The following is a 115,343-nucleotide window of genomic DNA, read 5'->3' on the forward strand; positions in this document are numbered from 1 at the left end:
CCATAAATTCCGGGACGAACTGGTGGCGCACGAGCTTAAGCAGAGCATGAGTCGAAAAGGCCAATGCTGGGATAACGCCCCGATGGAGCGTTTTTTTGGCAGTTTGAAGTCCGAGTGGGTGCCTGAAGAGGGATACAACTCGGAACACGAAGCCCGAGTTGATATAAACCGCTATGTGACGCGCTACAACAATGTCAGGCGCCACAGTTACAACGGTTACCACTCACCTGTAGCAGCGGAAAAGCTGGCTGCGTGAGAACCGAAAAAAATGTCCAAAATTACTGGACCAGTTCAGCTTGCTCGCGATAGCGATTGATCAGTCGCCGTAGATATCCGATTTGAAGTACTTGGACTGGATCTCCTGGTACTTCCCATTCGCCCGAATCCCATCGATGGCCTTGTTCAAGTCCGCCACCAGTTGGGTATTGCCTTTGCGCACCGCGATACCAGCACCCTCACCCACATATTTCGGGTCCTTGAGTTCCGGCCCGACAAACGCATAGCCTTTGCCACGCGGCATCGACAGGAAGTCCTCCAGCGGGATGGTGTCGGCGAAAATCGCGTCCAGGCGACCGGACGCCAGGTCCATGTAGATTTCTTCGTTGTTGCTGTAGCGCTTGACCGTCACACCTTTCGGCTCGAAGACTTCCGTGGCGAAACGATCCGTGGTGGTGGCCCGCTGCACGCCCACGGTCTTGCCCTTGAGGCTGGCGTACTGGTCATCGACCACCGCCCCTTCCTTCATGACCAGGCGCGATGAGGTGAAGTAGTACTTGTGGGTGAAATCCACCGACTTCTTGCGTTCTTCGGTGATGGTCATGGACGACAGCGCCAAGTCGATCTTCTTCACCTTGAGCGAAGGGATCAGCCCGTCGAACTCACCCTCGATCCACTCGCACTTGACCTCCATCTGCGCGCACAGGGCATTGCCGATGTCGTAGTCGAACCCCTCGATCTTCCCTTCCGAGGTCTTGGAAGCAAACGGCGGATACGCCGCCTCGATGCCGATGCGCAAGGTTTTCTCAGCGGCGAACAGGCTGCTGGAGGCCAACAGGCTCAAGGCCAGGCCGGTGATGAGGGGGAGTTTGCTCATGATGTTCTCTCGCGGGTTGTTGTTGGTTTGGCAGAGAAAGGTGGGCACGGCTATTTTGTACTTATAAATCCATACTGGACTTTAATGTACATCCCGTCAATTGGGGAAACAGGCGAAAGTGATGGGGGGGCTGGTGGCCTCATCGCGAGCAAGCTCGCTCCCACGGGGAATCCGTGTCGTACACACATTTGTGTTCTACGCAGATCAAATGTGGGAGCGAGCCTGCTCCGGGCGGCGATCCGACGATAGCGGACTATCAGGCTGCCTACTGCTTCCAGCGATCCGCCGCCGCATGATCACTGTCCCGCCCTTCAACCCAGCGCGGGCCGTCAACGGTGTTTTCTTTTTTCCAGAACGGCGCGCGGGTCTTGAGGTAGTCCATGACAAAGGCGCAGGCGTCGAACGCCGCCTGGCGATGGGCACTGGCGGCACCGACAAAAACGATGGGTTCACCCGGCTCCAGCGCCCCGATACGGTGCAACACTTCCAGCTTGAGCAGCGGCCAGCGCTGCTCGGCCTCGGTGGCAATCTTGCCCAGGGCTTTTTCGGTCATGCCCGGGTAATGCTCCAGGAACATCCCGGACACATCGAGACCGTCATTGAAGTCGCGCACGTAGCCGACAAAACTCACCACCGCCCCCACGCCGACATTGGCCGCGTGCATGGCGTTGACTTCGACGCCCGGGTCAAACGGTTCGACCTGTACACGAATGGCCATGGCTCAGCCTCCGGTTACAGTGGGGAAAAACGCGACTTCGTCACCTTCCTCCAACGGTTCATCGAGCTGGCACAGCTCTTCGTTACGTGCACACATCAGGTTTTGCTCCTTCAGCACCTGGGCACCGTCCCGTTGGGCGAGCAACGCGCGCACATCGTCGACCGTGGCGAAATCGCCTTGCACCTTGAGCGAATCCACGCCAAGCGCTTCACGGTAACGGGCAAAGAATTTCACGGTGATGTTCATGGCGCATCCGCCTGGAAATGGCCGCTCTTGCCGCCGAGTTTTTCCAACACCCGCACGCCTTCGATGGTCATGCCACGGTCGACGGCCTTGCACATGTCGTAAATGGTCAGCGCGGCGACACTGGCGGCGGTGAGGGCCTCCATTTCCACGCCGGTCTGCCCCGACAGTTTGCAGCGGGCGACAATGCGCACCCGATCCTCGCCTTCGGCGTTGAGCTCGACCTTGACGCTGGTGAGCATCAATGGATGGCAGAGCGGAATCAGGTCACTGGTTTTCTTGGCCGCCTGGATGCCGGCAATGCGCGCAACAGCGAACACATCGCCCTTGGGGTGACCGCCGCTGACGATCATCTGCAGCGTGTCGGGCAGCATGCGCACAAAAGCTTCGGCCGTGGCCTCACGGAAGGTCACGGCTTTGTCGGTAACGTCGACCATATTGGCGCGACCTTGGGAATCGAGATGAGTCAGCACAGGGTTACTCCTGATCAGGAGCGTCGATTGTAAACCCGTGGGTCAGATTCCGGCAGGGCTGATTGTCGCACCTAAGAATTTACAAACACTGCAGATCCTTTGTGGGAGCGAGCCTGCTCGCGAAAGCGGTGCTTCAGATAAAAATATTTGGATGACACACCGCATTCGCGAGCAGGCTCGCTCCCACAGGATTATGTGGTGCATAGAAGAACCGGGCGACCTGGTGGTCGCCCGGCTTGGCTGGGGTTACAGATGGGATTCGGCGTATTCGGCCAGGATCGAGCGCGGTACGCCCTGCAGGGTGATGTGGACCCCGTTGGGGAAATCCTTGAAGCGTTCGGTCAGGTAGGTCAGCCCGGAGCTGGTCGCGGACAGGTAAGGGGTGTCGATCTGCGCCAGGTTACCCAGGCACACCACTTTGGAACCGGCACCGGCACGGGTGATGATGGTTTTCATCTGGTGCGGGGTCAGGTTCTGGCATTCGTCGATCAGGATCAGGCTCTGCTGGAAGCTGCGCCCGCGTATGTAGTTGAGGGATTTGAACTGCAACGGCACTTTGCTGAGGATGTAGTCGACGCTGCCATGGGTGCTTTCGTCATCCATGTGCAAGGCTTCGAGGTTATCGGTGATCGCCCCCAGCCACGGCTCCATTTTCTCCGCCTCGGTGCCGGGCAGGAAGCCGATCTCCTGGTCCAGGCCCTGCACGCTGCGGGTGGCGATGATGCGCCGGTAGCGCTTGCTGACCATGGTCTGCTCGATGGCAGCGGCCAGGGCCAGGATGGTCTTGCCGGAACCGGCGGCGCCGGACAGGTTGACCAGGTGGATATCCGGATCGAGCAAGGCGAACAGCGCGAGGCTCTGGTAGATGTCACGAGGCTTGAGGCCCCAGGCTTCCTGATGCAGCAAGGGTTCCTGGTGCAGGTCGAGGATCAGCAGTTTGTCGACGTGGATTTCCTTGATCCAGCCGACGAAGCCTTGTTCGTCGATGATGAATTCGTTGATGTGCACGGCCGGCAGGTTGTCGATCAGTTGCACCTGGTGCCAGGTGCGACCGTGGTCCTGGCGGGTCTCGACCTTGCTCACCCGGTCCCAGAAGGAGCCGGTCATGGTGTGGTAGCCGTTGGGCAACAGCGAAACGTCGTCGACCAGTTGGTCGGTGCTGTAGTCCTCTGCCGCAATCCCGCAGGCACGGGCCTTGAGGCGCATGTTGATGTCTTTGGTCACCAGCACCACGGCCTGGTCCTTGTTGCGCGCGTGCAGGTCGATCAACTGGTTGATGATGATGTTGTCGTTCAGGTGTTCAGGCAGCACCAGGTTGGGTTCGGTGCGCTTGCTCATCAGGATCGAGAGCAGCCCCTTGGGACCGCTCTTGCCGCGCTGGATCGGCACGCCCAGCTCAACGTCTTCCGGGGAAGCATCGCCCAGGGTCTTGTCGATCAGGCGGATCGCCTGCCGGCATTCGGCCGCAACGCTGTGGTGTCCGCCCTTGAGCTTGTCCAGCTCTTCAAGCACGGTCATCGGGATGGCGACGTGGTGTTCTTCGAAGTTCAGGAGCGCGTTTGGATCGTGGATCAATACGTTGGTATCGAGTACATAGAGGATTGGCTGGTTGGAGGAAGGGCTACGTCCGTGGTCATCCATACTCGGTCACCTATGTGGGGGCCATTCGACGCAATACCGTGACAGTGCTGCGCCTCGAGGTAGCCACCGAATTCACCCGCGAGGATTCAGGTGAACTGCACACAATCTGGGTCTTGGAAGACGCCACCTGTGTTGCAGGTTTCGGCGGTCTGGCTTCTTGATACTCCAAAAACCATGACAGGAAAAAGCACTTTGACGCTTTTTTGAAGTTTATTTTTCAGAGTGACGAATAACCCTTGGCGTACCGCCATTGCGCCGTTAAAGTCGGAAGTCCGGTTGTCATGAATGTGCCCCGGATTTTCCTCTTCCCCCAATGTTTCCTGGCATTTCCCGGTTTCAGCGAAACGCTTCCTGACAGTCCGCCCAACCGATCCCACTCTGCGCCGTCTGCGCCATGAGCCAAGGCATCGCCGTTTTCACTCCATCCTGCTTGGCGTTGAAATTGATCACCCCGTGACGCCACAGCAGCATCAGGGTCAGCACGCGCTGGGCGCTTTGCTCAGGCTTGAGCCGATTGCCGCTGTCCTGGGGATCGATGTCCCACAGCGCCACCTGCAGGCCCTGCTGGCGAAAAAACCCTTCGGCATCGCTTCGACGCTGGCCGTGGGGCGGGCGGAACAGCGGCACGAAATTCTCGGGCAGCTTGCCCTTGACCTGTTCGACACTGCGCCGGACCGAGTCTTGCCAGTCCTGCCAATGGCTGTGGGAGCGGAACTCCCAACCTTGCACACCCACACACTGTCCCGCGTACAACATCTGAAGACTGTTGACCGAGCCTTCTTCCAACCGCGCCTGGATATCCTTGCCCAGCACGAAAAAAGTGCCGTTCATGTTCGCCTTGCGCAAGTAATCGGTCAGCCACGGGGTGTTGTCCGGCACGACGTTGGCGGCGCTGTCGAAGGTCAGCAGGAACAACCGGTCGTTCATGTCCTCGCCGTTGCGCTCGTAATCGCCGAAACGGGCGACTTCACTGCTGGTTTGCGGGAAAAGCGCGGCTTTGCGCAGCAGTTCATCGCGGTACTGGGTATGAAATATCTGGCTCGGCGCGGCCCATTTGATGTAGTAGGAGTTGTCATCCAGATGGAACCTGCGGGCCTCTTCGCGCAGGGTCGCCATGTCCTCGACCAGGTAACAGAAGGAAGCATCCTGGTCGCAACTGCGCTGGGCAAAGTTGTAGTTGGTCAGCAGCCGCTGCCACAACCGGGCGCGCAGCGCGTCGACCGAGGCCATATTGACCGTGCGCAGCCCCAGGTACTGCTTGAGCGCGATTTCGTCCATGGCATCGACGTCCAGCAGACCCCGGGCGAACATCAGGATCTCGGCCCGCGAGGCCACGTCGAACAGCGTCGGGCTGGTGAGTTGTTCCGGCCAGGTGCTGCGGTCCAGGGTGGCGACGTCGTTGGGCGCGGCACTGGCGCCCAGGCTCAACAACCAGGCCGATAACAGAAGGGCGATACGCAAAAAGGATGTCTCCATAACGAAACCCGCGCGGCATCATAGCCGATCCTGACGCGTCCCCCTTGCGCAAACTTGGCGGACAAGCCCTTGTGGCGAGGGAGCTTGCTCCCGCTCGGTTGCGTAGCGACCGCAAAAATCCTGGGGCCGCTTCGCAGCCCAGCGGGAGCAAGCTCCCTCGCCACAAAAGCGCCTGACCAGTCAGGAAAGCATCATTCTCCAAACTCGCCCATCCATCACCTATCACCCCAATAGCTGGAGTCCACCCGGACAACCCCCTAGAATCGCCGCACCTTCAAGGAGACGATTGCATGCTGATGGTGATTTCCCCCGCCAAGACCCTCGACTATGAAACACCGCCGGCCACCGCGCGCTTTACCCAGCCGCAGTACCTGGATCATTCCCAGGAGCTGATCGAACAACTGCGCGAGTTCTCGCCGGCACAGATCAGCGAGCTGATGCACGTCTCCGACAAGATCGGCGGTCTCAATGCCGCGCGATTCGGCAGCTGGACACCGGCGTTCACCCCGGCCAACGCCAAGCAGGCGCTGCTGGCCTTCAAGGGTGACGTGTATACCGGCCTCGATGCGCAAAGCCTTGGCGAAGCCGATTTCGACTATGCGCAGCAGCACTTGCGCATGCTCTCCGGCCTCTACGGCCTGCTGCGGCCACTGGACCTGATGCAACCCTATCGCCTGGAGATGGGCACGAAACTGGCCAATGCCCGCGGCAAGGACCTGTATGCCTTCTGGGGCACGCGCATCAGTGAATGGCTGAACGAAGCCCTGGCCGACCAGGGCGATGACGTACTGCTGAACCTGGCTTCCAACGAATACTTCTCGGCGGTCAAGCGCAGCGCACTGAAAGCGCGCGTCATCGATACCGAATTCCGCGACCTGAAGAACGGCCAGTACAAAATCATCAGCTTCTATGCCAAGAAAGCCCGGGGCCTGATGAGTCGTTTCGTGATCGAGGAACGGATCAACGACCCTGCGGCACTCAGCCAATTCGATGTACAAGGCTATCGTTTCAACCCAGAACAATCGAGCCGGGACAAATTGGTGTTCCTGCGCGATCACGCCCCCGAATAAGGCATCACCTTATATCGCTCTCTGATCGGGGGCTTCGATCAAGTCCCGATCTGTCATCTTAGTTCCTCGCGTATTTCGCCGGTTTCATGGCGTCAATAAATCGCCCCACTCCCCCACTAACTTTTCTTTCACTCGACACTCGTCAGTTTTTTGCGTAGTGGCACCGATTTTTTTCATCGGTAGTGGCACAAAAATATCTCAGCTTGTTAACTCCCCATTTATAAAGGCCAAAATGGCAAGTGCCATCATCTTGAGAGCAGTGCCATCTTCGATAATATTTCGAAAAATTTCGAAAATCACGATGAGCGGATCGGAACTATGTGAAATTGCACGGCTCATACCACCCGTAACGATTCTTCGCAGAACTGTAGGAGATAACTTACACAGGACGTCGAACGGATTAACCAAGTTGTCACGACAACTTAGCGAAACGGTCGTCTATTTGGATCCACCCTTAAAGGATGGGAGATAACGCACCATTACTATCCCCTACAAGGCCAAGGCTGCGCCCCTATAACGTGCTCACCCGAGCACACAAGCTTCTGATTTTGTGGGCTTTTTGCCAGGGATCGGAAGTGAAGGACCTTTGCACGAGCGTTCCCGATAACGAGGACTGGCTGCATAACAGGGCAGGTCATAACAACTAGGCCGCTTTGCGCACAACTTGAGTGCAATTATTTAGACACTCGGAACTTAGTATGCCTGCACACGGCACTGTGGCGCCTGCATTCCACACTTCCGAGTGCACGATGACCGCTGAACACTATTAACTCCGGCCATTTAATGGCGTGAAAAACAGAGGTAAATGCGATGCGCATTAGCATATTTGGTTTGGGTTACGTCGGTGCAGTATGTGCCGGTTGCCTGTCTGCACGGGGCCATGATGTAGTTGGCGTAGATGTCGCCAAAGACAAAATCGACATGATCAACGCCGGTAAATCGCCGATCGTTGAACCTGGTCTTGGTGAGCTGTTGGCGCAAGGCATTCAAACGGGCCGACTGCGCGGTACAACCAACTTCGCCGAAGCCATTCGCGATACTGACTTGTCGATGATTTGCGTCGGTACACCGAGCAAAAAGAACGGCGACCTGGAACTGAACTACATCGAGGCCGTGTGCCGCGAGATCGGTTTTGTCCTGCGTGACAAGACCACCCGCCACACCATCGTCGTGCGCAGCACCGTCCTGCCAGGCACCGTGGCAAACGTTGTCATCCCGATCCTGGAAGACTGCTCCGGCAAGAAAGCCGGCGTCGATTTCGGTGTCGCGGTCAACCCTGAGTTCCTGCGCGAAAGCACTGCGATCAAAGACTACGACCAGCCACCAATGACCGTTATCGGTGAGTTCGACACCGCCTCCGGTGACGTTCTGCAGTCGCTGTACGAAGAGCTCGACGCGCCGATCATCCGCAAGGACATCGCCGTCGCCGAGATGATCAAGTACACCTGCAACGTATGGCACGCCACCAAAGTGACCTTCGCCAACGAGATCGGCAACATCGCCAAGGCCGTCGGCGTCGATGGTCGTGAAGTGATGGACGTCGTCTGCCAGGACAAGACCCTGAACCTGTCCCAGTACTACATGCGCCCTGGCTTCGCCTTCGGCGGCTCCTGCCTGCCCAAGGACGTTCGCGCCCTGACCTACCGCGCCGGCGCCCTGGACGTGGAAGCACCGCTGCTCAACTCGCTGATGCGCAGCAACGAATCCCAGGTGCAGAACGCCTTCGATATCGTTTCCAGCCACGACAAGCGCAAAGTCGCCCTGCTGGGCCTGAGCTTCAAGGCCGGCACCGACGACCTGCGTGAAAGCCCGTTGGTAGAACTGGCGGAAATGCTGATCGGCAAGGGCTTCGACCTGAAGATCTACGACAGCAACGTCGAATATGCCCGCGTCCACGGTGCGAACAAGGATTACATCGAGTCGAAGATTCCTCACGTCTCGTCCTTGCTCAACGCCGATTTCGACTCGGTGATCGACAGCTCCGACATCATCATCCTGGGCAACCGCGACGAGAAGTTCCGCGCGCTGACCGAGAACGTACCGGAAGGCAAGCAGGTCATCGACCTGGTCGGCTTCATGTCCAAGGCCACCAACCCGAGTGGCCGGACCGAAGGCATCTGCTGGTAAGTCTGTTTGCCGGCCGGGGCATGCCTCGGCCGGCCTTTCGCCTGCCTTAACCCATCGGGCCGCCCACAAGGCCCGCCCGAGATAGAGACGGATGCAGATTATGCACAGGCTAAAGCACGGCCTGCTTCAGGCCGCCGGTTGGCTGTTTTACTTGAGTTTATTGATGGGCATCGCCATGGCGCTGCCCACGTCCACGTTCGACTCCGAATCCAAGGATTTCATCTTCCTGATCGGCGCCGTGGGCATCTGGCGTTACTCCATGGGAGCGACGCATTTCGTGCGCGGCATGATCTTCCTGTACATCGTCTACCCACACCTGCGCCGCAAGGTCCGCAAGCTGGGCGCGGCGGCGGATCCGTCCCACGTGTACCTGATGGTCACCAGCTTCCGGATCGACGCGCTGACCACTGCACAAGTGTATGGCTCGGTGATTCGCGAAGCCATCGACTGCGGTCTGCCCACCACCGTGGTCTGCTCCATTGTGGAAATGTCCGACGAACTGCTGGTCAAGAGCCTCTGGGCCCGCATGAACCCGCCTGCGCGGGTCAAGCTGGACTTCGTGCGCATCCCGGGTACCGGCAAGCGTGACGGCCTGGCCTACGGCTTCCGCGCCATCTCCCGGCACCTGCCGGACGATCGTGCCGTGGTAGCGGTGATCGACGGCGACACCGTGCTTGCCGAAGGCGTCGTGCGCAAGACCGTGCCGTGGTTCCAGCTGTTCGGCAACGTCGGCGGCCTGACCACCAACGAGTTCTGCGAAGTGCGCGGCGGCTACATCATGAGCGAGTGGCACAAACTGCGCTTCGCCCAGCGGCACATCAACATGTGCTCCATGGCCTTGTCCAAGCGCGTGCTGACCATGACCGGCCGCATGTCGGTGTTCCGCGCCACCGTGGTCACCAACCCGGACTTCATCGCGGACGTGGAAAGCGACTCGCTGCAACACTGGCGCCTGGGCCGCTTCAAGTTCCTGACCGGCGATGACAAGTCGAGCTGGTTCAGCCTGATGCGGCTGGGCTACGACACCTTCTACGTGCCCGATGCGGCGATCAACACTGTCGAGCATCCGCCGGAGAAGAGCTTCATCAAGGCCAGCCGCAAGCTGATGTTCCGCTGGTACGGCAACAACCTGCGGCAGAACTCCCGGGCACTGGGCCTGGGTCTGCGCCGTCTGGGCCTGTTCACCTCGGTGGTGCTGTTCGACCAGCGAGTGTCGATGTGGACCTCGCTGCTGGGCCTGACCGTGGCCTTGATCGCCAGCTTCAAGTATGGCACCGCGTTCATCCTGGTGTATTTGCTCTGGATCGGCATCACCCGGTTCCTGCTGACCCTGCTGCTGTCGTGCTCCGGGCACCGGATCGGCCCTGCCTACCCGGCGATTCTCTATTACAACCAGATCGTCGGCGCCATGGTGAAGATCTACGTGTTCTTCCGCCTCGACCAGCAGTCCTGGACTCGCCAGCCCACCCACCTGACCCGTGATCTCGCCAGCTTTCAACGTTGGTTCAACACTTGGTCGTCTCGGACCATGACCTTCTCCGCCGGCAGCATTTTTGTCGCCGTGCTGCTGACGATGGTCTGACCGGACTTGAATGAATTAACTAGGAAATCGCCCCTATGAACACCGCCGTGAATGTCAACGTAGTGCATGAATCCGAAGCCCAGCGCCAACACGCCAGGGTCAAAATCCCGGCCAAGCTGCGCTTCTTCGGCCCCGACCGTACGCCCATGGAAGTCAAGGTCGTGGACCTGTCTGCCGGTGGGCTGTGCTTCAACGCCGGCCAACTGCCGCTCAAGGTTGGCGAGACCTACAAGGCTCGCCTGCAGTTCGTGATCGACAACCTCGGCCTGGCCATGGACGTGGAATTGCAGATCCGTTCCTACGACCGCCAGACCGGCCGCACCGGTTGCCAGTTCCAGAACCTGGAGCCACGGGACATCTCGACGCTGCGTCACATCATCACCTCGCACCTGGCCGGCGACATCGTCGGTGTCGGCGACGTGCTGGCGACCCTGCAGCGCGACAATTTCACCAAGGCTCGCAAACAGAAAGACGAAAACGGCGGCATGAGCGCCTTCGGTCGCCTGCGCGCCGTGACCTTCAGCCTCGGCATTTTCATCGTTGGCCTGGCGGCGTTCGGTTTCATCTTCAAGTCGGTGTACGGCATGTACTTCGTCAGCCACGCCCAGGCAGGCCTGGTGAACGTACCGGGCATGGCCATCACCATGCCGCGTGACGGCACCGTACAGAGCCTGGTCAAGGCCGACGGCGTGGCCGCCAAAGGCGCCCCGCTGGCGACCTTCAGCACCAGCATGCTCGACGTGCTCAAGGGTCACCTGGACGACAACCAGTTGCAGCCATCCAAGGTCGAGGAGCTGTTCGGCAAGCAAATGACCGGCACCCTGACCTCCCCCTGCGATTGCATCGTGGCCCAGCAACTGGTCGCCAACGGCCAATACGCCAGCAAGGGCGACGTGATCTTCCAACTGGTCCCTCGGGGTACCGAAGCCAACGTTGAAGCGCGCTTCTCCTACCGCCAGTTCGGCGATGTGCGCCCAGGCACGCCGGTCAGCTTCCAGGTCGCCGGTGAAGACACCACCCGTACCGGCAAGATCGTCAGCAGCACCAGCCTGAAAAGTGCCGACCTGTCCTCCGATATCCGAGTGCTGATCCAGCCTGACGAACCCCTGGACAGCTCGCTGGCCGGCCGTCCGGTAGAAGTCACCAGCTCCCGTGGCCCGAACCTGAACTGGCTGATCGACAAAGCCATGGCCGTTGGTATTTAAGTCGAGGATATGCCCGTGATCACTCCACAAAACAACAATGCGCCGCGTTCCCTGTGGGAGCGAGCCTGCTCGCGATGGGATCGACGCGGACTGTCTGGTACTCCGAGCGGCCTGCATCGCGAGCAAGCTCGCTCCCACACAGGCTATGCGGTGTGTGCCCTGGCACTGGCCGTCAGCCTGGCCGGTTGCGCCGGCCTGCCCGATCAACGCCTGGCCAACGAGGCCCTCAAGCGCGGCGACACGGCGCTGGCGCAGCAGAACTATCAGCAACTCGCCGACCTGGGCTACAGCGAAGCCCAGGTGGGCCTGGCCGATATCCAGGTGGACAGCCGCGACCCCGAGCAGATGAAAAAAGCCGAGGCGACTTACCGCGCCGCGGCCGATATCTCGCCACGGGCCCAGGCTCGCCTGGGTCGCCTGCTGGTGGCCAAGCCCGGCTCCACCGAAGCGGAAAAACACGAAGCCGAAGGCCTGTTGAAGAAAGCCTTCGCCAACGGTGAAGGCAACACCCTGATCCCGCTGGCGATGCTGTACCTGCAGTACCCCCACAGCTTCCCGAACGTCAACGCCCAGCAGCAGATCAGCCAATGGCGCAGCGCCGGCTACCCGGAAGCGGGCCTGGCGCAGATTCTGCTCTACCGCACCCAGGGCACCTACGACCAGCACCTGGACGAAGTCGAGAAGGTCTGCAAGGCCGCGCTGGCGACCACGGACATCTGCTACGTCGAACTGGCCACGGTCTATCAGAAACGCGGCCAGCCGGAACAGCAGGCCGCGTTGCTCAAGCAGATGCAGGACGGCCACGCCCGTGGCGTCGTGTCCGCCCAGCGTGTGGACAGCGTCGCCCGCGTCCTGGCCGATGCCAGCCTGGGCAAGACCGACGAAAAGACCGCCCAGTCGTTGCTTGAAGGCATCGCCCCTGGCTACCCCGCTGCCTGGGTCAGCCTGGCGCAACTGCTCTACGACTTCCCGGAACTGGGTGACGTCGACAAGATGATGCAATACCTGGAAAACGGCCGCGCCGCCGACCAGCCTCGCGCCGAACTGTTGCTGGGCAAGCTGTATTACGAAGGCAAGTGGGTCCCGGCCGATGCCAAGGTCGCCGAGGCGCATTTCCAGAAAGCCGTGGGCCGCGAAGTGGCCGCCGACTACTACCTCGGCCAGATCTATCGCCGTGGCTACCTGGGTCAGGTGTACTCGCAAAAAGCCTTGGACCACCTGCTCAAGGCCGCCCGCAACGGCCAGAACAGCGCCGACTACGCCATTGCCCAGCTGTTCTCCCAGGGCAAGGGCACCAAGCCCAACCCGGTCAACGCCTACGTGTTCAGCCAGTTGGCCAAGGCCCAGAACACCCCGCAAGCCACCGAGCTTGCCCAAACCCTCGAAGCACAATTACCGCCGGAACAACTTGCACAAGCGCAACGCCTGCTACAACAAGAGCAGGCCATTCGCGGCTCGATGAGCCCCGATACGCTGGAACTGCAAGCCCTAAAAGAAGATGACGGCGAGGAACCTCTATGAAGCTTTTGAAGCTCAACCCTTTTGTGCAGGCTGGTATTGGCCTGTCGTTTGCCCTGTTGTGGTCCAGCCCGAGCCTGGCGGCCCTGACTGATACCAAGAACTTTGGCCTGGAAGTGAAGATCACCGGCCAGTCCGAAGACGACCGTGACCTCGGCACCCAGAGCGGTGGCGACGTCAACGGTGTCGGCCTGGACCTGCGGCCGTGGGTCTACGGTGAAAGCGAAAGCGGCACCTGGAGCGCCTACGCCATGGCCCAGGCCGTGACGTCCAGCGACATCATCGAGACCGACACCCTGCAGCAGTCCGATGGCAGCACCCAGCAAACCGACAGCGGCGATCGCGAAGCCAAGAAAAGCTACCTGGCCATGCGCGAGTTCTGGATCGGCTACCGTGGTCTGACCCCCTACCCGGGCGAGCAGTTGAAGTTCGGTCGCCAGCGCCTGCGCAACGACGACGGCCAATGGCGCGACACCAACATCGAAGCCCTGAACTGGACCTTCGACACCACCTTGCTGCGGGCCAACCTCGGCGTGGCCGAACGCTTCAGCGAATACCGCACCGACCTCAAGGAACTGTCCCCCAAGGACAAGGACCGCCTGCACGTCTACGGCGACGTGGGCTACCAGTGGATGCCAGGCCAGTGGGCCGGGATCCGTGCCCACCACTCCCATGACAACGGCAGCCTCGATTACCCGACCCCGGGCGAAGCTACCGACACCCTGGACAAGACCGAAAACGGTGACTTGACCTGGCTGGGCCTGGAAGCCAACAGCGACGCCTACAACTGGCGCAACACCAACACCGTCAACTACTGGGCCAGCCTCACCGGCATGACCGGCGACCGTGACACCGTCAACCCGCTCAACGCCGACGGCACACGCCCAACAGAAGCCAAGCACAGCGACGACGTGGATGGCTGGGCCACCGACCTGGGTATCCGCCTGCGTCTGGACCCGCAATGGCAAGTCGGTGCGGCCTATGCCCGCGCCAGCGAGGACTACGAACAGAACGGCCTGCAAAGCAACCGCTCGAACTTCACCGGCACCCGCTCGCGCGTGCACCGTTTCGGCGAAGCGTTCCGCGGCGAAATGGCCAACACCCAGAGCGCCAGCCTGTTCGGTTCCTGGCAGTTGCGTGACGAATACGACGCCAGCCTTGTGTACCACAAGTTCTGGCGCGTGGACGGCAACAAGCCGGTGGGCAGCAACGGCATCAACGCCGTGGAAAACAACACCGACGACGTGACCGGCGCCATCCTCTCCACCTCGACCCTGCCGCTGCGTGATGGCGACAAGGACCTGGGCCAGGAAGTCGACCTCGTCGTCACCAAGTACTTCAAGCAAGGCCTGCTGCCGGCCGCGCTGAGTCAGTCCATTGATGAGCCGTCGGCGCTGGTGCGCTTTCGTGGCGGCGTGTTCAAACCAGGTGACGCCTATGGCAAAGAGGTCGATTCGTACATGCATCGCGCCTTTGTCGACGTGATCTGGCGCTTCTGATGCGAATGGCCATGGGAGTGCCCGATATGAACCGCTACCTCAGGAACAGCCAGGCGATGAAAGGTTCGATCAGCCTGTTGGTCGCAGCGATGCTGCTGGCCGGCTCGCCGGCGTTCGCCAACGTTGAACCGGTGGTCAAGCCGGGCAACGTGGCCAAGGAACTGCAACAAGCCAAGACCTATACCGTCAGCAGCGCGCCGACCGCACCGCTGGAGCTGGCCACGCCGACCCTGCCCGACCTCAAAGGCTATACGGCCGAAGCGGTCGCGGCCAAGATCGTGCGCAGCAAGCCCGGCAAGGTCAGCGTGCGTCGGATGATGCAGGAAAACGCCTTGAAGGACTTCATCGGCGGCGACAACAAGATGGCCGAGTGGGTCGTGCGTCAGCACGGTATCCCACAGGCCATTTTCGTCGACGATGGCTACATGAACTTCAAGGAACTGGCCAAGAAACAACCCAAGTACATCATCGAAACCTCGCCAGGTGTCTACCTGGCGAAGATTCCGATCGTGGTCGGCCAGAAAGGCATCTTGGAAATCGACAAACAGACCCAGGAATTGCGCCTGTCCCAGGAGGGCGGCGCGTTCTTGATCAACGATGGCCGGATGTTCATCCGCGACACCAAGGTCACCGGCTGGCGCGAAAAGGAAAACGGCCCTGCCACGTTCCGTTCGCCCAAGGAATTCCGTCCGTTCCTGCTGGCCTGGGGCGGCACCGAGACCTACATCGTCAACACCAAGATGGCGAGTTTCGGCTACGCCAACAGTAAGTCGTACGGGGTGAGTATTTCCCAGTACACGCCGAACATGGCCAAGGTCCTCAAGCGCCCGGAACCGACCGGCTGGATCATCGGTTCCGAGTTCTCGGACATGTGGTACGGCTTCTACTGCTACGAAACCAACGATTTCGTGGTCAAGGGCAATACCTACAAGGACAACATCGTCTACGGCATCGACCCCCACGACCGTTCCCATCGGCTGATCATTGCCGACAACACCGTCTACGGGACCAAGAAGAAGCACGGGATCATTATTTCCCGTGAGGTCAACGACAGCTTCATTTTCAACAACCGCAGCTATGACAACAAACTCTCGGGCCTGGTGATCGACCGTAACAGCGTGAACAACCTGATCGCCTACAACGAGATCTACAAGAACCACACCGACGGCATCACGCTGTACGAGAGTGGTGACAACCTGCTGTGGGGCAACAAAGTGATCAGCAACCGCCGCCACGGCATCCGGATTCGTAACAGCGTGAACATCCGCCTCTACGAAAACGTGTCCATGGCCAACGGCCTGACCGGTCTCTACGGCCACATCAAGGACCTGTCCGACACCGACCGGGACATCAAGCTCGACCCGTTCGATACCGAAGTGTCGCTGATCGTGGTCGGTGGCGAATTGGCCGCCAATGGCAGCGGCCCGTTGTCCATCGACTCGCCCCTGAGCGTCGAGCTGTACCGCGTGTCCATGCTCGCGCCGACCAAATCCAGCGGCATCAGCTTCACGGGAATCCTTGGCGAGCGCCAGGATGAAATTCTCGACCTGCTGGTGCGCCAGCAGAAAGCCGTGCTGATCGACCCTGTCGAACGCCAGACCGAAATGCGGGACTGAGGATGACCTTTATGAACCCACAGATGATCAAACTTTTGGGCCTGTCCGCCCTGACTGCCGGCATTCTCGCCGCTGCAAGCGGCGCCCGCGCCGATGACATCAAGGCACCGAGCTTCACCGCCGAACCGTGCTGCAACCTGTGCCCGGCGGCCCATGACGCGAAGAACTACACCACGCGCTACCAGCAGAACTTCACCACGCTGGTACAAGCCCAGGGCGACTGGCTGTTCCGGACCCAGGAAGACCTGCGTACTGAATTCAACACCACCCCGGCCGGCTACAAGCGCTTGCAACAGTTGCACGATGCGTTCAAGGCAAAAGGCGTCGAACTGGTGCTCGTCTACCAGCCGACCCGGGGCCTGGTGAATCGCAACAAGCTCAACCCACAGGAAAAAGCCGCTTTCGACTATGAGAAAGCCCTGACCAACTACAAATCCATGCTCGGCCGTTTCGCCCAGATGGGTTATGTGGTGCCGGACCTGTCGCCGCTGACCAACGAAAACCTGCCCGAAACCCTGCCGGCCCACGATTTCTATTTCCGTGGCGACCAGCACTGGACCCCGTACGGCGCCCAGCGCACCGCCAAGGTCGTCGCCGAGAAGGTCAAGCAGATCCCGGCCTTCGCCGACATCCCCAAGCGTGAGTTCGAGACCAAGAAGTCCGGCCGCATGGGCAAGACCGGCACCCTGCACAACATGGCCGGGCAGCTATGCGGCACCAGCTATGCGATCCAGTACATGGACCAGTTCACCACCGAGCCTAAGGGCGAAGCGGGTGACGGCGACCTGTTCAGCGATTCCGGCAACCCGCAGATCACCCTCGTGGGCACCAGTCACAGCGGCAAGAACTACAACTTTGCCGGCTTCCTGGAAGAGGCCATCGGCGCCGACATCCTCAACGTCGCCTTCCCTGGCGGCGGCTTCGAGGGCGCGATGATCCAGTACCTGGGCAGCGAAGAGTTCCAGAAGAACCCACCGAAGATTCTCATCTGGGAATTCTCGCCGCTGTATCGCCTGGACCAGGAAACCATTTACCGCCAGATGATGGCGCTGCTGGACAACAACGGTTGCGAAGGCAAGCCGGCACTGATGAGCAGCAAGACCGCGCTCAAGCCGGGCAAGAACGAATTGATGGTCAACAGCAAGAACATGGATCTGCGTAACGGCAGCCACCAGGTCGACATCCGCTTCGCCGACACGTCGGTGAAAACCTTGCAAGCCACCCTCTGGTACATGAATGGGCGCCACGAGGATATCAAGATCGAAAAACCGGATACCTCCGACACCGACGGGCGTTTCGCCTTCCAATTGCGCACCGACGAGGACTGGGCTTCGCAGAACCTGCTAGCCGTCGAAGTCCAGGGCCCTGAAGCCGGTAAAGAGCCACTGCAAATCGAAGCGAAAGTCTGCAAACGCAACGCATCTCCGCAAGCCGGGCAACAAACGGCTCAAATCGGACAATGAGGTTTCGTCTCATGACCAGTACCACGCGCACCCGAACGTTGAAAACGCTGCTGGCGCCCTCCCTGCTGACCCTGGCGATGTTCGCCGGGGCCACGCAGGCGGCGGCCCCGCTGCGCCCGCCACAGGGTTACTTCGCACCGATCGAGAAGGTCAAGGCCGGCGAAGCAGCCAAAGGTTGCGATGCCACGCCGACGCCCTACACCGGTTCCCTGCAATTTCGCAGCAAGTACGAGGGCTCCGACAAGGCCCGCGCGACGTTGAACGTGCAATCGGAAAAAGCCTTCCGCGACAGCACCGCCGACATCACCAAGATCGAGCGAGGCGTCAGCAAGCAAGTGATGCAGTTCATGCGTGACGGCCGCCCCGAACAACTGGAGTGCACGCTGAACTGGCTGACCGCCTGGGCCCAGGCCGATGCCTTGATGTCCAAGGACTTCAACCACACCGGCAAGTCCATGCGCAAATGGGCGCTGGGCAGCATGGCTTCGGCCTACGTACGCCTGAAGTTCTCCGAGTCCCGGCCATTGGCCAATCACCCGGAGCAGGCACAATTGATCGAAGGCTGGTTCAGCCGGATGGCCGACCAAGTGGTCAGCGACTGGGACAACCTGCCGCTGGACAAGACCAACAACCATTCCTACTGGGCCGCCTGGTCGGTGATGGCCACGTCCGTGGCCACCAACCGCCGCGACCTGTTCGACTGGGCCGTCAAGGAATACAAGGTCGGCGTCAACCAGGTCGATGCGGACGGTTTCCTGCCCAACGAACTCAAGCGCAAGCAACGCGCCCTGTCCTATCACAACTACGCCCTGCCGCCCTTGGCGATGATCGCCAGTTTCGCCCAGGTCAACGGTGTCGACCTGCGCCAGGAAAACAACGGTGCGCTCAAGCGTCTGGGTGACCGGGTGCTGGCCGGAGTGAAAGATCCGGACATCTTCGAAGAGAAAAACGGCGAAGAACAGGACATGAAAGACCTGAAGGTCGATTCGAAATTCGCCTGGCTCGAACCGTTTTGCAGCCTCTACACCTGCTCCGAGGACGTGCTGGAACGCAAGCACGAAATGCAACCGTTCAAGACCTTCCGCCTCGGCGGGGACTTGACCCGGGTGTATGACCCTTCGCGGGAGAAAGGCGAGAAAGGTAGTTAAGACTCAACACATTTCCTGTGGCGAGGGAGCTTGCTCCCGCTGGGGTGCGTAGCGCCCCCAAGCCTGACGATGCGACTGCTTCGCAGCCGAGCGGGAGCAAGCTCCCTCGCCACAGGTAAGCAAGTGTTCGAAATGCAATAACCCCCCGGTTTTGATGGGGGGGTTTGGGGGGGCTCTGGCCCTTGACTGTTGATTCAACATGGAGAGATCGGGATGGTATTTTCATCCAACGTGTTCCTGTTCCTGTTCCTGCCGATCTTTCTCGGCTTGTACTACTTGAGCGGGCAACGCTATCGCAACCTGCTGCTGCTGATCGCCAGCTACGTGTTCTATGCCTGGTGGCGGGTGGACTTCCTCGCGCTGTTCGCCGGCGTGACCCTGTGGAACTACTGGATCGGCCTGAAAGTCGGCGCCGCCGGTGTGCGCACCAAACCGGCCCAGCGCTGGTTGTTGCTCGGCGTGGGCGTGGACTTGGCCATCCTGGGCTATTTCAAATACGCCAACTTCGGCGTGGACAGCCTCAACGCCATCATCACCGGCTTCGGTCTCAACCCGTTCATCCTGACCCACGTGCTGTTGCCGATCGGGATCTCGTTCTACATCTTCGAGTCCATCAGCTACATCATCGACGTCTATCGCGGTGACACGCCGGCAACCCGTAACCTGATCGACTTCGCAGCGTTCGTGGCGATTTTCCCGCACCTGATCGCCGGCCCGGTACTGCGTTTCCGCGACCTGGCCGACCAGTTCAACAACCGCACCCACACGCTGGACAAGTTCTCCGAAGGCTGCACGCGCTTCATGCAGGGCTTCATCAAGAAAGTGTTCATCGCTGACACCCTGGCGGTGGTGGCCGACCATTGCTTCGCCTTGCAGAACCCGACCACGGGCGATGCCTGGCTCGGCGCACTGGCGTATACCGCGCAGTTGTACTTCGACTTTTCCGGCTACAGCGACATGGCCATCGGCCTGGGCCTGATGATGGGTTTCCGCTTCATGGAAAACTTCAAGCAGCCCTACATCAGCCAGTCGATCACCGAGTTCTGGCGCCGCTGGCACATCAGCCTGTCGACCTGGCTGCGCGACTACCTCTACATCACCCTGGGCGGTAACCGCAAAGGCACGCTGATGACCTATCGCAACCTGTTCCTGACCATGCTGCTCGGTGGTCTGTGGCACGGCGCGAACATCACCTACGTGATCTGGGGTGCCTGGCACGGCATGTGGCTGGCCATCGAAAAAGCGGTGGGCATCAACACCACGCCACGCAGCATCAACCCGATCCGCTGGGCGCTGACCTTCCTGCTGGTGGTGATGGGCTGGGTGATCTTCCGTGCCGAGAACCTGCACGTGGCCGGTCGCATGTACAGCGCCATGTTCAGCTTTGGCGACTGGTCGCTGTCGGAACTGACCCGCGCCAACCTCACCGGCCTGCAGATCGCCACGATGGTGGTGGCCTACGTCACCCTCGCCTTCTTCGGCCTGCGGGACTTCTACACCAACCGTCCGCCGATCAAGACCAAGCCTGAGGTCAATACCGAGGCCAACGGCCCGGCCACCGCGCAACCGGGGATGATCAAGGCCGTGCCGGGTGACAACCCAGCGACGATCCACGAACCGGGCTACACCGTCGGCGTCGAGGCCCAGGTGCAACCGGCCTACTGGACCGTGGACTGGTCACGCTACGTGATGCGCGCCCTGGTGCTGCTGTTGTTCATTGCTTCGATTCTCAAACTCTCGGCGCAAAGCTTCTCGCCGTTCCTTTACTTCCAGTTCTGAGGGATCTGAACATGACCCGCTCATTACGCATCTTTTACATCACGCTGTTCATGCTGATTCTCACAGCGCTGGGCCTGTGGTCGATGCGCAGCTTCTTCGGCTTCAGTACCAACCCCGACGCGACCGTGCTCAACGGGCGCTGGGCCAAAGCCGTGGAAACGCACTACGACGAAGAGTTTCCGATCAAGCGCCTGGGCACCAATATCTGGGCCGCGCTGGACTACAAGCTGTTCAACGAAGGCCGCAAAGGCGTGGTCCTGGGCCGTGACCAGTGGCTGTACAGCGACGAAGAGTTCAACCCGATCGTCAACGAAGAGCTGAACCTGCAAGGCAACTACGCATTGATCGAAGGCGTGCGCCAAAAGCTCAAGGAGCAAGGCATCACCCTGGTCATGGCGATCGTGCCGGCCAAGGCGCGGCTGTACCCCGAGCACCTGGGTGAAGTGAAGCCTTCGAGCATTCACGCCAACCTGTACCAGGACTTCCATGCCCGTGTGGCAGCGGACAAGATCGTCGCCCCTGACCTGCTCGCCCCGTTGCAACAGGCCAAGCAAAGCGGCCAGCAAGTGTTCCTGCGCACCGACACCCACTGGACGCCGGAAGGTGCGCAAATTGCTGCGGAACATCTGGCCAAGGCCATTGCCGAACGCACACCACTCAATGGCGAACCACAGCGTTTCGTCACCGAGGCTGCGGAAAAAATCATTCACAAGGGCGACCTGCGTCAGTTCCTGCCGCTGGATCCGCTGTTCGAAAACCTGATGCCGGCCCAGGAGCCGCTGGTCAAGCGCAACACCCGCGAAGCCGACGACCAGCCGGCCGGCGACGACGCGCTGTTCGCCGATGCCCAGGTGCCCGTGGCCCTGATCGGCACCAGCTACAGCGCCAACCCCAACTGGAACTTCGTCGGTGCACTCAAGCAAGCCCTGCACAGCGACGTCGTCAACTACGCCGAAGACGGCCATGGCCCGATTCTGCCGATGCTCAGCTACCTCAAGAGCGATGCCTTCAAGAACAGCCCGCCACAGGTGCTGATCTGGGAGTTCCCTGAACGTTATCTGCCCGTGAACAACGAGATCGGCGACGCCGATCCACAGTGGGTCGCCGAACTCAAGCAGGCCGGGGCCCGCCAACAGAACGTAGCTGCTAACACACAATCCGAGACGCCCGACCGGGCGCAAAACTGAAAGAGAGGTCCACCATGACTTTCAACACTACTCCTCGCCGTCTCGCTGCTCGCTCCTTCAAGGCCGTTGCCCTCGTCGCCAGCATGAGCGCCCTGTCCCTGTCCGCCTTTGCCGGTGACTCGGCCCTGTATGGCCCAACCGCGCCAAAAGGCTCGAGCTTCGTGCGGGTGTACAACGCCAGCAACGCCGAAGTCAGCGCCACCGTCGGCAGCACCAACATCAGCGACGTAGCCCCCCTGGCCAGCAGCGACTTCAGCTTCATGCCCGGTGGCGACTACAGCGCCAAGGTCGGCAGCCAGACCGTGCCGGTGAAACTGGCCTCCGATCACTATTACACCCTGGTCAACAACGCCACCGGCCAGCCGCAACTGATCGAAGAACCACCGTTCAAGAACAAGCAGAAGTCCCTGGTCCGCGTACAGAACCTCAGCGACAAGGCACTGACCCTCAAGACCGCCGACGGCAAGACCGAAGTGGTGCCGAACGTGGCCGCCAAGGGCCGTGGCGAACGTGAGATCAACCCGGTGAAAGTGTCCCTGGCCCTGTTCGAAGGCGACAAGAAAGTCGGCGACCTCAAGCCTGTGGCCCTGGAGCGCGGCGAAGCGGCCGTGCTGTACGTGACCGGCTCGGGCAGCAGCCTGTCGCCAGTCTGGGTGAAACGCCCAGTGTCGACCCGCTGATGAATTCACCTGAGGGCTGAACGCCTATTTGTGTAGGAGCTGCCGCAGGCTGCGATCTTTTGATCTTGATCTTTCACTTGGGATTCAAGTGTTAGGGGAAAGATCGCAGCCTCGCTTCACTCGTCAGCTCCTACAGCAAAGGTCAGCCATTCGGGTACGGAACAACAACAAGAGAGTGAAACGACAGAACGCAGTAGCTCTAACAACCATTTCGCTTCAAGGAGTAACAAACATGATTCCGGTGATCTTGTCAGGTGGTAGTGGCTCACGTCTTTGGCCGCTTTCGCGCAAGCAATTCCCTAAACAGTTCCTGGCCCTGACCGGTGAACACACCCTGTTCCAGCAGACCCTCGAGCGCCTGGTGTTCGAAGGCATGGACACGCCGATCGTGGTCTGCAACAAAGACCACCGTTTCATCGTCAACGAGCAACTGAGCGCCCGTAAGCTCGAAACCCAACGTATCCTGATGGAACCGTTCGGGCGCAACACCGCACCGGCCGTGGCGCTGACCGCGATGATGCTGGTCAATGAAGGCCGCGACGAGTTGATGCTGGTGCTGCCGGCCGACCACGTGATCGACGACCAGAAAGCCCTGCAACGCGCCCTGGCCCTGGCCACCGTGGCCGCCGAGCGTGGCGAAATGGTGCTGTTCGGCGTCCCGGCCACCAAGCCGGAAACCGGCTACGGCTACATCAAGTCGACCAACGATGCGCTGCTGCCCGAGGGCGTGAGCCGCGTCTCGCACTTCGTCGAAAAACCCGACGTCAAGCGGGCCACCGAGTTCGTCGAGGCCGGCGGTTATTTCTGGAACAGCGGCATGTTCCTGTTCCGCGCCAGCCGCTTCCTCGAGGAGCTGAAAAAGCACGATCCGGACATCTACGACACCTGCCTGCTGACCCTGGAGCGCAGTGAGCAGACGGCCGACACCATCACCTTCGACGAAGCCACCTTCGCCTGCTGCCCGGACAACTCCATCGACTACGCCGTGATGGAAAAGACCCAGCGTGCCTGCGTCGTACCGCTGTCGGCCGGCTGGAGTGATGTCGGCTGCTGGGCGTCGCTGTGGGAAGTCAACGAAAAAGACAGCAACGGCAACGTCACCAAGGGCGATGTAGTCGTCCAGGACAGCCGCAACTGCATGATCCACGGCAACGGCAAACTGGTGTCGGTGATCGGCCTGGAAAACATCGTGGTGGTCGAAACCAAGGACGCCATGATGATCGCCCACAAGGACAAGGTCCAAGGCGTGAAACAGATGGTCAACACCCTCAACGCACAGGGTCGTACCGAGACCCAGAACCACTGCGAGGTCTATCGTCCGTGGGGTTCCTATGACTCGGTGGACATGGGCGGGCGCTTCCAGGTCAAGCACATCTCGGTCAAGCCGGGCGCATGCCTGTCGCTGCAGATGCACCACCACCGTGCCGAACACTGGATCGTGGTCAGCGGCACCGCTGAGGTGACCTGCGACGAGAACGTGTTCCTGCTCTGCGAAAACCAGTCGACCTACATCCCGATCGCGTCGGTCCACCGCCTGCGCAACCCGGGCAAGATCCCGCTGGAAATCATCGAAGTGCAGTCCGGCAGCTACCTGGGCGAAGACGACATCGAGCGTTTCGAAGATATCTACGGTCGCTCCACCCCGATCGAACGCGGCGTGTCGGTGAAGACCATCGCGCAGTAACGATCAGCAGAAAAGAAGTCTCATCCAGCCCACTGCGTCCCCTATCCGCAGTGGGCTGGACCCTTCTTCAAGTCAGACTTTCAAGGGCTGCTTGGCACTGAATTTGAGATTCTTCCACTTAAGCTTGGACGTAAGCACACGGGAGCTGTCCAGCTCAATGGTCCGGCCCAATCTCGCCGCCGCGATAAAGCGATGATGGCCATCTTTCAGGGTAATGATTTTTGCCTCGCTATCGTATGCGTAAGTCGGAGTTCCCAAGCCGACCTTGAGCGCTGCTTGATCCTTGGCCTTGATTAAAGCAACCGCACGCTCACGTTCCGCACCTTCCAATACGTGAAATTTTTCATACTCCTTGATGCCTGATTCATTTGCCCAGTCTTGGCTCGGTAACAACTCGTACCCTCGTGGCCATTCAGGCAGGCTTTTTCCTTCGACCAGATCGAACTTTTTCTTAAAAGTCACGACCAGACGCTCCACAGACACCTCCAATCCATTTCGCATGATTTTCGCCGGCTTGAAACTCATCGAAACGTCGCTGGTTGAAAGCGCTTCCTCGCCCGACTCCGTAAACTCAAGTGGACGGAAAGCAATTCCTGTCGGGAGTGTTGATGTGCTGCCATTTTCCCCCTTCTCAGGGGTATTGGCAAAAGTGGCGGGTGGAGGACCCACTGCTGTTCGGCTTTCGAAACGGCTCTTGAGATTCGCATAAGTGGCGGGTGGGGGAGCCTCTGCTGTTTGGCTTTCGAAACGGCTCCTGAGAGCGCTGACGGATCTTTTTTTCGCTACCCCCGATGCAACGGCTCCATTGCCCGTTTCCACCGGCATGAGCCCGTCATCATCAAACCAACCCACCGGGTTATTTCTGACCATCCGATACCTGTTCAAACCATCAACCGCCCCCGCCGGATCCGGATTCATCCATCGTTGCAGCCAAGGCGTGTAATACCTGAACCCGTAGTAATAAAGCCCCGTGGCATCCCGCTCCTTGCCCGAATAACGAACCGTCTTGTAACCCACCTCGATCGCATCATCTCCTGCCAGGGAAGCTGTTTCGCCAAACGGATAAAAATGCTCACGGCTGATGATCCGCCCGTCCAGGGCAAGCTCCATGCAGACCGAGCCCAGATGATCGGCCATGCTGAATCGGTAGCCATCGTTTTCCCCGGTCGGCGGTGCGCTTTCCCAATGCAACACCCGGACATCGCTGAGCCCGCCTTCGGCGATGACCACCTGTAGCGCCTCACCCGTGCCGCTGTCGGCACGCAGCTCCAGCCCCGGCAGATAGCGCACCTCGGCGGTCAGCGTACGGGTGCCGGTCTGCAGCGTGCGCAGCTTGCGCACACGTTGTCCGCCGCTGTCGTAGACGTATGCCTCGCGGTCGTTGAGTTCCGAGGCGCGCTCGATGGGCGTGACCGAACCCAACTGGTTGCGCAGGTCCCAGGCCAGGAACCGGCCCGCGTCCAGTTCCAGGCCATTGCCCCGAGCATCGAACGCCGCGGCGATTTCGTCCTCGGTGGGCGGCACGCCATTGCGGTACGGCAGGCAGCGATTGCTATAGCGAGCCGCTTGGATGTCCCGACCATGACTTTGTGCCCCTACGTGAACCAGCGCCAACAGATTGCCGCCTTCGTCATAGCGGTAGGTCTGCTGGTAATTGCTGACCGCCGCCGGGTCGTTGTGCCCCAGCGAGTCGGGCCCTTGGTTCGCCGAGCCCGCCTCCCAGCCGGTGGCTTTGATCAGTTGATAGAGACTGTCGTAGACAAAGCGGCTGATCGGGTCGATGCGCTGGTTGGCAAAGTAGCGGACCGCCAGGGCGGCGTCCTCGATGCTCAACACATTGCCCATCGGGTCATAAACGTAGCGCAAGTGTTGCAGTACCTGGCCGGCACGCACGGCTTGGCGCTCCGCCAGGCGCCCGTCTGCTGGGCTGTAGACAAGGGTGGTTTGCACGCCGTTGCCAGCGGTTTCCCCCTCGATCTGCCCAAGGGCATCGTAGCGAACATCGCTCACCAGCCTCTGCCAATCGCCCTGCCCCGCCAATAGCAGTTGGCTGCCGGACAGCCGGCCATCGAGCGTGAGGCGTTGACGTTGTCGATTGCCCCGGGCGTCGACTCGCTCCAGCACATCGCTCAGCGGCCCAACACGCCACGTCGAAACGGCAGCGCTTCCAGGTTCAAGGAGTTGTTCGCGATCGGATTCCGGCTCCGGCCAATCGGGCAAAGCCGCATCGAGCAGGTAACGGCGGTTCTGCATGAGGTTTTGCCCGGTCAAGGCAAACGACGCCAGTAACAACGTACCCGCCGTGTCGTCGTGACGGATCAGTTGGCCATACTGGTTGTGGTCCTGATCGCCGTGGCCCGGGTCACCGTAAGCCAGGCGCTCGGTACATCGGCGCGGCTGCCCGTCGCCCTGCTCGAACACCGCCACGGGGCGAAGCGATTCGTCATAGAGCACATCGCGCTGTGTCCCTCGACTGTCCCAGCCCTGCAGTCCTTCCTCGGCGAGACCCGGCAGATCGATCTGCCGGCCGGCATCGACGCCGTCTGCGCGCAGCGTGACGCCGGACAACGAATAAATCGCCGAAAGGTTGGTGGGCGCCGATTCGTCACTGTCCTGCATGGCCCACAACCGTGGATCCCACTGTTTCACCGCGCGCCCGGCGAGGTCAAAGAGGCTGCGGTTGATACGCCGCTGCGCCAGGTCGTTCTCCAGGCTGCGGCAGTAATCGACCGAACGAACCGGCCTACTGCGCGAGTCGACGGCTACCAACGTCGGCGTTCGATAATCCATGCCCATCTGTAGGAGTCCCGTGTAGTGCCAGGGTATCGCGGTCCATCTAACCAACGGGTCTGCAAGGCTGCCAACTGTCAGATATGACAGTGGCGACCGACGGCATACCGCGGCACCGCTGGCCCTGGACCGGGGACTCGATGGGCTCGGCTCAAGGCGTGCGCAGAACGGCCACCGAGCAGAGCCTCCAGTCGGCAGGTCGGGAATAGACGGTCCCGTGGTCGATCATCAACGTGTAATAGTTGCCCGAGTGATGCGCCTGTGCCGTCCAGTAATCGGAAACCCGGGGATCGAAATTCTGGTCGGCATCGAAAGCACCGATGGGCCAGCCATACCCCCGCACCATATCGCCCCACTCGGGATACAACGCGCCGGGGTAGCGAAGCAGGTAACCGTTGCCCAGTTCATACGCCTGGGACAAGGCTGCGCCATGGCTGATCGAGTAGTTGTAGGCCGCGCTCCAATTCATATGACAGGCCAGCGCGGTAAACCATAACCTTGGCTTGGGCAGGGTGTATTGCGCGCTCTGCTGGCGTGCGTCCCTGATGGTGAACGTCCCCTGTGTATAGCCCCTGAGGGTAATCTCACCGGTGCCGGGATCGATGGGCATCTGTTGCGGGTCGGCACTGCTGAAGGCATACGGCGGCGTCCCACCGATGACATTGAGAACCAGCCGTCCTCCGCTGAATCCGGTGTAGGGAAAGCCGCTGTCAGCCGCGAATGTAAAAGTGTCGCCCCGAGGCGAGGCGGTCAGGGAACTGACGCGCAGGATTTTGCTGCGCTCGTCAAATACCTGATCCCTCGGATCGAACGAAAACGAAGCCTTGTGCGCCGGGGTCGCAGGCAAGTCGATACGTATGATGGGCCGCCAAAGACCGCTGTGTTCATAGAAATCCTGTTGGTCATATTGGGCGAATCTCAAGCCATTCCCTACGTAGTAGAACGCCTGGATCGGCAACTGCGGGGCAATATCCCGCGGCCAGGTGGCAAGCATCAGTTCATTGCGGCTGTGGAACGCAACAGCATTGTGCAGTTGCATGGCACGAAGGGCTTGATGGAACGAGTCGGCTGCCGCGTCATTCATCTGGTCACGTACATCGAAGCTGCATTGGTAGTAACTCTGGACCACACCTGGTTGGTTCGTGTGGGCCAGCCACTGCTCTGCTGAGGTAATGCCCTGCGATTGACAGCGCCGGCTCTGCTGCGGGTAGCTGCGGTGAGCGCCACACCCCGGATTGTCCCGGTCGAGAGTGGCGCCATCGATGGGGAACACGCAGAGAATTTCAATCTTGCGCTTGTCGGCTGGCATGTCCAGAACCGGATAGAAAATGAAGCCGTGATCGTACGTGGAGTCGATCTGCCGGAACTGCGAATCCTGCCGCAGGTATGAGAATGATACGGCTCCTTTTTCCTCGGCAATGGGACTGGGATTCCAGGCGTTGTAGTCGGTCGAGTGAATCGTCCCCCTGAACACAATCCCGGAGCAGAGAAACGCTGGCGTGGAGGCACTGCCGCAGTTGATGCGAGTGTCGGCATAACGCGCCGCCAGCGCCGATGCGGTAGCGGTCCCGTCTTGCTCCAGCTGCGCGAGGCTTGAAGGGTCGGACACATGACTGGTTGAGCGGTGCAGGCATCCGGTGACCAGAATGCATAACACCTGCATCAGGATGAACTTCATCAGAGCTCCCCTGTTTCGGCTGGCGCGTGGGGCGCAGCAACGCCGTCCATTTATTCAGGGGCTATTTCAAACGCAGGGCCGTCCCACGGCAACTGTCAGAAATTACAGTGCTGACCAACGGGACCACTCCCTGTCCTGCGGATGTCCATTCAAGCGTCTCTTCGATAGGATGGTCGCCACGACTTCACGGAGTTTTGATCCATGCTCATTGGCGTGCTCCTCGTTATCACTTGGCTCATCCTGCTGTTGCGCTACCCGGCCAAGGCCTTGCCGGTCTCCCTCGCGGCGTTCATCGGGCTGGGACTGGTCGCTGTGTGGGTGCTCTGGCAGGAAAGTCGCGAGACCCGGCAACTGGAGCGCCTGGAACTGCGCATCAGCTATGCCCCCGGACAGTGCCCCGCCGACCGACCGCTGTCACTGACCCTGAAGAACAACAACGACGTGCCGCTGCTCGAACTGCGCTGGCGGGTCGCGGCCTATGCACCGGGCGACACCATCAACCTGGCCGACAGCCCCTACGACGCACCACGCTACCGTGGCCCTGGCGAATTGCAGGCCGGCGCCGACTGGCAGGACTGCCTGCCCCTGCCGCCCCTGCGTCCGGGTTATCGCCCGCAAACCCTGGAGTTTCGCGCCGAGCGCTTGCACGGCAGCTTCTCCAACTGATTGCCTCCCCCCTTTTTTGCACAAGGAACGCGCCATGCCTGTTGCGTTGATCACCGGATGTTCCAGCGGCATTGGCCGCGCCCTCGCAGAGGCCTTCAAGGCCGCGGGTTATCAGGTCTGGGCCACGGCGCGCAAGGCTGAGGACGTGGCGACACTCGCCACGGCCGGGTTCACCGCCGTGCAACTGGACGTCAACGACGGCCAGGCGCTGGAGCGGTTGAGCGAACGGATCAACCAGCAGCAGGGTGGCCTGGATGTACTGGTCAACAATGCCGGCTACGGCGCCATGGGCCCGCTGCTGGATGGCGGCGTGCCGGCCATGCAACGTCAGTTCGAAACCAACGTGTTCGCCATCGTCGGGGTCACCCGGGCGCTGTTTCCGGTACTGCGTCGAGCCCGGGGGCTGGTGGTGAACATCGGCAGCGTGTCCGGGGTGCTGGTCACGCCGTTTGCCGGCGCCTACTGCGCCTCGAAGGCGGCGGTGCATGCCCTGAGCGATGCCTTGCGCATGGAGCTGGCGCCGTTCGGCATCCGCGTGTTGGAGGTCCAGCCTGGCGCGATCGCCTCCAGCTTCGCCAAGAATGCCGGCCACGAAGCCGAACAATTGATCAGCGAACAATCGCCTTGGTGGCCCTTGCGCGAGGGCATCCGCGCCCGGGCCAAGGCCTCCCAGGACAACCCGACGCCGGCCCACGAATTCGCCGCCGCGCTGCTCAAGGCCGTACAACAACCCAAGCCACCCCGCCTGCTGCGACTGGGCAATGGCAGCCGGGCGTTGCCGATGATGGCCGGGTGGCTGCCCAAGGGATTGCTGGAGAAGGGGTTGATGAAGCGGTTTGGGTTGGGGAAATCGCTGTAATCAATGCAATTGGGCTTTTTGCTGTTGTGGTGAGGCTGAACTTCAACTCCTGTGGGAGCGAGCCTGCTCGCGAAGGCGTCGGTTCATCCAGCATGTGTGTCGACTGACTCACCGCTATCGCGAGCAGGCTCGCTCCCACAGGGGATCTGTGGTGTCTATCAAATCTCGCCATCACCCCCACAAATGATGCAATGCCTCAGCGCTTGCCGTGGGGTTCCACCACCACCGTGCAGGTCATCCCCGCCGCCAGCAGCAGGCCTTCCGGCACTTCATCCAGATGAATACGCACCGGCACCCGCTGGGCCAGGCGCACCCAATTGAAGGTCGGGTTCACGTCGGCGATCAACTCACGGCTTTCGGGGTTATCCCGGTCGTAGATGCCACGGGAGATGCTGTCCACATGGCCCTTGAGCACCTCACCGCTCATCAACTGCAACTGCGCTGAATCGCCGATCCGCACCTTGGGCAATTTGGTTTCTTCGAAGAAGCCATAAACCCAGAACGAATTCATGTCGACCACGGCCATCTTCGCCTCGCCGATGCGTGCATAGTCGCCGCGGTGCACGTTGAGGTTGGTGACGTAGCCATCCACCGCCGCGCGCACGTCGGTGCGTGACAGGTTCAACTCCGCGGCTTCCAATTGCGCCTGGGCCTGCTGGTAATCGGCCAGGGCCGAGTCGGCGATGTTGCTGGCGTCGTCGCGGTTTTCCCGGGAGATCACCAGGCTGTCCAGGTCGGCACGCCGATGGGCGTTGACCTTGCGCATTTCCCAAGTGGCCTTGCGTGACGCCACCAAGGAGCGGGCCTGTTTCACGGCGATGCGGTAATGCGCGGGGTCGATGCGCATCAGCAGCTCCCCCTTTTTCACCCGTTGGTTGTCGCGTACCGGCACCTCGACCACTTCGCCGCTGACATCGGCGGCGACATTGATGATGTCGGCCCGCACCCGGCCATCACGCGTCCAAGGTGTGTTCATGTAATGGACCCACAGCGTACGGCCGATCCACAGCGCCAGGGCCAGTACCAACAGCGTCGCCAGCAGGCTGAAAAACTTTTTCATCGCATCGATCTCAACGGTAGACCGTCAGCGCCAACGCGCCGAACAGACAGGTGAACAGACTCAGGCGCAACAACGCCGGGTGCCAGAAGAAGCGGTACAGGTCCAGCCCCGACAGGAAGCGGTCCAAGGCCCAGGCCAGGCCGGCGGCGATGAAGAACATCAGGGTCATGGTGGGCATGTACACGCCATGGAAGGCGATCTCACGGGGCATGTTCAGGTTCCTGGGGAAGCGGTGTGGCACGCGGCATGGCATGCGGTATGACATAGCCGGCCAAGGGCGATTGCGGGTCCAGCAAAGAGGTGCGGATAAAGTGCAGGTAGCTTTTCACCCGACGCAGGGCCGAGGTATCGAAATGCGGGGCGAAGGGTTCGTCCGTGGCCTGCACGCGGCCGATGGCATGGTCCACTGCCACCAGGGCACGCTCCAGATTGCTCGGGTTCGGTTGACGGAACAGCCGCACCAACGCCCGCCCCATTCCCCGGATCGCCTGGCGCCACGGCTGGCTCTCGGCATACGCCGGGTGCACCGGCAGGATCGCCTGTTCCTTGCGCAACTCGATAATCGCGTGGCCGACTTCCAGCACCACGAACATCCAGCGCAGCAGGTCCCGTTGCACCCGAGGCTGTCCCGCCGCCAGCCCGTAGGCCTGATGCAGCAAGTCGCGGGTACGGCTTTCGAAACCCGAGGCCAAGCCCTTGAGCTTGCCGCTGATGGCAAACACCACTTGCTCGCGCAGGTCCTGTTCCAGTCGGCGCCACAGCCAGCGGCTGTTAGGCGGCAGGATGATCGCCCCGGCGGCGGCGCACACCAGCATGCCGAGGATCATCGCGATGTAGTCGTTGATGAAGACGTAGGGGTTATAGACTGTCAGGTTGTCCGGCACCGAGCCGGTGCAGAAAAAGATCAGCAGCCCCAGCCCAACCCCGGCGTACTGGGGGCGTGAACTGAGGAACGAGCCCAACATGATCACCGGTGCGAGCATCACACAAAGCAGCGGGAAACCGTCGATCAACGGGAAGACGAAGAACATCTCGACAAAACCTATCAACGCCCCGAACAACGTGCCGCAGGCCATCTGGAAGGCCATGCGCTTGGGATTTGGCGTCGCGGCCGACAAGCCCACGGTGGCGGCGGCGATCATCGTCATGGTCGCGCCGCTCGGCCAGGCCGTGGCGACCCAGTAGCTGCCCAGCAGCACCAGGATGAAGGCGGCGCGAACACCCGATGCCGTGGCGGCCAGCCAGTTGGTCTGTGGCACGAACGGTTCGTCCCAGCGCTCGCGTTCGTGGCGATGTTCGGCCAGGGACGCGTGGGTCTGGGCGTAGCCATGCAGGTCATCGACGAAGCGATAAAGCAGTTCGTAGGCGGTGTGGAAATCCAGCAGTTGCTCATCGCTCGGCGCGGTGTCTTGAAACAACACCCGCAATCGCCGCACCAGGGCCGGCAAGTCGGCCTTGTACTCGGCCAGCGCCGCCGCCAGACGGGCCGCATCGACGTCGGTCAGGGCGCGGCCGCTGAAACCGTCGAGCAGTTCGGCGAGGGTTTGCAGGCCAGGCTTGATCGCGTTGACCACGTGATCCGCCGCGCTGCTGCGCAGGCGCTCAAGCAACTGGTGCAAGGCGTTGAAGCGGGTGGTGATGCCCATGAATTCGCTGTTCAAGCGACTGAGCCGGCCATTGCGCCGACGCATGTGCGGGTCTTCGAACACGGTCACGCTGCGCAGGCTTTCCAGGCCCACCGCTTCGGCAATGAAACCCACATTGCGCGCTTCGAAGGCCTCCCGCTGGCTACGCCCACGCAGACCATCGGTGACGAACAGGGCGAACACCCCGAAGCGCTGGTACAAGGCATTGCGCATGGCGGCACTGGCGGTTTGCGGCAGGATCGCGGCGCTGACAACGGTGGCGCAGAGAATCCCCAAGGAAATTTCCAGCACCCGCCAGACCGCCGCCATGAAGGCACCGTCCGGATGAGCCAGGGCCGGCAGGCCGATCATCGCCGCAGTGTAGCCGGCCAGCACGAAACCATAGGCGCGGAAGTTGCGATAACGCGCCGCTCCCGCCGAACAGAGGCCAACCCAGATCGCCAGGCACGCGAGAAACGGTTCGGTGTGCTGGGCAAACAAAGCGATCAACGCCACCATCACCGCCGAGCCGGCCAGGGTACCGAGCAAGCGATAGAAACTCTTGGCGAACACCTGCCCGCTCTGGGGCTGCATGACGATGAACACGGTGATCATGGCCGTACGTGGTTGCGGCAGCTCCAGGCGCATCGCCAGCCACAAGGTCAGGAACGCGGCGAACAGGACCTTGAAGATATAGACCCAGGTCACCCCGTCGCTGCGAGCCCAGTCGAAGAAACCACGGCGCCATTCGAGGCGGTGAAGTCGGCGCACGGGGGCAAGGAAAGACATCCCAAAAAGCCTACTCAACATTGTGGCGAGGGAGCTTGCTCCCGCTTGGGTTGTGCCTTGTCGGAGCTGTGTAGGAGCTGCTGAAGGCTGCGATCTTTTGATCTTTTCGCTGGGGACTCAAGTGTCGGGGGAAAGATCGCAGCCTCGTTGCACTCGACAGCTCCTACAGCCTCCAGTCCACCGCCCAGCGCCGTCACCAAATCGGCATGGGCACTCAACCGGGCCGCCTGCACCTGCTGTTGCACCTGTTGCTGCTTGAACAACAGGCTTTGGGCATTGAGCACGTTGAGGTAATCGGTGAGCCCGCGCTGGAACGCCACCATTGCGATGTCGTAGGTGCGCTGGGCCGCAGCCTCCGACTCGGCGGCGAAATCCTGCTGTTTATCCAGGGACTGGCGGCGGATCAACTGATCGGAAATACCCTTGAGGGCATTCACCAACGTCTGGTTGTAGTGCGCCACGGCGATGTCATAACCGGCCGCGGCTTCGCCCAACTGCGCACGCAAGCGCCCACCGTCGAAGATCGGCAAGGTGATCGCCGGCCCGACGTTGTAGCTGAGCTTCTTGCCGGTCAAGAACTCCAGCGCCCCGCCGCCGGTGGCCATGTAGCCGAGGCTCCCCACCAGGTCGACGTTGGGATAAAAACCGGCCCGGGCCACCTCGATGCCCCGGGCCTGGGCCGCCACTTGCCAGCGCCCGGCCACCACATCCGGCCGCTGGCCAAGCAGTTCGGCGGGCAAGGCCGACGGCAGCTTCAAGGGGGCGCCGAGAGCCAGGGTCGGGCGTTGCAACTGCGCGCCCGCGCCCGGCCCTTTTCCCGCCAGCGCCGCCAACTGATTGCGGCTCAAGGCGATGGCTTCGTCCAAGGCGTCGAGTTGGCGATGGGTCTCGGGCAGTGGCGCCTGGGCCTGGCTGACTTCGAACTGAGTGCCTATGCCGCCGTCCAGGCGCTTTTTCGCCAGGTCGAGAATCTGCTGTTGCTGATGCAGGGTCGCGGCGACGATATCGCGCTGGGCGTAGTGCAACGAAAACTGGATGTAGGCGCGCACGATGTTGTTCTGCAATTCCAGTTGCGCCTGGCGTGCTTCAGCGACGCTGACGTGGGCCAGGTCAACCGCCCGTTCGCTGGCATTACGCTCACGGCCCCAAAGGTCCAAGGCATAACTCAAACCCAGGGAAGCATTGTTGTCCCAGGTCGTGGTGTCGGCCAACTCGCCCGGGCCGTAGAACTGATCGGTGGGCCAGTCATGGCGCTTGAGGGTCGACTCACCATTGACCTGCAGCGACTCGGCGGCCTCGGCAACACCGGCCATGGCCTTGGCCTGGCGCACCCGGGCGGCGGCCATGGCCAGGCTCGGGCTGCCCTGCACGGCCAGGTCGATCCAGCGATCCAGTTGCCGATCGCCATAGGCTTGCCACCACTGGCGGGTGGGCCAGCGGGCGTCGCGGGCGGCCTCGCGGATGGCGGCATCGGTCGCCAGTTGGTCGGCCGGCAATACCTGGCCTTGCGGCGCAATGCCGCCTGTGCCGATGCAACCGCTGATGGTTAATGTCAGAACCCAAACACTGAGAGTCTTCAGCTCTCTGCTGATGCAACGCGGCACTGGCGCAAAATTCCTGAAAGGGCATGACGACGAGGATGGCTGCCTGTTAACGCAAAACCTGTGGGAGCGAGCCTTTTTGGGAGCCGAGCTTGCTCGCGATGGGGACGACACGGTTTAAACTGCAAGACCGCGTCATCGTTCATCGCGAGCAAGCTCGGCTCCCACAAAAGCGCTCCCGCAGCAATCAACAGGTCCAGGATTGGCGGCAATTCTAGGCACCGCCCTCCCCGGCGATAAGCCGACCTTTCTGCGAATCTTTGTTACCGTTAACGCGATAATCCATTAGTCGGGTCCCGCAGCTCTGTAACTTCATGTCACAATTTGCCACCTCCCAAGAGAGCCCTCCATGGACACCTTGCAAAACATGCGCGCGTTCAGTTGTGTGGCCGAAGCCGGCAGTTTCACCGCCGCCGCCGTGCAACTGGACACCACCACAGCCAACGTCTCGCGTGCGGTTTCCAACCTGGAAGCCCACCTGCAAACCCGTCTGCTCAACCGCACCACTCGGCGCATTGCGTTGACCGAGGCGGGTAAACGCTACTTGCTGCGTTGCGAACAGATCCTGGCTTACGTGGAAGAAGCGGAAGCCGAGGCCAGCGATGCCCATGCGCGACCGGCCGGGCAGTTGAAGGTCCACACCATGACCGGCATCGGCCAGCATTTCGTAATCGACGCCATCGCCCGCTACCGCAAGACCCATCCGGACGTGACCTTCGACCTGACCCTGGCCAACCGGGTGCCGGACATCCTCGACGAGGGCTACGACGTCTCCATCGTGCTCGCCAGTGAACTGCCGGATTCGGGCTTCGTCTCCCAACGCCTGGGGATCACCTACAGCATCGTCTGCGCGTCACCCGCCTACGTGAAAGCCAGCGGCTGCCCGCAGAAACCCAGCGACCTGCTCAACCACGCCTGCCTGCGCCTGGTCAGCCCGGTCATCCCGCTGGAAAAATGGGTGTTCGACGGCCCGGAAGGCCAGGAGATGGTCACCATCAACAGCTCACCGTTCCTGGTGAATTCCGCCGATGCGATGAAAACCGCAATCACCAGCGGCATGGGCGTGGGGGTGCTGCCGGTGTATGCCGCCATCGAAGGCTTGCGCAACGGCACGCTGGTGCGGGTCATGCCCAACTACCGCTCCCAGGAACTGAACCTCTACGCCATCTACCCCTCGCGCCAGTACCTGGATGCGAAGATCAAGACCTGGGTCGAATACCTGCGCGGCTCGTTGCCGGAAATCCTTGCGGCGCACCAGGCTGAACTGACGGCTTACGAATTGAGTGGCAGCCTGGCAGGCACACGGGGCGCGAACTGAAGTCGTGCCCGTGCGTGAAGGATGAATTCAGCGCTTGCCCATGGAGCGGCGCGTGCCGGGAGGCGCGGCGCCCGGGGTCTTGGTATGGCCATTCTTCGCGCCGTTCTTGTACCAAGGCTGTTGCCCGGCGCCCTTGGCCGCCGCCAGTTCACCGGGTTTGAACGGGAATTTGAAGGCTGGGATCGCCGCTTTGACGTCCTCGCTGTTGGAAACATCGCTGTCCGTCTGGCCAGACGGTTCGCCTTGCGAGCCTTCGTCCGCAGGCGATGGTATTGAGGAAGTCATTTGAATTATTCACTTGAGTAGGACAACAACCCGTGGCGAGGGAGCTTGCTCCCGCTGGGCTGCGAAGCGGCCCCATCCCTGTGAGCGCTTCGCACTCAAGCGGGAGCAAGCTCCCTCGCCACAATTCAGTATGCCGGGCTCGGTAGGCGAGCCGCGAAAGGCGGCAGTATACCTGCCCGATATCCCAGCGCGCAGGGCAGTTTCATCCGCACATCCATTCATCTGACAGCAAGCCAGGACAAAACTGACAAGCCTGTCAGTTAGCCGTCACCTTCCTGACCGGCTCGTAACGCTATATAAGAAAGCTCAAACTCCTGCGTCCCGAACCGGCCCTTTCTATCCATGCGCATCCAGAAGAAAACTGTCCTGCTTGTCGTGCTGTTGGTCGCCCTGGCGGCCCTCGTCCTCTGGTTTGTGCTCAAGCCCGTGACCGCCAAGCCCGGCGCGCCCACCGCCGTTCCGGTGCGGACCGTCAGCGTTGTGCAACAGGATGTCCCGCGCTTTGCCAGTGGCATCGGCACGGTGCTGTCGCTGCACAGCGTGGTGATCCGGCCGCAGATCGACGGCATCCTCACCCGGTTGCTGGTCAAGGAAGGACAACTGGTCAAGAAGGGTGATCTGCTGGCGACCATCGACGACCGTTCGATCCGCGCCAGCCTCGACCAGGCCCGGGCCCAGCTCGGCGAGAGCCAGGCGCAACTGGCGGTGGCCCAGGTCAACCTCAAGCGCTACAAGTTGCTGAGTGTCGATGACGGTGTCTCGAAGCAGACCTACGACCAGCAACAGGCGCTGGTCAACCAGCTCAAGGCGACCGCCCAGGGCAACCAGGCGGCCATCGACTCGGCGCAGGTGCAACTGTCCTACACCCAGATCCGCTCCCCCGTGAGCGGTCGCGTCGGCATTCGCAACGTGGACGAAGGCAACTTCCTGCGCACCAGCGACGCCGAAGGCCTGTTCACGGTGACCCAGATCGACCCGATCGCGGTGGAGTTCTCCCTGCCCCAGCAAATGCTGCCCACCTTGCAACGGTTGATCGCCGCCCCCGAGCAAGCCTTGGTCAAGGCTTACATCGGTGCCGATGGCACCACCGGGGAGCTGCTCGGCGAGGGACGCCTGAGCCTCATCGACAACCAGATCAACGCCAACACCGGAACCCTGCGGGCCAAGGCCGAGTTCAACAACGCCGCGCAACGGTTGTGGCCGGGGCAACTGGTGACGCTGAAAATCCAGACCGCCATCGACAAGGACGCCCTGGTGGTACCGCCCACCGTGGTCCAGCGCGGGCTGGAGCAACACTTCGTGTATCGGATCAAGGGCGACAAGGTCGAGAGCGTGCCGGTGGTGATGGTCTACCAGGACAGCGACCTGCACATCATCAAGGGGGTCAACGCCGGCGACCAACTGGTCAGCGACGGTCAGTCGCGGCTCAAGCCGGGCAGCCACATCCAGGTGCTCAGTGATCCGCCCGCCCTGGCCAAGACTGCGGAGCCGCAACCATGAAGGGCCGCGGCTCGATTTCGGCCTGGTGCATCGACCACCCCATCGCCACGGTGCTGCTGACGTTTGCCTTGGTACTGCTGGGGGTGATCGCGTTTCCTCGCCTGCCCGTCGCGCCGTTGCCGGAGGCGGAATTCCCGACCATCCAGGTGAACGCCCAGTTGCCCGGGGCCAGCCCGGAAACCATGGCGTCGTCGGTGGCGACGCCGTTGGAAGTGCAATTCAGTGCCATTCCCGGCATCACCCAGATGACGTCCAGCAGCGCCCTGGGCTCGACCAACCTGATCCTGCAGTTCAGCCTCGATAAAAGCATCGACACCGCCGCCCAGGAAGTGCAGGCGGCGATCAATACCGCCGCCGGCAAGCTGCCCAACGACATGCCGAACCTGCCGACCTGGCGCAAGGTCAACCCCGCCGACAGCCCGGTGCTGATCCTCAGCATCAGCTCCAGCCTGATGCCCGGCACCGAGCTGAGCGACTACGTCGAAACCCTGCTCTCCCGCCAGATCAGCCAGATCGATGGCGTAGGACAAATCTACATTACTGGCCAGCAACGTCCGGCGATCCGGGTCCAGGCCTCGGCTGACCGACTCGCCGCCATCGGCCTGACCCTGGCCGACATCCGCCTGGCGCTCCAGCAGGCCAGCCTCAACCTGGCCAAGGGCGCCCTGTACGGCGACTCGAGCATTTCCACCCTGTCCACCAACGACCAGTTGTTCCAGCCTGCCGAGTACGGCGAGCTGATCGTGTCCTACCGGGACGGGGCACCGGTTCATCTCAAGGACATCGCCAAGGTCGTCAACGGCTCGGAAAACGCTTACGTCCAGGCCTGGTCCGACAACGAGCCGGGGGTCAACCTGGTGATTTTCCGGCAACCGGGGGCGAACATCGTCGAGACCGTCGACCGCATCCAGGCGGCCCTGCCAACCCTGCAAGCCATGCTGCCCGCGGCGGTGCAGGTCAAGGTGCTGATCGACCGCACCCAGACCATCCGCGCCTCGCTGCATGAGGTGGAGATCACCTTGCTGATCGCCGTGCTGCTGGTGGTGGCGGTGATGGCGCTGTTCCTGCGCCAGCTCTCGGCGACCTTGATCGTCTCGGCGGTGCTGGGGGTGTCGCTGATCGCCAGTTTCGCGCTGATGTACGTGATGGGCTTCAGCCTGAACAACCTGACCCTGGTGGCGATCGTCATCTCGGTGGGGTTCGTGGTGGACGATGCGATTGTGGTGGTGGAGAACATCCACCGCCACCTCGAGGCCGGCGACGGCATGCGCGAGGCCGCGATCAAGGGGGCCGGCGAAATTGGCTTCACCGTGGTCTCCATCAGTTTCTCGCTGATCGCCGCGTTCATTCCGCTGCTGTTCATGGGGGGCGTGGTCGGGCGCCTGTTCAAGGAATTTGCCCTGACTGCCACGTCGACCATCCTGATCTCGGTGGTGGTGTCCCTCACATTGGCGCCGACCCTGGCCGCGCTGTTCATGCGCGCCCCGGTGCACCACGCCCACGGCGCACCAGGGTTCGGCGAACGCCTGCTGGGCTGGTATGAGCGCGGCCTGCGGCGGGCCCTGGCCCATCAGAAGCTGATGATCGGCGTGTTCGGCCTGACCCTGGCACTGGCGGTGGTGGGCTACGTGTTCATTCCCAAGGGTTTCTTCCCGGTACAGGACACCGGCCTGGTGCTGGGTACCAGCGAAGCCGCCGCCGATGTGTCGTTTCCGGACATGGTGGCCAAGCACAAGGCCCTGGCCGAAATCGTCGCCGCCGACCCGGCGGTGCAGACCTTCTCCCATTCCGTCGGCGTCTCGGGCAACAACCAGACCATCGCCAACGGCCGCTTCTGGATCGCCCTCAAGCCCCGGGGCGAGCGTGACGTGTCGGCCAGCGGCTTCATCGACCGGATCCGCCCGCAATTGCTGAAAATCCCCGGCGTGGTGCTGTACCTCAGGGCCGGACAGGACATCAACCTCAGCTCCGGTCCCAGTCGCGCCCAATATCAGTGCGTGCTCAAGAGCAACGACGGGCCGAGCCTCAACGCCTGGACGCAAAAACTCACCGACAAGCTGCGCGGCAACCCGGCGTTCCGTGACATCTCCAACGACCTGCAACTGGGCGGCAGCATCACCCACATCAACATCGACCGCAGCGCGGCGGCGCGTTTCGGCCTCACCGCCACCGATGTCGACCAGGCCCTGTACGACGCCTTCGGCCAGCGGCAGATCAATGAATTCCAGACCGAGACCAACCAGTACAACGTGATCCTGGAACTCGACACCGCGCAACGGGGCAAGGCCGAAAGCCTGGCGTATTTCTACCTGCGCTCGCCCCTGAGCGGAGAAATGGTGCCGCTCTCGGCCCTGGCCCGCTTCGATGCGCCGAGCAACGGCCCTTTGTCCATTGCCCACGACGGCATGTTCCCGGCCGCCAACCTGTCGTTCAACCTGGCGCCCGGCGTAGCCCTGGGGGACGCGGTGCGCCTGCTCGACCAGGCGAAAAACGAAATCGGCATGCCGGCCGCCATCACCGGCAATTTCCAGGGCGCGGCCCAGGCCTTCCAAAGTTCGCTGGCGAGCCAGCCATGGCTGATCCTCGCCGCGCTGGTGGCCGTGTACATCATCCTCGGCGTGCTCTACGAGAGTTTCGTGCACCCGTTGACGATCATCTCTACCCTGCCCTCGGCCGGCCTCGGCGCGCTGATCATGCTCTGGCTGCTGGGCCAGGACTTTTCGATCATGGCGCTGATCGGGCTGGTGTTGCTGATCGGTATCGTCAAGAAGAACGGCATCCTGATGATCGACTTTGCCCTCGACGCCCAGCGCAACAAAGGGCTGGCCCCCCAGGAGGCGATTTTCCAGGCGTGCCTGACACGCTTCCGGCCGATCATGATGACCACCCTGGCCGCCCTGCTCGGCGCCCTGCCGCTGATGCTTGGTTATGGCGCCGGCGCGGAACTGCGCCAGCCGCTGGGCATCGCGGTGGTGGGCGGCCTATTGGTGAGCCAGGCGCTGACGCTGTTCACCACACCGGTCATATACTTGTGGCTCGAGCGCCTGTTCCATCGGCCCGCCCATCAGCCAGGATCGGCGCCGACGGTGGCGCTGGCAAGCACGGATCATTGAGGCGGAGCCATGCGCGTTCTGATCATCGAAGACGAAGAAAAAACCGCGGACTACCTGCACCGCGGCCTGACCGAACAGGGCTACACCGTGGACGTAGCGCCAGACGGTATCGAGGGACTGCACCTGGCCCTGGAAACCGACTATGCGGTAATCGTGCTCGACGTGATGCTGCCTGGCCTGGACGGCTTCGGCGTGCTCCGCGCCTTGCGCGCCCGCAAGCAGACACCGGTGATCATGCTCACCGCCCGGGAACGGGTCGAGGATCGCATCAAGGGGCTACGCGACGGTGCTGACGATTACCTGGGCAAACCCTTTTCGTTCCTGGAGCTGGTGGCCCGCCTGCAAGCCCTGACCCGCCGCAGCGGCGGCCACGAACCGGTTCAGGTGAGCATCGCCGACCTGTGGATCGACCTGATCAGCCGCAAGGCCACGCGCGCCGGCCAGCGCCTGGACCTGACCGCCAAGGAGTTCTCCCTGCTCAGCGTCCTGGCCCGGCGCCAAGGCGAAATCCTCTCGAAAACCGCCATTGCCGAGATGGTCTGGGACATCAACTTCGACAGTGACGCCAACGTGGTGGAAGTGGCGATCAAACGCTTGCGGGCCAAGCTCGACGGGCCATTCGAACAGAAGCTGCTGCACACCATCCGCGGCATGGGTTATGTGCTGGAGAATCGCAGCAATGAAGTTGCCTGACAGCATCGCCCTGCGCCTGAGCGCCCTGTTCACGCTGGTGGCGGCGCTGGTGTTCCTGTTGATCGGGGGCGCCTTGTACCAACAGGTCGCCAAAGGCTTGGGCCTGCTGCCTGAAGCCGAGCTCGATGCCCGCTACAGCGTCCTGGAGTCCACCGTCGGCCGCTATGGCACGCCTGAACACTGGGTGAAGATCAACAACAAGCTGCGATTGCTCGGCGAAGAAGACAAGCGCATCCATTTCTGGATCGTCAGCGACGATCCACGCTTTGAATACGGCAATCCCGATGCGCAGATCCGCACCTTTGCCCAAGGCGCCCTGGGTAAGCGCGACCTGACATTGCCCCATCGGCACTACCCCATGAAAGTACTGGTGAGCCAGTTCCCGGCCAAGGACCAACGCCCGCCGCTGCGTTTCATGATCGGCATCGACACCGAGACCTTCTACCAGACCCAGCATCGCCTGTTGGTGGCGCTGGTGAGCCTGGCGATTATCGGCGTGCTCCTGGCTTCGCTGCTGGGCTACTGGGTCGCGCGCATCGGCCTCAAGCCGCTGATCAAGCTGTCCGATGAAGCCCAGCGCCTGGCCCCACCCCGCCTGTCCGGGCGCTTGCAACTGTCGCCCTTGCCGCCGGAGCTGGGCCAGTTCGTCAGTTCCTTCAACGCCACCCTGGACCGGGTCGAACAGGCTTACTCACGGCTGGAGTCGTTCAATGCCGACGTCGCCCACGAGTTGCGCTCGCCCCTGACCAACCTGATCGGCCAGACACAGGTGGCGCTGACCCGAGGGCGCTCGGCCGAACATTATTTCGAAGTGCTGCAATCGAATCTCGAGGAGCTGGAGCGGCTGCGCTCGATCATCAACGACATGCTGTTCCTGGCCAGCGCCGACCAGGGCAGCAAGGCCACCAAGTTGACCAGCACGTCCCTGGCCGGCGAAGTGGCGACCACCCTCGACTACCTGGACTTCATTCTGGAAGATGCCCAGGTCCAGGTCCGGGTCAGCGGCGACGCCCAGGCCAACATCGAAATCGCCCACCTGCGTCGGGCGCTGATCAATTTGCTGAGCAACGCCGTGCAACACACGGCGCCCGGGCACGTGATCGAGGTGCGCATCGAAGCCGTTGGCGACCAGATCTGCCTCGCCGTCACCAACCCCGGCGACCCGATTGCCGGCGAGCACCTGCCGCGCTTGTTCGAACGCTTCTATCGCGTCGATGCCTCGCGCAGCAACAGTGGCGCCAACCATGGGCTGGGGCTGGCCATCGTCAAGGCCATCGCGCTGATGCATGGTGGCGATGTTTTTGTACACAGCGACCAGGGCGCCAACACGTTCGGGATCCGTTTGCCAGCCTGACACCGCCACAAGGTTCGATCTTTTCCATTTGAATGCTGGGCGAAAGCCAACTGAAGCAAAATCGACCGATCGCAGCCTTCGGCAGTTCCTACCGAGTTATTGCGCAAACACTGATTGCCCGCCATCACCGATCCAAGCACAATTCAGCAAAAGGCCAGCATCTGGTTCATTGCCGGTTTGCAATCCTTTGGGACGGATCCCAGCCACATGACTATGCAGACATCGGACCCATGAGCGCGCGCAGTGCGACACCCGGCAACACCCCGCTTTCGATACGTTCGGAACGGGTACTCGTACTGGCCTGTTCGCTGGTTGTCATCGCCATCCTGAGCATCGTGACGTTTCTGTTGATCCGCGAACATGCCGCCGCACAACAGGCTGCGACACGTGCGGCGACCAATATCGTGCAATTGATTGACGCCGATGTGCTGCGTAACGTGGAGCTCTACGATCTGTCGCTGCAAGGTTTGGTCGCCGCTGCCAAACGCGACGATCTGAAAGACGTTTCGCCAGCGATTCGCCATCTGGCGCTGTTCGACCGCGCCACCGCCGCCCCCTACAAAGGCGACATCCTGCTGCTCGACAAGCGTGGCGATGTCATCGCCGACTCCGCCTCGATCGAACCGCGAAAAGGCAATTACGCCGACCGAGAATATTTCCAGTCCCATGTCCAGGACCCGAGCCCGGGCATGATGATCAGCCGCCCGTTCCGTTCCAGAAGTCATGCGCAGGACTGGCGCATCAGTTTCAGCTATCGACTGAGCGACGAACGGGGCGAGTTCATGGGCGTGGCCGAGGCCGCGATGCGCCTGAATTACTTCAACCAATTATTCAAAAGCTTGAACATCGGACATGGCGGGACGGTCAATCTGGTCAGCAGCAAAGGCATTCTATTGGCACAGGAGCCGCCCCTGGCCGACGATCTGATAGGCAAGGATTTCAGCAACCGACCGAACTTCGTACGCATCCTGCGCGAAGGCAACGGCAGTTTCACCAGTGTATCCGGCCAGGATCAGAAAACGCGCCTGTATACCTTTTCCCAGGTAGGCAACTTGCCTCTGATCGTTGTGGTGGCCCTCTCGACCCAAGAGGTTTTTGCTTCCTGGCTACGCACCGCGCTCTTGGTCAGCGGCGCCACCGGTGCGCTGTGCATTGGCCTGCTGTGGGTCACCTGGCTGCTGCGCCGCGAATTGCGACGCCGCCACAATGCCGAACGGGAACTGGCACAGCTGGCCTCCACCGATGCCCTCACCGGCCTGGCCAACCGACGAACGCTGGACGAGACGTTGCAACAGGAATGGCTGCGTGCCCAACGTTCGGGCCAACCGTTGTCTGTGCTGATGATCGATGCCGATCACTTCAAGGCATTCAATGATCGCCATGGTCATCAGCAGGGTGACGAGGCCCTGCGAACCTTGGCGCAGTTGATCGGCCAACACGTCCGACGCCCCGCCGACCTGGCGGCGCGTTATGGCGGTGAAGAGTTCTCGGTGGTGCTGCCGGAGACCACCACCGCTGGTGCGTTCACCATGGCTCAGAACATTCGCGACGCGGTTGAACAGTTACCACCGGTGACCGAGGGGGGAGCGTCCATGACGGTGAGTATTGGCATCGCTACTTGGCTGAACGGGCCGTATGGTGAGCTTCCGCAACTTTTGTTCGCTGCGGACAAGGCGCTGTACCAGGCGAAGGCCAGTGGGCGAAATCGTGTGGTTTGTGCGATGTGATGTCCGGTGATGTTGGATACCCACAAGGGTTTTGGGAACGGCACGGTCCTGTGGCGAGGGAGCTTGCTCCCGCTGGGTCGCGCAGCGGCCCCAAAAAAGCGATGAGCGCTGCGCACTCAAGCGGGAGCAAGCTCCCTCGCCACAAAAGCTTCCCAGCCATCACGCCACAGATTGATCAACGGTAAACACTGTGGGAGCGAGCCTGCTCGCGATGGCGGTGTGTCAGTTTGCGGTGACCGGCCCCTTCGCGAGCAGGCTCGCTCCCACAGGAGGAACACGGTTCCCTCAAGGACCAGGTCGGCTATTAGGCCGCCTCGGGGAGGACGTTGATCTCGGGCGCCCTGTTAGTTACCGCAGCAACGGATATACACACCAAAAAGATATACACCCAAAAAGCGCCCATAAAAAAAGGCCACCCAAAGGCAGCCTTCAAAAACTAGAGAGGTTTTTTGCTTACACAGCCGCAACAGGGCGCATGTAAGAGATTGGTGCGGTGCTGGCGTCTTCGAACGTCACGACTTCCCAAGCATCCTTCTGCTCAATCAACTTGCGCAGCAGCTGGTTGTTCAGTGCGTGACCGGACTTGAAGCCCTTGAACTCACCAATCAGGCTATTGCCCAGCAGGTAGAGGTCGCCGATTGCATCGAGGATCTTGTGCTTGACGAATTCGTCTTCATAACGAAGGCCGTCTTCGTTCAATACACCATCGGAATCGACCACGATCGCGTTTTCAACACTGCCGCCGAGTGCGAGGTTGTGCTTGCGCAGGTACTCGATGTCACTCATGAAACCAAAGGTACGGGCGCGGCTGACTTCTTTTACGAACGAAGTGCTGGAAAAATCCACGCTTGCACTCTGGGTGCGGTCACGGAAAACCGGGTGATCGAAATCGATCTCGAAGCTCACCTTGAAACCTTCGAAAGGGACGAAAGTGGCGCGCTTGTCGCCGTCTTCCACAGTCACTTCCCGCAGGATGCGGATGAACTTCTTGGCTGCGTCCTGCTCTTCCAGGCCAGCCGATTGAATCAGGAATACGAAGGGTCCGGCACTGCCATCCATGATCGGGACTTCGGACGCGGAGAGCTCGACGTAGGCGTTATCGATGCCCAGGCCAGCCATGGCCGAGAGCAAATGCTCCACCGTGTCCACTTTGGTGTCACCGTTGACCAGTGTGGTCGACATAGTGGTTTCACCAACGTTTTCCGCGCGAGCAGGAATCTGCACCACAGGGTCGAGGTCGGCACGACAAAACACGATGCCGGTATCGACAGGCGCGGGCTTGAGGGTCAGGTAGACCTTCTCGCCGGAGTGCAGGCCGACACCTGTGGCACGGATAATATTCTTCAGGGTGCGTTGTTTAATCATGGCATGGGCCGCTTCAGCGCAAATTGCGAACTGGTATCAACAAAGGCTGGCGATGATAGCAGACCAGACCTTTGCTGAACACCAATCAACCGTATCCCCCTGATACATTCCATCAATCGGCCTGACGACGCAGGAAAGCCGGGATGTCCAGGTAATCCAGATCGTCTTGCGGATTCATCTTCGCGGCAGTCGCAGCACCGGCCTGGGCCTGGTTGCGCATGACGGTCGGACGGTCCAGGTCACGGTAGTTCACCGCAGGCTGTTCCTGACGAACGGGGGCTTGTTGCTGTGGCTGGGAGGCCATGGTGGTCTGCACGGTGTTGTCGATCACCTTCATCGGCTTCTCGATTTTCGCGCCCAGGCCAGTGGCAACCACGGTCACGTGCAGCTCATCGCGCATGTCCGGATCGATCACGGTGCCGACCTTGACCATCGCGTGGTCGGACGCGAACGCCTCGATGATGCTACCCACGTCGGAGTACTCGCCCAGGGACAAATCCGGACCGGCGGTGATATTCACCAGGATGCCACGGGCGCCCTGCAGGTTGACGTCTTCGAGCAACGGGTTGCGGATGGCCGCTTCGGTGGCTTCGCGTGCACGGTTCGGACCGCTGGCGCAGCCAGTGCCCATCATCGCCATGCCCATTTCCGACATCACGGTGCGTACGTCGGCGAAGTCGACGTTGATCATGCCCGGACGCTTGATGATGTCGGAGATACCGCGAACGGCACCGGCCAGTACGTCATCGGCCTTGGCGAAAGCCGACAAGAGGCTTGCGTCTTTACCCAGGATGGTCAGCAGCTTCTCGTTGGGGATGGTGATCAACGAGTCGACGCTTTCGCTCAGCGCGCGGATGCCTTCATCGGCGATCTGCATGCGCTTGCGACCTTCGAACGGGAACGGACGGGTCACCACCGCAACGGTGAGAATGCCCATTTCCTTGGCCACTTCGGCAATGATCGGCGCAGCACCGGTACCGGTACCGCCGCCCATGCCCGTGGTGATGAACACCATATTGGTGCCAGCCAGGACTTCAGCGATGCGCTCGCGGTCTTCCAGGGCAGCCTGACGGCCAACCTCGGGATTCGCGCCGGCACCCAGGCCCTTGGTCACGCCGGTACCCAGTTGCAGGATGGTCCGCGCGCCAATGTTTTTCAGCGCTTGAGCATCGGTGTTGGCGCAGATGAATTCGACGCCTTCGATGTTGCTCTTGACCATGTGGTTGACAGCGTTGCCGCCGCCACCGCCGACACCGATTACTTTGATAACCGGGCTAGCGGGGATGTTGTCTACGAGTTCGAACATTTTCCCTCTCCTTCATTCTCTAGTTTTTTCGCCTACTGCGTTTGCTGCGTCTTCCAGCGCCAAGCCTGAAACTTGCCGCGTGAAGCTTTGAAACTGTTTAAAAGTTGCCTTTGACCCAAGCCTGGAGCCGCTCGAACAACGGTGCCTTCGGCTCGTCGCTGCTGTAGCTGTCGCGGCTGCCAATCCCCGAAAACGAGATCCCGTCGGATTGTTTCTGCAGGCCGTACATCAACAGGCCCACGCCGGTGGAATAGATCGGGTTGCGAACCACGTCATCCAGGCCCTTGACGCCATGGGGCACGCCCAGGCGCACCGGCATGTGGAAAATCTCTTCGGCCAGCTCGACCGCGCCTTCCATCTTCGACGTACCGCCGGTCAGCACGATGCCAGCCGGGATCAGGTCTTCGTAGCCACTGCGACGCAGTTCGGCCTGGATCAGCGTGAACAGCTCGTCGTAACGCGGCTCGACCACTTCGGCCAGGGCCTGGCGCGACAGTTCGCGCGGTGGACGGTCGCCAACGCTTGGCACCTTGATGGTTTCGCCGGCGCCGGCCAGCTTGGCCAGGGCGCAGGCGTAGCGGATCTTGATCTCCTCGGCGTACTGGGTCGGGGTGCGCAACGCCATGGCGATGTCGTTGGTCACCTGGTCACCCGCAATCGGGATCACGGCCGTGTGGCGGATCGCGCCTTCGGTGAAGATCGCGATGTCGGTGGTGCCGCCGCCAATGTCTACCAGGCACACGCCCAGTTCTTTCTCGTCGTCGGTCAGCACCGAGTAGGCCGAGGCCAGTTGCTCGAGGATGATGTCGTCGATTTCCAGGCCGCAGCGGCGCACGCACTTCTCGATGTTCTGCGCAGCGTTCACCGCACAGGTCACCACGTGGACCTTGGCTTCCAGGCGCACGCCGGACATGCCCAGGGGCTCGCGCACGCCTTCCTGGTTATCGATCACGTAGTCCTGCGGCAGGGTGTGCAGCACACGCTGGTCGGCCGGGATCGCCACGGCCTGGGCCGCGTCGAGAACGCGCTCGAGGTCGGCGGAGCTGACTTCGCGATCACGAATCGCCACGATGCCGTGGGAGTTCAGGCTGCGGATGTGATTGCCCGCCACGCCGACGAACGCCGAGTGGATCCGGCAACCGGCCATCAGTTGCGCCTCTTCGATGGCGCGCTGGATCGATTGCACGGTGGACTCGATGTTCACCACCACGCCTTTCTTCAAGCCACGGGACGGGTGTGTACCGATCCCGACGATGACCAGCGTGCCGTCGTCCGCGACTTCGCCTACCAGCGCCACCACCTTGGAAGTGCCGATATCGAGACCGACGATCATTTTCCCGCTTTGCACGTTTGCCATGGGTCCTGCCTCTTCTTAATTCTTCGCGACGGCGGGTTCGGCCGTCGTCGGCGCTACAGGTTCCCGCCAGCCAACAGCGAGGCCGTTGGCGTAGCGCAGATCGATGCGCGCAATGTTCGTAATCTGTTCTTTGAGCGTCTTGTCATAGATGGCGATGAAGCGGCGCATCTTTTCCACCAGGTTGCCGCGCCCGAGCAACAGCTCGATGCCCGGTCCCGAGCTGCCCGCGCCAGTGGTCAGGAACCAACTGCCGCGCTCACGCAATTCCAGGCGCGCGATGGAGAAACCCAACGGCCGCAACATCTGGCTCAACACCTGGTATTGCTGCATCACTTGCTGCTGGGCCCGCTGTGGACCGAACAGTTGTGGCAAATGTTCATAATTGGCCAGTTCTCGCGGCGTAAACGCCTGGCCCTGGTTGTTCAACAGCGATTCGTCGCCCCAACGGGCCACCGGCAGTTGTTCCTCCAGGCGAATCGACACCTGGTCGGGCCACACCCGCCGGACTTCGGCATGGGCGATCCAGGGCATCTGCTCCAGCTCCGTGCGCATGCCCGCCAGGTCGATGGTGAAGAAGCTCGACGCGACGAACGGGGCGATCCGCTGCTGCACCGCCTGCTGACTGATGTAGCTCAGGTCGCCCTGGACGTTGATCCGGGCAATCGGCCGGTCGGCATAAGGCAGCAACCGTTGCGCGCCTTCATACGTACCGAACCCCAACGCCACCAGCAGCACCGGCCAGAACAGGCTCTTGAGAAAACCAAAATTGGCTTTCGGCAAGCGCGCCGACATCGGCTCTTTGGCCACCATTCGGCTGGCACCCCGCGGCACCGGCTTGCGACCGGGTGCGGATGGCTGATGACGAAGCGATGCGCCTTGCATGGCTTAACCTCTTGGCTCTTGTTGGCCGACACTGGCGGCCAGGATCGACAGCACCAGTTGCTGGAAGTCCAGGCCGGCGGCGCGGGCCGCCATCGGCACCAGGCTGTGATCGGTCATGCCGGGGGCGGTGTTGACTTCCAGGAACCAGAACTGCCCATCGGCGTCCTGCATCACGTCCGCCCGGCCCCAACCGGCGATACCCAGCGCCTCACAGGCCTTGGCCGTGAGGTCCATCAGTTGTTTTTCCTTGGCGGCATCCAGCCCGCAGGGAATGCGGTACTGGGTATCGTTGGCGATGTACTTGGCGTCGTAGTCGTAGAACGTGTGGGGCGTGCCCAGCGCAATCGGGGGCAACACCTGGTCACGCAGGGTGGCGATGGTGAACTCGGGACCGGTGATCCATTGTTCGACCAACACTTGCGAATCGTAGGAACTGGCGTCCTTCCAGGCTGCGGTCAACTCAGGCAGCGAATTCACTTTCGCCATGCCGATACTTGAACCTTCATGGGCCGGTTTGACGATCAAAGGGAAGCCCAGTTCCGTCGCTGCCGAAATACAATCGGCCTCGGACGCCAGCACGGCGTGACGCGGCGTTGGAATGCCGAGGCTGTGCCAGACCTGCTTGGTGCGCAGCTTGTCCATCGCCAGGGCGGACGCGAGGATGCCACTGCCGGTGTAGGGAATACCGAGGCATTCGAGCAGGCCTTGCATGCTGCCGTCTTCGCCACCGCGACCGTGAAGAATGATGAAGGCGCGGTCGATCTTTTCGCTCAGCAGGCGCTGCAGGAAGTCATCGCCCACGTCGATGCCGAAGGCGTCGACGCCGGCGCTTTGCAAGGCTTGCAGCACGGCGTTGCCGGACTTGAGGGAGACCTCGCGCTCGGCGCTCTTGCCACCGAACAGCACGGCGACGCGGCCGAAGGCTTTCGGATCGAGGGTCGAGACCAGGTTGGCGTAGGCAGCAGTCATTTCAGTTTCCCCTCGCTGGACGCCACGATGGCTCCGGCGAATAACGGACTGTTCAACAGTTTCGGGGCCAGGCCACCGATGTCACCGGCGCCCTGGCACAGCAGGATGTCGCCGGCGCGCAGCAGCGGCTTGACCAGCGGCGCGAGGTCCACGCCGCGTTCGATGTAGATCGGGTCCAACTGGCCACGCTGGCGAATGCTGTGGCACAGCTGGCGGCTGTCGGCCCCCGGGATCGGCTCTTCACCGGCCGGATAGACTTCCATCAACAGCAACACGTTGGCGTCGGCCAGCACCTGGACGAAATCGTCATACAGGTCGCGGGTGCGGCTGTAGCGGTGCGGCTGGTAGACCATCACCAGGCGCCGCTCCGGCCAGCCACCGCGCACGGCCTTGATCACCGCGGCGACTTCGGTTGGGTGGTGGCCGTAGTCGTCCACCAACATCACGTTGCCGCCGTCCACCGGCAGTTCGCCGTAGACCTGGAAGCGCCGGCCCACGCCCTGGAACCCGGACAGGCCCTGGACGATGGCTTCATCGCTGACGCCTTCGTCAGTGGCGATGCAGATAGTGGCCAAGGCGTTGAGCACGTTGTGGTTGCCGGGCATGTTCACCGACACGTCCAACGGCTCGCGATCGGGACGCAACACGGTGAAGAACGTCTGCATGCCCTGCTGGCGCACGTTGATGGCGCGTACGTCGGCGTCTTCGCCAAAACCGTAGGTCACGGTCGGACGCTTGATCAGCGGCAGGATTTCGCGCACCACCGGGTCGTCAAGGCACACCACCGCCAAACCATAGAACGGCAGGTTGTGCAGGAACTCGACGAAGGTTTTCTTCAGTTTGTTGAAGTCACCGTCGTAGGTCGCCATGTGGTCGGCGTCGATGTTGGTCACCACCGCCACCAGCGGTTGCAGGTGCAGGAAGCTCGCATCGCTCTCGTCGGCTTCGGCGATCAGGTAGCGGCTGGTGCCCAACTGGGCATTGGTGCCCGCGGCATTCAGGCGACCACCGATCACGAAGGTCGGGTCCAGGCCACCGGCCGCGAACACCGAGGCGATCAGGCTGGTGGTGGTGGTCTTGCCGTGGGTGCCGGCGACGGCGATGCCGTGGCGATAGCGCATCAGCTCGGCGAGCATCTCGGCCCGTGGCACTACGGGAATACGGCGTTCCAGGGCGGTGGCGACTTCCGGGTTGGAGGTGTTCACGGCGCTGGACACCACCAGCACGTCGGCATTGGCGGCGTTCTCGGCACGGTGGCCGATAAAGATCTGCGCACCGAAGGATTCCAGGCGCTCGGTGACCGGGGAGGCCTTCAGGTCGGAGCCCGAGACCTGGTAACCCAGGTTCAGCAGCACCTCGGCGATCCCGCACATGCCCACGCCGCCGATACCGACGAAGTGGATGCGGCGAATACGGCGCATTTCCGGTTGCGGCATGGCTTTGCGATTCTCAACCATGGGCCACCTCCAGGCAGGTATCGACCACTTGGGCCGTGGCATCGGGTTTGGCCAGGCGGCGCGCGGCGCGGGCCATGTCTTCAAGTCGTTGCGGCTGCATCAAAACCTCTGTCAGGCGGGCGGCAAGATCCGCGGCGCCAGTCGTTCTTTGCGGCATCAGGAAGGCAGCGCCTTCACGGGCCAAATAATCGGCGTTACGGGTCTGGTGATCGTCGATGGCGTGGGGCAAAGGCACCAGCATCGAGGGCAGACCGGCGGCAGCCAGTTCACTGATGGTCAACGCGCCTGCGCGGCAGATCACCAGGTCGGCCCAGCCATAGGCGTGGGCCATGTCTTTGATGAAAGGCTGCACTTGCGCCTCGACGCCGGCGGCGCGGTAGCGCTCGGCGGTCACTTCATCGTGGTTTTTGCCAGCCTGGTGAAACACTTCCGGGCGCAGTTCGGGGGCGACCTGCGACAAGGCTTCGGGCAGCAATTTGTTCAACGGCTCTGCCCCCAGGCTTCCACCCAGGACCAGCAAACGCGCCTTGCGTCCGGCCAGGGCCGGGCGCGGTGTTTCGAGGAACAGCTCGGTACGCACCGGATTACCGGTGGTGCGGCGGCTGCCCGACAGGGTAAAGGTGTCGGGAAAGGCTTCACAGACCCGGGCGGCCAACGGCACCAGTAACCGATTGGCGGTACCGGCCACGGCGTTCTGCTCATGGACGATCACCGGCACACCGGCCAGTTTTGCCGCAACGCCGCCAGGACCGGTCACATAACCACCGAACCCGACCACGCACACCGGGCGCAACCGGCGAATGATCGCCCGCGCCTGCCAGATCGACTTGAGCAGCATCAGCGGCGCCTTGAGCAGTGACAACTTGCCCTTGCCCCGCAGGCCGCTGGCGTCGATCCGGTGCAGTTCGAGGCCGGCGCCGGGCACCAGTTCGTTCTCGATGCCCCGTGGCGTGCCCAGCCAGTGCACGGTGTAGCCGCGCGCCTGGAATTCCCGGGCACAAGCCAGCGCCGGGAACACATGCCCGCCAGTACCGCCCGCCATGATCAGCACGTTAGCGTCCATGAGTCGGCTCCTCGGCGAAGTCGCTCTCCTGGAATTCCATCTCTTCGCTGCCCAAGTGGGTTCGACTCTCCCATTCGATGCGCAGCAACAGGCCGAGACAGGCACAGCAGATCACCAGGGAGCTGCCGCCATAACTGAGGAACGGCAGCGTCAGGCCCTTGGTCGGCAACAGGCCGACGTTCACGCCGATGTTGATCAGGAACTGGCCGATCCACAGGAACGACAAGCCATACGCCACATAGGCAGCGAAAAACTGCTTGGCCTTCTCGGCCCACAGGCCGATGTACATGCCGCGCACGCAGACGAACACGAACAGGGCGACGGTGCACAGGGAACCCACCACGCCCAGCTCTTCGGCCAGGACCGAGAACACGAAGTCGGTGTGGGCTTCCGGCAGGTAGAACTGCTTCTGCACGCTGTTGCCCAGGCCCACGCCCAGCCATTCACCGCGACCGAAGGCAATCAGTGCCTGGGTCAATTGATAGCCGGAACCGAACTGGTCGGCCCACGGATCGGTAAAGGTGATCAGGCGCGCCATCCGATACGGTTGCGCCTGCACCAGCACGGTCACCGCCGCCACCGCCAGCACGACCATCAAGGTGAAGCGGAACAGCCCGACGCCGCCCAGGAACAGCATCGCCGCCGCCGCGCCCATCATCACCACCGTGGCGCCGAAGTCCGGCTCCATCAGCAGCAGGCCTGCCATCGGTAGCAACACGATGAACGGCTTGAAGAACCCCATCCAGCTCTCGCGCACTTCCTTCTGGCGACGCACCAGGTAACCGGCGAGGTAGATCACCACGAAGACCTTGGCGATCTCCGAAGGCTGGACGTTGAAGAAGCTGAAGCCGATCCAGCGCATCGAGCCATTGACCTCGCGGCCAATGCCCGGCAAGAGCACCATCACCAACAGGCCGAAGGCCCCGAGCAGCATCATCCAGCCCAGGCGTTGCCAGGTGGCGATCGGCACCATCATGGTGACGATGCACGCGCCCAGGCCAATCACCAGGTAAATCAGGTGGCGGATCATGTGGTAAAGCGTGTTGCCCGACTGCACGGCGGCCACTTCCGACGACGCGGAGGTGATCATTACCAGGCCCAGGCCCAGCAAGGCCAGGCAACCGGCGAGCATCGGAAAATCCAGGTCGATGCCACGGCCGGTGATCAACGGCGACGGGTACGGCTTGATGATGTTCATCAGGTTCATGCCAAGTCCTCCGCGGCCCGGGCGAACAATTGCCCACGCTCTTCGTAGTTCTTGAACATGTCGAAACTGGCGCAGGCCGGCGACAACAGCACCGCATCGCCCGGTTGCGCGAGAGCGCGGCATTGCTGCACCGCCTCGTCCAGGGAACCGACACGGACCAGCGGCACGGCATCGCCGAGGGCCTGGGCGATCAATTCGCGGTCACGGCCCATCAGCACCACGGCCCGGCAGTTGGCCGCCACGGGGTCGCGCAGGTCCTTGAAGTCGGCGCCCTTGCCGTCGCCGCCGGCGATCAGCACGAGTTTGCCTTCGATGTCCGCGCCCAGGCCTTCGATGGCGGCCAGCGCGGCCCCGACATTGGTGGCCTTGGAGTCGTTGTACCAGGCCACGCCATCCAGGTCGCGCACCCACTGGCAGCGGTGCTCAAGGCCGGCGAAGGTGCGCAGGGCCGAAAGCATGGCGTCGAATGGCAGACCAACCGCATGCCCCAGGGCTAGCGCAGCCAGGGCATTGGCCTGGTTGTGGGCGCCACGAATCTTCAACTCGCGCACCGGCATCAGGCTCTGGAATTCGAAGGCCAGGTATTTCTCGCCATTCTCTTCGCGCAAGCCGAAGCCTTTGAAATCCGGAACACCGAGGCCGAAGGACCAGCAGGGCATGCCCTCGCCCAGCAACGGACGGGTCAAGGCGTCCTGACGGTTGAACACCACTTGCCGGGCGCCCCGGAAGATCCGGTGCTTGGCCAAGTGATAAGCCGGCAGGCCGCTGTAACGGTCCATGTGGTCTTCGCTGACGTTGAGCACGGTGGCCACTTCGGCGCCCAGGTGGGCGGTGGTCTCCAGCTGGAAGCTCGACAGCTCCATCACGTACAGCTCGACGTCATCGCTGAGCAGGTCCAGCGCCGGGGTACCGAGGTTGCCGCCCACGGCGACGCGCTTGCCGGCCGCCGCAGCCATCTCACCGACCAGGGTGGTGACGGTGCTCTTGGCATTGGAACCGCTGATGGCGACGATCGGCGCCTTCGCGTTACGCGCGAACAGCTCGATGTCGCCGGACAATTTCACGCCACGGGCCGCGGCAGCCTGCAGGGCCGGAGTCGCCAGGGCCAGGCCGGGGCTCACGTAGAGTTCATCGGCGCGGCACAGGAATTCGACGTCCAGCTCGCCACAACGCACGTCCACCTGCGGATAGTCACGGCGCAGCGTGGCCAGCTCAGGCGGATTTTCCCGCGTATCGGCCACGGCAAACGACACGCCCCGGTTCGCCAGGAAGCGAACCAGGGACATGCCGCTCTTGCCGAGGCCGACAACGATGCGGAAGTGGTCAGAAGCGATCAGGGACACTCGTTCTACCTCAGCTTCAGGGTGGCAAGGCCGATCAGCACCAGAATCACGGTGATGATCCAGAAACGGACGATCACGCGTGGCTCGGGCCAGCCCTTGAGTTCAAAGTGGTGGTGGATCGGCGCCATGCGGAATACGCGGCGGCCGGTCAATTTAAAGGAGGCAACCTGAATGACGACTGACAGGGTCTCCATCACGAACACACCGCCCATGATGAACAGGACGATTTCCTGGCGAACGATCACAGCGATGGTGCCCAGGGCCGCGCCCAGCGCCAGCGCGCCGACGTCGCCCATGAAGACTTGCGCCGGGTAGGTGTTGAACCACAGGAAGCCCAGGCCGGCACCGATCAGCGCACCGCAGAACACGATCAGCTCGCCGGCCCCCGGCACATACGGGATCAGCAGGTATTCAGCGAATTTCACGTTACCCGACAGGTAGCAGAAGATCCCCAGCGCGCCGCCGACCATGACCGTTGGCATGATCGCCAGGCCGTCGAGGCCGTCGGTGAGGTTGACCGCGTTGCTCGAACCGACGATCACCAGGTAGGTCAGCACGATGAAACCTGCGCCTAGCGGAATGCTGTAGTCCTTGAGCATCGGCAGGATCAGGGTGGTTTCCACCGGCGAGGCGGCGGTCATATAAAGGAATATCGCCGCGCCGAGGCCGAACACCGACTGCCAGAAATATTTCCAGCGGCTTGGCAGCCCACGGGAATTCTTTTCGATGACCTTGCGGTAGTCGTCGACCCAGCCGATGGCACCGAAGAACAGCGTCACCAGCAGCACGACCCAAACGTAGCGGTTCGCCAGGTCGGCCCAGAGCAAGGTGCTGATGCCGATGGACGACAGGATCAGCGCGCCACCCATGGTCGGCGTACCGGATTTGGACAGGTGCGATTGCGGACCGTCGTTACGGACCGACTGGCCGATCTGCAGGTTCTGCAGGGTGCGGATCATCCACGGGCCCAGGAACAGCGACAACGACAACGCGGTCAGCACACCCAGGATCCCGCGCAGGGTCAGGTACTGGAAGACCGCGAAGCCTTTGTGGAACTGTTGCAGGTACTCCGCTAGCAGCAGCAGCATTAATGTTTCTCCGTGGTGGTGCCGCACAGCGCCGCGACGATGTTTTCCATCGCTGCGCTGCGTGAACCCTTGATCAATAAGGTGGTGTTCGGGTCCTGCTCGGCGCCCAGGGCCTGGATCAATTCGGCTTGAGTGGTGAAATGCCGTGCGTGCTCGCCAAACGCGGCGACCGCGTGAGCCATCATCGGGCCGACCGCATACAGCGCATCGACCTTGCCGCGCGCATAGGCACCGACGTCGTGGTGCCCCTGTTGCGCCCAATCGCCCAGCTCGCCGATATCCCCCAGCACCAGCACGGTACGGCCGGTGAAACCGGCGAGGATATCCACGGCCGCGCACATGGACGACGGGTTGGCGTTATAGGTGTCGTCGATCACGCGCATGCCGTTGCTGGCCAGTTGCGCGACGGAGCGCCCCTTGACCGGTTGCACGGCGTTCAGCCCAGCGATGATGCCCGGCAGCGACACGCCCAGGGCATGGGCGGCAGCCGCGGCGGCCAGGGCATTGGCAATGTTATGGGTGCCCAGCAGATTCAACTGGACCCGCTCGGCACCGTCGGGGCTGTGCAGGTTGAAGGCCGGGCAACCGCGGGCATCGCGGTCCAGGTCGCTGGCGTAGAAATTCGCGGCGAGGTTGCTCAGGGCAAAGGTCAGCACCTTGCGCTCCCCCGCCCGGGTCTTCCAGATTTCGAAGGCCTTGTCGTCGAGATTCAGCACGGCGACGCCATTGGCATCCAGCCCCTCGATGATCTCGCCCTTGGCCTCGACGATTTTTTCCGGGCCGCCGAACTCGCCGACATGAGCGGTCCCGGCGTTGTTGAGCACCGCCACGTGAGGCTTGGTCATGGCCACGGTGTAGGCAATCTCGCCGAGCCGCGAAGCCCCCAATTCAATGACCGCGGCGCTGTGCTCCGGCGCCAGCTCCAGCAAGGTCAACGGCACACCGAGGTCATTGTTCAGGTTGCCACGGGTCGCCAGCACCGGACCGCGGGTGCGCAGGATGCTCGCAAGCATTTCCTTGACCGTGGTCTTGCCGCTGGAGCCCGTAATGGCCGCGACAGGATTGCCGTACGCCGCACGGTTCAACGCACCGAGCTGACCCAGGGCCTGGCGAGTGTCGTTGACGAGCAATTGCGGCAACGTGCTGTTGCTCACTTCCCGCTCGACCAAGGCCGCGACCGCACCTTTGCCCGCGACCTCGTTCAAGTAATCATGACCATCGAAACGCGGCCCGGTCAGGGCGACGAACAATTGCCCCGGCGCGATCGCACGGCTGTCGATGCTGACGCCGTCGAAGGTGGCGTCCGCTGAAATGAGGCGCGCATTCAGGGCGTTGGTCAGCTCGCTGAGTTTCAAGGCCTTAAGCATGGGCCACCTCCCACGCGGTCAGGGCGTGATCGGCTTCCACCAGGTCGGAGAAAGCCTGGCGCTCGCCGTTGATTTCCTGATAGTCCTCGTGGCCCTTGCCAGCCAGGACGATGACATCGTCCGCCGAGGCGCTGGCGATCAGCTGCGCGATGGCCTGGCCGCGACCGGCGACAAAGGTGACGTTATCCACATCGGTAAAACCGGTGCGGATGTCGTCGAAAATCCGCAACGGGTCTTCGCTGCGCGGGTTGTCGTCGGTGACCAGCACGCCGTCCGCCAGCCGCTCCACGACTTCGGCCATCAATGGGCGTTTGCCGCGATCACGATCGCCGCCGCAGCCGAACAGGCACAGCAACCGCCCCTTGGCATGAGGACGCAGGGCAGTGAGGACTTTTTCCAACGCGTCGGGGGTATGGGCGTAATCGACCACAACCAACGGTTGAGCCCCACCGCCCAGGCGCTGCATGCGCCCGGCTGGCCCTTCGAGTTTTGGCAACACCTTGAGAATTTCGTCCAGCGCGTAGTCCAGCCCGAGCAAGGCGCCGATGGCGGCCAATACGTTGCTCAGATTGAAGCGGCCGAGCAAGGTGCTGCGCAGATGGTGCTCGCCCTGGGGCGTGACCAGCGTGGCGCGCACGCCTTCGTCATCGAACTGCGCCTGGCGTACATAAAGGTAGGCGCTGGCATCTTCCAGGCTGTAGGTGATCAACCGGGACTCACGCTTGTCGGCGGCCAGTTGCCGTCCGAACTCGTCATCGAGGTTGATGACCCGGCATTTCAAGTCATTCCAGGCAAACAGCTTGGCCTTGGCCTCGCCGTAGGCCTGCATGGTGCCGTGGTAGTCCAAGTGATCCCGGGACAGGTTGGTCAACACCGCGACGTCGAACGCCAGCGCGGTCACACGGCCCTGGTCCAGGCCATGGGACGAGACTTCCATCGCAACGGCCTTGGCACCGGCCTTCTTCAGGTCCGCCAGGGTCGCTTGCACGGCAATCGGGTTCGGCGTGGTGTGCGAGCCGCTTTCCAGCGCCCCATGAAAACCGTTGCCCAAGGTGCCAACAATGCCGCAATGCTGGCCGAGCAGGTCCAACGCCTGGGCCACCAATTGGGTCACGCTGGTCTTGCCGTTGGTGCCGGTCACGCCTACCAGGTTGAGGTGGCGGCTCGGGTCGCCATAAAAACGCCCGGCGATGTCCGACAGCTGCGCCGCCAGGCCCTTGACCGGAATCAGTGGAACGTCAGTGATCGGCAGCACGGTCGCGCCCTGCACTTCATACGCCACGGCAGCCGCGCCCCGCTTCAAGGCATCGGCAATATGATCGCGACCATCGACACGGGCGCCCGGCACCGCCAGGAACAAGTCCCCGGCACGTACATTGCGGCTGTCCAGGGCCAATTCACGAATCAGCAGATCGTGACCGGCGTGGGCAAAAATCTTGTTCAGGCTCAGGGACATCAGCCACGCCCTCCTTCGGCTTTCAAGGGAATGACCGGTGCGGTATTGGCCTGCTGGGTCGGTGGCAGGTTATCCGGGGTAATGTTCATCAGGCGCAGGGTGCCGGACATCACTTTGCTGAACACCGGCGCCGAGACCAGGCCACCGAAGTAGCCCGCCTTGCTCGGCTCATCGATGACCACGACGATGGCGTAGCGCGGGTCGCTCATCGGGCCGAAGCCGGCGAACAGCGAACGGTAGGAATTCTCGGCGTAGCCTTTGGTGCCCACGGAGGTTTTACGGGCCGTACCCGACTTGCCTGCCACGTGATAGGCCGGTACCTGGGCACGATAGACACCACGCGGCGCCTCGATCACCTGTTGCAGCATGCCCTGCATGGTCTTGGCGACGTTTTCCGGGATCACCTGGGTGGCCTGCGGCGGCTTGTCGGTCTTGATCAGGGTCAGCGGTGCCATGCGCCCGTTGTTCGCCAGCGCGGAAAACGCGTGGACCAACTGGATCGCGGTCACGGAAACGCCGTAGCCGTAGGACAGCGTGGCGGTTTCAGCCTTGCGCCAGTCACGGTAGTTCGGCAGGTTGCCGACACGCTCGCCCGGGAAGCCCAGGCCGGTGTCCTGGCCGAGGCCGATTTTCTGGGCCAGGCGATAGATCGTTTCGCCGCCGATATCGAAGGCGATCTTGCTCATGCCGACGTTACTGGAGTTGATCAGGATGCCGGTCAGGTCGAGCACCGGGCCTTCGGTCTTGGACACGTCGCGGATGGTGTACTTGCCGATCTGCAGGGTGCCCGGGTAGACCTCGACGGTGTCGCTCGGTTTCCAGCGCCCGGTTTCCAGGGCAGCGGCCATGGACACGGCCTTCATGGTCGAACCCGGCTCGAACACGTCGATCATCGCGCGGTTGCGCATCATCGCCGGCTGCAGGTTGCGACGGTTGTTCGGGTTGTAGGTCGGCTGGTTGACCATCGCCAGGATCTCGCCGGTCTTCACGTCCATGATCACCAGGCTGCCGGCCTTGGCACCGTTCTCGACGATGGCATTGCGCAGCTCGCGGTTGGCCAGGTATTGCAGGCGCAGGTCAATGGACAACGCCAAGGGCTTGCCGGCCTTGGCGTTTTTGGTGACTTGGACATCCTTGATCAGCCTGCCGCGCCGGTCCTTGATGACCTGGCGCTTGCCGGCAACCCCGGCGAGCCATTCGTCGTAGGCCAGTTCGACCCCTTCGCGCCCTCGATCATCGATGTCGGTAAACCCGACCATGTGGGCAGTGACTTCACCGGCCGGGTAGAAACGCCGGAACTCTTCGATGCCGTAGACGCCGGGTACTTTCAAGTCGAGCACACTCTGGCCTTGCTCAGGCGTCAAGCCGCGCACCAGATAAATGAATTCTTTGTTGGCTTGGGCTTCAAGACGCTCGGCCAGGGCCTTGGGGTCTTGCCCGAGGGCGGCGGCCAGGGCCGGCCATTTTTCCTTGGCCAGCTGCATTTCCTTGGCGTTGGCCCACAAGGTGGTCACCGGGGTGCTCACGGCCAGGGGTTCGCCATTGCGGTCGGTGATCAGGCCACGGTGCGCCGGAATCGGAATATGACGCACACTGCGAGCATCGCCCTGCCCCTTGAGGAAGTCACGGTCGACGACCTGCAGGTCGATGATGCGCCACGAAATCGCTGCCACCATGATCCCGAGCAAGCCCAGGACCAGACGAAACCGCCACGGGAACAGCGCCCCTTCGAGTTTCATCATGGCGCCACCATCTGCACTTCGGCGGCGCCGGGAATGCGCATTTTCAACTGTTCGGTGGCCAAGACTTCGATACGACTATGGGCGGTCCAGGTGCTCTGCTCCAGGATCAACCGGCCCCATTCGGCCTGCGCCTTGTCGCGCACGCTCAGTTCGTTGTAGAGGGTGTTGAGCAACTGCCGGTTCCAGTGCGCGCTATAGGACACGGCGATGGCCGACACGAGCACGCCGATAAACAGCAGCAGCATGAAAAAGCTGCCGCCAGGCAGGGGCTTGGCGAAGAGCTTGCTCACCGCAACTTCTCCGCGACACGCATGACGGCGCTACGGGCACGTGGGTTGGCCTTGAGTTCGGCTTCGGAGGCGAACTGCGCTTTGCCATGGATCTTGATTTTCGGCACGAAGGCTTCGAAACGCACCGGCAGGTTGCGCGGCAGGTTATCGGCCTCGCCCTTGGTGAGTTTGCGCATGAACAGTTTGACGATGCGGTCTTCCAGGGAATGGAAGCTGATCACCACCAGCCGACCGCCGATCTCCAGCGCTTCAAGCGCCGCTTCGAGACCGACCTCCAGATCGCCCAGTTCGTTATTGACGTGGATGCGCAAACCCTGGAAAGCACGGGTCGCCGGGTTCTTGCCCTTTTCCCAGGCCGGATTGGCAACCTTCAGCACCTCGGCCAGGTCGCCGGTGCGTTGGAAGGGCTTGATGTCGCGGCGTTCGACCACGGCGCGAGCCATGCGGCCGGAGAAACGCTCTTCACCGTATTCCTTGAAGACACGGGCGATTTCTTCCACCGGGGCGGTGTTGACGAATTCGGCGGCGCTGATGCCGCGGGACGGATCCATGCGCATGTCCAGCGGGCCGTCATTGAGGAAACTGAAGCCGCGCTCCGGGTCGTCCAGTTGCGGCGACGACACGCCCAGGTCAAGCAGCACGCCACTGACCTTGCCCGCCAGGCCACGCTCGGCGACTTCCGCGCCCAGCTCGGCAAAGCTGCGCTGCACAACGACAAAGCGGCCGTCTTCGGCCGCTAGCGCTTGCCCGGTGGCAATCGCTTGAGGATCCTTGTCGAACCCCAGCAACCGGCCGTCCGGACCGAGCTGGCTGAGAATCAGCCGGCTGTGTCCGCCACGCCCGAACGTGCCGTCCAGATAGCAGCCATCAGGACGTACGGCGAGAGCCTCGACGGCTTCGTCAAGCAGTACGGTGATGTGGTTAAAGCCGCTATCAATAGTCACAGGATCAAATCACGCAGTTCATCAGGCATGGCGCCCGGTTGTTGAATAGCAGCGAGGTCAGCGGCAGAAACCGCATTCCAGGCATCTTCGTCCCACAGCTGGAACTTGTTCAGTTGGCCCACCAGCATCGCGCGCTTGTCCAGCTTGGCGTATTCGCGCAGGCGCGGCGGCACCAGGAAACGACCGCTGCCATCGAGTTCGAGGTCGACGGCATTACCGATCAGCAAGCGTTGCAGGCGGCGGTTTTCTTCACGCAACGAAGGCAGTGCGCGCAGTTTGGTTTCGATGATTTCCCACTCATCCAGAGGGTAAACACACAAACATGGGTCAACGGCATCGATCGTGACGATTAATTGCCCCGAACTTCGCGAAACGAGCTCGTCACGATACCGGCTGGGCATGGCGAGCCGGCCTTTTGCATCGAGACTGATAGCGTTAGCTCCGCGAAACACGTCTGCGTTTCTCCACTTTTTGGCGTTTTACCTTCAAAAAAACCCACTTCATGCCACTTTCCGCCACTTGCGCACACTATAGGAATGCGCCCACCGCACCGTCAAGGCGCGGAATGAAGGAAAAGCCTTATAGATCGGAGATTTAGGAGCGTTTCAGGAGGGGTAACAAGAATCTGACGTAGGAAAAGTCGCCTCAACCTGAAGCAACACAGGGGACTGCGCGCACAAGTTAAAGTGATTTATTAAGAGTAAGATTTTTTTGGTATTAGGAACTGCGTCTGCCAGCGATTCCGGCAGGAAGGGAAAAGGTGGAGAGTCGATCTGTAAGCCGGGTTCTGTCTTGAACAGTCATTCGTCTACGATGGCCATCACTGGACATCTTTAGCAACCTACCCGGTCCCAGCGCGGGCCACGCCTTGGGACCCTATTTGGTCTTGCTCCAAGTGGGGTTTACCTAGCCACGAACTGTTGCCAGCCGTGCGGTGCGCTCTTACCGCACCTTTTCACCCTTACCGGCGCCGAAACGCTTAGGCGGTTATTTTCTGTGGCACTTTCCGTAGGCTCACGCCTCCCAGGCATTACCTGGCACTTCGCCCTATGGAGCCCGGACTTTCCTCCCCCCCCTAATTTTCATAGAGGGCAGCGACTGTCCGATCGACTCTCCGCCGCGAAGGTTAACGGTAGAGCGCTTGAAGAACAAGCGCTAAAAGCCCCGGGCCAGCACTACGCCCCGCTTTCACTGGTCTTTCTGTTTTTCCAGTGCGACCTGATACAGCACATTCTTTCGCTCGCCGGTGATCTGCGCCGCAAGGGCTGCGGCGCGCTTGAGGGGCATTTCCTCGAGCAGCAGGTTCAAGACGCGCATCGCCTCGCTGCTGACAGCAGCCTCGCTTTGCGGCGGCGTCCAGCCCGCCACCAGCACGACACATTCACCGCGCTGCTGGTTGCTGTCGCCCTCGACAAAGGCCCGCAACTCGGCCAACGGCAGGCCCTTGAGGGTTTCAAAGGTCTTGGTCAACTCACGGGCCAGCAGCGCCTGGCGCTCGGGGCCGAACACCAGCTCCATGTCTTGCAGGCATTCCAGGATGCGGTGCGGCGCCTCATAAAAGATCAGCGTGCGCGGTTCTTCCTTTATAGCTTCCAGGCGCGCCCGCCGCCCTACCGCCTTGGCCGGCAGGAAACCCTCGAAGATGAAACGGTCCGACGGCAGGCCTGCCGCCGACAGCGCCGCGATCAATGCACAAGCCCCCGGCACAGGTACCACATTGATGCCAGCCGCCCGGGCCTGGCGCACCAGATGGTAGCCGGGGTCGGAAATCAGCGGCGTACCGGCATCGGAAATCAACGCGACGTTATCGCCCGCCAACAGCCGGGCAATGAAACGACTGCCTTCGTCCCGCTCATTGTGTTCATGACAGGCCGCCAACGGCGTGGAAATGCCGAAATGTTGCAGCAGGCGCTGGGAGTGGCGCGTGTCTTCCGCCGCGATCAGCGCAACGTCCTGCAGGATTTTCAGCGCCCGGGCACTGATATCGTCCAGGTTGCCGATGGGCGTCGCCACCACATAAAGCGAGCCGGCAGCGGAATTCAAAGCACCTGGAGCAGTCAAAACGCACACCTCATGATCGGTAAAAAACGCCATTGTAGCGTGTGCCGAGCGTCTCGGCTGTTCGCAGTACCTGGCTCCCCGAGGTATCACCGCTCACAGGAAGGTTGCACAAGCCCTTGTGGCGAGGGAGCTTGCTCCCGCTCGGCTGCGTCCGTAGGAGCTGACGAGCGAAGCGAGGCTGCGATCTTTCCCCAGACACTTGAATCTCAAGCGAAAGATCAAAAGATCGCAGGCTTCGCCAGCTCCTACAGAGCCCAGCGGGAGCAAGCTCCCTCGCCACAAGGGCTCAATACCCGTCTTTTGTGCTGCGCTGCACTCTTTGAAATACCTAAATTGATCGATTCACGCCACCAGCATCGCGCCCCGGCCAGTGCTTGGGTACAATTCGACGCTAATTTGATCTCGTATCAGGAACACTTACATGATCGCTTGCCTGCGGCTGCTCTCCGCCCTCTGCCTCGCTGCCCTCCTGGCGGCCTGCGCCAGCTCGCCCTCGTCCAGCCTTGGCGAACTTCCACGGACCCCGGATGCCAGTATCGAGCAGTTGCTCGAACAGGCCACCCAAAGCAAAACCCCGGAAAAAGCCGCCCTGCTGCGCCTGAGCGCCGCGGACCTGGCCTACCGCCAGGGCAATGCCGGTCAGTCCGCACAGATCCTGCAACAAGTGCCGATGGAGCAACTCAAGCCCGGCCAGCAGATTTTCGCCAGCACGCTGTCGGCTGAACTGGCGATGACCCGCAACCAGCCCAAGGCCGCACTGACCGCCCTGAGCCATCCAAGCCTGCAACACCTGAGCGAAATGCCGGTGGAGCAGCAAGTCCGCACCGGCACCGTCCGCGCCCGCGCCCTCGAGGCCGATGGCCAGACCCTGGCCGCCGCCAAGGAACGCATCTTCATCGCGCCCCTGCTGGAGAACGACGCCGCGGCGAAAAACCACGAAGCCATCTGGTCGCTGATCGCCTCGCTGCCCACCGACCAGTTGCAGCCCACCTCCACCGACGACCTCGGCGGCTGGTTGAGCCTGGCCCAGGCCGTCAAGACCGCCGGCACCCTGGAACAGCAGCAGGCGGCCATCGACCACTGGCGCGAACAGAACCCGAAACACCCCGCTGCCCTGCAACTGCCTACTCCGCTGGCCAAGCTCAAGGAACTGGCCAGTCAGCCACTGAGCAAGATCGCCCTGCTGCTGCCACAAAGCGGCCAGTTGGCCGCGGTTGCCAAGGCCTTGCGCGAGGGCTTCATGGCTGCCCACTACCAGGCCCAGCAGGCCGGGCAGACGCCGCCAAGCATCCAGTTCTATGACAGCGCCAGCCTGACCTCCATGGACGAGTTCTATCGCAAGGCCCAGGCCGACGGTGTGCAACTGGTCATCGGCCCACTGGAAAAACCACTGGTCAAGCAGATCAGCACCCGCCCGCAATTGCCGATCACCACCCTGGCGCTGAACTACAGCGAAGGCGAACAAGGGCCACCACAACTGTTCCAGTTCGGCCTGGCACCTGAGGATGAAGCCCGTGAAGTGTCCCGTCGCGCCCGCGCCGATGGTCTGCACCGTGCCGCCGCCATGGTACCGAAGGGCGAATGGGGCGATCGCGTACTGAAGGCATTCAGCCAGGACTGGCAGGCCAACGGCGGCACCATCGTCGCCATCGAACGCGTCGACCAGCCGGTCCAACTGGCCCAGCAGATCGCCGACATGTTCCAGTTGCGCCAGAGCGAAGGTCGCGCCAAGAGCCTGCAAAGCACCGTCGGCACCACGGTCGCGGCCCAGCCGTCCCGTCGCCAGGACATCGAGTTCATCTTCCTCGCCTCGACACCGCAGCAGGCCCAGCAGATCAAGCCGACCCTGAACTTCCAGTACGCCGGCGACGTACCGGTCTACGCGACGTCGTCGGTGTTCAGCGCCAGCGGCGACCAGAACCAGTACAACGACATGAGCGGCATCCGCTTCTGCGAAACCCCGTGGCTGCTCGACGCCAATGACCCGCTGCGCAAACAGGTCACCGCGCAGTGGCCCCAGGCGGGTGGCAGCCTGGGTCGGTTGTACGCGATGGGGGCGGACGCCTATCGCCTGGCACCGCGCCTGGGCCAGCTCAAAACGTTGCCGGACAGCCGCATCGAAGGCCTGTCGGGCAGCCTGGCCGTGTCCCCCACCCAGCGCGTACAGCGTCAACTGCCCTGGGCCGAGTTCGTCAACGGCCAGGTGCAGCGTCTTCCGGACACCCAGCGCTGATGCCTGACCGATCACGCCAACAAAGCGGACGGGATGCCGAGGGTCAAGCCCTCGCGCATCTCCAGCAACACGGCTTGCGGCTGGTGGCGCAGAACTGGTTGTGCAAACGCGGCGAGCTTGATCTGGTCATGCTTGACGGCGATACAGTAGTATTCGTCGAAGTCCGCTACAGAAAAAATACCCAATGGGGTGGCGCGCTCGACAGCATTGACGGGCGTAAGCGCCAAAAGCTGATTTTCGCCGCGCAGTACTTCCTGCAACGCGAGTCTCGCTGGGCCGATCATCCCTGCCGCTTCGACGTGGTTGCCATCGACAGCAACGCCGACCAGTTGAACTGGCTGCAGAACGCCTTCGACAGTTGAGCGTCCATGCCGAGCCGGACACCTTCACCTAACTTTTTTGCTCTTTGCTTTGCGCGCCGCACATGTTTGTGCCGATAAGCCGCGCTACTTAAGGTCACACAGATGGACATGCAATCGCGAATTCGCCAGCTTTTTCAGGCCAGTATCGACACCAAGCAACAGGCGATGGACGTACTTGCACCGCACATCGAGCAAGCCAGCCAAGTGATGGTCAACGCCTTGCTCAACGAGGGCAAGATGCTTTCGTGCGGCAACGGCGGCTCGGCCGGCGACGCCCAGCATTTCTCCTCGGAACTGCTCAACCGCTTCGAGCGCGAACGCCCGAGCCTGCCGGCGATCGCCCTGACCACCGATAGCTCGACGATCACCTCGATCGCCAACGACTACAGCTACAACGAAGTCTTCTCCAAACAGATCCGCGCCCTGGGCCAACCCGGCGATGTGCTGCTGGCGATTTCCACCAGCGGCAACTCGGCCAATATTATTCAAGCGATCCAGGCCGCACATGATCGCGAAATGATTGTCGTAGCATTGACTGGTCGTGACGGCGGCGGCATGGCGTCACTGCTATTACCCGAAGACGTCGAGATCCGCGTACCGGCCAATGTCACCGCACGTATCCAGGAAGTCCACCTGCTGGCGATCCACTGCCTTTGCGACTTGATCGACAGCCAACTGTTCGGGAGTGAAGAATGACCCCTAATCGCCTAGGCCTTCTGGCCCTGACCCTGTGCCTCGGCATCAGCGGCTGCACATCGGTGGTTAACGCCAGCCGGGAAAAGCCGATTGAAGATGACCGCGGCACCCGCACCTTCGGCAGCAAGATCGACGACTCCCTGATTGAAACCAAGGTCGGCGTGAACATCGCCAAGGCCGATCCAGACCTGGACAACAACTCGCACATCGTCGTCACCAGCTTCAACGGCGTCGTGCTACTGGCCGGCCAGACCCCGCGCGCCGACCTCAAGGCCAAGGCCGAGCAGGAAGCCAGCGCCGTGCAGCGGGTCAAGACCGTGCATAACGAGCTTCAGGTCCTGCAACCCTCTTCGCTGCTGGCGCGCCAGAACGACGCTTGGCTGACCACCAAGATCAAGACGCAGATGCTCACCGACGCCAGCATTCCTGGCTCGCGCATCAAGGTTGTGACTGAGAATGGCATCGTTTATCTGCTGGGATTGCTGACCAAGCAGGAAGCGGCGCAGGCGACCAATCTGGTGCAGGGTGTGTCCGGGGTGCAGAAAATCGTCAAGTTGTTTGAGTACATTGACTGATTATTGAACGTCAGTTGTTCAAGAAAAACGGCGCTTCTTCTGAGACGGGGGGCGCCGTTTTTTTTGGCCTCTTTTTTTGGAGGGGCTCGGTGTGTATATCCGTTGCTGCGGTAATGGCGGCTTAGGGTTCCGCCCTTACGGCGGGTCACTTTCGAAAAGCGCGAAAGCAACCAAAGCGCTTTTGCCCCACCACTTGGCACCTCGCTTAGGCTCGGTGTGCCCTCACTCCGGCATTGCTCCGTGGGCCCGCCGCGAAGGGCCATCCATGGCCCAGCGCGGCTACCTCGGCATCCATGCCGAGGTACCCACTCCACAATGCCTGCGTTCGGCCAGCGTGGTTAATGGGGCGCCCGAGATCAACGTCCTCCACGAGGCGGCCTGGTAGCCGACCTGGTTCTGGGTGAGACCGCGCTTCTCCTGTGGGAATGAGGGTGGGTGGGAGCGAGCTTGCTCGCGACGGCGGTGGTTCAGTCACATGGATGCTGGGCTTGCCGGCCTCTTCGCGAGCAAGCCCGCTCCCACAGGGGACTCTGGGCGCATATGAATTTTGTGCCTGCTGAAAGTCCAGTGTGGGAGCGAGCTTGCTCGCGATGGCGGTGGTTCAGTCACATGGATGCTGGGCTTGCCGGCCTCTTCGCGAGCAGGCTCGCTCCCACAGAAGAAACGCGGTCTCGTCAAGAACCAGGTCGGCTACCAGGCCGCCTCGTGGTAGACGTTGATCTCGGGCGCCCCGTTAACCACGCTGGCCGAACGCAGGCATTGCGCAGTGGGCATCCCGGCATGGATGCCGGGATAGCCGCGCTGGGCCATGGATGGCCCTTCGCGGCGGGCCCACGGAGCAATGCCGGAGTGAGGGCACACCGAGCCTAGGCGAGGTGCCGAGTGGTGGGGCAGAAGCGTTTTGGTTACTTTTGCGCTTCTCAAAAGTGACCCGCTGTAAGAGCGGAACCATAAGCCGCCGTTACCGCAGCAACGGATATACATACAAACCACGACACCAAAAAAATGCCCGCATCTCACGATACAGGCATTTTCTTAACCAAGTTGCAGGCTGTCACATATCTGCAGCCTACTTCACCACTTTCAAACTCGGCCGCCCGCTAGGACGCGGCGGCTCGTCATCTGGTGGTGGCAAGTCATCATCCGGCTCGAACTCTTCTTCACCGTCCAACGGCGCTTCCAGCTCAAACACCATGCCCTGGCCATTCTCCCGAGCATAAATCCCCAGGATCGCAGCAACAGGCACGTACAGCGTGTGCGGCACACCACCAAAGCGCCCTTCGAAGCTGACGGCATCGTTATCCATGTGCAAATGACGCACAGCGGCTGGCGACACGTTCAGGACGATCTGCCCGTCATTGGCAAAACCCTGCGGCACCTGCACCGACGGAAACTCGGCATTGACCAGCATGTGCGGGGTGCAATCATTGTCCACAATCCACTCGTAGAGCGCGCGGACCAGATAAGGTCGACTGGAGTTCATAGCGGCTCCCTAAGCCTTAGCGCATGTCGCGTTCGACACCAGACAGACTCGCCTGGAATGCCTCGCGCGCAAATTGGCGCTCCATATAATCAAGCAACGGCTTGGCAGGCCGCGGCAGTTCGATACCCAGAATCGGCAAACGCCAGAGTATGGGCAATAGGCAGCAATCCACCAGACTTTGTTCCTCACTGAGGAAAAACGGCTTGTCGACGAACAGCGGCGATACGCCCGTCAGGCTTTCACGCAATTCCTTGCGCGCTACCACCCGCGCCGGCTCCTTGGTCCGGGAATCCAGGATCAAGTCCACCAACCCGCACCAGTCACGCTGGATGCGATGGATCAGCAAACGGCTGTTGGCACGCGCAACAGGATAAACCGGCAGTAAAGGTGGATGCGGATAACGCTCATCCAAATATTCCATCACCACGGTCGACTCCCACAACGCCAGGTCACGATCGACCAGTGTGGGCAGGCTACCGTAAGGGTTCACCTCGATCAGCTTCGGCGGCTGACGCCCCGCTTCGACGTAAATGATCTCGGCGCTGACACCCTTCTCTGCCAGTACGATGCGTACCCGGTGGGAATAGTGGTCGGCGGGGTCGGAGTAACAGGCCAACCGATTGGTCACGCCCATGGCGGTCCTCCTCGCTTGTTGAAATTATCGAAAAACGGAAAAACGAGCGCGCCCAGAGGGCGTCTCCTGTAACACCTGGCGGGCCAGGCTCGTTACATTTCTAGAGACGCCCTTGGGCGCGCACGATTAACAGCAACGGCTTACAGCTTTATCAATGCACGTCTTTCCAGTATTCACGCTTGAGCAGGTAAGCGAATACGAAGAAGAACGCCAGGTACAGCAATACATAGGTACCGATGCGCTGATGCTCCAGCTTCACCGGGTTGGCCGAATAGGCCAGGAAGGTCACCAGGTTCTTGACCTTCTCGTCGAACTGCTCGGGGGTCAGGCTGCCGGTGTTCGGCAATACGGTCAGCTGGTCGCAGGCTTCATGGGTCAAAGCCGAGCCGGTCAGCGGATCGAACTGCTTTTTACCATTTTCAACGATCTGAACCTGTTTGCAGCCTACCACCTGGCGACCCTGGAGGCCGACCAGAACGTTAGGCATGCCGACATTCGGGAAGACCTTGTTGTTCACGCCCCATGGACGCGAAGGATCTTCGTAGAACGAACGCAGGTAACCGTAAAGCCAGTCGGTGCCACGCACACGGGCGACCAGGGTCAGGTCCGGCGGCGCGGCTCCGAACCAGGTCTTGGCGTCCGTGGGCTGCATGCCGATGTTCATGTGATCGCCCAGCTTGGCGCCGGTGAACACCAGCTTCTCGAGCATCAGTTCATGGGGGATGCCCAAGTCATCGGCCACACGCTCGTAGCGCTGGAACTTGGCACTGTGGCAACCCATGCAGTAGTTGGCGAAGGTACGTGCGCCGTCCTGCATGGCCGCTTTGTCGGAAACGTCGATGTCGACTTTTTCCAACTCCAGGCTACCGTGTTCGGCCGCGAAGGACAGTACAGGCATAGCAGCAAGAATCAATACAGCAAATAGCTTTTTCATCAGCCAGTCACCCTTTCCGGAACCGGTTTTGTCTTCTCGAGCCTGGTGTAGAACGGCATCAGAATGAAGTAGGCGAAGTACAGGAAGGTGCAAACCTGCGACAGCAGCGTGCGCCCTGGTGTCGGTGCCAGTACGCCCAGCACGCCCAGGATCACGAACGAGATGCAGAACACCACGAGCCAGATCTTGCTCAGCCAGCCTTTGTAGCGCATCGACTTGACAGGACTGCGGTCCAGCCATGGCAGGACGAACAGTACGGCGATGGCCGCGCCCATGGCGATCACGCCCAGCAGCTTGTCCGGGATCGCCCGCAGAATCGCGTAGAACGGCGTGAAGTACCAGACCGGGGCAATGTGCTCAGGGGTCTTGAATGCGTTCGCCTGTTCGAAGTTCGGCTTCTCGAGGAAGTACCCCCCCATTTCCGGGAAGAAGAACACGATGGAGCAGAAGATGAACAGGAAAACCACCACGCCGACGATGTCTTTCACGGTGTAGTACGGGTGGAAGGCGATGCCATCCAGCGGTACGCCGTTCTCGTCCTTGTGTTTCTTGATGTCCACGCCATCCGGGTTGTTCGAGCCGACTTCGTGCAGCGCGAGGATGTGCAGCACCACCAGGCCGAGGATCACGATCGGCAGGGCGACTACGTGCAGGGCGAAGAAGCGGTTCAGGGTGATGCCCGAGATCAGGTAGTCACCACGAATCCACTGGGTCAGGTCGTCACCGATGACGGGAATCGCACCGAACAGCGAGATGATCACCTGGGCACCCCAGTAGGACATCTGGCCCCACGGCAGCAGGTAGCCCATGAAGGCCTCGGCCATCAGCGCCAGGTAGATCAGCATGCCGAAGACCCACACCAGCTCACGCGGCTTCTGGTACGAACCGTAGAGCAAGCCACGGAACATGTGCAGGTAGACCACGATGAAGAATGCCGAAGCACCGGTGGAGTGCAGCAGACGCAGGATCGAGCCGTACTCGACGTCGCGCATGATGTATTCGACGGAAGCAAACGCTTCTTCCGCCGACGGGGTGTAGCTCATGGTCAGCCAGACACCGGTGACGATCTGGTTGACCAGAACGAGCAGCGCCAGGGAGCCAAAGAAGTAGAAGAAGTTGAAGTTTTTTGGCGCGTAATACTTGCTGAGATGGTCTTCCCACATCTTGGTCGCGGGAAAGCGCGCATCAACCCAATCCATTAGTTTGCTCATCACGCTTTCTCCGTATCGACGCCAATGACAATGATGTCATCGGTCTCATAGGAATGCGGGGGAACTGGCAGGTTCAGAGGTGCAGGCTGCGACTTGTAGACGCGACCAGCCAGGTCGTAGTGGGAGCCGTGGCAGGGGCAGAAATAACCACCAACCCAGTCCTTGCCCAAGTCGGCAGGGGCCACTTCGGGACGGAACGTTGGCGAGCAACCCAGGTGCGTGCAGATACCGATCAGCAGCAAAACCTCTGGCTTGATCGAACGCGTTTCAGGATTGACGTATTCCGGTTGGACCGAGTTCTTGGAGGACGGGTCGGACAACTGACCCTCGATCTTTTTCAGATTCCCCAGGATTTCCTCTGTACGGCGGACGATGAACACCGGCTGGCCGCGCCACTCAGCAATCATCTGCTGGCCTGGCTCGATCTTGCTGACATTCACTTTCACCGGTGCACCTGCGGCTTTCGCCTTGGCGCTGGGAAACCATGACCCCACGAACGGGACCGCAGCCCCCACCGCTCCTGCAGCACCCACCACGGATGTGGCTGCTACCAGGAAGCGACGCCGGCCTGCATTCACGCCGTCATTGCTCATTCAGTCCTCTCCCATCAGCTTTGTGGCCTGTTAGATCAGGCGTCTACTAAGTAAAAATCTGAACTTATAAAAATTTTGCCGAATGGTAATGAAAACCCCCAATTCTGACAAGGTAATTACCATGCGGCCAAACCGCCAGGCCTTGTAGTATAGGGGCTCTACGAATGTGGCAAGTTGTCACAGAGCAATTCTTTTGCCCATAAAAAAACGCCCAGCTCCGTGAGGAACTGGGCGCCTTTTGAAAGCGGAAGCGAAATTAACGCTTCGAGTACTGCGGACGCTTACGCGCTTTACGCAGACCGACTTTCTTACGTTCAACTTCGCGAGCATCGCGAGTTACGAAGCCAGCTTTACGCAGTGCGCTGCGCAGAGTTTCGTCGTAATCCATCAGGGCGCGAGTGATGCCGTGGCGGATTGCGCCAGCCTGACCACTTACACCACCACCGATAACAGTGACGTAGATGTCGAATTTTTCGACGGTCTCGGTCAGTTCCAGCGGCTGACGAACTACCATGCGGGCAGTTTCGCGGCCGAAGAAGTTATCCAGGGAGCGGTTGTTGATGGAGATGTTACCAGTGCCCGGACGCAGGAAAACGCGTGCGGTTGCAGTCTTGCGACGGCCAGTGCCGTAATTTTGAGTCGCCGACATAATGAACTATTCCGTTAAAACTTCAGTTCTTGGGGCTGCTGAGCAGTATGAGGGTGAGCAGCGCCCGCATAAACCTTCAGCTTACGATACATGTCGCGACCCAGTGGGTTCTTAGGCAGCATGCCTTTAACCGCGGTCTCGATCACGCGCTCAGGGGCCTTGGCGATCAGCTTTTCAAAGTTGATCGACTTGATGCCGCCAGGAAAACCGGAGTGGGAGTAGTACATTTTGTCAGTGGTTTTAGCGCCAGTAACACGTACTTGCTCAGCATTGATCACGACGATGTAGTCGCCGGTGTCAACGTGAGGGGTGTACTCAGGCTTGTGCTTGCCACGCAGACGGCTCGCGATTTCGGTGGCCAGACGACCCAGGGTCTGACCAGCAGCGTCGACGACAAACCAGTCGCGCTTTACTGTTTCCGGTTTAGCAGTAAAAGTTTTCATTCTTTATAGCCTCAGGGGCCGCCCTGTAAATTAGACGGCGGATCTTACTGAATAGTGCGTACTTTGACAAGTCAAAGGCAGCCGGATACAGACGCTTTCGGGGGCTCGGGTCGGCGCGTCCGTTCAACGGCAAGATTCTTCGGCGGCGGCGCATCACTTCCACTGCAGAAAGAGGTGCGCAATTATGCAGATTGCGAAAAATATTTCAACCTGCTTTTATGATTGTTTTGCCCAAGGAGTTCCCGATGGACTATCGCCAGCTAGGCCGTACCGATCTGAATGTAAGCGCCCTGTGCCTCGGCACCATGACCTGGGGTGAGCAGAACAGCGAGGCCGAGGCCTTCGCCCAGATCGAGCGCGCCAAGGGTGCCGGCATCAATTTCATCGACACTGCCGAGATGTACCCGGTGCCCCCCAAGGCCGAGACCTACGCCACCACCGAGCGCTACATCGGCAATTACTTCAAAAGCCGCGGCGACCGTGCCGACTGGATCCTGGCGAGCAAGATCGCCGGTCCCGGCAACACCATCGACTACATCCGCGACAAAAATCTCAAGCACAACCGCCGCCACATCGTCGAAGCCGTGGACGCCAGCCTCAAGCGCCTGCAGACCGACTGGATCGACCTTTACCAACTGCACTGGCCGGAACGCAGTACCAATTTCTTTGGCCAACTGGGCTACCAGCACAAGGCCGACGAAACGTTCACCCCGCTGGAGGAAACCCTCGAAGCCCTGGACGAACAGGTCCGCGCCGGCAAGATCCGCCACATCGGCCTGTCCAACGAAACGCCGTGGGGCACCATGAAATTCCTCGCTCTGGCCGAAGCTCGTGGCTGGCCGCGGGCGGTGTCGATCCAGAACCCGTACAACCTGCTCAACCGCAGCTTCGAGATCGGCCTATCGGAAATCGCCATTCGCGAGCAATGCGGCTTGCTGGCCTATTCGCCGCTGGCGTTCGGCTTCCTGTCGGGCAAATACGAAAACGGCGCACGCCCCGCCAAGGGCCGCCTGACGCTGTACAGCCGCTTCATGCGCTACTTCAACCCGCAATCGGAAGCGGCCTGCAGCCGTTATGTCGCCCTGGCCCGCGAACATGGCCTGGACCCTGCGCAGATGGCCCTGGCGTTCGTCACCCAGCAGCCGTTCGTGACCAGCAACATCATTGGTGCTACCACGCTGGAGCAATTGGACAGCAACATCGCCAGCTTCGATCTGAAGCTGTCGGATGAAGTGCTGGCGGGGATCGAGGCGATTCACAAGGATCAGCCGAACCCGGCGCCCTGATTGATTCATAGACCCCATCGCGAGCAGGCTCGCTCCCACATTGGATTTATGCCTGACCACCCATTTGTGATCGACATACACCCCCTGTGGGAGCGAGCCTGCTCGCGATAGCGGCCTAACAGCCACTACGACATCAAAGCGACCGCGCAATGATCTCCTTCATGATTTCATTGGTCCCGGCATAGATCCGCTGCACCCGCGCATCCGCCCACGCCCGGGCAATCGGGTATTCCCACATGAAGCCGTAGCCGCCATGCAACTGCACGCACTCGTCGAGCACCTTGCATTGCAGGTCGGTGCCCCAGTACTTGGCCATCGCCGCCGTCGGCACGTCCAGCTTGCCTTGCAGGTGCAGCTCCAGGCAGCGGTCGACGAAGACCCGGCCGATCTGGATTTCGGTGGCCATTTCGGCGAGCTTGAAACGGGTGTTCTGGAAGTCGGCGATGGATTTGCCAAAAGCCTTGCGGTCACGGGTGTAGTCCAGGGTCCATTGCAGCGCCGCTTCGGCCGAAGCCAGGCCGCCAATGGCAACGGTCAGGCGTTCCTGGGGCAGCTCCTGCATCAAATAGGCGAAGCCCATTCCGGCCTGCCCGAGCAGGTTTTCCTTCGGCACGCGGACATCCTGGAAGAACAATTCCGACGTGTCCTGGGCCTTCATGCCGACTTTCTCCAGGCGCTTGCCCTTTTCAAAGCCTGGCGTGCCCGCCTCCACCAGGAACAGGCTGGTGCCCTTGGCGCCGGCCTTCGGATCGGTCTTGGCAACCACGATCACCAGGTCTGCCAGGAAACCATTGGTGATGAAGGTCTTCGAGCCGTTGATGACATATTCATCACCGTCCAGCACCGCCGTGGTCTTTACCCCTTGCAGGTCGGAACCGGCGCCCGGCTCGGTCATGGCGATGGCCGTGACCATTTCGCCAGACACCAGCTTCGGCAGGTACTTGTGTTTCAACGCTTCGCTGCCGTAATGCAGGATGTACGGTGCGACGATGTCGGAATGCAGCGAGAAGCCAATCCCTGTCAGCCCCAGGCGGCCGATCTCCTCGATCACCACCGTGCTGTAGAGAAAATCTGCGTCCAGCCCGCCATAGGCCTCTGGCAGGTGCGAGCACAACATGCCCGCCTCCCCTGCCTTGTTCCACAGCTGACGATCGACGTGCCCCTGTTTTTCCCACTGGCTGTGGTACGGCACAGCTTCTTTTTCGAGGAAGGTTCGTACGCTGTCGCGAAACAATTCGTGCTCGGGACTGAACAGGGCTCTTGGGATCATGGCGCACCTTTGGTTATTGTTGGGCGTGGTTATCCGACAGAGCCTAAGCCTGCGGGGTACGACAGGACACTGGACACATCCGACAAAAAATAAGACGATCCAGCCGTCTGTTGACCACTTTCCCCTATAAAAATAAAGATGAATTATGTCTATGCACGTCTCCACGCCCTTGCGGCGCGTCAGCATCCTGGCCATCGACCGGGTCTTCGCCTCCACCCTCATGCAAGCCAAGGATTTTTTCCACCTGGCCAGCCTGCGCTACGGCAAACAACTGGGCCACGGCCTGACGCCGGCGTTTGAAACCCGGTTGGTCAGCCCCGATGGCAAACCGGTGAACAGCTTCAGCGACGTGATCATGCCGGTGGACGGCGGCCTGGAAAATACCGACGTCATCATCCTCCCGGCCTTCTGGGATGATTTCGCCAGCCTCTGCCAACGTTACCCCCAGGTCCTGCCCTGGCTGCGCGAACAACACGCTCGCGGCGCAGTACTCTGCGGCGAAGCCACCGGGGTGTTCTGGCTGGCCGAAGCCGGACTGCTCGACGGCAAGGAAGCCACCACCTACTGGCGTTTCTTCAACGCCTTCAAGGAGCGTTTCCCCCAGGTGCACCTGAACCAGGACAAACACCTGACCGACGCCGACAACCTGTTCTGCGCTGGCGGCACCACGTCGGCCTGCGACCTCTACATCTACCTGATCGAACGCTTCTGTGGCGCCAACGTGGCCCAGGCCGTGGCGCGGGATATCCTTTACGAAGTGCAACGCAGCTATTCGCCAGGACGGATCGGCTTCGGCGGGCAGAAGCTGCACCAGGACGTGATCATTCTGCAGATCCAGCAATGGCTCGAAGAGCACTTCGCCGATAAATTCCGCTTCGAGGACGTTGCCCGGGAACATGGCATGAGCATCCGCAACTTCATGCGCCGCTTCCAGACCGCCACAGGCGACAAACCGCTGCATTACCTGCAACGGCTGCGGATCGAAACCGCCAAGGGCCTGCTCTCCGGCAGCCGCAAGAGCATCAAGACCATCAGCTACGAAGTCGGCTACGACGACGCGAGCTTTTTCGCCCGGCTGTTCCGGCAACATACCGACCTGTCGCCGAACCAGTATCGGCAGCAGTTTCAGCAGGCGGCGTGAACCGGAGCTGAATGCAATCCAGTGTGGGAGCGAGCCTGCTCGCGATAGCAGTGTGTCAGCCAGCACTGATTTTGACTGACACACCGCTATCGCGAGCAGGCTCGCTCCCACAGGGTTATGTTGTGAACTCTAGAATTTCAATCGTAAAAAAGGCCTGCAATCGCAGGCCTTTTTTGTGTTCCGAATCCCCTACGGCTTATGCGCCCGCGACAGGAATTCGTGGGATTGCATCTCCAGCAAGCGACTCAGGGTCCGCTGGAATTCGAAGGTCAGGCGACCGCCGGTGTAGAGGTCCTTGAGTTCGACTTCGGCCGAAATGATCAGCTTCACGTTACGGTCGTAGAACTCGTCGACCATGTTGATGAAGCGACGGGCGATGTCGTCGGTGGTGACGCTCATCTGTTCGACACCGCTGAGCAACACGGCGTGGAAGATCTTGCCCAGCTCGATGTAGTCGTTCTGGCTGCGCGGGCCATCGCACAGTTCGCGGAAATCGAACCAGGCCACGTCGTCACAGGTGCGGATGGCGCGGATCTTGCGATTTTCGATGATCAGCTCGTCGTTTTCGACCGCTTGGGTGCATTCCGGCGTCAAGGCGCGGAAGCTCTTGCGCAGGCTTTCTTCGGCGGCGGCATCCAACGGGAAGTGGAACAACTCCGCTTGCTCAAGGTGACGCAAACGGTAATCGACACCGCTGTCGACGTTGACGATTTCGGTGTGTTCCTTGATCAGCGCGATGGCTGGCAGGAAACGCGCCCGTTGCAGGCCGTCCTTGTACAGGCCGTCCGGCACGATGTTCGAGGTGGCGACCAGGGTCACGCCGTTCTTGAATAATTCTTCCATCAAGGTGCCGAGGATCATGGCGTCGGTGATGTCGGAAACGAAGAACTCATCGAAGCAGATCACCCGGGTCTCGTCGGAAAAACGCTTGGCGATGATGGTCAGCGGGTTCTTCTCGCCCCCCAGGGTCTTCATTTCCTCGTGCACGCGCTTCATGAAGCGGTGGAAGTGCGTCCGTGTCTTCTCCTTGAACGGCAATGCTTCGAAGAAGGTGTCCACCAGGTAGGTCTTGCCACGGCCAACGCCGCCCCAGAAATACAGGCCCTTGACCGGCGCCTGGTCTTTTTTGCCGAACAGTTTGCCCAACAGGCCCGGCTTGTTGTTCGACGCCGCGACCAGGTCGTCGTACAGGCGCTGCAAATGCCGCACCGCCGTTTCCTGGGCTGCGTCGTGGAAGAACTCCGGGCGTTTCAGATCAGCTTGATATCGTTCTAGGGGCGTCATATTCGTTAGCAAGGCAACAAAAACGGGCCGTCACTGTAGCGATGGCCCAGAAGAATGGCAATCGGCCCTTATTCGGGCCGATGGTCGGGTAACGCGCCGGAATCAGTCCTGGGCAGGCGTCAGGGCAACGCGCAGCGCTTCAATGGCCGCATCCCGTGCGGCGCTGTCGGCGAACGTCGGGCTGTTCGCCACGCATTCACCGTCGAGCCAGACGCTGAAACCCAGGTCGTCGCTGCGTACGTCCAAGGGTTGGCCGGACTGCAATTGCTTGGTCACCTGCCCTGCGGTCTTGCCGTCGGCAAAATTATTCGAGAGCAACAGTTGCTCGCCATCGGCAGAAAGCAGGCGGAAACGGAAACTGCCGTCGTCTTCCCGGAAGCTGACGAAGCGTGCCGCCTTGGTCGCTTTCTTTTTGGTCTGGGTGGCCACCTGGACCTGGCTGACGAACGAACGCAGGCCAACGGCCTCGCGCAGTTCGTTGAGGAACGGCGTTGCCACGGCCCGGGCCTTGCTCGCGCCCAGTTGCAGGATGTCTTCAAGGTCCGATGGGCGCTCGATGAACTGGTGATAACGCTCGCGCGCTTCGCCCAGCTCGCTGTCGAGCAACTGGAACAAACGGCTCTTGGCTTCGCCCCAACCCAGGCCTTGCAGCAATTCGCTGCGGAACTCGGCGGACTGTTCGGCAGTGGCGAAAGCCTGGAACAGGGTGAACAGGTGCGAATTGTCCGGGTCCTTGGCTTCGCCCGGGGCGCGGGAGTCGGTGACGATCCGCGAGATCGCGTCCTTCATGTCCTTGGCGCTGCTGAACAACGGGATGGTGTTGTCGTAGCTCTTGGACATCTTGCGGCCATCGAGGCCCGGCAATGTGGCGACGCTCTCTTCGATCAGCGCCTCGGGCATGGTGAAGAACTCCTTGCCCTGGCCGAACAGGTGATTGAAGCGCTGGCCGATGTCGCGGGCCATCTCCACGTGCTGGATCTGATCGCGACCGACCGGCACCTTGTGGGCGTTGAACATCAGGATGTCGGCGGCCATGAGGATCGGGTAGCTGTAGAGGCCCATGGTGACACCGGCGTCCGGGTCTTCGCCGGCCTCGATATTCTTGTCCACCGAGGCCTTGTAGGCGTGGGCGCGATTGAGCAGGCCCTTGGCGGCGACGCAGGTCAGCAGCCAGGTCAGTTCCGGGATCTCGGGAATATCGGACTGGCGATAGAACGTCACGCGGTCCACGTCCAGGCCGCCGGCCAGCCAAGTGGCAGCGATTTCCAGGCGCGAACGCTGGATACGCAGCGGTTCATCGCACTTGATCAGGGCGTGGTAGTCGGCCAGGAAGTAGAACGAATCGGCGTTGCTGTCGCGGCTGGCGAGAATGGCCGGACGGATGGCGCCGGCATAGTTGCCCAGGTGCGGAGTGCCGGTGGTGGTGATGCCGGTCAGGATACGGGTACGCGTCGTCATGGGTTATCGCTTGTCAGACTGCTGTCAATTCGAGAGGCGCGGCAGGATCAGATCCTTGAGATCGGTCAGCTTGCCATGAAAAAAGTGTCCGCATTCTGCCACTTTCAGCAGCTCATGGGGGCGTTGGAGCGTGTCGGACCATGCGTAAACCAGTTGCGGATCGACCACTTCGTCGGTTTCCGGCTGGATCACGGTCAACTCGCCACCTGTCGGCAAGGGCGACTGCTCGTCCAGGCGCATCACCGCCGGGGCCACCATGAACAGGTGCTTGACCGGCTGCCCCTGGGCTTCCAGGCGCCCACCCAGGCTGGCGGCGACAAAGCCACCGAAGGAAAAACCGAACAGGGTCAGGGGCAATTGCGGGTATTTTTCCCGCAGCCATTGGGCGACCGCCTGGGCGTCGTCCACTTCGCCAGTGCCCATGTCATGCGTGCCGGCACTGGCCCCCACGCCACGATAATTGAAACGCAACGTAACCAGCCCGGCATCCCGGGCGGTGCGTTGCAGGGTCGAGACCACTTTGTTGAGCATGGTCCCGCCCTGCACCGGGTTCGGGTGGCAGATCAGCGCCAGGCCACGGGGGGCCTCGTTGTCCAGGTACAAGGCTTCCAGTTGGCCCACAGGGCCATCGATGACTACAGGGGTTTCGCGCATAAGCAAGGGAAAGAACTCCGTGACCTCGAATAGGGTCGACTCGTCTAGCTAAAAGTCTGTGCCTGGCATGATTGCGATGTTCTTCGCGGTATACAGCGCAGGTCCGAGCCGTTAACGTAAAGCAAAGCCGTTTATAGAGGAAGGACTCGTGGAACACTCGCTCTTAGTTTGGTTGTTGCCGACTCTTGCCCTGGTTGCCGGTGTCGCCATTGGATTCCTGCTTGCCCGACTGCTGCCCAACGCGGTGCCCAACAGCACCCAACGTCAGCTGGACGACATCCAGGAACGTTTCGACAGTTATCAGAATGAAGTGGTCACCCACTTCAACAGCACCGCGTCTCTGGTGAAAAAACTCACCCAGAGCTACCAGGAAGTCCAGGATCATTTGTCCGAGGGCGCCAATCGCCTGGCCCTGGACGAGCAGACTCGCCAGCGCCTGCTGGCCGCCCTGCAAGCCGATTCGGCACAGACGCCACGGGAACGCCTGACCCCACCCAAAGGGATCCAGGAGCCGCCACGGGACTACGCCCCCAAGGCCCCGAATTCACCCGGTATGCTCGATGAGCATTACGGTTTGAAGAAGTAATTTCCAGGCAACACCCAAAAGCCCGCCCGATCGCATGATCGGGCGGGCTTTTTTATTGCCTCAAACTCCACTCACTTCAATGCTTGACCCATTGTGGCGAGGGAGCTTGCTCCCGCTGGGTCTGTAGGAGCTGTCGAGTGCAACGAGGCTGCGATCTTTCCCCAGACGCTTGAATCCCAAGCGAAAGATCAAAAGATCGCAGCCTTCGGCAGCTCCTACAACGCAGCCAGCGGGAGCGAGCTCCCTCGCCACAGGTTATTTGTGTCCTGAAGTATTGTGAACTCAGCTCAAGCCAACACCTCACCCGCCACCTGATCGATAGCCCCTTTGGTGATGTCGACGATCAGGTCTGCATCTTCGCGGGTCAGAATCAGGGGCGGGGCGAAGCCCAGGATGTCGCCGTGGGGCATGGCGCGGGCGATCATGCCGCGCTCCAGGCAGGCGGCCGAGACCTTCGGGCCGACTTTGAGTGCCGGGTCGAACGCGGTGCGCTGTTCACGGTCGGCCATGAACTCCACCGCTGCCAGCATGCCGTCACCGCGCACCTCGCCCACCAGCGGATGCCCCTCGAGCGTTTCACGCAGGCGACGATTGAGGTAACCGCCCACGTCCTCGGCGTTGGTCGTGAGGTTTTCCCGTTCGAGGATGTCAAGGTTCGCCAGCGCCGCCGCCGCGCAGATCGGGTGCCCGGAATAGGTCCAGCCGTGGCCCATGGCCCCTTCGGCCTGGGAGGCCTTTTCAATCACGCTCCAGACCTTTTCCCCGATGATCACCGCCGACAACGGCGCATAGGCACTGGTCAGGCCTTTGGCGGTGGTGATCAGGTCCGGTTTCATGCCGTAGCGCTGGCTGCCCATCTTCGAACCCAGTCGGCCGAACGCGCAGACCACCTCATCGGCAATCAGCAGCACGTCGTATTTTTTCAACACGGCCTGGATCGCATCCCAATAACCGGCGGGAGGAACGATGATGCCGCCGGTGCCCATCAGCGGCTCGCCAATGAACGCCGCCACGGTATCCGGGCCTTCGGCGAGGATCATTTTTTCCAGCTCATCGGCGCAATGACGCACGAAGGTTGCTTCGTCCATCCCCGCCGGGGCCTTGCGATACCAGTGCGGGCAGACGGTGTGCTTGACCCCTTCCACCGGCAGGTCGAAATGCTGGTGAAAGGTCGCCAGCCCCGTCAGGCTGCCGGTCATGATGCCCGAGCCGTGGTAACCACGGTCCCGTGAAATGATTTTCTTCTTCTGTGGCCGGCCCAGCACGTTGTTGTAATAACGCACCAGCTTGACCTGGGTCTCGTTGGCATCGGAGCCGGACAACCCGTAATAGACCTTCTTCATTCCTTCCGGCGCCCAGTCCATGATGCGGCTGGACAGCTCGATGATCGCCTCGCTCGAGTGACCGACGTAGGTGTGGTAGTAGGCGAGTTCCTTGGCCTGCTTATAGATCGCGTCGGCAACCTCGGTGCGGCCGTAGCCAATGTTCACGCAGTAGAGACCGGCAAAGGCGTCGATGAACTCACGGCCTTCATGGTCACGAATGCGAACGCCTGACGCGCTCTTGATGATCCGGCCCTTGAGCGCGCCACTGGCGTGGTCGTGGGCGTGCGTCGAGGGGTGCATGAAATGCGCACGGTCTTGTTCGAACAGCGTATTGAATTCTTGGCTCATGCGGACTCTCCTGGGAACTGGCCTTGATGATGCAGGCAAAAATATTTGGTTTCGACAAAGGGCTCGAAGCCCTCGCTGCCACCCTCGCGACCGAGGCCCGAGGCTTTCATGCCACCGAAGGGGATCGGGTGGCCGGTGAACTTGACGCCGTTGACCGCGACCATGGCGTGGTCGAGACGGCGAATCAGCGGATAAATGACGTCCAGGCGGTTGGAACAAATATAGGCCGCCAACCCATACTCAGTGTCGTTGGCCATTTCGATGGCTTCGTCCAGGGTGTCAAACGGCATCACCCCGGCAATGGGCGCGAAGTTCTCTTCACGGTAGATGCGCATCTGCGGCGTGACATCGGCCAGTACCGTCGGTTGATAAAACAACCCACCCAAGGCATGGGCTTCGCCCCCCACCAGGCGCTGAGCGCCGAGGGCCAGGGCATCGGCGACACGATCAGCGGTCGCATCGAACGCCGCCTGGTGCATCAACGGCCCGACATCCACGTCCTGTTCCTGTCGATCGACCAGGGCCGGCCCGACGCGCAAGGCACGCACCGCCGCGGCGAAACGACTGAGAAACGCCTGGTACACCGAACGCTGCACCAGGATCCGGTTGGCCGCGCAGCAGTCCTGGCCCGAGGTCTGGAATTTCGCTTCCACGGCGACTTTCACCGCCAGCGTCAGGTCGGCATCGGCGCAGACAATGAACGGCGCGTTGCCGCCCAGTTCCAGCGCGACTTTCTTCACATCATGGGCCGCCGCTTGCAACACCAATTTACCGACCCGCGTTGACCCGGTGAAACTCACCGAGCGTACGCGACGGTCCTTGACCAGGGTTTCCATGGCCATTTGCGGCTCGCCCAAGACCACATTGAAGACCCCGGCAGGGAACCCGGCTTCCTCGGCCAGTTGCGCCAAAGCCAGGGCCGAATAAGGCGTTTCGTGGGCCGGCTTGATCACCACCGTGCAGCCGGCGGCCAGGGCGGCGGCGGCCTTGCGGGTGATCATCGCCGATGGGAAATTCCATGGCGTGAGCAGCGCGCACACGCCCACCGGCTCCTTGATCGTACCCAGGTGCGCATTCGGGATATGGCTGGGGATGTTCTGGCCGTACAGGCGCCGGGCTTCCTCGGCGAACCACGGAATGAAACTGGCGGCATAGGCGATTTCGCCACGGGATTCGGCCAGCGGCTTGCCCTGCTCCAGGCTGAGGATGTGCGCGAGGTCTTCGCTGTGTTCGGTGATCAACGCTGCCCAGCGCCGCAGGATCGCGCCACGGGTCTCCAGGCTCTGCTCGCGCCACGCCGGGAATGCGCGATGCGCTGCGTCCACCGCCGCGACGATCTGTGGCTGATCGAGCATCGGCACATGGCCGATGACCGTGCGGGTAGCAGGGTTGTGCACCGCGATGCTCTGGCCACTGTCGCTGTGGACCCAATGGCCATCGATGTAGCAAAGCGCTTTGAACAGCAGCGGATGTTGATAAGGCATGACGTTCACTCCAGACCGTTTGCGTGAATCCATGCTAGGGCAGCGATGCTTGGGTTATCGGGTGTTTGCGCGGGGTCAGACCTTGGTTTTTTTCTGGAAAAGACCTGTTGGAAAGGGTTTTCTGCGGTGCTCAGGAAGATGGCGCCAGCTCCGCCGGCAAGGCCCCCGTGGTCTTGATGGTCTTGGTGACGATGTAGGTGAAATAGCGTTCGATGCCCAGGTCTTCGAGCAGCAGTTGGTCGACGAAACGCTGGTAGGCATCGACATCGGGTGCCTGGATCATCGCCAGGTAATCCACACCGCCACCCGTGGCGTAACAGAACGCCACTTCGGGCGCGGCGATCATGCGTTGCTCGAAACGGCGCATGTCCTGGGCGGTGTGCCGGGCCAGGGTGATTTCCACCAGCACCTGCTGACGCTTGAACACCGCGGCCCAATCGATCTGCGCCCGATAGCCGATGATCAGTCCCGCCGCTTCCAGCTTGCGCACCCGCTCCCAGGCCGGCGTCACCGACAGGTTGATGGCCTCGGCCAGGCTCGACTTGGTGATTCGCCCATCCTCGGCGAGGATCTGCAGGATCTTGAGGTCGTAGCGATCGAGCTTGTGCATGGGCCGGGGCTCTCCAGGAAATTCAAACATCACACCGTCCCCGTGGCGAGGGAGCTTGCTCCCGCTGGGCCGCGCAGCGGCCCCAATGTCAGAGTCGCGATGGCTCAGGCCAAAAAGCGACGACTGCTTCGCAGCCGAGCGGGAGCAAGCTCCCTCGCCACGAGGTGGTGTGTCAGTTGAGGGGCGGTGTCACGCCAACACATCCGCAATCACCACCAGCGTGTCGCCACACTGCACCAACCCGGGAAAGTGCCGGGCCGCCAGCAGGCCGCTGCGGGCGGCGCGGTATTCAACCGGGGCGACGCCGCTGCGGGTGGTGTCATGGATACGCGCCACCACCTCGCCCTGGGTGACGTTTTCACCAAGGTCGCGGCACATCTCCAGCAAGCCATTGTGCTCACTGGCAATGAAACAACTGGCGTCGGGCATGTCGAGCACCAGCGAGGGCTGCAACTCGATCGAGCCTCGCAAAATGCCGGCGTGGATCAGCAGGTTGCGCACCCCACGCTCGGCAATCGCCACGCTGCGGGCGGTCGACGAGCCACCGCCACCCAACTCGGTGGTGACGAACACCTTGCCTTGGGACTCGGCCGCCGTGTCGTACATCGCCCCGGCGTCCAGCTCCAGCATGCGCATGCAATACGGTGCGTTGAACGCCAGCATCCCGGCCTCGCAGCGAGCCTGTTGCTGTTTGTCCGGCAAGACGTGGCAGGCGGCGAACGGCAGGAAGTCCAGGGTCCGGCCGCCGGAATGAATGTCCAGGACAATGTCCGCCAAAGGCAACAAGGTGCGATTGAAATAGTCGGCGATTTTCTCGGTGACGGTGCCGTCCGGCCTGCCGGGAAAACTGCGGTTCAGGTTGCCCTTGTCGATAGGCGAAGTGCGGCGCCCGGCGTGGAAGGCCGGGGTGTTCATGAACGGCACGATGATTACCCGCCCGCTCACGTCTTCGGCAGTCAACTGCTGGGCCAGTTTGCTCAGGGCCACCGGGCCTTCGTATTCATCGCCATGGTTGCCACCGCTGAGCAGCGCCGTCGGGCCGCTGCCGCGCTGGATGACCGTGATGGGAATCATCACGGCGCCCCAGGCCGAATCGTCCCGCGAGTACGGCAGTTTGAGAAAGCCGTGCTGCACGCCTTCGCGGCTGAAGTCGACCGTGGCGCTGATGGGATTGATGGGCAATTCGCTCATGGCTCAATCCTTCACGAACAGTTGACGAGGGACGTTGCACAGCGTCTCGACGCCGGTCTCGGTGATCAGGATGCTCTCGGTGATTTCCAGGCCCCAATCGTCCATCCACAGCCCCGGCATGAAGTGGAAGGTCATGCCTGGTTGCAACACGCTGTCGTCGCCGGGGCGCAGGCTCATGGTGCGCTCGCCCCAATCCGGCGGATAGCTGATCCCGATGGGGTAGCCGCAACGGCTGTCCTTGTGGATGCCGAATTTCTTTAGCACCTTGAAAAACGCCACGGCGATGTCCCCGGTGGTGTTGCCCGGCTTGGCCGCGTCCAGGCCAGCGGCGATGCCTTCGACCACGGCTTTTTCGCCGTCGAGGAAATGTTGCGGCGGCTTGCCCAGGTAAATGGTCCGCGACAACGGGCAGTGGTAACGCTTGTAGCAACCGGCGATTTCAAAGAAGGTGCCGGCGCCCTGTTCGAACGGCGAATCGTCCCAGGTCAGGTGCGGTGCGCTGGCATCGGCGCCGGTGGGCAACAACGGCACGATGGCCGGGTAGTCGCCGCCATGGCCGTCGGCACCGAGGATGCCGCTGCTGTAGATCTCGGCCACCAGTTCGTTCTTGCGCATGCCCGGTTCGATCCGTTCCAGGATCCGGCTGTGCATGTTCTCGACGATGCGCGCGGCGATGCGCATGTAGGCGATTTCCTGGGGCGACTTGACGGCGCGCTGCCAGTTCACCAGGCCCACTGCGTCCACCAGTTTCGCCTCGGGCAGGTGTTTTTGCAGCGACAGGTACGCGGCGGCGCTGAAGTAATAGTTGTCCATTTCCACGCCGATGCTCAGCGCGCCCCAGCCACGGGCGATGATCACCTCGCGGGACAAGTAGTCCATGGGATGGCGCTCGCGGGACTGCACGTAGATGTCCGGGTAGCCGACGATGTTGTCGGCCTGCATGAACACCGTGCGCCTGGCACCGTTGGCATCCTGGCCGCGACCGAACCACACGGGCTCGCCCTCCAGCGCCAGCAGCACGCACTGGTGCACATAGAACGACCACCCGTCATAGCCGGTGAGCCAGGCCATGTTCGACGGATCGGTGACCACCAGCAGCTCCAGGCCCTGGGCCTGCATGGCCGCGCGCACCTTCGCCAGGCGCTGGGCGTATTCCTCCCGTTTAAACGGAAGATTGACGACTATCTCTGACATCCATCTGCCCTCTGATCAATGACGCACGAATGAAAAATGGTTAGCGGCCGAACGCGAAACCCTTGCCCGCCGCCCGTGCCCGCTCGAACGCCAGGTTGGCGATGGCGGTGTCCTGGGCGCCGGTGCCGGTCAGGTCGCAAAGCGTCACTTGCGCCGCATCGGAACGTCCCAGCCGTTGCCCCGCCAGCACCCGCCCCAGCTCCGTCAACGCCAAGTCATCGCGAACGGTGCCCGCCGCCAGGGCGTGGTGCAGTTCGCCGAGCACACGGGTCTGGCTCAGGCGATCGGCGACATAGCAGTCGACGGCCGCCAGGGCTTGCGGGGAAATTTCGTTCTTGTGTTCCGCATCCGACCCCATCGCCGTGATGTGCAGGCCCGGATGCAGATGGCGGGCGTCGATCAACGGTTCGCGACTGGGGGTGCAGGTGATGGCGATGTCCACGCCTTCCAGGGCATCGTCAATGGAGGTGCATGGCGTGACGGCAAGCCCGGTGTCACGCGCCAGTTCCTGACTGAACGCCTTGGCCTTTTGCGCATCGCGCGCCCAGACCCGCACCTCGTCGATGGGCCGCACCAGGCGCAGTGCCTGAAGCTGCAACGCCGCCTGCTCGCCGGCACCGATCAGCGCGACGCTGCGGCTCTCCGCGCGCGACAGGCAACGCGCCGCCACTGCCCCGGCCGCTGCGGTGCGCACGGCGGTGAGGTAACCGTTGTCCAGCAGCAGCGCTTCCAGCAAGCCGGTGCGCGCCGAGAGCAGCATCATCATGCCGTTGAGGCTGGGCAGGCCGAGCTTGGGGTTATCGAAAAAACCCGGGCTGACCTTGATGGCGAAGCGTTCCAGGCCCGGCAGGTAAGCGGTCTTCACATCCACTTCGCCGTTGTACTCGGGGATGTCCAATCGCAGGATCGGCGGCATCGCCACGGCGGCGGTGGCCAGCAACACGAAAGCCTGCTCGATGGCGTCGATGCTGGCCAGGTCGAGGGCCACGCAGCTGCGCAGATCGGCTTCGCTCAATAGGGTGACTTCACTCATGACAGGCTCCGTTAACGGGTTATCAAGCGTTGGCGCCTGCGATCACGCGGGCATGTTGTTCGGTGTCGACGTTGCGCCCGCTGACCACCAGGACGATGGGGCCGCGTGGTTCGACCAGGCCGTCGAGCAGCGCCGCGATACCCACCACGGCAGCGCCCTCGAGCACCAGGCGTTCGTGGTGATAGGCGTGGCGGATGGCATTGGCGATGGAGGCTTCCGAGAGCAGGTGCACGTCATCGCGCAGTTGCCGGGTCATGGCGAAGGTGTAGCGGTTGTCCAGGCCAATGCCGCCGCCGAGGGAGTCGGCCAGGGTCGGCAGTTCTTCGACGTCCACGGGCTGCCCGGCGACGAGGCTGGCGTGCATCGCCGCACCGCGGGCCATGCTGATGCCGTGGACCTGGATCGCTGGGTTGGCACTTTTGAGGGCCAGGGCAACCCCGGCGAACAGACCGCCACCGGACAACGGCACCAGCACCTGGGCCACCTCCGGTTGCTGTTCGAGAATCTCCAGGCCGAGGGTGCCCTGGCCGGCGATGATCGCCGGGTGATCGAAGGGCGGCAAAAAGGTCGCGCCCTGCTCCCGGGCGATGCGCTCGGCTTCACGCTGGGCATCGTCCTGGGACTGGCCGACGATGCACACCTCGGCGCCCAAATCGCGGATCGCCTGCACCTTGTTGGTCGGCACCAGGTTCGACAGGCAGACAATCGCCTTGACGCCCTGTTGCGAGGCAGCATGGGCCAGCGCCCGGCCATGATTACCGGTCGACGCGGTGACCACGCCCCGGGCCTTCTGCTCGGAACTGAGTTGCGCGACGGCATTGCTCGCCCCACGCAGTTTGAAGCTGCCGGTGATTTGCAGGGCTTCCAGCTTGAGATACACCGCCACGCCCATCAACCGCGACAAACTCGGGGAATGCTCCATGGGCGTGCGCCGCAGCAGCGACTCGATGCGCTGGCGAGCGAGATAGATGTCCTGAAGCTGCAACCCTGTCATGACGGCGTCCCGAGCGGATGTGTTGGGCGCAGTCTAAGAGGGCTGGATTGTGGTGATGAATGTACTAGGGCAATTTAGTTTGCGTTCAGTGCCGGTTGGAAGAGGTGAACAAAACCTATGAAGGGCCCCCTACTCCTGTGGCGAGGGAGCTTGCTCCCGCTGGGCTGTGCAGCAGACCCAAATCCATCTAACCAGATGTATCTGAAGACAGTTAACTGTTTTTACGACTGCTTCGCAGCCGAGCGGGAGCAAGCTCCCTCGCCACAAAAGGCACATGCAACTTTGGAGAAGGCCCACTGCTTGCTTATCAGAAATCATGAATCTGCGGGTATTGGTTGAAGATCTCCCGCATGCCGATCAGTGCATGGCGCATTTCGTCATCGCTGCATTCGGCACCGACGCACACCCGCACCGCGCGCGGCCTGGGAGTACCGCGCACGGTAAACGGGTCAGGGGAGGTCACGGCAATGTGCTTGTGCCTTAGCGCCCGAACCAGGCTGTCCACTTCCCAATGAGGCGGGATGCCGACCCAGGCATTCAACGCGTGCGGGTGCTGGCCCAGCAGATGCTCGCCCATGTACTCGGTAATCATGGCTTGGCGTCCGGCCAGCAATTGACGTTGCAGTTGCACCAGCGACTCGGCGCGGCCATCGCGAATCCAGCGGGTGGCGATCTCCGAGACCATAGGCGTGGCCATCCAACTGTTGACCCGCAGGATGCTCTCGGTGCGCAAGGCCAGGCGCTTGGGCACCACCAGGTAGCCGATGCGCAACCCCGTGAGCACCGACTTGGTCATGCTCGTGCAGTAGAACGACAGCTCCGGCAGGTAGTGACTGATGGGCGGCGCCCGGCGCTCGTCCAGCAGCGGGCCGTACACGTCATCTTCAATGATATGCACGCCGAAGCGCCGGGCGATCTCGGCGATTTCCCGGCGACGCGCGTCGGGCATCAGGCTGGTGGTGGGGTTGTTCAGGTTCGGCGTGCACACCAACGCCGTGATGCGCTCGTTGCTGCACATGTCTTCGAAGTGTTCCGGGTCGATGCCATAGCGGTCCATCTCCAGGCCCTTGAGGGTGAAACCCAGTACTTGGGAATTACCGATCACGCCGTGGTCGGTCAGCCCTTCGCAGAGCACCACATCGTCGGGCCCGGCCAGCGATGCGAGGGCCAGGAAAATCCCGTGGGCCGCGCCATTGGTGATCAGCACATCGTTACGGTCGACCTTCAGCCCTTGCCGAGCAATCCATTGCACCGCCGCTTCGCGATGGGATTCGAAACCGGCGATGGGGCGAAACGCGTGAATCCACGGCTGGTCCTCTTCAGTGCTCAGCGCCGCGCAGGTATCCCGCCAAGCCTGGTCATGCTCGCGGGTATGGAGGATGCGGGTGATGGAAAAATCCACCAGGGCCCGCTCGGGGCTGTCGAGAATGTAAGTCGCCACCCGGTCGCTCATGCGCCGCGAGACAAAACTGCCGCGCCCTACTTCGCAACGTACCAGCCCTTGGCGCTCCAGCTCCTTGTAGGCGTTGGTGACGGTCTGCACGCTGATGCCCATGGCGTCGGCCACCTGCCGTTGCGGCGGCAGGCGCTGGTCGTTGGCCAGGCTGCCCTGTTCGATATCGTCGGCAATGGCCTGCACCAGAATCTTGTATTTGGATTCACCACTGCGGGCGAGGTCCAAGGCTGATTTCCACTTATCCATGACAGCTGCAACCGGCGTGTGTAGGGGTGCGCACAGCATTGCGCGGCCATCGCGGCAAAGCAATTGTCCTAGTGCAATACAATCCACGCCGGGGCTTTTGTATGCTCGGTCCAAGGTCGTTATCCAGGCGGGTGCATTGCCCCGACAAAAAGCCGGACCGACCTGTACCGGCGCCACTCCCGATTCCAGGCCACGCCCGGATCCGCCGTAGTACGTTTTGCTCTTGTCACACTGCCTCCTAACACAGAACCGTCCGCTGACGGATCCACAAGAAACAGGAGATTTTATCGATGAGCAATTTTCTTCCCAGCACCCGTGCGCCCTTGCGTCGGCTCTTGTTGACCTGTGCCGTACTGGGCCTGGCCGGCAGTGTTCAAGCGGCCACCCTGGATACCGTCAAAAGCAACAGCAGCATCCGGATCGGCTACGCCAACGAAACCCCGTTCGCCTTCACCGAAACCGACGGCACCGTCACCGGTGAGTCGCCGGAGATCGCCAAGATCATTTTCGCCAGGATGGGCATCAAGCAGGTCAATGGCGTGCTCACCGAATGGGGCTCGCTGATCCCGGGCCTGCGCGCAGGCCGCTTCGACGTGATTGCCGCCGGCATGTACATCACCCCGGCACGCTGCAAGCAAGTGTTGTTCACCGATCCGCAGTACCAGTTGCCCGACGCCTTGCTCGTGGCCAAGGGCAACCCGAAAAAACTCCACAGTTATGAAGACATCGCCAAGCAACCGGACGTGAAGCTGGCAATCATGGCCGGCACGGTGAACCTGGCGTACGCCCGCGATTCCGGGGTCAAGGACGAACAGATCCTCCAAGTCCCCGACACCACCGCTCAATTGCAAGCGGTGCGCGCCGGTCGCGCCGACGCCGCCGTCGGCACGCAACTGACCATGAAAGGCCTGGCCAGCAAGGGCGGCGACAAGGTGGAAGCGATGACCGAATTCAAGGACGACCCGTCCCACATCGGCTACGGCGCCCTGGCCTTCCGCCCCGAAGACAAGGACCTGCGCGATGCGGTCAATGCCGAGCTCAAGAAGTGGCTGGGCTCGGAAGAGCACCTCAAGGCCGTCGCGCCATTCGGTTTCGACAAATCCAACGTGACCAGCAAGACCGCGGCCGAGCTCTGCGCTCAGTAGTCGTCAAGACTGGCGTGCCGAAACGGGCATGACGCGTAGAGCGTGATGCCTGTTCCCTGCTTCATCGGACATCGGGTTGAACCATGGGCGAATTACTTCCGTTATTGATACAAGGGGCCTGGGTCACGCTCCAGGTGACCTTCTTTGGCTCGCTGCTGGCGATTGTCGCGGCGGTACTCGCAGCCCTCGGACGGCTGTCGCCGTGGCGCGCGTTGCGCTGGTTTTCCATTACCTACATCGAAGTGTTCCGGGGCACCTCGTTGCTGGTGCAATTGTTCTGGCTGTTCTTCGTGCTGCCGCTGCCGCCCTTCAACATTGAGCTGAGCCCTTACGCCGTGGCCATTGTCGGCCTGGGCTTGCACATCGGCGCATATGGGGCCGAGGTGATGCGCGGCGCCATCAGCTCGGTCGCCAAGGGCCAATACGAAGCCTGCACGGCGTTGAATTTCAGCGCCTTCACCCGCTTCAAGCGGATCATCCTCCCCCAGGCGTTGCTGGCGGCAATTCCACCGGGCACCAACCTGTTGATCGAGCTGCTGAAGAACACCTCGCTGGTGTCGCTGATCACCTTGTCCGACCTGAGTTTTCGGGCACGCCAGTTGGATCAGGCGACGTTCCAGACCCTGGAGGTCTTCAGCCTGGCGCTGGTGCTGTATTTCATCCTCGCCCAAGCCATCAACTTCGGCATGCGTCACGTCGAGCGACGGCTGAGCCGGGGCCGGATGCGTGGAGGTCTGTCATGACATTGTTCGACTGGTCCTACGCCGCGCAAATCCTGCCGGACCTGCTTCGCGCCTCGCTCAATACTGTGGGCATTACCCTGATCGGCTTCCTGATCGCAATCGTGCTGGGGCTGTTCCTGGCGATTGGCCGGCGCAGTCGCAAGTTCTGGCTGTCGTGGCCGGCCACCGCGGTGATCGAGTTCATCCGCAGCACGCCGCTGCTGATCCAGGTGTATTTCCTCTACTACGTGCTGCCCAACTATGGCCTGAGCCTGACGGCCATGCAAGTCGGCATCCTCGGCATTGGCCTGCACTACGCCTGCTACATCGCCGAGGTCTATCGCAGCGGCCTTGACGCGGTGCCGCGGGCGCAGTGGGAAGCGGTGACGGCGTTGAACATCGCGCCGTACGACGCCTACCGCAACATCATCCTGCCCCAGGCGCTGCGACCGATCGTGCCGCCGCTGGGCAACTATCTGGTGGCGATGCTCAAGGACACGCCGGTGCTGTCGGCGATCACCGTGGTGGAAATCATGCAGCAGGCCAAGAACATCGGTTCCGAGCATTTCCGCTATCTGGAACCGATCACCCTGGTCGGCCTGTTCTTCCTCGCCCTGAGCCTCGCCTTGGCTTATCTGGTACGGCGCCTTGAAACGCGCATGGAGCTACGCTAATGACTTTACCCCTGTCCACGCCCACCGATTTGTCCCGGCGCAGCACGCTGGCGTCGCAGCAGGAGGCCCCGGCCATGCAGATTCCGACACCGTCCCGGCCGATTGTGAGTTTCCAGGACGTGACCAAGAGCTACGGCAGCTTCACCGTGCTTGACCATCTGAACCTGGATGTCGCGCCCGGTGAAAAGGTTGCGATCATCGGCCCGAGCGGCTCGGGCAAGTCCACCCTGCTGCGGGTGCTGATGACCCTGGAAGGCATCGACCAGGGCCAGATTCGCGTCGAGGATGACTCGCTGACCCACATGCCCAATCGCAACGGCGTGCTGGTGCCGGCCAATGACCGGCACATCCGCCGGGTGCGCGGCAAGATCGGCATGGTGTTCCAGAGCTTCAACCTGTTCCCCCACATGACCGCGCTGCAAAACGTTATCGAGGCGCCGGTGCAAGTGCTCGGCATGAACCCGAAAGAAGCCCGCGAGCGCGCCGCCGACCTGCTGGAACTGGTGGGGCTGGGCAACAAGCTCGACCATTACCCGTCGCAGTTGTCCGGCGGCCAGCAACAACGGGTGGCGATTGCCCGGGCCCTGGCGATGCGACCCAAGGTGATGTTGTTCGACGAAGTGACCTCGGCCCTCGATCCGGAGCTGTGCGGCGAAGTGCTGAACGTGATTCGCAAACTGGGGGCCGAACACAACTTGACCATGTTGATGGTGACCCACCAGATGGGCTTCGCCCGGGAATTCGCCGACCGGGTGTGCTTTTTCTACAAGGGACAGATCCACGAACAAGGCACCCCCGCGCAGATCTTCGAAAACCCGCAGCAGGAGCGCACGTGTGCGTTCTTGAGTGCGGTGAAAGAGGCGAATTGAGGCCCGACCCATCACTCAAGTGAACATCATTGTGGCGAGGGAGCTTGCTCCCGCTGGACTGCGCAGCAGGCCCAAATCAGCGAATGCGGTGTGCCAGGAGAATCAAGGCGAATGGTTTCAGGGCTGCTTCGCAGCCCAACGGGAGCAAGCTCCCTCGCCACAAAAGCCCAAACGCTAGCCGCAAAAAAGGGGACCCTGTCTCCAGGAGCCCCCTTTCATTTACCACCCAGCGATTTTACGGATACTGCTGGTAAGTCTGGCCCTGCTGCTGCGGTGCCTGGTATTGCTGGCCCGGAATTGCCTTGAGGTTGACCTCGACCCGACGGTTTTGCGCGCGGCCATTGACGTCGGCGTTGCTCGCCACCGGATTGTCCGGGCCGGCGCCACGCGCCGACAGGTTGGCACCGCTCACGCCCTGGGACGTCAGGTAGGTCGCCACGCTCTGGGCACGGCGCTGGGACAGGTCCATGTTGTGCTGGCGGCTGCCGGTGCTATCGGTGTAGCCGACGATCTCGATCTGGTTCTGGTTGAACTCCTTGAGGGAGTTGGCCAGGTTGTTCAGCGGCTGGTAGAAGCTGGACGCGATGTTCGCCGAGTCGGTGGCGAAGGTGATGTTGCCCGGCATGATCAGCTTGATCTGGTCACCCTGGCGCTGCACTTCAACACCGGTATTGGCCATGCTCGCGCGCAGTTTCTTTTCCTGCTGGTCGGCGTAGTAGCCGTAGCCAGCCGCGGAAGCACCCACCACCGCCGCGCCGATCAATGCGCCCTTGCCACGGTTATCGTGACCTATGGCCGCACCGGCCAACGCCCCCGCCAGTGCACCGAGGCCGCCATACTTGGCGGTTTTGCTCATGCCCGACGATTCGGTAGAGGCCTGGCCCTGGTTGTCATAGGGGTTGGGCGACGCACAGCCGGACAACAGGGCCACAGCAGTAGCGACAACGATCAAGCGACGCGAGGTGAACATGGAATGCTCCTGGGTTTTCAGTCTGAATGCCAAAGTGTAGGCAATCGACTCTGGCAGGCGTTGGAACGCGACAATCGTTAAAAATTCCGTCCCGCTGCGTTGCGCTTCGTCCGACTGTTCCCCTGGAAATCATCGCGCCGGCAAGCGCTCCTCAGCCCTGCGCCAGACAGCGGCTCACACCCCTGACAATCATCTCCACTTCCCGCCCATCGATCGTCAGCGGCGGTAGCAGGCGGATGGTCTGGCCCCGGGTCACATTGATCAGCAGGCCGTGGTCCCGGGCGGCGCGCAGGGTCAGGTCGCGGACCGGTTGCTTGAGCTCGATGCCGATCATCAAGCCCTGGCCGCGAATCGCCAACACATTCGGGTTGTCCGCCAACTCGATCCGCAACCGGCCCAGCAATTGTTCGCCCTGCTGCCTGGCGTTCTCCACCAGCGCTTGTTCCTCGATGATGTCCAGCACCGTGCAGCCGACCCGACAGGCCAACGGATTGCCACCGAACGTGCTGCCATGACTGCCCGGGGTAAACAACTCGGCGGCCTTGCCCCGTGCCAGGCAGGCACCGATGGGCACGCCGTTGCCCAGGCCTTTGGCCAGGGTCATGACGTCCGGCACGATGCCCTCGTGCTGGAACGCGAACCACTGGCCGGTACGGCCGATGCCGGTCTGGATCTCGTCGAGCATCAGCAGCCAGGCGCGCCGGCTGCATAGCTGCCGCAAAGCCTTGAGGTAACCCGGAGGGGCGAGTTGCACACCGCTTTCGCCCTGGATGGGCTCCACCAGCACCGCGACGATGCGCTCGGCATGCGCCTGCTGGAGCTGTTCCAGCGCCGCGAGATCGCCGAACGGCACCTTGATGAAATCCCCCGGCAACCGGTTGTAGCCCAGCCGCACGGACGGGCCGTCACTGGCAGACATCGTACCCAAGGTGCGCCCATGGAATGCATTGTCCATGACCACCACCAACGGCTGCTCGATGCCCTTGTGCCAGCCGTAGAGGCGCGCCAGTTTCAGCGCGGTTTCGTTGGCCTCGGCACCTGAGTTGTTGAAAAACGCCCGCTCCAGCCCGGACAGCCGAGTGAGCTTTTGCGCCAGGCGTTGCTGCCAGTCAATGCTGTACAGGTTCGACGTATGCAACAGCAGGCCGGCCTGCTCGCTGATGGCAGCCACCAGCCGCGGGTGGGAATGCCCGACATTGGTCACCGCCACGCCTGCCACGGCATCGAGGTATTCGCGGCCGTCCTGGTCCCACAGACGCGTGCCCAAGCCATGGGTGAAATTCAGCGCCAGGGGTTGGTAGGTGGTCATCAAGCAGGCAGCGGTCATGGCATCAGGCTCCATCGGGTGGTTTTTTCCAGTATGGTTAGCCACCAAAGCTGGATAAACGCTGCTTTACTTCAATCATTTAAAAGCATGGCTTGATAATGGACCTGTTCCAGGCAATGACCGTTTACGTAAAAGTGGTGGAAACCGGGAGCCTGACAGCGGCGGCCCAGGCGTGTGAAATGTCCACGACCATGGTGGGCAATCACCTGCGTGCGCTGGAGCAACGCCTCGGCGTGCGCCTGATCAACCGTACGACACGGCGCCAGCGCCTGACGGAATTCGGCGCGGCCTACTACCAACGCTGCCTGGAAGTGCTGGGGCTGGTGGCCGACTCCGAACGCCTGGCCGAACAGACCCAGGGCGAGCCCACCGGCACCCTGCGCATCACCGCACCGCTGACCTTCGGCACCGAACGCCTCGCGCCGGCCCTGGCCGAATTCAGCCAGCGCTTCGCCCAGGTCAAACTCGACGTGGTGCTGACCAACCAGCGCCTGGACCTGCTCGACCATGGCTTCGACGTCGCCATCCGCCTCGGCCATCCCGACCCGAAACTGATCGCCCGTCCGTTGCTGGACTACACCCTGACCATCTGCGCCTCCCCTGCTTACCTGGCCCGACGAGGCACGCCGGAACAACCCGCGGACCTGCAGCAGCACGATTGTCTGTCGTTCGCCTATTCGGCAGCGGACGAATGGCGCTTCGCCCAGGATCACTGGCCGATCAACGGCCCGGACGGCGAGATCAAGGTCCCGGTGAATGGACCGATGCTGATCAACAGTTCCTCGGGCCTGCACCGCGCCGCCCTGGCGGGAATGGGCGTGGTGATGCTGCCCGACGCACTGGTGGCCCAGGATCTGAAGGATGGACACTTGGTGACGTTATTGCAGGGCTACCAGTTGCCCCATCGACCGATGAGCCTGATGTATGCGCAGGATCGCTACCGGTTGCCGAAACTGCGCAGTTTTGTCGAGTTTGCGCTGGAGAAATGGGGCAAACCCCAAACCTCAGGCGGATGATGATGTAGGAGCTGACGAGCGAAGCGAGGCTGCGATCTTTTCCCAGACACTTGAGTCCCAAGCGAAAGATCAAAAGATCGCAGCCTCGCTTCGCTCGTCAGCTCCTACGCTCAAGGCATCGCCCCCGCTAGTGGCCCCGCCCCCCATCAGCTACTCTTTCCCCTTGGACGAGCATTTTGATATCAAGGCTGATTGAGGAAACGATGATGGGAGATGCCTCGAACATCGACATGCTGCGGTTCGACTTGTCCGATCTGGACGAAGGCGTGCTGCACACCATCCTGGAACTGGTCAGCGATGGCATCTGGGACTGGAACGCCAATACCGGCTTCGTCTACCGCAACCCCGGCTGGTACACGATGCTCGGCTACCTGCCCCATTCACTGGACAACACCGTACTGACCTGGGAAAGCGTGATCCACCCGGAGGACTATCCACGGGTCATGGCGCTGTTTGACGACTATCTGGAACAACGCGCCCACAGCTACCAGGCCGAATACCGTTGCCGCACGCGCGACGGGGCCTACATCTGGATCGAGGACCGCGGCTACGTGATCGCCCGCAATCCGGATGGCACAGTGGCGCGCATGATCGGCGCCCATCGCAGTATCGACGACAAGAAGCGCCTGTTCGAACAACTGGAACGACGCAACAAATCCCTCGAAGCCATCATCGAAGAACGCACCCGCGAACTGTCCCGGGTCAACCATCAATTGCAGCTCCAACTCGACGAAAACCGCAGGCTTGCCGAAACCGATGCCCTGACGCGGGTCGCCAACCGTTACCGGCTGGACCAGGCACTGCCGCTGGCCTGTGAGCGCGCCCAGCGTTTCCGCGAGCCGTTGTCACTGATCGCCATGGACGTCGATGATTTCAAGGACATCAACGATCAATACGGCCACGCCTTTGGCGACGCAGCGCTGGTGCAAGTGGTGCAGAGCGTCCAGCGCTGCGAGCGCGACGGCGATTTGCTGGTGCGCTGGGGCGGTGACGAATTCATCATGATCTTGCCCAACACCACCGTGGCCGATGCCCGCTTGCTGGCGGAAAGCATTCGCCGAGGCTTGTCAGATCTGCTGCCGGTGGGCGACTTCCAGATCACCATGAGTTTTGGCGTGGTGCAGCGATTCGAGGACGAACAGCACGCGGCATTACTGCACCGGGCGGACCAGGCGCTGTATCGCTCCAAGATGGCTGGCAAGAATGTGATTTGTGAATGAGCGGTACTCCGGGCCCACGATAAAAAGAATGCAGACATGAGGCGTTGGCAGCGGTCATAGGCTGTATCCGTTGCTATCAGGCCTTCGCCCTTGTCGACTCGACGTCCCTCCTCACGCCTTTACCTGGGCTGCGCCGGCTGGTCGCTGCCCCGAGAGCAGTGGCCGGCCTTCGCGCTCAAAGGGACGCATTTGCAGCGCTACGGCAGCCGCTTTTCCGCCGTGGAGATCAACAGCTCGTTCTACCGCCCGCACCGCCCCGCCACGTATGCAAAGTGGGCCGACAGTGTTGCCGGGGATTTTCGCTTTTCGGTCAAGGTCCCCAAGCAGATCACCCATGAACGGCGGCTGATCGACTGCGAAGGGCTGGTGGATGAATTCCTCGGACAATGTTCGCAGTTGGGAGAAAAGCTCGGCTGCCTGTTGATTCAGTTGCCACCGTCACTGGCCTTCGATGCGAGCGTAGCCGAAGCATTCTTCAAGACCTTGCGGGACCGTTATCAGGGCCATGCCGTGCTTGAGCCGCGACACCCAAGCTGGCTCGCGCCCCAGGCAGCAACGATCCTGCTAGACGAGCGCATCGGCCGGGTTGCCGCCGATCCGTCGCCGTTGCCCGGCGGCGATCAACCGGCAGGCTGGCCTGGCATTCGCTATTACCGGCTGCACGGTTCACCGCGTATTTACTACTCAGCCTACGAAGACGCGTGGCTGGGGCGCCTGGCCCAAGCGCTGAAGGCTGCGCCCGACACACCGTCCTGGTGCATCTTTGACAACACCGCCAGTGGCGCTGCGACCACCGATGCATTGCGATTGATGGACCTGATACGCGACCGAAACGCGCCACCAACGACAAATGGTCAGTTACTGTGGGTCCGACCGTGACAACACCGCCCGCGTCCAATAGATTAGGCGGCCGGAAAAAAGCTCAATGCCTTTCTCGCCTCATCCCGCTAACAGAAGTAGTGAAATTTCAATGTCCGATTCCAACACCGCTGAATCCGTAGTCACCCTGTCGTCCAAAGCGGAATACGAAAACTCCATCAATCTTTCACAGCATCTGCCCCAGGCCAAAACCATCAGCGAAATGGTCCTCGATGCGTTCCAGTCGAACCGTGAAAGCGACCAGATCCGCGACCTGCGCAACGCCATCCGCCAGGCCCACGATGCGTTCGATGACGACAAGGCCTACGAGTTGATGGGTCAGCTCAAGCAGCTCAAGGACGCTGAGGCTGCGGATTTTGCAGCCTTGGAAGACCTGGGCAGCCGCTTCCCGATCAGCCGCATTCTTTCCAGCTACAAAGACGACCCGTCGTTCCAGGAGCTGGTCTACGGCCTGGCCCTGAAAGTGCTGAACCAGACTCACCAGGCCATCAGCAACCCGAGCGGCAGCAAGGGCAAGGCCTCGCGGCCCAAGAAGGAAGCCGAAGTGTTTGTCATCAGCAAGGACGGCATCAGCGTCACCCTGCCCCTGCGCACGCCGCGCTCCAAGCCGAACGTCGACCGTGAAGCCTTCGAGTTCCTGGGTTTCAACTTCGTCGGCGAAGGCGACGAAGCCGAGCTAGAAAGCGAAACCTTCCTGGACAACGACGGCACTGAACAACCGGTCACCCGCAAAAGCATCGTCACCGCGCTGCAACAGCAGAAAGCGTTCGACGGCTACAGCATCGCCCAGCAATAAGCCCGAATCCCCTGTGGGAGCGAGCTTGCTCGCGATTGCGTCGAGTCAGTCCATATCAGCTCAACTGACCCACCGCTTTCGCGAGCAAGCCCGCCCCCACAGGAACATCGTCAGCGGAAATAACGCCCAAGAAAAAGCCCCGCACTTCTCTCGAAGGCGGGGCTTTCCCATGGCTATGAGCGGATCAAACAGCACCAAGCCGCTCGACCATATCCGGAAACTTCTCGACCAATTTGATCAACAAAGCCGCCTGGGCATTAGGCTTGGACTTTTCTTGCTCCCAGTTTCTCAGGGTACCTGGGCTGGTCCTGATGCTCTTTGCGAAGACGGCTTGGGACATATGAAGCCTGTCGCGCAAAGCTACGATTTCCTGGGCTGACACCTCGGGAACCGGCTTGTCTTCAATCGAAATCTGGCGAAGGGTAATCTTGCCCTCGCGGTGAGCGGCCATCTCCTCGACGCCTTGCATCATCTCGGCAAACAGATCGCGCTTTTTCATAAGGTACCTCGTACTTTCAACTCAGCTTCTATGGCGCGCTTGAGCATCTTCTCTTGCTCGGAGGTCAGGTTTTCCAGTTCGTCCTTGTCATAAATCGCAAACATCCAGAACTGACGATCATGCCTCAACCAATAATAAATGACCCGCAGCCCACCTCGCTTCCCTTTGCCACGACGTTCATCGAACCAACGCAGCTTACGGAAGCCACCGGTACGTGGCATGACGTCACCGGCCTCTGGATGCTGCTGCATATAGAACTGAAGCAGGCGATATTCATCATCGGTCAGGTAATGGCCAACCGTGGCAGTGAACGTAGTCGTTTCAAAAAATAAGGTTCGCATGGCAGAAACTATAGGCAAATTGCGTATAGATCAACAAGCAACAATCTATTGCGACGAATGACAGCGGCTAGCCATGGCCCATATCAAAAAAAGCCCCGCGCTTCTCTCGAAGGCGGGGCTTTTTTTGCAGCTCTGGCGCTTAAGGCGCGTAAGTCAGCAACAACTCACTCGGCACCTTGAAATCCAGGGACATCATCACGCTCAGGGCGGTGATGGTGAAGATCGAGAACACGAACAGCTTGCGTGCCCAGACCGTGTCATCCACCGCCTTGTAGCCGGTCCAGGCCATGTACAGCCAGTACATGCCCATGGCAGCGGCGACGGCGAGGTAGCTCATGCCGGCGTAGCCGCTGAAGGTCAGCATCAAGGTCGCCACCAGGAAGGCCAGGATGTAGAGCAGGATGTGTTTCTTGGCCACGCGGATGCCGCGCTTGACCGGCAGCACCGGAATCGAGGCCGCCAGGTAGTCGTTGAAGCGGAAGATCGCGATGGCGTAGGAATGCGGCATCTGCCAAAGACTGAACATCACCAGCAACGTCAGCGCCGCCATGTCGAAGCTGTTGCTCACCGCGACGTAGCCGATCACCGGCGGCATCGCCCCCGACAGGCTGCCCACCAGCGTGCCGTGGACCGACTTGCGCTTGAGGTACAGGCTGTAGAGGCCGACGTAGATGACAAAACCGATCACCGCGAACAACGCCGCCAACGGATTGGCCACCCAGTACAGCAGCGCCACGCCGGCCACGCCCAGCACCGTGGCGAAGGCCAGGGCCAGTTGCACCGGAATCAGGCCTTGGACCAGCGCCCGATTCTTGGTGCGCTCCATCTTGATGTCGATGTCGCGGTCGATGCAGTTGTTGAACACACAACCGGACGCCACCACCAGGGAAGTGCCGATCATCGCCGCCAGGAAGATGGCCAGATCGACATGCCCTTTCGAGGCCAGGAAAAACCCGCCTGCCACAGAAAGCACGTTACCGAAAATGATCCCCGGCTTGGTGATTTGGATAAAGTGCTTCAGGGACATCCGGATTTTCCTCAGTGCGCCATCATGTTGGTGTGGATGCTGAACATGATCCACAACGACAGGCCGACCAGCAGGACAATCACGATCGCGGCAAAGACAAACGCGACCACGTTGTTACGTTGGGCGGCGGAGCGGTCCAGGTGCAGGAAATACACCAGGTGCACCAGTACCTGGACCACGGCGAAGATCAGGATGATCCACAGGGTCAGGCTCTTGGGCAGCGACGGGTACATCACCAGGCCGAACGGGATGACGGTCAGGATCACCGACAGGATGAAACCGATGGCGTAGGACTTGACGCTGCCGTGGCCGGCGTCGTGGCCATCATGGGAATGTGCGTTAGCCATTTACAGGGTCCCCATCAGATAAACAACGGTGAATACGCAGATCCACACCACGTCCAGGAAGTGCCAGAACAGGCTCAGGCAGCTCAGGCGCGTCTTGTTGGTGGCGGTCAGGCCGTTTTTCTGGACCTGGTACATCATGATCGCCATCCAGATCAGGCCGCTGGTCACGTGCAGGCCGTGGGTACCGACCAGGGTGAAGAACCCGGACAGGAAGCCACTGCGGCTAGGGCCGTAGCCTTCGGCGATCAGGATATGGAACTCGTTGATCTCCATGGCGATAAAGCCCGCGCCGAGCAGGAAGGTCATCGCCAACCAGCCCAGGACCTGGGTTTTCTTGCCCTTGAACAGCGCCAGCATGGCGAAGCCGTAGGTGATCGAGCTGAACAGCAGCAGCGCGGTTTCACCCAGCACGTACGGCAGCTCGAAGATGTCGTGGCCCGACGGGCCACCGGCGACGTTGTTAACCAGCACCGCGTAGACCGCGAAGATCGACGCAAACAGAATGCAGTCGGTCATCAGGTAGAGCCAGAAACCGAATACGGTCATCTCGCCCGAGTCGTGGTGATGGTCATCGTGCCCATGGTCATGACCATGGGCGTGTCCAACATTGGTCACTAAGTTCGACATGGTTTAAGCCTGTTCCAACGAGGTTTCAACACGGGTGGCGGTGGCGGGGACTTTCCCGGCCGCTACCAGGCGCTTGTGCTGCTCGGCTTCGATGCGCTCGATGACATCCACCGGCACCATGTAGCCCTGATCGTCACGGGCGGCATGGATCACGAAATACGCCACGGTGCCGACCAGGCTGGCGATGGCCAGCCACCAGATGTGCCAGATCATCGCGAAACCGAACACGGTCAACAGCGCGCCCATGACCACACCGGTCGCGGTGTTGTTGGGCATGTGGATCGGCTCGTACTTGGCCGGAACCTGGTACGCGGTACCGGCTTCCTTGGCTTCGGTGAACGGGTCGATGGTTTCCGCTTTCGGCAGCACGGCAAAGTTGTAGAACGGTGGTGGCGACGAAGTCGACCACTCCAGGGTATGGGCATTCCACGGATCACCGTGATCGCACATGTTTTCCGGTTTCTTGCGATCACGCACGCTGACGTACAGCTGGATCAACTGGCAGGCGATACCGACAGCGATCATCACCGCGCCGAACATGGCGACGTACAGGTACGGCACCCACTCAGGGTTGGTGGTGGCGTTCAGGCGACGGGTCATGCCCATGAAGCCCAGTGCATAGAGCGGCATGAACGCGACGAAGAAGCCCGAGATCCAGAACCAGAACGCTGCCTTGCCCCAACCTTCGTGCAGCTTGAAGCCGAACGCTTTCGGGAAGTAGAACGCAAAGCCCGCGATGTAGCCGAACACGGCACCGCCGATGATCACGTTATGGAAGTGCGCGATCACGAACAGGCTGTTGTGCAGCACGAAGTCAGCACCCGGAATGGCCAGCAGTACGCCGGTCATGCCGCCGATGGCGAAGGTCACCATGAAGCCCAGGGTCCACAGCACATGGCTGGTGAAACGCAGGCGGCCCTGGTAGATGGTGAACAGCCAGTTGAACAGCTTCACCCCCGTCGGGATCGAGATCAGCATGGTCGCCAGGCCGAAGAAGGCGTTGACGCTGGCCCCCGAACCCATGGTGAAGAAGTGGTGCAGCCAGACCATGAAGCCCAGTACCGAGATCGCGCCGGATGCGTAGATCATCGAGTGGTGGCCAAACAGTTTCTTGCCGGAGAAGGTCGAGATGACTTCGGAGAAAATACCGAACGCCGGCAGGATCAGGATGTATACCTCAGGGTGACCCCAGGCCCAGAACAGGTTGACGTACATCATCGGATTTCCACCCAGTTCATTGGTGAAAATGTGGAAATCCATGTAGCGGTCAAGCGTCAGCAAAGCCAGGGTAGCGGTGAGGATCGGGAACGAAGCGACGATCAGCACGTTGGCCCAGGTGCAGGTCCAGGTGAAGATCGGCATGTCCATCAGCTTCATGCCAGGGGTACGCATCTTCAGCACGGTGGCCAGGAAGTTGACCCCCGTCAGCGTTGTCCCCAACCCGGATAGCTGTAGCGCCCAGATGTAGTAATCCACTCCGACGCCCGGACTGTATTGCAGCCCCGACAATGGCGGATAGGCGACCCAACCGGTCTTGGCGAATTCGCCAACACCCAGGGATACGTTGATCAGCACCACGCCGGACACCAGCAGCCAGAAGCTGAGGGAGTTCAGGAACGGATAGGCAACGTCACGCGCGCCGATCTGCAGCGGCACTGCAAGGTTCATCAGGCCGGTGAAGAATGGCATCGCCATGAAGATGATCATGATCACACCGTGGGCGGTGAAGATCTGGTCATAGTGTTCAGGCGGCAGGTAGCCAGGCGAACCCTCGGTGGCCATGGCCAGTTGGGTACGCATCATGATGGCGTCGGCAAAACCGCGCAGCAGCATGACCATGGCGACGATGATGTACATCACGCCGATTTTCTTGTGGTCGACCGAGGTCAGCCACTCGGTCCACAGGTAGGTCCACTTCTTGAAATAAGTGATGCCTGCGAACAATGCCAGACCACCGAGCGCGATGATGGCGAGGGTCACCATGACAATCGGCTCGTGGAACGGGATCGCTTCCCAACTTAATTTACCTAACATCGTTTACTCCTCTGCCCCGGCAGCTGAATGCGAGCTCATGTCCATCCCTTCCATGTTGTGGGCCACTTCCTTCTCGTTCTTCTCGTGATGCATCGGCTTGCCCGGATTCATCCCTTCATACTTATCGATGATGGTCTGGAACAGGTTCGGCGTGACCGACGAGTAGAGTTCGACTGGGTTGTTCTGGCTCGGCTTGGAAAGGGCTTCGTATTCAGCTTTTTCAAGCTGTTTAGGTGCCTTCTTCACTTCGTTGACCCAGGCGTCGAACTCTTCCTGGGTGGTGGCGGTCGCTTTGAACTTCATGCCGGTGAAACCCGCGCCGCTGTAGTTGGCGGAGATACCTTCGAGTTCAGTGTTCTGGTTGGCGATCAGGTGCAGCTTGGTCTGCATGCCGGCCATCGCATAGATCTGGCCGCCCAGGCCCGGGATGAAAAACGAGTTCATCACGGTGTCGGAAGTGACCTTGAAGTTGATCGGCGTGTGGGCCGGGAACACGATCTTGTTGACCGTGGCGATGCCTTGTTCCGGATAGATGAACAGCCACTTCCAGTCCATCGAGACCACTTCGATGGTGATCGGCTTGACGTCGGAATCCAACGGACGATACGGGTCCAGGGCGTGGGTCGACTTGTAGGTGACATAACCCAGGGCAATGATGATCAGCACCGGAATGGTCCATACCGCCACTTCGATCTTGGTCGAATGCGACCATTTCGGCGTGTAGGTGGCCTGGGTGTTGGTTGCGCGGTACTTCCAGGCGAACAGGAAGGTCATGACGATGACCGGCACAACGACCAGCAACATCAGCAGCGTGGCGGTGATGATCAGGTTTCGTTCATCCAGGCCGACCTGGCCCTTGGGATCGAGCAAGGTCATGTTGCAGCCTCCCAGCAGCAACGTGCCGAGCAGCGGCAACAAGCCTAGTAATCGGGGGTACCTGTTTTTACTCATCTCACGACCTCTAAAGCAGCTTGCGCAATGCAGTTGGGTTTTGATCGCCAACACTTCACCCTGCCAAGGGTTGGCATTTTCTTGGATTGAATAAGGGCTGCCCGTCGAACGTCAGACGCTGTTCAACACATCCTGGGCCAGCAGTGAGTTCTTATTCGTTGGTCAAAAGGCCTAGTTCAAGCCCAATTCCATTTGGTGCGGGTAGTTGGAGGCACCGACACCTGGGGTCGCATGGGGCGCTGGCGCCCTTCGACCACTCTCGTGCTCAAGCCTGAGCCGGGTCGGAAAATCGGTGCGGGCGATTGTAGTGAGGTGACGCGCTGTAGACCATGTCTCATCCCGAAATAATTTTTATCCGATCCGGCAACAATCTCTTGCCGATATTGCAACGGGCCAGCATCTTATCGAAATTCATTCTCAACAAGAACCCCAAAAAACGTAGGTCTACTACGCCCGATTTAGACAGCTCAGGCCGATTCGGTAGAGCTTTTTTGCCCGGCAAGCGCCCAGTTTTCGGGGGCTGCGGCACCTGGCGCTGCGCTGTTAAAAATGCCTGCTGCAGGCGAGACGCTGACGGCGAAACCAGACGATTTTTTGTTACAGGAATCAGCGCTTGATCGCCCTTGCAAAGGCTGAACGCCACAAGATGTGTGACAACGTGTCGCACGTTGTCGCAGCCCGTTCTTGCCTCGGATCAAGGACGCTCCGGCTCGAGCCTGAAACGCAAAACGCCCCGGTTCTCCAGAAGAGAACCGGGGCGTTTCATTGAGGCGTTTCAGCGAAGCGATTTGCGGTTACGCGACACCAGCAACGGCACCAGCACCACCGTCAACACGAAGGCCACCAGCGCCCATTGCGCCAGGGACAGGCCCAGGATCGGTGGGTAGGGGGTGGAGCAAAAGCCATCGACCTGGAACCCCAGCGGGAAGATCTTCGCCAGCGGCAGGTCATCGACGATCGGTTGCAACACGTCGATGCCGCAACTGACCGCGGGGAAGAACTGGGTGTACACGTGATGCCCGGCCACACCGGCCCCGGCCAGGGCGCAGAGCACCACCAGGCCTTCGAAGATCGTCAGGCTGCGGCGGGTGCGCATGGCGGCGCCGATGAAGGCGAAGATCGCGATCAGCAACAGCGCATAGCGTTGCAGGATACACAGCGGGCACGGTGCCTCGCCGAGGGCCACCTGCATGTACAGCGCACCGCCGATCAGTGCCAGGCAGATCAGCCCCAGCAGCACCAGATAGCGCCGCTCACGGCCTAACCGCATCATTTCCTCACTCATTGCGTTTCCCTTTGTCTGCATGGATCGACGCGCAGCCTCGCAACACCCGGCGCGCGATCGGATGTACCGAAGTCTACACGCTGACCATGACAGTGAACGAGCAGCGGGCGTCGACATTGGGGGGAATAGACCGCAAAAAGGTTAAGCGGGGATTAATGCGGGTCAGTTGGACAGGGCTGGACTTGCCGCCGCCATCGCGAGCGGGCTCGCTCCCACAGTTTTTATGGCGTTCACAGAAATCGTGTCCACCCCAAATCCCCTGTGGGAGCGAGCTTGCTCGCGAGAGCGGTGGGTCAGCGTGCATTGATGTTGAGTGGGCCGACGCCATCGCGAGCAAGCTCGCTCCCACAGTTTTTTGTGGTGTTCACAGAAATCGTGTCCACCCCAAATCCCCTGTGGGAGCGAGCTTGCTCGCGATGGGGCCAACCCGGTTCCCGGATTGACCGCGACCTTATTCCAGCGCCGCCGCCGGGCCGAAGAATTCGTAGCGACTCTGCCGGTCCGGCACGCCCAGGGCCTTGAGGTGGCGCTTGACGGCGCCCATGAAACCCTTCGGCCCAAGGAAATAGGCGTCGAGGTCACGCTGCTCCGGCAGCCATTGCGCCAGTTGTTCCTGGCTCAACAACCCCACCTTGTCCGCCGCTGGGCTCAAGCCGTCGTCTTCGTCGTAGCAGTAGAAGCGCTTGAGTCGCGGATGCCGCTTGGCCAGGTCGTCGATCCAATCGCGGAAGGCATGGGCGCGGCCATTGCGTGCGCAGTGAATGAAATGCACCGGCCGCTCGGTTTGCAGCGCTGCCTGCAACATGGCCAGGGTCGGGGTGATGCCAACGCCGCCGCTGATCAGTACCAGCGGCTTGTCGCTGGCGGTCAGGTAGAAATCTCCGGACGGCGGGAACAACTGGATGCGACTGCCGACCTCGAAATGATGATGCAGGTAGTTCGACACCCGCCCGCCCGGCTCACGTTTGACGCTGATGCGGTACTGACCGTTGTCCGCCAGCGCCGACAGCGAATAGTTACGGCGCACTTCCTCATCATCGAGCACGAGTTTCATGCCGATGTACTGGCCCGGCTCGGCCACCAGGATCGGCCCCTTGTCCGCCGGCTCGAAGTAGAACGAAGTGATCTCCGAGCTTTCCTGGACCTTGGCCACCAGGACGAATTCACGCTCGCCCCGCCAGCCGCCCGGCGCCTCGGCCTTCTTGTCGTACAGGCCGGCTTCGGCGCCGATCAGGATGTCGGCCAACTGGTTGTAGGCAGCGCCCCAGGCCGCGATCACTTCGGGCGTGGCGATCTCGGCACCCAACACCTCGGCGATCGCCCGCAGCAGGCACGCACCGACGATCGGGTAATGTTCCGGCAGGATCTGCAAGGCAACGTGCTTGTTGACGATCTTCGCCACCAGGTCGCCCAATTGGTCGAGCTGGTCAATGTGCCGCGCATACATCAACACGCCGTTGGCCAACGCACGCGGTTGGTCGCCGCTGGCCTGGTGCGCCTGGTTGAACAGCGGGCGCACCTGCGGATATTCGGACAACATCATGCGATAGAAATGAGTGATCAGCGCTTCACCACCGCTTTCAAGCAATGGCACGGTGGAGCGAATGATGGCGCGTTCTTCTCGACTGAGCATAAGGTGACTCCTGGCATATGACTGATAACCGTTGCGTAAGCCTTATCAGTTTCCATGCCATAAATTTTTTACTTAAATATCAATTAGTTAAGAACAGTGTAGTCATATCGACACGACCCACTTTATAGTCGTTACGACTACATGGAGTCATTATGACCGCAACTGCCCTGCTGACCTCCCTGCTGCCACTGGTGGCCGACCTGTCCCGCGAACTGCCTGAAGGCGAACGTTATCGGCGCCTGCTCGGCACCTTGCGCACCCTACTGCCCTGCGATGCGGCGGCGCTGCTGCGCCTGGATGGCGACTGCCTGGTACCGCTCGCCGTGGATGGCTTGAGCGCCGATACACTGGGCCGGCGATTCCGAGTCAGCGAACACCCGCGCTTCGAAGCGCTATTGGCCAACCCGAACCCGACCCGCTTCGCCGCCGACAGTGGCCTGCCCGATCCGTACGACGGGCTGGTCGAGGGGCTGGCTGAGCACTTGGAGGTCCACGATTGCATGGGCTGCCCGCTGTTCGTCGACGAGCGCCCTTGGGGTCTGCTGACCCTGGATTCGCTGGATCCGGAGCGCTTCGAACCCATCGACCTCAGTGCCCTGCAAGCCTTCGCCAGCCTCGCCGCCGCCACGGTCAGCGCCGCCGAACGCATCGAGCGCCTGGCCTTGAAGGCCGAGGACGAGCATCGCCGCGCCGAGGTCTATCGCCAGGCCAGCGGCCAGCAACATCGCGACATGGTCGGCCAGAGCAAGGCCCACAAGCGTCTGGTGGAAGAAATCACGCTGGTGGGCGGCAGCGACCTGACGGTATTGATCACCGGCGAAACCGGCGTGGGCAAGGAGCTGGTCGCCCAGGCCATCCACGCCGCATCAAAACGCGCCGGCCAGCCGCTGATCAGCCTCAACTGCGCCGCCCTGCCGGATACGCTGGTGGAAAGTGAACTCTTCGGCCACGTACGAGGCGCCTTCACCGGGGCCACGAACGACCGGCGCGGCAAGTTCGAACTGGCCGACGGCGGCACCTTGTTCCTCGACGAAGTGGGTGAACTGTCCCTGACCGTCCAGGCCAAGTTGCTGCGGGTGTTGCAAAGCGGTCAACTGCAACGCCTGGGCTCGGACAAGGAACACCGGGTCGATGTGCGCCTGATCGCGGCGACTAATCGCGACCTCGCCGAAGAAGTGCGCAACGGCCGTTATCGGGCCGATTTCTACCATCGCTTGAGCGTGTATCCGTTGCAGGTGCCGGCGCTGCGTGAGCGCGGACGGGATGTGCTGCTGCTCAGCGGCTTCTTCCTCGAACAGAATCGTTCGCGCATGGGCCTGGGCAGCCTGCGCCTGACCGGCGACGCCCAGGCCGCACTGCTGGCCTACGACTGGCCGGGCAACGTACGCGAACTGGAACACCTGATCGGTCGCAGCGCCCTGAAGGCCTTGGGTCGTCACCCGGCGCGCCCGAAAATCCTCAGCCTCAGCGCCCAGGACCTGGATTTGCCCCACGCCCCTGTGGATAACGCCGAACCGTCATCCCCCAACCCGGCACCGGTCGTACCAGGCGTGACGGGGGATTTGCGCGAAGCGGTGGACGCGTTTCAACGCAATTTGATCGCCGCCTGCCTGGAGCGTCACCAGCACAACTGGGCCAGCGCCGCCCGGGAGCTGGGGCTGGACCGAGCGAACCTGGGGCGGATGGCCAAACGGCTTGGCCTGAAATAGTGGTTGGTGGCGAGGGAGCTTGCTCCCGCTGGGCTGCGCCGTAGGAGCTGTGTAGGAGCTGTCGAGTGCAACGAGGCTGCGATCTTTCCACTGGCAATTGAGTCGCAAGCGAAAGATCAAGATCAAAAGATCGCAGGCTTCGCCAGCTCCTACAGAGCCGAGCGGGAGCAAGCTCCCTCGCCACAAAAGCTATCCCGCACAAGAATCTTGTTACAACGATCCATGCTATCGACAGGCTTTCGCCCTAAAGCCTGCCCCCGACAAGTCGATAACCCAATATCACAAGCTGTTCTGGCGACCTTCATGCTCGCCCCACCTTTTTCCACAGAAGGTTTTTATGTCTTCCAACAAAGCCCGCGCAGATTCACTTTCGCTTCTGCTGTTTACCTTGCGCAGCGGCAAGCTGATGGCGATCAACCTGCTCAAGGTCAGTGAGATCATTCCCTGCCCGCCGTTGACCAAACTGCCGGAGTCCCATCCGCACGTCAAAGGCATCGCCACCCTGCGCGGGACGTCGTTGTCAGTGATCGACCTGAGCCGCGCCATTGGCGAGCGGCCGCTGGAAGACCCGGACGGCGGCTGCCTGATCGTCACCGACGTGAGCCGATCCAAACAGGGCCTGCATGTGCAGGCGGTGAGCAAGATCGTGCATTGCCTGACCACCGACATCAAACCGCCGCCCTACGGCTCCGGCGGCGTACGTGCGTTCATCACCGGCGTGACCTCGGTGGACGGCACGCTGGTGCAAGTATTGGATATCGAAAAGGTCATCCACGGCATCGCACCGGCGCAGATCGAAACCGCGCCGACCGAACTGAGCATGGAAGACGCCGAGGTCCTGGGCAACGCCCGGATCCTGGTGGTCGATGACAGTCAGGTCGCACTGCAGCAATCGGTGCACACACTGCGCAACCTGGGTCTGCAATGCCACACCGCCCGCAGCGCCAAGGAAGCCATCGATTGTCTGCTGGAACTGCAGGGTACTGCGCAGGAGATCAACCTGATCGTTTCCGATATCGAAATGTCGGAAATGGACGGCTACGCCCTCACCCGGACCCTGCGCGAGACGCCGGACTTCGCGCACCTCTACGTGTTGCTGCACACCTCGCTCGACAGCGCCATGAACAGTGAGAAAGCGCGACTAGCCGGTGCAAACGGGGTGCTCACCAAGTTCTCGTCACCCGAATTGACCAAGTGCCTGATCACCGCGGCCAAGGCCGTCGCCGAACAAGGTCGCTGAAACTCGTCCGCGTCAATGCGGGCCATGCTCAAGGAGGCTGCGATCTTCGCGGCCTCTCAACCCTGGCCCGACCTCAGGCATACTCCTGTCCTGTTTCCCTGAACAAGGACATTGTCGATGAAAATCCCTGCGCTGATGCTCCTCGGCCTCACTGCCGCCATGGCCTTTCAGGCTCAGGCTTCGAGCCCTGACGCCTGGGCCGCCTACGACAAGAAAGTACTCGCCAGTTGCCTCAAGGCCAGCGGCCTCAAAGACCCCGAACCCATCGGCACGGCTGCGCAATTCGACGACCGGGTGGGCTACACCGCGCTGTTGCTGCAAGGCCAGTACCCGCAGAAGCACATGAAAGGGGCGACGGGCACCGAGCTATGCCTCTACCGCAAGAAAACCAAGACCGCCTTCGTCACCGAATGGGACTCGGTTCGCCCCACCGACACCCCTCGATGAATGGCGCATAACTTGCTTTGCACGGCTCATCGCGGCGTTTTTCTGTCGCCGCTTTCAGCCTTTTGCCTTCGGTCGATCAATGAACACAACGTTTTCCTGCGTAGGGTGCGGTAAATGCTGCACCGGTCATCATGTTCCCCTGACGCTCGACGAAGCCAGAATGTGGGCGAATGACGGTGGCCAGGTGATTGTCCTGGTCGAGGCCTTCCTGCCCAATGGCCTCGGCCTTCCGGTGGCGCAGCGCGAACATGCCGAACGCCGTTCGGCGGTGGTCCGCAGCGGCACGAGCCAGGCGCTCGTGGCAATCACCTTCGCCGCTTATAACCCCGGCCCTTGCCATAACCTGGACGCCGAGAACCTGTGCCGCATCTACGAGCGCAGGCCTCTGGTTTGCCGCATCTACCCGATGGAAATCAACCCGCACATCCCGCTCAATCCCGCCACCAAGGATTGCCCACCGGAATCGTGGGAAACAGGGCCGCAGTTGATCGTCGGCGGTGAACTGGTGGACCAGGAACTGGCCCGGTTGATCGAGCGTTCACGCCAGGCCGATCGTGAAGAAATCGCGATCAAGGCACGCATCTGCGTGTCGTTGGGTATCCACACGACGGCGTTGAAGGGCGACGGATTCACGGCCTACCTGCCGAACATGGCGGCGTTTGCCGCGGCTATTGATCAGGCCCGCTCGCAGCCGTTGGACCCAGAGGCTGGCGAATGGCAGTTCCATCTGTCCGGTGATGACGTTGCCAGCCAGGTAACGGCCAGTGGCGCAAGCGTGGTCACCGAGGCACCGGTCAACTACGCCTTTATTTCCCTGCGGGCCGCATAGATACCTGAGTGATGAAATAGACCTCTGTGGGAGCGAGCCTGCTCGCGATAGCGGTCTGTCAGCCAACGCTATGTAACTGATGCAATGCCATCGCGAGCAGGCTCGCTCCCACAAGGGATTTGCTGCGTTCAGTCGCTTTCCCCCCTCGCCTAACCCGCGCCAGGAATGTTAGCGTGCTTGGTATCTTCTCCGCAGATGAGCCTTGCACGATGAAAAAAACCGTCCT

Annotated in this window: 104 protein-coding genes and 1 other RNA gene (1 of these 105 running past the window's edge); 42 read left to right on the forward strand and 63 right to left on the reverse strand. The window is 61.4% G+C overall.

Features of this window, described 5'->3' with window-relative positions:
- Positions 1-256, forward strand: a 256-nt coding sequence (locus tag AD659_RS21485) for an integrase core domain-containing protein (protein WP_156330595.1), incomplete at its 5' end; no start/stop codon positions are given.
- A gap of 60 nt (positions 257-316) precedes the next feature.
- On the opposite strand, the gene AD659_RS21490 is transcribed toward AD659_RS21485, so the two are convergent.
- The 6 genes from AD659_RS21490 to AD659_RS21515 form a co-directional block, all read right to left on the reverse strand.
- Positions 317-1,093 carry an ABC transporter substrate-binding protein gene (locus tag AD659_RS21490; protein ID WP_053124898.1) on the reverse strand — a complete coding sequence of 259 codons (777 nt, stop codon included), beginning with the start codon at positions 1,091-1,093 and terminating at the stop codon, positions 317-319.
- 265 nt (positions 1,094-1,358) lie between these two features.
- Positions 1,359-1,811 (reverse strand): molybdopterin synthase catalytic subunit MoaE, encoded by a 453-nt coding sequence (gene moaE, locus AD659_RS21495; protein ID WP_053124900.1) that lies wholly within the window; start codon positions 1,809-1,811, stop codon positions 1,359-1,361.
- A gap of 3 nt (positions 1,812-1,814) precedes the next feature.
- Positions 1,815-2,057 carry a molybdopterin converting factor subunit 1 gene (gene moaD, locus AD659_RS21500; RefSeq protein WP_053124902.1) on the reverse strand — a complete coding sequence of 81 codons (243 nt, stop codon included), beginning with the start codon at positions 2,055-2,057 and terminating at the stop codon, positions 1,815-1,817.
- Positions 2,054-2,527 carry a cyclic pyranopterin monophosphate synthase MoaC gene (gene moaC / locus AD659_RS21505; protein WP_053124905.1) on the reverse strand — a complete coding sequence of 158 codons (474 nt, stop codon included), beginning with the start codon at positions 2,525-2,527 and terminating at the stop codon, positions 2,054-2,056. Before moaC ends, moaD begins: the two co-directional genes overlap by 4 nt.
- 246 nt (positions 2,528-2,773) lie before the next feature.
- A complete protein-coding gene (locus AD659_RS21510; protein ID WP_053124907.1) occupies positions 2,774-4,168 on the reverse strand; it encodes a PhoH family protein in 1,395 nt (464 codons plus the stop codon).
- 336 nt (positions 4,169-4,504) lie between these two features.
- On the reverse strand, positions 4,505-5,629 hold the full coding sequence (locus AD659_RS21515; protein ID WP_053125240.1) for a polysaccharide deacetylase family protein: 1,125 nt from the start codon (positions 5,627-5,629) through the stop codon (positions 4,505-4,507).
- Positions 5,630-5,934: 305 nt separating this feature from the next.
- Between AD659_RS21515 and yaaA the strand changes: the two genes are divergently transcribed.
- From yaaA to AD659_RS21580, 13 genes are all read left to right on the forward strand, one after another.
- Entirely contained in the window at positions 5,935-6,714 is a 780-nt protein-coding gene (gene yaaA / locus AD659_RS21520) for a peroxide stress protein YaaA (protein WP_053124908.1), read from the forward strand.
- An 810-nt stretch (positions 6,715-7,524) separates the two neighbouring features.
- Positions 7,525-8,841 (forward strand): nucleotide sugar dehydrogenase, encoded by a 1,317-nt coding sequence (locus AD659_RS21525; RefSeq protein ID WP_053124910.1) that lies wholly within the window; start codon positions 7,525-7,527, stop codon positions 8,839-8,841.
- Positions 8,842-8,941: 100 nt separating this feature from the next.
- Positions 8,942-10,423, forward strand: a complete 1,482-nt coding sequence (gene alg8, locus AD659_RS21530) for a mannuronan synthase (protein WP_408003290.1) — start codon at positions 8,942-8,944, stop codon at positions 10,421-10,423.
- Positions 10,424-10,458: 35 nt separating this feature from the next.
- Entirely contained in the window at positions 10,459-11,628 is a 1,170-nt protein-coding gene (locus AD659_RS21535) for an alginate biosynthesis protein Alg44 (protein ID WP_053124914.1), read from the forward strand.
- A 15-nt stretch (positions 11,629-11,643) separates the two neighbouring features.
- On the forward strand, positions 11,644-13,149 hold the full coding sequence (gene algK / locus AD659_RS21540; protein WP_408003291.1) for an alginate biosynthesis TPR repeat lipoprotein AlgK: 1,506 nt from the start codon (positions 11,644-11,646) through the stop codon (positions 13,147-13,149).
- 5 nt (positions 13,150-13,154) lie between these two features.
- Positions 13,155-14,645 (forward strand): alginate export family protein, encoded by a 1,491-nt coding sequence (locus AD659_RS21545; protein ID WP_053125242.1) that lies wholly within the window; start codon positions 13,155-13,157, stop codon positions 14,643-14,645.
- Between the two features lie 26 nt (positions 14,646-14,671).
- On the forward strand, positions 14,672-16,261 hold the full coding sequence (algG, locus tag AD659_RS21550) for a mannuronan 5-epimerase AlgG (RefSeq protein ID WP_053124918.1): 1,590 nt from the start codon (positions 14,672-14,674) through the stop codon (positions 16,259-16,261).
- A gap of 11 nt (positions 16,262-16,272) precedes the next feature.
- Positions 16,273-17,724, forward strand: coding sequence for an alginate O-acetyltransferase (locus AD659_RS21555; RefSeq protein ID WP_053124920.1), 1,452 nt, complete (start codon positions 16,273-16,275; stop codon positions 17,722-17,724).
- A gap of 11 nt (positions 17,725-17,735) precedes the next feature.
- The gene (locus tag AD659_RS21560) at positions 17,736-18,872 is read left to right on the forward strand and encodes a mannuronate-specific alginate lyase (RefSeq protein WP_053124922.1); all 1,137 of its coding nucleotides are present in this window, start codon (positions 17,736-17,738) and stop codon (positions 18,870-18,872) included.
- A 213-nt stretch (positions 18,873-19,085) separates the two neighbouring features.
- A complete protein-coding gene (locus tag AD659_RS21565) occupies positions 19,086-20,651 on the forward strand; it encodes an MBOAT family O-acyltransferase (RefSeq protein WP_053124925.1) in 1,566 nt (521 codons plus the stop codon).
- A gap of 11 nt (positions 20,652-20,662) precedes the next feature.
- Complete coding sequence (locus AD659_RS21570) at positions 20,663-21,838, forward strand: alginate O-acetyltransferase (RefSeq protein WP_053124927.1); 1,176 nt, start codon at positions 20,663-20,665, stop codon at positions 21,836-21,838.
- A gap of 14 nt (positions 21,839-21,852) precedes the next feature.
- Positions 21,853-22,518, forward strand: a complete 666-nt coding sequence (locus AD659_RS21575) for an alginate O-acetyltransferase AlgF (protein ID WP_053124930.1) — start codon at positions 21,853-21,855, stop codon at positions 22,516-22,518.
- A gap of 232 nt (positions 22,519-22,750) precedes the next feature.
- On the forward strand, positions 22,751-24,202 hold the full coding sequence (locus AD659_RS21580; RefSeq protein WP_014340047.1) for a mannose-1-phosphate guanylyltransferase/mannose-6-phosphate isomerase: 1,452 nt from the start codon (positions 22,751-22,753) through the stop codon (positions 24,200-24,202).
- A gap of 72 nt (positions 24,203-24,274) precedes the next feature.
- Here AD659_RS21580 and AD659_RS21585 read toward each other — a convergent pair whose 3' ends face one another.
- Both AD659_RS21585 and AD659_RS30080 read right to left on the reverse strand, forming a co-directional pair.
- Positions 24,275-26,998 carry an RHS repeat domain-containing protein gene (locus AD659_RS21585; RefSeq protein ID WP_053124932.1) on the reverse strand — a complete coding sequence of 908 codons (2,724 nt, stop codon included), beginning with the start codon at positions 26,996-26,998 and terminating at the stop codon, positions 24,275-24,277.
- A gap of 145 nt (positions 26,999-27,143) precedes the next feature.
- Positions 27,144-28,670 (reverse strand): hypothetical protein, encoded by a 1,527-nt coding sequence (locus tag AD659_RS30080; RefSeq protein WP_063680151.1) that lies wholly within the window; start codon positions 28,668-28,670, stop codon positions 27,144-27,146.
- A 201-nt stretch (positions 28,671-28,871) separates the two neighbouring features.
- Here AD659_RS30080 and AD659_RS21595 point away from each other — a divergent pair, with 201 nt between their 5' ends.
- A complete protein-coding gene (locus AD659_RS21595) occupies positions 28,872-29,336 on the forward strand; it encodes a hypothetical protein (RefSeq protein ID WP_053124934.1) in 465 nt (154 codons plus the stop codon).
- Positions 29,337-29,370: 34 nt separating this feature from the next.
- Positions 29,371-30,195, forward strand: coding sequence for an SDR family oxidoreductase (locus tag AD659_RS21600; RefSeq protein WP_053124936.1), 825 nt, complete (start codon positions 29,371-29,373; stop codon positions 30,193-30,195).
- 196 nt (positions 30,196-30,391) lie between these two features.
- Here AD659_RS21600 and AD659_RS21605 read toward each other — a convergent pair whose 3' ends face one another.
- From AD659_RS21605 to AD659_RS21620, 4 genes are read right to left on the reverse strand one after another with little or no spacing between them, the layout of a single operon-like run.
- The gene (locus tag AD659_RS21605) at positions 30,392-31,255 is read right to left on the reverse strand and encodes an efflux RND transporter periplasmic adaptor subunit (protein ID WP_053124938.1); all 864 of its coding nucleotides are present in this window, start codon (positions 31,253-31,255) and stop codon (positions 30,392-30,394) included.
- A gap of 10 nt (positions 31,256-31,265) precedes the next feature.
- A complete protein-coding gene (locus tag AD659_RS21610) occupies positions 31,266-31,466 on the reverse strand; it encodes a DUF1656 domain-containing protein (protein WP_003205331.1) in 201 nt (66 codons plus the stop codon).
- Positions 31,456-33,669: an FUSC family protein gene (locus AD659_RS21615; protein WP_053124940.1), complete on the reverse strand. Its 2,214-nt coding sequence runs from the start codon at positions 33,667-33,669 to the stop codon at positions 31,456-31,458. The genes AD659_RS21610 and AD659_RS21615 overlap by 11 nt, the downstream gene beginning before the upstream one ends.
- 14 nt (positions 33,670-33,683) lie before the next feature.
- Positions 33,684-35,273: an efflux transporter outer membrane subunit gene (locus AD659_RS21620; protein WP_231987649.1), complete on the reverse strand. Its 1,590-nt coding sequence runs from the start codon at positions 35,271-35,273 to the stop codon at positions 33,684-33,686.
- Between the two features lie 346 nt (positions 35,274-35,619).
- Here AD659_RS21620 and AD659_RS21625 point away from each other — a divergent pair, with 346 nt between their 5' ends.
- Positions 35,620-36,588 carry a LysR family transcriptional regulator gene (locus AD659_RS21625; protein ID WP_053124942.1) on the forward strand — a complete coding sequence of 323 codons (969 nt, stop codon included), beginning with the start codon at positions 35,620-35,622 and terminating at the stop codon, positions 36,586-36,588.
- Between the two features lie 27 nt (positions 36,589-36,615).
- Here the strand turns inward: AD659_RS21625 and AD659_RS21630 are convergent, their stop codons facing one another.
- Complete coding sequence (locus AD659_RS21630; protein ID WP_053124944.1) at positions 36,616-36,873, reverse strand: hypothetical protein; 258 nt, start codon at positions 36,871-36,873, stop codon at positions 36,616-36,618.
- Positions 36,874-37,215: 342 nt separating this feature from the next.
- Here AD659_RS21630 and AD659_RS21635 point away from each other — a divergent pair, with 342 nt between their 5' ends.
- The 5 genes from AD659_RS21635 to AD659_RS21655 all read left to right on the forward strand — a co-directional run bounded on the left by AD659_RS21635 (position 37,216) and on the right by AD659_RS21655 (position 45,260).
- Positions 37,216-38,373: an efflux RND transporter periplasmic adaptor subunit gene (locus AD659_RS21635; protein ID WP_053124946.1), complete on the forward strand. Its 1,158-nt coding sequence runs from the start codon at positions 37,216-37,218 to the stop codon at positions 38,371-38,373.
- Positions 38,370-41,486 (forward strand): multidrug efflux RND transporter permease subunit, encoded by a 3,117-nt coding sequence (locus tag AD659_RS21640; RefSeq protein WP_053124948.1) that lies wholly within the window; start codon positions 38,370-38,372, stop codon positions 41,484-41,486. The genes AD659_RS21635 and AD659_RS21640 overlap by 4 nt, the downstream gene beginning before the upstream one ends.
- A gap of 9 nt (positions 41,487-41,495) precedes the next feature.
- Complete coding sequence (locus AD659_RS21645; protein ID WP_053124950.1) at positions 41,496-42,179, forward strand: heavy metal response regulator transcription factor; 684 nt, start codon at positions 41,496-41,498, stop codon at positions 42,177-42,179.
- Positions 42,166-43,533: a heavy metal sensor histidine kinase gene (locus tag AD659_RS21650; RefSeq protein WP_053124952.1), complete on the forward strand. Its 1,368-nt coding sequence runs from the start codon at positions 42,166-42,168 to the stop codon at positions 43,531-43,533. Before AD659_RS21645 ends, AD659_RS21650 begins: the two co-directional genes overlap by 14 nt.
- A gap of 230 nt (positions 43,534-43,763) precedes the next feature.
- Complete coding sequence (locus tag AD659_RS21655) at positions 43,764-45,260, forward strand: sensor domain-containing diguanylate cyclase (RefSeq protein WP_053124953.1); 1,497 nt, start codon at positions 43,764-43,766, stop codon at positions 45,258-45,260.
- A gap of 453 nt (positions 45,261-45,713) precedes the next feature.
- Here the strand turns inward: AD659_RS21655 and lpxC are convergent, their stop codons facing one another.
- The 18 genes from lpxC to rsmI all read right to left on the reverse strand — a co-directional run bounded on the left by lpxC (position 45,714) and on the right by rsmI (position 65,190).
- Complete coding sequence (gene lpxC, locus AD659_RS21660) at positions 45,714-46,625, reverse strand: UDP-3-O-acyl-N-acetylglucosamine deacetylase (protein ID WP_030139673.1); 912 nt, start codon at positions 46,623-46,625, stop codon at positions 45,714-45,716.
- A gap of 112 nt (positions 46,626-46,737) precedes the next feature.
- Positions 46,738-47,931, reverse strand: coding sequence for a cell division protein FtsZ (gene ftsZ / locus AD659_RS21665; protein WP_041020564.1), 1,194 nt, complete (start codon positions 47,929-47,931; stop codon positions 46,738-46,740).
- A gap of 97 nt (positions 47,932-48,028) precedes the next feature.
- Positions 48,029-49,288: a cell division protein FtsA gene (ftsA, locus tag AD659_RS21670; protein ID WP_003205342.1), complete on the reverse strand. Its 1,260-nt coding sequence runs from the start codon at positions 49,286-49,288 to the stop codon at positions 48,029-48,031.
- 15 nt (positions 49,289-49,303) lie between these two features.
- Positions 49,304-50,170 (reverse strand): cell division protein FtsQ/DivIB, encoded by an 867-nt coding sequence (locus AD659_RS21675; RefSeq protein ID WP_042729561.1) that lies wholly within the window; start codon positions 50,168-50,170, stop codon positions 49,304-49,306.
- 3 nt (positions 50,171-50,173) lie between these two features.
- Positions 50,174-51,139, reverse strand: a complete 966-nt coding sequence (locus AD659_RS21680) for a D-alanine--D-alanine ligase (RefSeq protein ID WP_053124955.1) — start codon at positions 51,137-51,139, stop codon at positions 50,174-50,176.
- Positions 51,136-52,596, reverse strand: coding sequence for a UDP-N-acetylmuramate--L-alanine ligase (gene murC / locus AD659_RS21685; protein ID WP_053124957.1), 1,461 nt, complete (start codon positions 52,594-52,596; stop codon positions 51,136-51,138). The genes AD659_RS21680 and murC overlap by 4 nt, the downstream gene beginning before the upstream one ends.
- Positions 52,589-53,659, reverse strand: coding sequence for an undecaprenyldiphospho-muramoylpentapeptide beta-N-acetylglucosaminyltransferase (murG, locus tag AD659_RS21690; RefSeq protein WP_053124959.1), 1,071 nt, complete (start codon positions 53,657-53,659; stop codon positions 52,589-52,591). Before murG ends, murC begins: the two co-directional genes overlap by 8 nt.
- Positions 53,649-54,866, reverse strand: coding sequence for a putative lipid II flippase FtsW (gene ftsW, locus AD659_RS21695; RefSeq protein ID WP_053124962.1), 1,218 nt, complete (start codon positions 54,864-54,866; stop codon positions 53,649-53,651). Before ftsW ends, murG begins: the two co-directional genes overlap by 11 nt.
- Positions 54,863-56,209, reverse strand: coding sequence for a UDP-N-acetylmuramoyl-L-alanine--D-glutamate ligase (murD, locus tag AD659_RS21700; protein WP_053124964.1), 1,347 nt, complete (start codon positions 56,207-56,209; stop codon positions 54,863-54,865). Before murD ends, ftsW begins: the two co-directional genes overlap by 4 nt.
- Positions 56,210-56,214: 5 nt before the next feature.
- Entirely contained in the window at positions 56,215-57,297 is a 1,083-nt protein-coding gene (gene mraY / locus AD659_RS21705) for a phospho-N-acetylmuramoyl-pentapeptide-transferase (RefSeq protein ID WP_053124966.1), read from the reverse strand.
- Positions 57,297-58,664: a UDP-N-acetylmuramoyl-tripeptide--D-alanyl-D-alanine ligase gene (locus tag AD659_RS21710; RefSeq protein WP_053124968.1), complete on the reverse strand. Its 1,368-nt coding sequence runs from the start codon at positions 58,662-58,664 to the stop codon at positions 57,297-57,299. The genes mraY and AD659_RS21710 overlap by 1 nt, the downstream gene beginning before the upstream one ends.
- Positions 58,657-60,120 carry a UDP-N-acetylmuramoyl-L-alanyl-D-glutamate--2,6-diaminopimelate ligase gene (locus AD659_RS21715; protein ID WP_053124970.1) on the reverse strand — a complete coding sequence of 488 codons (1,464 nt, stop codon included), beginning with the start codon at positions 60,118-60,120 and terminating at the stop codon, positions 58,657-58,659. The genes AD659_RS21710 and AD659_RS21715 overlap by 8 nt, the downstream gene beginning before the upstream one ends.
- Positions 60,120-61,859, reverse strand: coding sequence for a peptidoglycan D,D-transpeptidase FtsI family protein (locus tag AD659_RS21720; RefSeq protein WP_167352844.1), 1,740 nt, complete (start codon positions 61,857-61,859; stop codon positions 60,120-60,122). The genes AD659_RS21715 and AD659_RS21720 overlap by 1 nt, the downstream gene beginning before the upstream one ends.
- Complete coding sequence (gene ftsL, locus AD659_RS21725; protein ID WP_003178214.1) at positions 61,859-62,152, reverse strand: cell division protein FtsL; 294 nt, start codon at positions 62,150-62,152, stop codon at positions 61,859-61,861. The genes AD659_RS21720 and ftsL overlap by 1 nt, the downstream gene beginning before the upstream one ends.
- Positions 62,149-63,096, reverse strand: coding sequence for a 16S rRNA (cytosine(1402)-N(4))-methyltransferase RsmH (gene rsmH / locus AD659_RS21730; RefSeq protein ID WP_053124975.1), 948 nt, complete (start codon positions 63,094-63,096; stop codon positions 62,149-62,151). Before rsmH ends, ftsL begins: the two co-directional genes overlap by 4 nt.
- Positions 63,093-63,548, reverse strand: coding sequence for a division/cell wall cluster transcriptional repressor MraZ (gene mraZ, locus AD659_RS21735; RefSeq protein WP_003205355.1), 456 nt, complete (start codon positions 63,546-63,548; stop codon positions 63,093-63,095). The genes rsmH and mraZ overlap by 4 nt, the downstream gene beginning before the upstream one ends.
- Positions 63,549-63,856: 308 nt before the next feature.
- Positions 63,857-64,210: RNase P RNA component class A (gene rnpB / locus AD659_RS22580), an RNA gene on the reverse strand.
- Positions 64,211-64,284: 74 nt separating this feature from the next.
- Positions 64,285-65,190 (reverse strand): 16S rRNA (cytidine(1402)-2'-O)-methyltransferase, encoded by a 906-nt coding sequence (gene rsmI / locus AD659_RS21740; RefSeq protein ID WP_167352843.1) that lies wholly within the window; start codon positions 65,188-65,190, stop codon positions 64,285-64,287.
- A gap of 388 nt (positions 65,191-65,578) precedes the next feature.
- Here rsmI and AD659_RS21745 point away from each other — a divergent pair, with 388 nt between their 5' ends.
- From AD659_RS21745 to AD659_RS21760, 4 genes are all read left to right on the forward strand, one after another.
- The gene (locus tag AD659_RS21745; protein WP_053124976.1) at positions 65,579-67,390 is read left to right on the forward strand and encodes a penicillin-binding protein activator; all 1,812 of its coding nucleotides are present in this window, start codon (positions 65,579-65,581) and stop codon (positions 67,388-67,390) included.
- Positions 67,390-67,752 carry a YraN family protein gene (locus tag AD659_RS21750; protein WP_053124978.1) on the forward strand — a complete coding sequence of 121 codons (363 nt, stop codon included), beginning with the start codon at positions 67,390-67,392 and terminating at the stop codon, positions 67,750-67,752. Before AD659_RS21745 ends, AD659_RS21750 begins: the two co-directional genes overlap by 1 nt.
- 102 nt (positions 67,753-67,854) lie before the next feature.
- A complete protein-coding gene (locus tag AD659_RS21755) occupies positions 67,855-68,448 on the forward strand; it encodes a phosphoheptose isomerase (protein ID WP_007928463.1) in 594 nt (197 codons plus the stop codon).
- On the forward strand, positions 68,445-69,023 hold the full coding sequence (locus tag AD659_RS21760; RefSeq protein ID WP_030139689.1) for a BON domain-containing protein: 579 nt from the start codon (positions 68,445-68,447) through the stop codon (positions 69,021-69,023). The genes AD659_RS21755 and AD659_RS21760 overlap by 4 nt, the downstream gene beginning before the upstream one ends.
- 690 nt (positions 69,024-69,713) lie before the next feature.
- Here the strand turns inward: AD659_RS21760 and AD659_RS29865 are convergent.
- The 8 genes from AD659_RS29865 to rplM form a co-directional block, all read right to left on the reverse strand.
- A complete protein-coding gene (locus AD659_RS29865; RefSeq protein ID WP_156330596.1) occupies positions 69,714-69,884 on the reverse strand; it encodes a nucleoid-structuring protein H-NS in 171 nt (56 codons plus the stop codon).
- Between the two features lie 208 nt (positions 69,885-70,092).
- The gene (locus AD659_RS21770) at positions 70,093-70,506 is read right to left on the reverse strand and encodes a ClpXP protease specificity-enhancing factor (protein ID WP_053124982.1); all 414 of its coding nucleotides are present in this window, start codon (positions 70,504-70,506) and stop codon (positions 70,093-70,095) included.
- Between the two features lie 16 nt (positions 70,507-70,522).
- Positions 70,523-71,140, reverse strand: a complete 618-nt coding sequence (locus AD659_RS21775) for a glutathione S-transferase N-terminal domain-containing protein (protein WP_003178195.1) — start codon at positions 71,138-71,140, stop codon at positions 70,523-70,525.
- Positions 71,141-71,291: 151 nt separating this feature from the next.
- A complete protein-coding gene (locus AD659_RS21780) occupies positions 71,292-72,074 on the reverse strand; it encodes a cytochrome c1 (protein ID WP_053124984.1) in 783 nt (260 codons plus the stop codon).
- The gene (locus AD659_RS21785; RefSeq protein WP_030138561.1) at positions 72,074-73,285 is read right to left on the reverse strand and encodes a cytochrome b; all 1,212 of its coding nucleotides are present in this window, start codon (positions 73,283-73,285) and stop codon (positions 72,074-72,076) included. Before AD659_RS21785 ends, AD659_RS21780 begins: the two co-directional genes overlap by 1 nt.
- Positions 73,285-73,878, reverse strand: coding sequence for a ubiquinol-cytochrome c reductase iron-sulfur subunit (petA, locus tag AD659_RS21790; RefSeq protein ID WP_003205363.1), 594 nt, complete (start codon positions 73,876-73,878; stop codon positions 73,285-73,287). Before petA ends, AD659_RS21785 begins: the two co-directional genes overlap by 1 nt.
- 256 nt (positions 73,879-74,134) lie before the next feature.
- Positions 74,135-74,527: a 30S ribosomal protein S9 gene (gene rpsI / locus AD659_RS21795; RefSeq protein ID WP_003228056.1), complete on the reverse strand. Its 393-nt coding sequence runs from the start codon at positions 74,525-74,527 to the stop codon at positions 74,135-74,137.
- 14 nt (positions 74,528-74,541) lie between these two features.
- Complete coding sequence (gene rplM, locus AD659_RS21800; RefSeq protein ID WP_003205365.1) at positions 74,542-74,970, reverse strand: 50S ribosomal protein L13; 429 nt, start codon at positions 74,968-74,970, stop codon at positions 74,542-74,544.
- Positions 74,971-75,215: 245 nt separating this feature from the next.
- Here rplM and AD659_RS21805 point away from each other — a divergent pair, with 245 nt between their 5' ends.
- Positions 75,216-76,256: an NADP(H)-dependent aldo-keto reductase gene (locus tag AD659_RS21805; protein ID WP_053124986.1), complete on the forward strand. Its 1,041-nt coding sequence runs from the start codon at positions 75,216-75,218 to the stop codon at positions 76,254-76,256.
- 133 nt (positions 76,257-76,389) lie between these two features.
- Here the strand turns inward: AD659_RS21805 and AD659_RS21810 are convergent, their stop codons facing one another.
- Positions 76,390-77,526, reverse strand: coding sequence for an acyl-CoA dehydrogenase family protein (locus AD659_RS21810; RefSeq protein ID WP_053124988.1), 1,137 nt, complete (start codon positions 77,524-77,526; stop codon positions 76,390-76,392).
- 244 nt (positions 77,527-77,770) lie between these two features.
- Between AD659_RS21810 and AD659_RS21815 the strand changes: the two genes are divergently transcribed.
- Entirely contained in the window at positions 77,771-78,667 is an 897-nt protein-coding gene (locus AD659_RS21815; protein ID WP_173667209.1) for a GlxA family transcriptional regulator, read from the forward strand.
- Between the two features lie 189 nt (positions 78,668-78,856).
- Here AD659_RS21815 and zapE read toward each other — a convergent pair whose 3' ends face one another.
- From zapE to AD659_RS21830, 3 genes are all read right to left on the reverse strand, one after another.
- Complete coding sequence (gene zapE, locus AD659_RS21820; protein ID WP_053124993.1) at positions 78,857-79,951, reverse strand: cell division protein ZapE; 1,095 nt, start codon at positions 79,949-79,951, stop codon at positions 78,857-78,859.
- 102 nt (positions 79,952-80,053) lie between these two features.
- A complete protein-coding gene (locus AD659_RS21825) occupies positions 80,054-81,409 on the reverse strand; it encodes a tryptophan--tRNA ligase (RefSeq protein ID WP_053124995.1) in 1,356 nt (451 codons plus the stop codon).
- Between the two features lie 24 nt (positions 81,410-81,433).
- Positions 81,434-82,063, reverse strand: a complete 630-nt coding sequence (locus AD659_RS21830) for an alpha/beta hydrolase (RefSeq protein ID WP_053124997.1) — start codon at positions 82,061-82,063, stop codon at positions 81,434-81,436.
- Between the two features lie 148 nt (positions 82,064-82,211).
- Here AD659_RS21830 and AD659_RS21835 point away from each other — a divergent pair, with 148 nt between their 5' ends.
- Positions 82,212-82,649 (forward strand): Z-ring associated ZapG family protein, encoded by a 438-nt coding sequence (locus AD659_RS21835; RefSeq protein WP_053124999.1) that lies wholly within the window; start codon positions 82,212-82,214, stop codon positions 82,647-82,649.
- A 287-nt stretch (positions 82,650-82,936) separates the two neighbouring features.
- Here the strand turns inward: AD659_RS21835 and AD659_RS21840 are convergent, their stop codons facing one another.
- The 8 genes from AD659_RS21840 to ehuR form a co-directional block, all read right to left on the reverse strand.
- Complete coding sequence (locus tag AD659_RS21840; protein ID WP_053125001.1) at positions 82,937-84,322, reverse strand: aspartate aminotransferase family protein; 1,386 nt, start codon at positions 84,320-84,322, stop codon at positions 82,937-82,939.
- Positions 84,319-85,806, reverse strand: coding sequence for an NAD-dependent succinate-semialdehyde dehydrogenase (locus tag AD659_RS21845; protein WP_053125003.1), 1,488 nt, complete (start codon positions 85,804-85,806; stop codon positions 84,319-84,321). The genes AD659_RS21840 and AD659_RS21845 overlap by 4 nt, the downstream gene beginning before the upstream one ends.
- 130 nt (positions 85,807-85,936) lie before the next feature.
- A complete protein-coding gene (locus AD659_RS21850; RefSeq protein ID WP_053125005.1) occupies positions 85,937-86,416 on the reverse strand; it encodes an Lrp/AsnC family transcriptional regulator in 480 nt (159 codons plus the stop codon).
- Between the two features lie 189 nt (positions 86,417-86,605).
- Complete coding sequence (gene doeB, locus AD659_RS21855; RefSeq protein WP_053125007.1) at positions 86,606-87,607, reverse strand: N(2)-acetyl-L-2,4-diaminobutanoate deacetylase DoeB; 1,002 nt, start codon at positions 87,605-87,607, stop codon at positions 86,606-86,608.
- 3 nt (positions 87,608-87,610) lie between these two features.
- The gene (gene doeA, locus AD659_RS21860; protein ID WP_053125009.1) at positions 87,611-88,801 is read right to left on the reverse strand and encodes an ectoine hydrolase DoeA; all 1,191 of its coding nucleotides are present in this window, start codon (positions 88,799-88,801) and stop codon (positions 87,611-87,613) included.
- Between the two features lie 40 nt (positions 88,802-88,841).
- A complete protein-coding gene (locus tag AD659_RS21865; protein WP_053125011.1) occupies positions 88,842-89,834 on the reverse strand; it encodes a cyclodeaminase in 993 nt (330 codons plus the stop codon).
- A gap of 22 nt (positions 89,835-89,856) precedes the next feature.
- Positions 89,857-90,828 carry a hydroxyectoine utilization dehydratase EutB gene (gene eutB / locus AD659_RS21870; RefSeq protein ID WP_053125013.1) on the reverse strand — a complete coding sequence of 324 codons (972 nt, stop codon included), beginning with the start codon at positions 90,826-90,828 and terminating at the stop codon, positions 89,857-89,859.
- A gap of 307 nt (positions 90,829-91,135) precedes the next feature.
- Positions 91,136-92,530 (reverse strand): MocR-like ectoine utilization transcription factor EhuR, encoded by a 1,395-nt coding sequence (gene ehuR / locus AD659_RS21875; protein ID WP_053125015.1) that lies wholly within the window; start codon positions 92,528-92,530, stop codon positions 91,136-91,138.
- A 290-nt stretch (positions 92,531-92,820) separates the two neighbouring features.
- Between ehuR and ehuB the strand changes: the two genes are divergently transcribed.
- From ehuB to ehuA, 4 genes are all read left to right on the forward strand, one after another.
- Positions 92,821-93,675, forward strand: a complete 855-nt coding sequence (ehuB, locus tag AD659_RS21880; protein ID WP_053125017.1) for an ectoine/hydroxyectoine ABC transporter substrate-binding protein EhuB — start codon at positions 92,821-92,823, stop codon at positions 93,673-93,675.
- 83 nt (positions 93,676-93,758) lie between these two features.
- On the forward strand, positions 93,759-94,418 hold the full coding sequence (gene ehuC, locus AD659_RS21885) for an ectoine/hydroxyectoine ABC transporter permease subunit EhuC (RefSeq protein ID WP_053125020.1): 660 nt from the start codon (positions 93,759-93,761) through the stop codon (positions 94,416-94,418).
- A complete protein-coding gene (ehuD, locus tag AD659_RS21890) occupies positions 94,415-95,071 on the forward strand; it encodes an ectoine/hydroxyectoine ABC transporter permease subunit EhuD (protein ID WP_053125022.1) in 657 nt (218 codons plus the stop codon). Before ehuC ends, ehuD begins: the two co-directional genes overlap by 4 nt.
- On the forward strand, positions 95,071-95,940 hold the full coding sequence (gene ehuA, locus AD659_RS21895; RefSeq protein ID WP_408003292.1) for an ectoine/hydroxyectoine ABC transporter ATP-binding protein EhuA: 870 nt from the start codon (positions 95,071-95,073) through the stop codon (positions 95,938-95,940). Before ehuD ends, ehuA begins: the two co-directional genes overlap by 1 nt.
- A gap of 235 nt (positions 95,941-96,175) precedes the next feature.
- Here ehuA and AD659_RS21900 read toward each other — a convergent pair whose 3' ends face one another.
- On the reverse strand, positions 96,176-96,910 hold the full coding sequence (locus tag AD659_RS21900) for a YiaD family glycine zipper/OmpA-like lipoprotein (RefSeq protein WP_018604257.1): 735 nt from the start codon (positions 96,908-96,910) through the stop codon (positions 96,176-96,178).
- 151 nt (positions 96,911-97,061) lie between these two features.
- Positions 97,062-98,237 (reverse strand): aspartate aminotransferase family protein, encoded by a 1,176-nt coding sequence (locus AD659_RS21905; RefSeq protein ID WP_053125024.1) that lies wholly within the window; start codon positions 98,235-98,237, stop codon positions 97,062-97,064.
- Positions 98,238-98,335: 98 nt separating this feature from the next.
- Between AD659_RS21905 and AD659_RS21910 the strand changes: the two genes are divergently transcribed.
- The 4 genes from AD659_RS21910 to AD659_RS21925 all read left to right on the forward strand — a co-directional run bounded on the left by AD659_RS21910 (position 98,336) and on the right by AD659_RS21925 (position 102,148).
- On the forward strand, positions 98,336-99,253 hold the full coding sequence (locus AD659_RS21910) for a LysR family transcriptional regulator (RefSeq protein WP_053125026.1): 918 nt from the start codon (positions 98,336-98,338) through the stop codon (positions 99,251-99,253).
- Between the two features lie 206 nt (positions 99,254-99,459).
- Entirely contained in the window at positions 99,460-100,473 is a 1,014-nt protein-coding gene (locus AD659_RS21915) for a sensor domain-containing diguanylate cyclase (protein WP_053125248.1), read from the forward strand.
- A 90-nt stretch (positions 100,474-100,563) separates the two neighbouring features.
- Complete coding sequence (locus AD659_RS21920; protein WP_053125028.1) at positions 100,564-101,352, forward strand: DUF72 domain-containing protein; 789 nt, start codon at positions 100,564-100,566, stop codon at positions 101,350-101,352.
- A gap of 91 nt (positions 101,353-101,443) precedes the next feature.
- Entirely contained in the window at positions 101,444-102,148 is a 705-nt protein-coding gene (locus AD659_RS21925; RefSeq protein ID WP_053125029.1) for a hypothetical protein, read from the forward strand.
- Positions 102,149-102,332: 184 nt separating this feature from the next.
- On the opposite strand, the gene AD659_RS21930 is transcribed toward AD659_RS21925, so the two are convergent.
- The 10 genes from AD659_RS21930 to hmpA form a co-directional block, all read right to left on the reverse strand.
- Positions 102,333-102,647, reverse strand: a complete 315-nt coding sequence (locus tag AD659_RS21930; protein WP_030139928.1) for a helix-turn-helix domain-containing protein — start codon at positions 102,645-102,647, stop codon at positions 102,333-102,335.
- Entirely contained in the window at positions 102,644-102,988 is a 345-nt protein-coding gene (locus tag AD659_RS21935; protein ID WP_053125031.1) for a toxin, read from the reverse strand. The genes AD659_RS21930 and AD659_RS21935 overlap by 4 nt, the downstream gene beginning before the upstream one ends.
- A 139-nt stretch (positions 102,989-103,127) precedes the next feature.
- Positions 103,128-104,015 (reverse strand): heme o synthase, encoded by an 888-nt coding sequence (gene cyoE, locus AD659_RS21940; protein ID WP_003178131.1) that lies wholly within the window; start codon positions 104,013-104,015, stop codon positions 103,128-103,130.
- A gap of 11 nt (positions 104,016-104,026) precedes the next feature.
- Positions 104,027-104,362 (reverse strand): cytochrome o ubiquinol oxidase subunit IV, encoded by a 336-nt coding sequence (gene cyoD / locus AD659_RS21945; protein WP_014340102.1) that lies wholly within the window; start codon positions 104,360-104,362, stop codon positions 104,027-104,029.
- The gene (locus tag AD659_RS21950; RefSeq protein ID WP_053125033.1) at positions 104,363-104,989 is read right to left on the reverse strand and encodes a cytochrome o ubiquinol oxidase subunit III; all 627 of its coding nucleotides are present in this window, start codon (positions 104,987-104,989) and stop codon (positions 104,363-104,365) included. It lies immediately after the preceding gene.
- Positions 104,990-104,992: 3 nt separating this feature from the next.
- Positions 104,993-107,023 (reverse strand): cytochrome o ubiquinol oxidase subunit I, encoded by a 2,031-nt coding sequence (cyoB, locus tag AD659_RS21955; RefSeq protein ID WP_053125035.1) that lies wholly within the window; start codon positions 107,021-107,023, stop codon positions 104,993-104,995.
- Between the two features lie 3 nt (positions 107,024-107,026).
- The gene (gene cyoA, locus AD659_RS21960) at positions 107,027-107,974 is read right to left on the reverse strand and encodes a ubiquinol oxidase subunit II (protein ID WP_053125038.1); all 948 of its coding nucleotides are present in this window, start codon (positions 107,972-107,974) and stop codon (positions 107,027-107,029) included.
- Positions 107,975-108,308: 334 nt separating this feature from the next.
- Positions 108,309-108,617 carry a hypothetical protein gene (locus AD659_RS30030; RefSeq protein ID WP_156334332.1) on the reverse strand — a complete coding sequence of 103 codons (309 nt, stop codon included), beginning with the start codon at positions 108,615-108,617 and terminating at the stop codon, positions 108,309-108,311.
- Between the two features lie 132 nt (positions 108,618-108,749).
- On the reverse strand, positions 108,750-109,259 hold the full coding sequence (locus AD659_RS21965) for a disulfide bond formation protein B (protein ID WP_053125040.1): 510 nt from the start codon (positions 109,257-109,259) through the stop codon (positions 108,750-108,752).
- 451 nt (positions 109,260-109,710) lie between these two features.
- Entirely contained in the window at positions 109,711-110,892 is a 1,182-nt protein-coding gene (gene hmpA, locus AD659_RS21970) for an NO-inducible flavohemoprotein (protein ID WP_053125042.1), read from the reverse strand.
- A 152-nt stretch (positions 110,893-111,044) separates the two neighbouring features.
- On the opposite strand from hmpA, the gene norR reads away from it, so the two are divergent.
- From norR to AD659_RS21995, 5 genes are all read left to right on the forward strand, one after another.
- The gene (norR, locus tag AD659_RS21975) at positions 111,045-112,601 is read left to right on the forward strand and encodes a nitric oxide reductase transcriptional regulator NorR (RefSeq protein ID WP_053125044.1); all 1,557 of its coding nucleotides are present in this window, start codon (positions 111,045-111,047) and stop codon (positions 112,599-112,601) included.
- A 337-nt stretch (positions 112,602-112,938) separates the two neighbouring features.
- Positions 112,939-113,841, forward strand: a complete 903-nt coding sequence (locus AD659_RS21980) for a chemotaxis protein CheV (protein ID WP_030139917.1) — start codon at positions 112,939-112,941, stop codon at positions 113,839-113,841.
- Positions 113,842-113,958: 117 nt separating this feature from the next.
- Positions 113,959-114,288, forward strand: coding sequence for a hypothetical protein (locus AD659_RS21985; RefSeq protein WP_053125047.1), 330 nt, complete (start codon positions 113,959-113,961; stop codon positions 114,286-114,288).
- Positions 114,289-114,367: 79 nt separating this feature from the next.
- Complete coding sequence (locus AD659_RS21990) at positions 114,368-115,117, forward strand: YkgJ family cysteine cluster protein (RefSeq protein WP_053125049.1); 750 nt, start codon at positions 114,368-114,370, stop codon at positions 115,115-115,117.
- Between the two features lie 209 nt (positions 115,118-115,326).
- On the forward strand, positions 115,327-115,343 hold the 5' portion of the coding sequence (locus tag AD659_RS21995; RefSeq protein WP_053125051.1) for a 2-hydroxyacid dehydrogenase. It continues 955 nt past the right edge of the window; 17 of the gene's 972 nt are visible here — the first part of the coding sequence; the start codon lies at positions 115,327-115,329; its stop codon lies beyond the right edge, outside the window.

The organism is Pseudomonas thivervalensis, from assembly GCF_001269655.1.
In the GTDB taxonomy this organism is placed as follows: Bacteria; Pseudomonadota; Gammaproteobacteria; order Pseudomonadales; family Pseudomonadaceae; genus Aquipseudomonas; species Aquipseudomonas thivervalensis.

Bases quoted from the DNA above. Each gene is read 5' to 3' on its own strand.
- AD659_RS21490 (WP_053124898.1), bottom strand. From the start codon at position 1,093: ATGAGCAAACTCCCCCTCATCACCGGCCTGGCCTTGAGCCTGTTGGCC.
- moaE (WP_053124900.1), bottom strand. From the start codon at position 1,811: ATGGCCATTCGTGTACAGGTCGAACCGTTTGACCCGGGCGTCGAAGTC.
- moaD (WP_053124902.1), bottom strand. From the start codon at position 2,057: ATGAACATCACCGTGAAATTCTTTGCCCGTTACCGTGAAGCGCTTGGC.
- AD659_RS21510 (WP_053124907.1), bottom strand. From the start codon at position 4,168: ATGGATGACCACGGACGTAGCCCTTCCTCCAACCAGCCAATCCTCTAT.
- yaaA (WP_053124908.1), top strand. From the start codon at position 5,935: ATGCTGATGGTGATTTCCCCCGCCAAGACCCTCGACTATGAAACACCG.
- AD659_RS21525 (WP_053124910.1), top strand. From the start codon at position 7,525: ATGCGCATTAGCATATTTGGTTTGGGTTACGTCGGTGCAGTATGTGCC.
- alg8 (WP_408003290.1), top strand. From the start codon at position 8,942: ATGCACAGGCTAAAGCACGGCCTGCTTCAGGCCGCCGGTTGGCTGTTT.
- AD659_RS21535 (WP_053124914.1), top strand. From the start codon at position 10,459: ATGAACACCGCCGTGAATGTCAACGTAGTGCATGAATCCGAAGCCCAG.
- algG (WP_053124918.1), top strand. From the start codon at position 14,672: ATGAACCGCTACCTCAGGAACAGCCAGGCGATGAAAGGTTCGATCAGC.
- AD659_RS21555 (WP_053124920.1), top strand. From the start codon at position 16,273: ATGAACCCACAGATGATCAAACTTTTGGGCCTGTCCGCCCTGACTGCC.
- AD659_RS21560 (WP_053124922.1), top strand. From the start codon at position 17,736: ATGACCAGTACCACGCGCACCCGAACGTTGAAAACGCTGCTGGCGCCC.
- AD659_RS21565 (WP_053124925.1), top strand. From the start codon at position 19,086: ATGGTATTTTCATCCAACGTGTTCCTGTTCCTGTTCCTGCCGATCTTT.
- AD659_RS21570 (WP_053124927.1), top strand. From the start codon at position 20,663: ATGACCCGCTCATTACGCATCTTTTACATCACGCTGTTCATGCTGATT.
- AD659_RS21575 (WP_053124930.1), top strand. From the start codon at position 21,853: ATGACTTTCAACACTACTCCTCGCCGTCTCGCTGCTCGCTCCTTCAAG.
- AD659_RS21580 (WP_014340047.1), top strand. From the start codon at position 22,751: ATGATTCCGGTGATCTTGTCAGGTGGTAGTGGCTCACGTCTTTGGCCG.
- AD659_RS21585 (WP_053124932.1), bottom strand. From the start codon at position 26,998: ATGGGCATGGATTATCGAACGCCGACGTTGGTAGCCGTCGACTCGCGC.
- AD659_RS30080 (WP_063680151.1), bottom strand. From the start codon at position 28,670: ATGAAGTTCATCCTGATGCAGGTGTTATGCATTCTGGTCACCGGATGC.
- AD659_RS21595 (WP_053124934.1), top strand. From the start codon at position 28,872: ATGCTCATTGGCGTGCTCCTCGTTATCACTTGGCTCATCCTGCTGTTG.
- AD659_RS21600 (WP_053124936.1), top strand. From the start codon at position 29,371: ATGCCTGTTGCGTTGATCACCGGATGTTCCAGCGGCATTGGCCGCGCC.
- AD659_RS21605 (WP_053124938.1), bottom strand. From the start codon at position 31,255: ATGAAAAAGTTTTTCAGCCTGCTGGCGACGCTGTTGGTACTGGCCCTG.
- AD659_RS21610 (WP_003205331.1), bottom strand. From the start codon at position 31,466: ATGCCCCGTGAGATCGCCTTCCATGGCGTGTACATGCCCACCATGACC.
- AD659_RS21615 (WP_053124940.1), bottom strand. From the start codon at position 33,669: ATGTCTTTCCTTGCCCCCGTGCGCCGACTTCACCGCCTCGAATGGCGC.
- AD659_RS21625 (WP_053124942.1), top strand. From the start codon at position 35,620: ATGGACACCTTGCAAAACATGCGCGCGTTCAGTTGTGTGGCCGAAGCC.
- AD659_RS21630 (WP_053124944.1), bottom strand. From the start codon at position 36,873: ATGACTTCCTCAATACCATCGCCTGCGGACGAAGGCTCGCAAGGCGAA.
- AD659_RS21635 (WP_053124946.1), top strand. From the start codon at position 37,216: ATGCGCATCCAGAAGAAAACTGTCCTGCTTGTCGTGCTGTTGGTCGCC.
- AD659_RS21640 (WP_053124948.1), top strand. From the start codon at position 38,370: ATGAAGGGCCGCGGCTCGATTTCGGCCTGGTGCATCGACCACCCCATC.
- AD659_RS21645 (WP_053124950.1), top strand. From the start codon at position 41,496: ATGCGCGTTCTGATCATCGAAGACGAAGAAAAAACCGCGGACTACCTG.
- AD659_RS21650 (WP_053124952.1), top strand. From the start codon at position 42,166: ATGAAGTTGCCTGACAGCATCGCCCTGCGCCTGAGCGCCCTGTTCACG.
- AD659_RS21655 (WP_053124953.1), top strand. From the start codon at position 43,764: ATGAGCGCGCGCAGTGCGACACCCGGCAACACCCCGCTTTCGATACGT.
- lpxC (WP_030139673.1), bottom strand. From the start codon at position 46,625: ATGATTAAACAACGCACCCTGAAGAATATTATCCGTGCCACAGGTGTC.
- ftsZ (WP_041020564.1), bottom strand. From the start codon at position 47,931: ATGTTCGAACTCGTAGACAACATCCCCGCTAGCCCGGTTATCAAAGTA.
- ftsA (WP_003205342.1), bottom strand. From the start codon at position 49,288: ATGGCAAACGTGCAAAGCGGGAAAATGATCGTCGGTCTCGATATCGGC.
- AD659_RS21675 (WP_042729561.1), bottom strand. From the start codon at position 50,170: ATGCAAGGCGCATCGCTTCGTCATCAGCCATCCGCACCCGGTCGCAAG.
- AD659_RS21680 (WP_053124955.1), bottom strand. From the start codon at position 51,139: ATGACTGCTGCCTACGCCAACCTGGTCTCGACCCTCGATCCGAAAGCC.
- murC (WP_053124957.1), bottom strand. From the start codon at position 52,596: ATGGTTGAGAATCGCAAAGCCATGCCGCAACCGGAAATGCGCCGTATT.
- murG (WP_053124959.1), bottom strand. From the start codon at position 53,659: ATGGACGCTAACGTGCTGATCATGGCGGGCGGTACTGGCGGGCATGTG.
- ftsW (WP_053124962.1), bottom strand. From the start codon at position 54,866: ATGAACCTGATGAACATCATCAAGCCGTACCCGTCGCCGTTGATCACC.
- mraY (WP_053124966.1), bottom strand. From the start codon at position 57,297: ATGCTGCTGCTGCTAGCGGAGTACCTGCAACAGTTCCACAAAGGCTTC.
- AD659_RS21710 (WP_053124968.1), bottom strand. From the start codon at position 58,664: ATGCTTAAGGCCTTGAAACTCAGCGAGCTGACCAACGCCCTGAATGCG.
- AD659_RS21715 (WP_053124970.1), bottom strand. From the start codon at position 60,120: ATGTCCCTGAGCCTGAACAAGATTTTTGCCCACGCCGGTCACGATCTG.
- AD659_RS21720 (WP_167352844.1), bottom strand. From the start codon at position 61,859: ATGAAACTCGAAGGGGCGCTGTTCCCGTGGCGGTTTCGTCTGGTCCTG.
- rsmI (WP_167352843.1), bottom strand. From the start codon at position 65,190: ATGGCGTTTTTTACCGATCATGAGGTGTGCGTTTTGACTGCTCCAGGT.
- AD659_RS21745 (WP_053124976.1), top strand. From the start codon at position 65,579: ATGATCGCTTGCCTGCGGCTGCTCTCCGCCCTCTGCCTCGCTGCCCTC.
- AD659_RS21750 (WP_053124978.1), top strand. From the start codon at position 67,390: ATGCCTGACCGATCACGCCAACAAAGCGGACGGGATGCCGAGGGTCAA.
- AD659_RS21755 (WP_007928463.1), top strand. From the start codon at position 67,855: ATGGACATGCAATCGCGAATTCGCCAGCTTTTTCAGGCCAGTATCGAC.
- AD659_RS21760 (WP_030139689.1), top strand. From the start codon at position 68,445: ATGACCCCTAATCGCCTAGGCCTTCTGGCCCTGACCCTGTGCCTCGGC.
- AD659_RS21770 (WP_053124982.1), bottom strand. From the start codon at position 70,506: ATGAACTCCAGTCGACCTTATCTGGTCCGCGCGCTCTACGAGTGGATT.
- AD659_RS21775 (WP_003178195.1), bottom strand. From the start codon at position 71,140: ATGGGCGTGACCAATCGGTTGGCCTGTTACTCCGACCCCGCCGACCAC.
- AD659_RS21780 (WP_053124984.1), bottom strand. From the start codon at position 72,074: ATGAAAAAGCTATTTGCTGTATTGATTCTTGCTGCTATGCCTGTACTG.
- AD659_RS21785 (WP_030138561.1), bottom strand. From the start codon at position 73,285: ATGAGCAAACTAATGGATTGGGTTGATGCGCGCTTTCCCGCGACCAAG.
- petA (WP_003205363.1), bottom strand. From the start codon at position 73,878: ATGAGCAATGACGGCGTGAATGCAGGCCGGCGTCGCTTCCTGGTAGCA.
- rpsI (WP_003228056.1), bottom strand. From the start codon at position 74,527: ATGTCGGCGACTCAAAATTACGGCACTGGCCGTCGCAAGACTGCAACC.
- rplM (WP_003205365.1), bottom strand. From the start codon at position 74,970: ATGAAAACTTTTACTGCTAAACCGGAAACAGTAAAGCGCGACTGGTTT.
- AD659_RS21805 (WP_053124986.1), top strand. From the start codon at position 75,216: ATGGACTATCGCCAGCTAGGCCGTACCGATCTGAATGTAAGCGCCCTG.
- AD659_RS21810 (WP_053124988.1), bottom strand. From the start codon at position 77,526: ATGATCCCAAGAGCCCTGTTCAGTCCCGAGCACGAATTGTTTCGCGAC.
- zapE (WP_053124993.1), bottom strand. From the start codon at position 79,951: ATGACGCCCCTAGAACGATATCAAGCTGATCTGAAACGCCCGGAGTTC.
- AD659_RS21825 (WP_053124995.1), bottom strand. From the start codon at position 81,409: ATGACGACGCGTACCCGTATCCTGACCGGCATCACCACCACCGGCACT.
- AD659_RS21830 (WP_053124997.1), bottom strand. From the start codon at position 82,063: ATGCGCGAAACCCCTGTAGTCATCGATGGCCCTGTGGGCCAACTGGAA.
- AD659_RS21840 (WP_053125001.1), bottom strand. From the start codon at position 84,322: ATGAGCCAAGAATTCAATACGCTGTTCGAACAAGACCGTGCGCATTTC.
- AD659_RS21845 (WP_053125003.1), bottom strand. From the start codon at position 85,806: ATGCCTTATCAACATCCGCTGCTGTTCAAAGCGCTTTGCTACATCGAT.
- AD659_RS21850 (WP_053125005.1), bottom strand. From the start codon at position 86,416: ATGCACAAGCTCGATCGCTACGACCTCAAGATCCTGCAGATCCTCGCC.
- doeB (WP_053125007.1), bottom strand. From the start codon at position 87,607: ATGAGCGAATTGCCCATCAATCCCATCAGCGCCACGGTCGACTTCAGC.
- doeA (WP_053125009.1), bottom strand. From the start codon at position 88,801: ATGTCAGAGATAGTCGTCAATCTTCCGTTTAAACGGGAGGAATACGCC.
- AD659_RS21865 (WP_053125011.1), bottom strand. From the start codon at position 89,834: ATGAGTGAAGTCACCCTATTGAGCGAAGCCGATCTGCGCAGCTGCGTG.
- eutB (WP_053125013.1), bottom strand. From the start codon at position 90,828: ATGACAGGGTTGCAGCTTCAGGACATCTATCTCGCTCGCCAGCGCATC.
- ehuR (WP_053125015.1), bottom strand. From the start codon at position 92,530: ATGGATAAGTGGAAATCAGCCTTGGACCTCGCCCGCAGTGGTGAATCC.
- ehuB (WP_053125017.1), top strand. From the start codon at position 92,821: ATGAGCAATTTTCTTCCCAGCACCCGTGCGCCCTTGCGTCGGCTCTTG.
- ehuC (WP_053125020.1), top strand. From the start codon at position 93,759: ATGGGCGAATTACTTCCGTTATTGATACAAGGGGCCTGGGTCACGCTC.
- ehuD (WP_053125022.1), top strand. From the start codon at position 94,415: ATGACATTGTTCGACTGGTCCTACGCCGCGCAAATCCTGCCGGACCTG.
- ehuA (WP_408003292.1), top strand. From the start codon at position 95,071: ATGACTTTACCCCTGTCCACGCCCACCGATTTGTCCCGGCGCAGCACG.
- AD659_RS21900 (WP_018604257.1), bottom strand. From the start codon at position 96,910: ATGTTCACCTCGCGTCGCTTGATCGTTGTCGCTACTGCTGTGGCCCTG.
- AD659_RS21905 (WP_053125024.1), bottom strand. From the start codon at position 98,237: ATGACCGCTGCCTGCTTGATGACCACCTACCAACCCCTGGCGCTGAAT.
- AD659_RS21910 (WP_053125026.1), top strand. From the start codon at position 98,336: ATGGACCTGTTCCAGGCAATGACCGTTTACGTAAAAGTGGTGGAAACC.
- AD659_RS21915 (WP_053125248.1), top strand. From the start codon at position 99,460: ATGGGAGATGCCTCGAACATCGACATGCTGCGGTTCGACTTGTCCGAT.
- AD659_RS21925 (WP_053125029.1), top strand. From the start codon at position 101,444: ATGTCCGATTCCAACACCGCTGAATCCGTAGTCACCCTGTCGTCCAAA.
- AD659_RS21930 (WP_030139928.1), bottom strand. From the start codon at position 102,647: ATGAAAAAGCGCGATCTGTTTGCCGAGATGATGCAAGGCGTCGAGGAG.
- AD659_RS21935 (WP_053125031.1), bottom strand. From the start codon at position 102,988: ATGCGAACCTTATTTTTTGAAACGACTACGTTCACTGCCACGGTTGGC.
- cyoE (WP_003178131.1), bottom strand. From the start codon at position 104,015: ATGTCCCTGAAGCACTTTATCCAAATCACCAAGCCGGGGATCATTTTC.
- cyoD (WP_014340102.1), bottom strand. From the start codon at position 104,362: ATGGCTAACGCACATTCCCATGATGGCCACGACGCCGGCCACGGCAGC.
- AD659_RS21950 (WP_053125033.1), bottom strand. From the start codon at position 104,989: ATGTCGAACTTAGTGACCAATGTTGGACACGCCCATGGTCATGACCAT.
- cyoB (WP_053125035.1), bottom strand. From the start codon at position 107,023: ATGTTAGGTAAATTAAGTTGGGAAGCGATCCCGTTCCACGAGCCGATT.
- cyoA (WP_053125038.1), bottom strand. From the start codon at position 107,974: ATGAGTAAAAACAGGTACCCCCGATTACTAGGCTTGTTGCCGCTGCTC.
- AD659_RS21965 (WP_053125040.1), bottom strand. From the start codon at position 109,259: ATGAGTGAGGAAATGATGCGGTTAGGCCGTGAGCGGCGCTATCTGGTG.
- hmpA (WP_053125042.1), bottom strand. From the start codon at position 110,892: ATGCTCAGTCGAGAAGAACGCGCCATCATTCGCTCCACCGTGCCATTG.
- norR (WP_053125044.1), top strand. From the start codon at position 111,045: ATGACCGCAACTGCCCTGCTGACCTCCCTGCTGCCACTGGTGGCCGAC.
- AD659_RS21980 (WP_030139917.1), top strand. From the start codon at position 112,939: ATGTCTTCCAACAAAGCCCGCGCAGATTCACTTTCGCTTCTGCTGTTT.
- AD659_RS21985 (WP_053125047.1), top strand. From the start codon at position 113,959: ATGAAAATCCCTGCGCTGATGCTCCTCGGCCTCACTGCCGCCATGGCC.
- AD659_RS21990 (WP_053125049.1), top strand. From the start codon at position 114,368: ATGAACACAACGTTTTCCTGCGTAGGGTGCGGTAAATGCTGCACCGGT.